The sequence below is a fragment of the Ruegeria halocynthiae genome (genome assembly GCF_000743705.1).
In the GTDB taxonomy this organism is placed as follows: domain Bacteria; phylum Pseudomonadota; class Alphaproteobacteria; order Rhodobacterales; family Rhodobacteraceae; genus Ruegeria; species Ruegeria halocynthiae_B.
Map to the genome: position 1 here is coordinate 1 of NZ_JQEZ01000002.1, position 115,343 is coordinate 115,343.

At 58.1% G+C, this 115,343-nt stretch carries 106 protein-coding genes and 2 pseudogenes; 54 read left to right on the forward strand and 54 right to left on the reverse strand.

Annotation, left to right across the window (positions count from 1 at the left end; genetic code table 11):
- A partial coding sequence (locus JT51_RS22195; protein ID WP_235216125.1) for a hypothetical protein occupies window positions 1-292 on the forward strand: 292 nt, incomplete at its 5' end.
- A 176-nt stretch (window positions 293-468) separates the two neighbouring features.
- A complete protein-coding gene (locus tag JT51_RS06330; RefSeq protein WP_037309661.1) occupies window positions 469-1,545 on the forward strand; it encodes a tyrosine-type recombinase/integrase in 1,077 nt (358 codons plus the stop codon).
- Between the two features lie 83 nt (window positions 1,546-1,628).
- Here the strand turns inward: JT51_RS06330 and JT51_RS06335 are convergent, their stop codons facing one another.
- Window positions 1,629-2,681, reverse strand: coding sequence for a ParB/RepB/Spo0J family partition protein (locus JT51_RS06335; protein WP_037309664.1), 1,053 nt, complete (start codon window positions 2,679-2,681; stop codon window positions 1,629-1,631).
- Window positions 2,678-3,988 (reverse strand): AAA family ATPase, encoded by a 1,311-nt coding sequence (locus JT51_RS06340; RefSeq protein ID WP_152563309.1) that lies wholly within the window; start codon window positions 3,986-3,988, stop codon window positions 2,678-2,680. Before JT51_RS06340 ends, JT51_RS06335 begins: the two co-directional genes overlap by 4 nt.
- A 373-nt stretch (window positions 3,989-4,361) precedes the next feature.
- On the opposite strand from JT51_RS06340, the gene JT51_RS06345 reads away from it, so the two are divergent.
- Window positions 4,362-5,060: a DnaA N-terminal domain-containing protein gene (locus JT51_RS06345; protein ID WP_037309666.1), complete on the forward strand. Its 699-nt coding sequence runs from the start codon at window positions 4,362-4,364 to the stop codon at window positions 5,058-5,060.
- A 56-nt stretch (window positions 5,061-5,116) separates the two neighbouring features.
- On the opposite strand, the gene JT51_RS06350 is transcribed toward JT51_RS06345, so the two are convergent.
- Both JT51_RS06350 and JT51_RS06355 read right to left on the reverse strand, forming a co-directional pair.
- Window positions 5,117-6,124: a nucleotidyl transferase AbiEii/AbiGii toxin family protein gene (locus JT51_RS06350; protein ID WP_037309669.1), complete on the reverse strand. Its 1,008-nt coding sequence runs from the start codon at window positions 6,122-6,124 to the stop codon at window positions 5,117-5,119.
- A gap of 2 nt (window positions 6,125-6,126) precedes the next feature.
- Entirely contained in the window at window positions 6,127-6,723 is a 597-nt protein-coding gene (locus tag JT51_RS06355) for a DUF6088 family protein (RefSeq protein ID WP_152563310.1), read from the reverse strand.
- A gap of 425 nt (window positions 6,724-7,148) precedes the next feature.
- Between JT51_RS06355 and JT51_RS06360 the strand changes: the two genes are divergently transcribed.
- From JT51_RS06360 to JT51_RS21195, 9 genes are all read left to right on the forward strand, one after another.
- Window positions 7,149-9,101: a toll/interleukin-1 receptor domain-containing protein gene (locus tag JT51_RS06360; protein ID WP_037309675.1), complete on the forward strand. Its 1,953-nt coding sequence runs from the start codon at window positions 7,149-7,151 to the stop codon at window positions 9,099-9,101.
- A gap of 15 nt (window positions 9,102-9,116) precedes the next feature.
- Window positions 9,117-9,971, forward strand: coding sequence for a hypothetical protein (locus JT51_RS06365; protein ID WP_037309684.1), 855 nt, complete (start codon window positions 9,117-9,119; stop codon window positions 9,969-9,971).
- 20 nt (window positions 9,972-9,991) lie between these two features.
- Window positions 9,992-10,414: a hypothetical protein gene (locus JT51_RS06370; protein ID WP_037309687.1), complete on the forward strand. Its 423-nt coding sequence runs from the start codon at window positions 9,992-9,994 to the stop codon at window positions 10,412-10,414.
- A gap of 71 nt (window positions 10,415-10,485) precedes the next feature.
- The gene (locus tag JT51_RS06375) at window positions 10,486-13,044 is read left to right on the forward strand and encodes a VWA domain-containing protein (RefSeq protein ID WP_037309690.1); all 2,559 of its coding nucleotides are present in this window, start codon (window positions 10,486-10,488) and stop codon (window positions 13,042-13,044) included.
- Window positions 13,045-13,054: 10 nt separating this feature from the next.
- Window positions 13,055-13,795 (forward strand): ATP-binding cassette domain-containing protein, encoded by a 741-nt coding sequence (locus tag JT51_RS06380; protein ID WP_081894626.1) that lies wholly within the window; start codon window positions 13,055-13,057, stop codon window positions 13,793-13,795.
- Window positions 13,792-15,021: an ABC transporter permease gene (locus JT51_RS06385; protein ID WP_081894627.1), complete on the forward strand. Its 1,230-nt coding sequence runs from the start codon at window positions 13,792-13,794 to the stop codon at window positions 15,019-15,021. Before JT51_RS06380 ends, JT51_RS06385 begins: the two co-directional genes overlap by 4 nt.
- The gene (locus JT51_RS06390) at window positions 15,014-16,972 is read left to right on the forward strand and encodes an SUMF1/EgtB/PvdO family nonheme iron enzyme (protein ID WP_037309696.1); all 1,959 of its coding nucleotides are present in this window, start codon (window positions 15,014-15,016) and stop codon (window positions 16,970-16,972) included. The genes JT51_RS06385 and JT51_RS06390 overlap by 8 nt, the downstream gene beginning before the upstream one ends.
- 87 nt (window positions 16,973-17,059) lie before the next feature.
- Window positions 17,060-17,806 carry a glycine zipper domain-containing protein gene (locus tag JT51_RS06395; RefSeq protein ID WP_152563311.1) on the forward strand — a complete coding sequence of 249 codons (747 nt, stop codon included), beginning with the start codon at window positions 17,060-17,062 and terminating at the stop codon, window positions 17,804-17,806.
- Window positions 17,803-19,248, forward strand: coding sequence for a serine protease (locus tag JT51_RS21195; protein WP_051927441.1), 1,446 nt, complete (start codon window positions 17,803-17,805; stop codon window positions 19,246-19,248). The genes JT51_RS06395 and JT51_RS21195 overlap by 4 nt, the downstream gene beginning before the upstream one ends.
- 3 nt (window positions 19,249-19,251) lie before the next feature.
- On the opposite strand, the gene JT51_RS06405 is transcribed toward JT51_RS21195, so the two are convergent.
- The 5 genes from JT51_RS06405 to JT51_RS06425 all read right to left on the reverse strand — a co-directional run bounded on the left by JT51_RS06405 (window position 19,252) and on the right by JT51_RS06425 (window position 24,670).
- Window positions 19,252-19,716: a phage regulatory CII family protein gene (locus tag JT51_RS06405; protein WP_037309701.1), complete on the reverse strand. Its 465-nt coding sequence runs from the start codon at window positions 19,714-19,716 to the stop codon at window positions 19,252-19,254.
- Window positions 19,717-19,773: 57 nt separating this feature from the next.
- Window positions 19,774-21,105: a type IV secretory system conjugative DNA transfer family protein gene (locus JT51_RS06410; RefSeq protein WP_037309706.1), complete on the reverse strand. Its 1,332-nt coding sequence runs from the start codon at window positions 21,103-21,105 to the stop codon at window positions 19,774-19,776.
- A 114-nt stretch (window positions 21,106-21,219) separates the two neighbouring features.
- Complete coding sequence (locus JT51_RS06415; protein ID WP_037309707.1) at window positions 21,220-23,547, reverse strand: hypothetical protein; 2,328 nt, start codon at window positions 23,545-23,547, stop codon at window positions 21,220-21,222.
- Window positions 23,544-24,161, reverse strand: coding sequence for a hypothetical protein (locus JT51_RS06420; RefSeq protein WP_160175169.1), 618 nt, complete (start codon window positions 24,159-24,161; stop codon window positions 23,544-23,546). The genes JT51_RS06415 and JT51_RS06420 overlap by 4 nt, the downstream gene beginning before the upstream one ends.
- Window positions 24,092-24,670 carry a patatin-like phospholipase family protein gene (locus JT51_RS06425; RefSeq protein ID WP_160175170.1) on the reverse strand — a complete coding sequence of 193 codons (579 nt, stop codon included), beginning with the start codon at window positions 24,668-24,670 and terminating at the stop codon, window positions 24,092-24,094. The genes JT51_RS06420 and JT51_RS06425 overlap by 70 nt, the downstream gene beginning before the upstream one ends.
- Before the next feature lie 424 nt (window positions 24,671-25,094).
- Between JT51_RS06425 and repC the strand changes: the two genes are divergently transcribed.
- From repC to JT51_RS06455, 6 genes are all read left to right on the forward strand, one after another.
- Complete coding sequence (gene repC / locus JT51_RS06430) at window positions 25,095-26,312, forward strand: plasmid replication protein RepC (RefSeq protein WP_051927442.1); 1,218 nt, start codon at window positions 25,095-25,097, stop codon at window positions 26,310-26,312.
- Window positions 26,313-26,569: 257 nt separating this feature from the next.
- The gene (locus JT51_RS06435) at window positions 26,570-27,088 is read left to right on the forward strand and encodes a DUF4178 domain-containing protein (protein WP_235216127.1); all 519 of its coding nucleotides are present in this window, start codon (window positions 26,570-26,572) and stop codon (window positions 27,086-27,088) included.
- Window positions 27,085-28,386, forward strand: coding sequence for a DUF4178 domain-containing protein (locus JT51_RS06440; RefSeq protein WP_037309720.1), 1,302 nt, complete (start codon window positions 27,085-27,087; stop codon window positions 28,384-28,386). Before JT51_RS06435 ends, JT51_RS06440 begins: the two co-directional genes overlap by 4 nt.
- A gap of 1 nt (window position 28,387) precedes the next feature.
- Window positions 28,388-28,552: a hypothetical protein gene (locus JT51_RS22085; protein ID WP_037309723.1), complete on the forward strand. Its 165-nt coding sequence runs from the start codon at window positions 28,388-28,390 to the stop codon at window positions 28,550-28,552.
- A gap of 10 nt (window positions 28,553-28,562) precedes the next feature.
- Window positions 28,563-28,787: a DUF350 domain-containing protein gene (locus tag JT51_RS06450; RefSeq protein ID WP_037309726.1), complete on the forward strand. Its 225-nt coding sequence runs from the start codon at window positions 28,563-28,565 to the stop codon at window positions 28,785-28,787.
- On the forward strand, window positions 28,784-30,325 hold the full coding sequence (locus tag JT51_RS06455; protein WP_037309729.1) for a polyamine aminopropyltransferase: 1,542 nt from the start codon (window positions 28,784-28,786) through the stop codon (window positions 30,323-30,325). The genes JT51_RS06450 and JT51_RS06455 overlap by 4 nt, the downstream gene beginning before the upstream one ends.
- On the opposite strand, the gene speD is transcribed toward JT51_RS06455, so the two are convergent.
- Window positions 30,272-30,679 carry an adenosylmethionine decarboxylase gene (speD, locus tag JT51_RS06460; RefSeq protein ID WP_200876072.1) on the reverse strand — a complete coding sequence of 136 codons (408 nt, stop codon included), beginning with the start codon at window positions 30,677-30,679 and terminating at the stop codon, window positions 30,272-30,274. The genes JT51_RS06455 and speD overlap by 54 nt on opposite strands.
- A gap of 216 nt (window positions 30,680-30,895) precedes the next feature.
- Here speD and JT51_RS22200 point away from each other — a divergent pair.
- A pseudogene (locus tag JT51_RS22200) lies at window positions 30,896-31,129 on the forward strand (transposase); the annotation flags it as partial.
- A complete protein-coding gene (locus JT51_RS22205) occupies window positions 31,127-31,471 on the forward strand; it encodes a GNAT family N-acetyltransferase (RefSeq protein WP_268745982.1) in 345 nt (114 codons plus the stop codon). The pseudogene JT51_RS22200 and the gene JT51_RS22205, both read left to right, overlap by 3 nt.
- Before the next feature lie 549 nt (window positions 31,472-32,020).
- Here JT51_RS22205 and JT51_RS21200 read toward each other — a convergent pair.
- The gene (locus JT51_RS21200) at window positions 32,021-34,933 is read right to left on the reverse strand and encodes an autotransporter outer membrane beta-barrel domain-containing protein (RefSeq protein ID WP_051927444.1); all 2,913 of its coding nucleotides are present in this window, start codon (window positions 34,931-34,933) and stop codon (window positions 32,021-32,023) included.
- Between the two features lie 54 nt (window positions 34,934-34,987).
- Window positions 34,988-36,118 (reverse strand): TIGR03032 family protein, encoded by a 1,131-nt coding sequence (locus tag JT51_RS06475; protein WP_235216128.1) that lies wholly within the window; start codon window positions 36,116-36,118, stop codon window positions 34,988-34,990.
- A gap of 200 nt (window positions 36,119-36,318) precedes the next feature.
- Between JT51_RS06475 and JT51_RS06480 the strand changes: the two genes are divergently transcribed.
- Window positions 36,319-37,047: a hypothetical protein gene (locus tag JT51_RS06480; protein WP_037309731.1), complete on the forward strand. Its 729-nt coding sequence runs from the start codon at window positions 36,319-36,321 to the stop codon at window positions 37,045-37,047.
- Between the two features lie 610 nt (window positions 37,048-37,657).
- Here the strand turns inward: JT51_RS06480 and JT51_RS06490 are convergent.
- The 3 genes and pseudogenes from JT51_RS06490 to JT51_RS06500 all read right to left on the reverse strand — a co-directional run bounded on the left by JT51_RS06490 (window position 37,658) and on the right by JT51_RS06500 (window position 41,918).
- Window positions 37,658-39,121: a DUF1963 domain-containing protein gene (locus tag JT51_RS06490; RefSeq protein ID WP_037309745.1), complete on the reverse strand. Its 1,464-nt coding sequence runs from the start codon at window positions 39,119-39,121 to the stop codon at window positions 37,658-37,660.
- A gap of 582 nt (window positions 39,122-39,703) precedes the next feature.
- Window positions 39,704-40,495, reverse strand: a pseudogene (locus tag JT51_RS06495) (IS110 family transposase); the annotation flags it as partial.
- A 71-nt stretch (window positions 40,496-40,566) separates the two neighbouring features.
- A protein-coding gene (locus tag JT51_RS06500; RefSeq protein ID WP_419177300.1) for an IS3 family transposase occupies window positions 40,567-41,918 on the reverse strand; the annotation gives its coding sequence in 2 pieces (ribosomal slippage) (window positions 40,567-41,580 and window positions 41,583-41,918; 1,350 coding nt in all).
- A gap of 472 nt (window positions 41,919-42,390) precedes the next feature.
- Here JT51_RS06500 and JT51_RS21965 point away from each other — a divergent pair.
- The 5 genes from JT51_RS21965 to JT51_RS06525 all read left to right on the forward strand — a co-directional run bounded on the left by JT51_RS21965 (window position 42,391) and on the right by JT51_RS06525 (window position 44,960).
- Window positions 42,391-42,531, forward strand: coding sequence for a hypothetical protein (locus tag JT51_RS21965; RefSeq protein ID WP_160175172.1), 141 nt, complete (start codon window positions 42,391-42,393; stop codon window positions 42,529-42,531).
- A 211-nt stretch (window positions 42,532-42,742) separates the two neighbouring features.
- On the forward strand, window positions 42,743-43,165 hold the full coding sequence (locus JT51_RS06510; RefSeq protein WP_037309749.1) for a DUF2852 domain-containing protein: 423 nt from the start codon (window positions 42,743-42,745) through the stop codon (window positions 43,163-43,165).
- A gap of 66 nt (window positions 43,166-43,231) precedes the next feature.
- Window positions 43,232-43,663 carry an RDD family protein gene (locus tag JT51_RS06515; protein ID WP_037309750.1) on the forward strand — a complete coding sequence of 144 codons (432 nt, stop codon included), beginning with the start codon at window positions 43,232-43,234 and terminating at the stop codon, window positions 43,661-43,663.
- Between the two features lie 76 nt (window positions 43,664-43,739).
- Complete coding sequence (locus JT51_RS06520; protein WP_037309752.1) at window positions 43,740-44,564, forward strand: arginyltransferase; 825 nt, start codon at window positions 43,740-43,742, stop codon at window positions 44,562-44,564.
- A gap of 6 nt (window positions 44,565-44,570) precedes the next feature.
- Window positions 44,571-44,960, forward strand: a complete 390-nt coding sequence (locus JT51_RS06525) for a VOC family protein (protein WP_037309754.1) — start codon at window positions 44,571-44,573, stop codon at window positions 44,958-44,960.
- A 335-nt stretch (window positions 44,961-45,295) separates the two neighbouring features.
- On the opposite strand, the gene JT51_RS06530 is transcribed toward JT51_RS06525, so the two are convergent.
- The 3 genes from JT51_RS06530 to JT51_RS06540 all read right to left on the reverse strand — a co-directional run bounded on the left by JT51_RS06530 (window position 45,296) and on the right by JT51_RS06540 (window position 49,798).
- Window positions 45,296-47,650, reverse strand: coding sequence for a TRAP transporter large permease (locus JT51_RS06530; protein WP_037309756.1), 2,355 nt, complete (start codon window positions 47,648-47,650; stop codon window positions 45,296-45,298).
- 17 nt (window positions 47,651-47,667) lie between these two features.
- Window positions 47,668-48,594, reverse strand: a complete 927-nt coding sequence (locus tag JT51_RS06535) for a TRAP transporter small permease subunit (RefSeq protein ID WP_037309759.1) — start codon at window positions 48,592-48,594, stop codon at window positions 47,668-47,670.
- 121 nt (window positions 48,595-48,715) lie between these two features.
- Window positions 48,716-49,798 carry a TRAP transporter substrate-binding protein gene (locus tag JT51_RS06540; protein WP_037309761.1) on the reverse strand — a complete coding sequence of 361 codons (1,083 nt, stop codon included), beginning with the start codon at window positions 49,796-49,798 and terminating at the stop codon, window positions 48,716-48,718.
- 249 nt (window positions 49,799-50,047) lie between these two features.
- Here JT51_RS06540 and JT51_RS06545 point away from each other — a divergent pair, with 249 nt between their 5' ends.
- The gene (locus JT51_RS06545; protein ID WP_037309765.1) at window positions 50,048-51,481 is read left to right on the forward strand and encodes a cache domain-containing protein; all 1,434 of its coding nucleotides are present in this window, start codon (window positions 50,048-50,050) and stop codon (window positions 51,479-51,481) included.
- The gene (locus JT51_RS06550) at window positions 51,478-52,125 is read left to right on the forward strand and encodes a response regulator transcription factor (RefSeq protein WP_037309767.1); all 648 of its coding nucleotides are present in this window, start codon (window positions 51,478-51,480) and stop codon (window positions 52,123-52,125) included. Before JT51_RS06545 ends, JT51_RS06550 begins: the two co-directional genes overlap by 4 nt.
- Window positions 52,126-52,213: 88 nt before the next feature.
- Here the strand turns inward: JT51_RS06550 and JT51_RS06555 are convergent, their stop codons facing one another.
- Both JT51_RS06555 and JT51_RS06560 read right to left on the reverse strand, forming a co-directional pair.
- The gene (locus JT51_RS06555; RefSeq protein WP_037309769.1) at window positions 52,214-52,597 is read right to left on the reverse strand and encodes a bleomycin resistance protein; all 384 of its coding nucleotides are present in this window, start codon (window positions 52,595-52,597) and stop codon (window positions 52,214-52,216) included.
- A 48-nt stretch (window positions 52,598-52,645) separates the two neighbouring features.
- Complete coding sequence (locus JT51_RS06560) at window positions 52,646-53,491, reverse strand: hypothetical protein (protein WP_037309771.1); 846 nt, start codon at window positions 53,489-53,491, stop codon at window positions 52,646-52,648.
- Between the two features lie 423 nt (window positions 53,492-53,914).
- On the opposite strand from JT51_RS06560, the gene JT51_RS06565 reads away from it, so the two are divergent.
- The 4 genes from JT51_RS06565 (at window position 53,915) to JT51_RS06580 (ending at window position 57,668) form a co-directional block, all read left to right on the forward strand.
- Window positions 53,915-55,666 (forward strand): acetolactate synthase 3 large subunit, encoded by a 1,752-nt coding sequence (locus tag JT51_RS06565; RefSeq protein ID WP_037309775.1) that lies wholly within the window; start codon window positions 53,915-53,917, stop codon window positions 55,664-55,666.
- Between the two features lie 8 nt (window positions 55,667-55,674).
- Window positions 55,675-56,067: a hypothetical protein gene (locus JT51_RS06570; protein WP_152563313.1), complete on the forward strand. Its 393-nt coding sequence runs from the start codon at window positions 55,675-55,677 to the stop codon at window positions 56,065-56,067.
- Window positions 56,068-56,073: 6 nt separating this feature from the next.
- Window positions 56,074-56,634, forward strand: coding sequence for an acetolactate synthase small subunit (ilvN, locus tag JT51_RS06575; protein WP_037309780.1), 561 nt, complete (start codon window positions 56,074-56,076; stop codon window positions 56,632-56,634).
- Window positions 56,635-56,915: 281 nt separating this feature from the next.
- The gene (locus JT51_RS06580) at window positions 56,916-57,668 is read left to right on the forward strand and encodes a helix-turn-helix domain-containing protein (RefSeq protein WP_037309782.1); all 753 of its coding nucleotides are present in this window, start codon (window positions 56,916-56,918) and stop codon (window positions 57,666-57,668) included.
- 15 nt (window positions 57,669-57,683) lie between these two features.
- Here JT51_RS06580 and JT51_RS06585 read toward each other — a convergent pair whose 3' ends face one another.
- From JT51_RS06585 to prfB, 3 genes are all read right to left on the reverse strand, one after another.
- A complete protein-coding gene (locus JT51_RS06585; protein WP_037309785.1) occupies window positions 57,684-58,466 on the reverse strand; it encodes a DUF2189 domain-containing protein in 783 nt (260 codons plus the stop codon).
- A 29-nt stretch (window positions 58,467-58,495) separates the two neighbouring features.
- Window positions 58,496-59,893: an amidase gene (locus JT51_RS06590; protein WP_200876073.1), complete on the reverse strand. Its 1,398-nt coding sequence runs from the start codon at window positions 59,891-59,893 to the stop codon at window positions 58,496-58,498.
- A gap of 175 nt (window positions 59,894-60,068) precedes the next feature.
- Window positions 60,069-61,193, reverse strand: a complete 1,125-nt coding sequence (gene prfB / locus JT51_RS06595) for a peptide chain release factor 2 (protein WP_037309789.1) — start codon at window positions 61,191-61,193, stop codon at window positions 60,069-60,071.
- A gap of 78 nt (window positions 61,194-61,271) precedes the next feature.
- Between prfB and JT51_RS06600 the strand changes: the two genes are divergently transcribed.
- Window positions 61,272-62,105: an aminoglycoside phosphotransferase family protein gene (locus tag JT51_RS06600; RefSeq protein WP_037309790.1), complete on the forward strand. Its 834-nt coding sequence runs from the start codon at window positions 61,272-61,274 to the stop codon at window positions 62,103-62,105.
- Here the strand turns inward: JT51_RS06600 and JT51_RS06605 are convergent.
- The 3 genes from JT51_RS06605 to JT51_RS06615 form a co-directional block, all read right to left on the reverse strand.
- Window positions 62,099-64,588, reverse strand: coding sequence for a penicillin-binding protein 1A (locus JT51_RS06605; RefSeq protein WP_037309793.1), 2,490 nt, complete (start codon window positions 64,586-64,588; stop codon window positions 62,099-62,101). The two genes, JT51_RS06600 and JT51_RS06605, sit on opposite strands and share 7 nt — an antisense overlap.
- Before the next feature lie 95 nt (window positions 64,589-64,683).
- A complete protein-coding gene (locus JT51_RS06610; RefSeq protein WP_037309795.1) occupies window positions 64,684-65,904 on the reverse strand; it encodes an N-acetylmuramoyl-L-alanine amidase in 1,221 nt (406 codons plus the stop codon).
- A gap of 66 nt (window positions 65,905-65,970) precedes the next feature.
- Window positions 65,971-67,134 (reverse strand): pyridoxal phosphate-dependent aminotransferase, encoded by a 1,164-nt coding sequence (locus JT51_RS06615; protein ID WP_037309797.1) that lies wholly within the window; start codon window positions 67,132-67,134, stop codon window positions 65,971-65,973.
- Here JT51_RS06615 and JT51_RS06620 point away from each other — a divergent pair.
- From JT51_RS06620 to JT51_RS06630, 3 genes are all read left to right on the forward strand, one after another.
- Complete coding sequence (locus JT51_RS06620; RefSeq protein WP_037309799.1) at window positions 67,133-68,515, forward strand: M48 family metalloprotease; 1,383 nt, start codon at window positions 67,133-67,135, stop codon at window positions 68,513-68,515. The genes JT51_RS06615 and JT51_RS06620 overlap by 2 nt on opposite strands.
- Complete coding sequence (locus JT51_RS06625; RefSeq protein WP_037309802.1) at window positions 68,512-69,270, forward strand: DsbA family protein; 759 nt, start codon at window positions 68,512-68,514, stop codon at window positions 69,268-69,270. Before JT51_RS06620 ends, JT51_RS06625 begins: the two co-directional genes overlap by 4 nt.
- A 66-nt stretch (window positions 69,271-69,336) precedes the next feature.
- Entirely contained in the window at window positions 69,337-70,407 is a 1,071-nt protein-coding gene (locus JT51_RS06630) for an agmatine deiminase family protein (RefSeq protein ID WP_037309804.1), read from the forward strand.
- Window positions 70,408-70,427: 20 nt separating this feature from the next.
- Here the strand turns inward: JT51_RS06630 and ispG are convergent, their stop codons facing one another.
- From ispG to hemA, 3 genes are all read right to left on the reverse strand, one after another.
- The gene (gene ispG / locus JT51_RS06635) at window positions 70,428-71,549 is read right to left on the reverse strand and encodes a flavodoxin-dependent (E)-4-hydroxy-3-methylbut-2-enyl-diphosphate synthase (protein WP_037309806.1); all 1,122 of its coding nucleotides are present in this window, start codon (window positions 71,547-71,549) and stop codon (window positions 70,428-70,430) included.
- 70 nt (window positions 71,550-71,619) lie between these two features.
- Entirely contained in the window at window positions 71,620-72,831 is a 1,212-nt protein-coding gene (locus tag JT51_RS06640; protein ID WP_037309808.1) for a helix-turn-helix domain-containing protein, read from the reverse strand.
- A 128-nt stretch (window positions 72,832-72,959) separates the two neighbouring features.
- Complete coding sequence (hemA, locus tag JT51_RS06645; protein ID WP_037309811.1) at window positions 72,960-74,183, reverse strand: 5-aminolevulinate synthase; 1,224 nt, start codon at window positions 74,181-74,183, stop codon at window positions 72,960-72,962.
- 333 nt (window positions 74,184-74,516) lie between these two features.
- On the opposite strand from hemA, the gene JT51_RS06650 reads away from it, so the two are divergent.
- The gene (locus tag JT51_RS06650) at window positions 74,517-75,902 is read left to right on the forward strand and encodes a M20/M25/M40 family metallo-hydrolase (protein ID WP_037311816.1); all 1,386 of its coding nucleotides are present in this window, start codon (window positions 74,517-74,519) and stop codon (window positions 75,900-75,902) included.
- A 143-nt stretch (window positions 75,903-76,045) separates the two neighbouring features.
- Here the strand turns inward: JT51_RS06650 and lpdA are convergent, their stop codons facing one another.
- Window positions 76,046-77,440, reverse strand: a complete 1,395-nt coding sequence (gene lpdA, locus JT51_RS06655; RefSeq protein WP_037309814.1) for a dihydrolipoyl dehydrogenase — start codon at window positions 77,438-77,440, stop codon at window positions 76,046-76,048.
- 195 nt (window positions 77,441-77,635) lie between these two features.
- Here lpdA and JT51_RS06660 point away from each other — a divergent pair, with 195 nt between their 5' ends.
- Complete coding sequence (locus tag JT51_RS06660; protein WP_235216130.1) at window positions 77,636-78,091, forward strand: hypothetical protein; 456 nt, start codon at window positions 77,636-77,638, stop codon at window positions 78,089-78,091.
- Here JT51_RS06660 and JT51_RS06665 read toward each other — a convergent pair.
- The 4 genes from JT51_RS06665 to JT51_RS06680 form a co-directional block, all read right to left on the reverse strand.
- Window positions 78,088-78,666: a DUF924 family protein gene (locus tag JT51_RS06665; RefSeq protein WP_037309820.1), complete on the reverse strand. Its 579-nt coding sequence runs from the start codon at window positions 78,664-78,666 to the stop codon at window positions 78,088-78,090. The two genes, JT51_RS06660 and JT51_RS06665, sit on opposite strands and share 4 nt — an antisense overlap.
- Window positions 78,667-78,774: 108 nt before the next feature.
- Window positions 78,775-80,046 carry an MFS transporter gene (locus JT51_RS06670; protein ID WP_037309823.1) on the reverse strand — a complete coding sequence of 424 codons (1,272 nt, stop codon included), beginning with the start codon at window positions 80,044-80,046 and terminating at the stop codon, window positions 78,775-78,777.
- Between the two features lie 112 nt (window positions 80,047-80,158).
- A complete protein-coding gene (gene queA / locus JT51_RS06675) occupies window positions 80,159-81,205 on the reverse strand; it encodes a tRNA preQ1(34) S-adenosylmethionine ribosyltransferase-isomerase QueA (RefSeq protein WP_037311819.1) in 1,047 nt (348 codons plus the stop codon).
- A gap of 44 nt (window positions 81,206-81,249) precedes the next feature.
- On the reverse strand, window positions 81,250-84,636 hold the full coding sequence (locus tag JT51_RS06680) for a DUF3971 domain-containing protein (protein WP_235216131.1): 3,387 nt from the start codon (window positions 84,634-84,636) through the stop codon (window positions 81,250-81,252).
- Window positions 84,637-84,704: 68 nt separating this feature from the next.
- Between JT51_RS06680 and JT51_RS06685 the strand changes: the two genes are divergently transcribed.
- From JT51_RS06685 to JT51_RS06715, 7 genes are all read left to right on the forward strand, one after another.
- Complete coding sequence (locus JT51_RS06685; RefSeq protein ID WP_037309826.1) at window positions 84,705-85,166, forward strand: peroxiredoxin; 462 nt, start codon at window positions 84,705-84,707, stop codon at window positions 85,164-85,166.
- 84 nt (window positions 85,167-85,250) lie between these two features.
- Window positions 85,251-86,066, forward strand: coding sequence for a ferritin-like domain-containing protein (locus JT51_RS06690; protein ID WP_051927491.1), 816 nt, complete (start codon window positions 85,251-85,253; stop codon window positions 86,064-86,066).
- Between the two features lie 179 nt (window positions 86,067-86,245).
- A complete protein-coding gene (locus tag JT51_RS06695; protein ID WP_037309832.1) occupies window positions 86,246-87,571 on the forward strand; it encodes a M23 family metallopeptidase in 1,326 nt (441 codons plus the stop codon).
- The gene (locus tag JT51_RS06700; protein WP_037309837.1) at window positions 87,561-88,061 is read left to right on the forward strand and encodes a bactofilin family protein; all 501 of its coding nucleotides are present in this window, start codon (window positions 87,561-87,563) and stop codon (window positions 88,059-88,061) included. The genes JT51_RS06695 and JT51_RS06700 overlap by 11 nt, the downstream gene beginning before the upstream one ends.
- A 97-nt stretch (window positions 88,062-88,158) precedes the next feature.
- Window positions 88,159-88,971, forward strand: a complete 813-nt coding sequence (locus tag JT51_RS06705; RefSeq protein ID WP_037309840.1) for a zinc-dependent peptidase — start codon at window positions 88,159-88,161, stop codon at window positions 88,969-88,971.
- 90 nt (window positions 88,972-89,061) lie between these two features.
- Window positions 89,062-89,751, forward strand: a complete 690-nt coding sequence (aqpZ, locus tag JT51_RS06710) for an aquaporin Z (protein ID WP_037309843.1) — start codon at window positions 89,062-89,064, stop codon at window positions 89,749-89,751.
- A gap of 91 nt (window positions 89,752-89,842) precedes the next feature.
- Window positions 89,843-90,685 carry an alpha/beta fold hydrolase gene (locus JT51_RS06715; RefSeq protein ID WP_037309846.1) on the forward strand — a complete coding sequence of 281 codons (843 nt, stop codon included), beginning with the start codon at window positions 89,843-89,845 and terminating at the stop codon, window positions 90,683-90,685.
- A gap of 43 nt (window positions 90,686-90,728) precedes the next feature.
- Here the strand turns inward: JT51_RS06715 and JT51_RS06720 are convergent, their stop codons facing one another.
- Window positions 90,729-91,286: a peptidylprolyl isomerase gene (locus JT51_RS06720; protein WP_037309849.1), complete on the reverse strand. Its 558-nt coding sequence runs from the start codon at window positions 91,284-91,286 to the stop codon at window positions 90,729-90,731.
- Complete coding sequence (locus tag JT51_RS06725; RefSeq protein WP_037311827.1) at window positions 91,279-91,785, reverse strand: peptidylprolyl isomerase; 507 nt, start codon at window positions 91,783-91,785, stop codon at window positions 91,279-91,281. The genes JT51_RS06720 and JT51_RS06725 overlap by 8 nt, the downstream gene beginning before the upstream one ends.
- Before the next feature lie 134 nt (window positions 91,786-91,919).
- Here JT51_RS06725 and JT51_RS06730 point away from each other — a divergent pair, with 134 nt between their 5' ends.
- The 6 genes from JT51_RS06730 to JT51_RS06755 all read left to right on the forward strand — a co-directional run bounded on the left by JT51_RS06730 (window position 91,920) and on the right by JT51_RS06755 (window position 97,800).
- Entirely contained in the window at window positions 91,920-93,110 is a 1,191-nt protein-coding gene (locus tag JT51_RS06730; protein ID WP_037309851.1) for a phosphoglycerate kinase, read from the forward strand.
- 126 nt (window positions 93,111-93,236) lie between these two features.
- Entirely contained in the window at window positions 93,237-93,536 is a 300-nt protein-coding gene (locus JT51_RS06735) for an FtsB family cell division protein (RefSeq protein WP_037309854.1), read from the forward strand.
- Between the two features lie 178 nt (window positions 93,537-93,714).
- The gene (gene pdhA / locus JT51_RS06740; protein ID WP_037309857.1) at window positions 93,715-94,704 is read left to right on the forward strand and encodes a pyruvate dehydrogenase (acetyl-transferring) E1 component subunit alpha; all 990 of its coding nucleotides are present in this window, start codon (window positions 93,715-93,717) and stop codon (window positions 94,702-94,704) included.
- A 15-nt stretch (window positions 94,705-94,719) separates the two neighbouring features.
- Window positions 94,720-96,090 carry a pyruvate dehydrogenase complex E1 component subunit beta gene (locus JT51_RS06745; RefSeq protein ID WP_037309860.1) on the forward strand — a complete coding sequence of 457 codons (1,371 nt, stop codon included), beginning with the start codon at window positions 94,720-94,722 and terminating at the stop codon, window positions 96,088-96,090.
- A 14-nt stretch (window positions 96,091-96,104) separates the two neighbouring features.
- On the forward strand, window positions 96,105-97,403 hold the full coding sequence (locus JT51_RS06750) for a pyruvate dehydrogenase complex dihydrolipoamide acetyltransferase (RefSeq protein WP_037309863.1): 1,299 nt from the start codon (window positions 96,105-96,107) through the stop codon (window positions 97,401-97,403).
- 154 nt (window positions 97,404-97,557) lie between these two features.
- The gene (locus tag JT51_RS06755; protein WP_037309865.1) at window positions 97,558-97,800 is read left to right on the forward strand and encodes a hypothetical protein; all 243 of its coding nucleotides are present in this window, start codon (window positions 97,558-97,560) and stop codon (window positions 97,798-97,800) included.
- Window positions 97,801-97,818: 18 nt separating this feature from the next.
- On the opposite strand, the gene cysE is transcribed toward JT51_RS06755, so the two are convergent.
- On the reverse strand, window positions 97,819-98,628 hold the full coding sequence (cysE, locus tag JT51_RS06760) for a serine O-acetyltransferase (protein ID WP_037309869.1): 810 nt from the start codon (window positions 98,626-98,628) through the stop codon (window positions 97,819-97,821).
- A gap of 85 nt (window positions 98,629-98,713) precedes the next feature.
- Between cysE and JT51_RS06765 the strand changes: the two genes are divergently transcribed.
- Entirely contained in the window at window positions 98,714-99,052 is a 339-nt protein-coding gene (locus JT51_RS06765) for a TraR/DksA C4-type zinc finger protein (RefSeq protein ID WP_037309871.1), read from the forward strand.
- Here the strand turns inward: JT51_RS06765 and JT51_RS06770 are convergent.
- The 16 genes from JT51_RS06770 to JT51_RS06845 all read right to left on the reverse strand — a co-directional run bounded on the left by JT51_RS06770 (window position 99,033) and on the right by JT51_RS06845 (window position 111,569).
- On the reverse strand, window positions 99,033-99,329 hold the full coding sequence (locus JT51_RS06770; protein WP_037309874.1) for a hypothetical protein: 297 nt from the start codon (window positions 99,327-99,329) through the stop codon (window positions 99,033-99,035). The genes JT51_RS06765 and JT51_RS06770 overlap by 20 nt on opposite strands.
- An 8-nt stretch (window positions 99,330-99,337) precedes the next feature.
- Window positions 99,338-103,300, reverse strand: coding sequence for a baseplate multidomain protein megatron (locus JT51_RS06775; protein ID WP_037309876.1), 3,963 nt, complete (start codon window positions 103,298-103,300; stop codon window positions 99,338-99,340).
- Window positions 103,301-103,747, reverse strand: coding sequence for a peptidase (locus JT51_RS06780; protein ID WP_037309879.1), 447 nt, complete (start codon window positions 103,745-103,747; stop codon window positions 103,301-103,303).
- Window positions 103,744-104,631 (reverse strand): DUF2163 domain-containing protein, encoded by an 888-nt coding sequence (locus tag JT51_RS06785; RefSeq protein ID WP_037309882.1) that lies wholly within the window; start codon window positions 104,629-104,631, stop codon window positions 103,744-103,746. The genes JT51_RS06780 and JT51_RS06785 overlap by 4 nt, the downstream gene beginning before the upstream one ends.
- Window positions 104,631-105,263: a DUF2460 domain-containing protein gene (locus tag JT51_RS06790; RefSeq protein WP_037309885.1), complete on the reverse strand. Its 633-nt coding sequence runs from the start codon at window positions 105,261-105,263 to the stop codon at window positions 104,631-104,633. Before JT51_RS06790 ends, JT51_RS06785 begins: the two co-directional genes overlap by 1 nt.
- Window positions 105,264-105,279: 16 nt before the next feature.
- Window positions 105,280-105,942 (reverse strand): phage tail tape measure protein, encoded by a 663-nt coding sequence (locus JT51_RS06795; RefSeq protein ID WP_037309887.1) that lies wholly within the window; start codon window positions 105,940-105,942, stop codon window positions 105,280-105,282.
- Complete coding sequence (locus JT51_RS06800; RefSeq protein ID WP_037309890.1) at window positions 105,929-106,138, reverse strand: rcc01693 family protein; 210 nt, start codon at window positions 106,136-106,138, stop codon at window positions 105,929-105,931. Before JT51_RS06800 ends, JT51_RS06795 begins: the two co-directional genes overlap by 14 nt.
- Entirely contained in the window at window positions 106,135-106,455 is a 321-nt protein-coding gene (locus tag JT51_RS06805) for a gene transfer agent family protein (protein WP_037309893.1), read from the reverse strand. Before JT51_RS06805 ends, JT51_RS06800 begins: the two co-directional genes overlap by 4 nt.
- 4 nt (window positions 106,456-106,459) lie before the next feature.
- Window positions 106,460-106,873, reverse strand: a complete 414-nt coding sequence (locus JT51_RS06810; protein WP_037309895.1) for a phage major tail protein, TP901-1 family — start codon at window positions 106,871-106,873, stop codon at window positions 106,460-106,462.
- Window positions 106,874-106,893: 20 nt separating this feature from the next.
- Window positions 106,894-107,307 (reverse strand): DUF3168 domain-containing protein, encoded by a 414-nt coding sequence (locus tag JT51_RS06815; protein ID WP_037309898.1) that lies wholly within the window; start codon window positions 107,305-107,307, stop codon window positions 106,894-106,896.
- Complete coding sequence (locus JT51_RS06820; protein ID WP_037309901.1) at window positions 107,304-107,642, reverse strand: phage head closure protein; 339 nt, start codon at window positions 107,640-107,642, stop codon at window positions 107,304-107,306. The genes JT51_RS06815 and JT51_RS06820 overlap by 4 nt, the downstream gene beginning before the upstream one ends.
- Window positions 107,639-108,238, reverse strand: a complete 600-nt coding sequence (locus JT51_RS06825; protein WP_037309904.1) for a head-tail connector protein — start codon at window positions 108,236-108,238, stop codon at window positions 107,639-107,641. Before JT51_RS06825 ends, JT51_RS06820 begins: the two co-directional genes overlap by 4 nt.
- 172 nt (window positions 108,239-108,410) lie before the next feature.
- Window positions 108,411-109,589, reverse strand: coding sequence for a phage major capsid protein (locus JT51_RS06830; RefSeq protein ID WP_037309907.1), 1,179 nt, complete (start codon window positions 109,587-109,589; stop codon window positions 108,411-108,413).
- Between the two features lie 33 nt (window positions 109,590-109,622).
- A complete protein-coding gene (locus JT51_RS06835; RefSeq protein ID WP_037311829.1) occupies window positions 109,623-110,168 on the reverse strand; it encodes an HK97 family phage prohead protease in 546 nt (181 codons plus the stop codon).
- A gap of 26 nt (window positions 110,169-110,194) precedes the next feature.
- A complete protein-coding gene (locus JT51_RS06840; RefSeq protein ID WP_037309909.1) occupies window positions 110,195-110,413 on the reverse strand; it encodes a GTA head formation protein, RCAP_rcc01685 family in 219 nt (72 codons plus the stop codon).
- Entirely contained in the window at window positions 110,406-111,569 is a 1,164-nt protein-coding gene (locus JT51_RS06845) for a phage portal protein (RefSeq protein WP_037309910.1), read from the reverse strand. Before JT51_RS06845 ends, JT51_RS06840 begins: the two co-directional genes overlap by 8 nt.
- A 246-nt stretch (window positions 111,570-111,815) precedes the next feature.
- On the opposite strand from JT51_RS06845, the gene JT51_RS21745 reads away from it, so the two are divergent.
- A complete protein-coding gene (locus JT51_RS21745) occupies window positions 111,816-112,148 on the forward strand; it encodes a hypothetical protein (RefSeq protein WP_152563314.1) in 333 nt (110 codons plus the stop codon).
- A gap of 62 nt (window positions 112,149-112,210) precedes the next feature.
- Here JT51_RS21745 and JT51_RS06850 read toward each other — a convergent pair whose 3' ends face one another.
- Complete coding sequence (locus JT51_RS06850) at window positions 112,211-113,581, reverse strand: DNA-packaging protein (RefSeq protein WP_200876081.1); 1,371 nt, start codon at window positions 113,579-113,581, stop codon at window positions 112,211-112,213.
- 600 nt (window positions 113,582-114,181) lie between these two features.
- Between JT51_RS06850 and JT51_RS21205 the strand changes: the two genes are divergently transcribed.
- Complete coding sequence (locus JT51_RS21205) at window positions 114,182-115,315, forward strand: Hint domain-containing protein (RefSeq protein ID WP_081894631.1); 1,134 nt, start codon at window positions 114,182-114,184, stop codon at window positions 115,313-115,315.
- The last annotated feature ends 28 nt before the right edge of the window (window positions 115,316-115,343 follow it).

The following is a 115,343-nucleotide window of genomic DNA, read 5'->3' on the forward strand; positions in this document are numbered from 1 at the left end:
GAAAAAGAAAAGCCGGCGCAAAGAAAAGTCGTCGCGCAAAAAGCACGGTGCAAAAGACCCATTCCGTATCCCTCGTTTAAATAACGATTTTTTGAAAACGTACTACCTAAGCGTGATTTTGCAACGACTTTTTTCTAACCATAGAAGAACAACCCAAATCACTCATTATGCACATTCAATACAGCTCAAGGATGCGACCCCCGCTCCCGGAACCGCCCAAATGAATAACACCAACAAAGCGCTCAAAACGACCGCCCTCATAAAGGTCCAATCGAAACACCACTCCAGATGAAGCAGTCCGCCAAGATGGCGGAAAAACAACTGGCTCCGCTGTCTATTTCTTTAGTGAGCAGAAAACGGTCGTTTTGCGAATAACTTTCCGATGAGTCAGTAATTCCATTCATACTCGATAAGTATCCCTTATCAGAAGTAATTGATTTTGTTTCGAAACCGGCGTAAATTGGCCCCATGAAGCCCCCTGCCCCCTATCTTCCCGCGCCCTCCCCTACCCTGTCCCACGCCGATCAGGAGGCGCTCACCGACCTCTATGTCCGTGGCACGCCACCCAACACGCTGCGGGCCTATGAGCGCGACCTGCTCTATATCACCGCCTGGAAGCGAACGCGCTTCTGCGAGACCGATGCGGCCTTCAAGAAATCCTTGGAATGGCCGGAGCGCCAAGACATTGCCCTCGCCTTCATCCTCGATCATGCGCGGGATCTGGGCGACGCACCACCAGAGGATCGTGCTCGGCGGGCGGCTGAGGCTCTGATTGAACAAGGGTTGCGCAAGTCCCTCGCCTGCCCGGCTCCGTCAACCCTGGACCGCCGTATCGCCTCCTGGCTGGCCTTCCACCGGATGAAAAACCTGACCAGCCCCTTTGGCGCGCCGCAGGTCAAACAAGCCCGCGCCAAAGCGCGCCGCGCCGCATCACGGCCCCCTGCCCCGAAGTCGCAACACCCGATCACCCGCGACGTGCTGGAACAGCTGCTGGCGACCTGCCGCGGCAGCCGCCGCGATTGTCGCGACCGGGCGATCCTGATGCTGGGCTGGGCCTCCGGTGGTCGGCGCCGATCGGAGATCACCGGGCTGAAGCGGGAGGACGTGTCGTTGAAAGAGTTCAATGAGAAAGGCCTGGTCTGGCTGTCCCTGCTCGAGACCAAGACCACCCAGAAGGGCGAAACCCCGCGGCTGGTGCTCAAAGGTCGCGCGGCACAAGCGCTGGTGTATTGGATCGAGGTTGGCCGGATCAGCGATGGCCCCCTGTTCCGTCCGGTCTCGAAATCCGACCGGGTTCTGAAACGCCGCCTCAGCCCGGATGCGGTGTATCAGATCCTAAAGCACCGGCTGGGGCTGGCCGGGCTGCCGGACGGCTTTGCTTCACCGCACGGGTTGCGTTCGGGCTTCCTGACTCAGGCCGCCCTCGATGGTGCTCCAATCCAGGCCGCCATGCGCCTGTCGCTGCACCGGTCCATGGCCCAGGCGCAGAAATACTACGACGATGTGGACATAGCAGAGAACCCAGCGACGGATTTGTTAGGATAGACAATCCAAATGTAAAGAAGGCGGTAACCCGTGGGTTACCGCCTTCAAAGAGACAAAGTTGAGGATGAGTAACCCGCAGGTTACTATTCGTTCAGAACAGCTTCAAAAGCTTCGACTGCTCTCTGAAGCTTAGACCGGTCAACTGAACTGAAGTCCTGGCCCGACAGAATCCTACATTCTCCTCTCCGAGCGGTGACCTTTGATGCACCCACATGAAACTCATACTTTACACTTTCGCTTTTTTCACGCGGCTTACCACTGGATAGCTCGACATCTGGATCCGCCAAGAAAGCATCAAGTGCCTCGTTTTGTTCACTCGAAGTAGACGCACGCGCCAACACATCCCTTAACTTGGCCGCAGAACCGGATGACGCTCGCAGTTTCCGCGCAACCTCTACGCCAAGGTTTCTGGAGACAGCTTTTGGAAACCGCAAGTCGTCCTCAAGCTCATTGAGCAGATAAACAAAGCTTCGAATATAAGATCGCTTCATTTTGTGTAGGGACGAATACAATCTCCCAACCAACGCTTCTGGATCCCCTGCCCCCAAGTCAGCGTCCCTGGAAGCAAGAATTGCTACTTGTGCCATCTCAGCGAAAGTCAGATCCTCCCGAACAACATTCTCTTCCACCATGTCGATATAGAGATCAATGCGATCGCTTTGAACTTCTGCAACTCGAGCCGTAACACTGAAGAAACGCTCATCACCGGTTTCTTCGAAAAGCTGCCTTAGGGCCGTCAATCGTCTCCAGCCTTTTTTGAGCTGGAAGCAACCATCTGGGTCCTTGTAAAGCTCTATTGGCTCTTTCTGGCCACGTTCCTGAATAGAAGCCTTGAGTTCATCCATCTCGTCAGAACTCGCGACAGCCGAAAGATCCAGCCGGTCTCTAGGCAGGTCTGAGGTGAGAATTTCATTAATTCCGACCGCGACTAAAACTCGCCCTTCATCGCGGGCCGTTCGATACTTCTTGGCATCCGAAGCATTTTGCCGTCGCTGCTCGACGCGACTTTCAGTACTTTCATTCAGGCTGCTTGCCGTCTCGCGTACCGCAGCTCCCATCGGTCCCACATCGCGGCGGCGGGATTTTTTGAGATCATTTTCGTCGATCGGAGTGAAGCCAAATTTGTTACCGCTCATTCTACACGCTCCTCAACTTTGGTCCGGGCCTCCCAAGCTCGCAGGACAACATCCCGAAATTCGCCGTAAGCACTATCAAAAGACTGACGCGCCCGTTTCCAGGTGTCCCTAGTCATCTGTCTGTAATCTTGCTCGTATACGGACATCTGGAACCTGCCTGATTGCTCAACTGCGCGCGTCATCTCAATAGGATTCTGACAAACGTCCGACCCGAAAACATTTTTGAATGCATCCATCATCGCAACGTGCAGGGTGTTGCTGGCTTCAAAGCGGGTCATGAGAACACGTACATCATCGAACTTCTTTGGAAGCGTGATACCGGCATCCTTTGCAATACGTTCGAACCCGTTGGTTATGTCTTCCAAGGCATCACCAAGTTGACCGAGATAACTCGTCGTACTGTCATACTCCCAATAACCAGGCCCGGAAGGAATATAGAGGATGTCAGCGGCAAAGGCCGCATTCAAAGACTGGTATCCAATCGCAGGCGGGCAATCGAATATAATCAAGTCATATTGGTCATCTGGCAACTCATCGAGATATCTAGCGACGCAGCCAAAAAAGCTCCATGCCTTATGAATCGACCTGTATTGGGCGGAAGCAAATTCTACGAAGGCAGCGTTCGCACAGCTCGGGATGATGTCGATTGTCGACCATGAAGTCCGTTGAATGAAGTCTTGCACACGCTGTGCGCCGATCGATTGAACATCTTCTGGAAGCTCGTCAGCAGTGGGGTAGGGGCAATCTGCTGGATCATCATAATCGTCTGCGATCCGGTTAGCTTCACGGCAAAGGTCCCGGCACATTATACCCCAGACTGTATTCCACTCACGTACTTCAGCAAGACCCATTGAATGCGTGAGTGTCGCCTGTGGGTCGAAGTCCACAACCAGAACACGGTAACCATCAAGAGCGGCCGCATTCGCCAAGTGCTGGGCAACCACGGTTTTTCCGACACCGCCCTTAAAGTTTGAAACCGCCACTCTCATTGCCCGACCTGCTGGCCTTCGGGGCAGAAGACTTTTACCTTTAAATCTCAGACGGCGTCTCAACTCATTAATTTCAGCCAGAGAAAACCATCTCTGCCGACCGTCATCTTCCGTAGCGCCTTGCGGAAGAGACGGATCGTCGGCTAGCTTCTTTCTCAATGTGTCCGCCGGGATATCAAACATGAAATGGCTTATCTCCCAGATCGAGAATGGTCGAAGCACTTTCTCATCAGCAGGTGAAAAAGTAGCGCGGCGGACAGCCGCCTGTTGAGCCAGGCTCCGTTCGTTCATAGCTTGAAGGTCAGTGTGGTCACGCATTGGACTGCTCTTGTTATATCATGAATGCCCTTTAATAACGCGATTTCTAAAATCTGCAAAACGTAAAGAATAGGATTTCCGCTTTTTTCTTCTGATTCGACAAAATACGGGAAGTATTTCCAAGAATGATCCACCTTTGGGTGACAGTTCGCGAACAACCACCAGATATATGGTGACACTCAACGTCAATTAAGGTGACACTAGCTTGTCACCTATATCCTATTAACCAGATATTCTTTTGATTTTGAGAAAAGGGTGAGGCATCCTGTTTTTCGAAGATCGTTGACAAACTACGGGATATCATCACACTGAACCCAATTGATGGAATCGGTCACCGAAGCCGATCCGCTTGAGGCACAGTGGCAGTGGTAGAATGGAAGTAAAACGATTTACAGGACCTTATGCTGGATCTCAGAAGTACGATCTTTTGACCGCGATCTCTGTCGCTGGATTGAATGGTACACCTGGATTTCAGCGTTCGATGATGCGGCTCGTAGCCTTGATAACGGCCCGGTACAACTGGAGCGCTGATGAGCTAACGGTCGGGCAGAAGCTAATGGCGCGTCTGTGGTCCGTGGATGAACGAACCGTTAAAAGAGAAATCAAGCGGCTAACGGAAAGTAGCATACTGCTCCAGCTTAGACCTGGTGTTAGAGGACGCGTTGCTGCGTATCGGCTTAACTATATGGAAATTTACCGCCTTAGCGAACCGGTTTGGCAAAATGTTGGTGTTGATTTTGCCTCGCGCATGGAAGCGCTAACACCAAAACCAACCGAAAAAGTTGTTCATGTTCAGTTTGGTCAAGAAAAACTGGCAGCAGCCGAGCATGAGATTAATGATCTGCAGGATCCGTGGGGCAGGGCGCTCCGGCGCTTATCTGAGTCTGAAACACTGTTATTTAAAAGCTGGTATCGTGATCTTCAACTTGTTGAAACGCATGACCAAACGATCACATTGCGTGCGCCTAGCAAGTTTATTGCGCAATACATTCAGTCTCACCATTTGAAACCTTTACTCGGAGCAATCCAGCTTGAGTTTGGACGAATTCAAAAGGTGTTTTTGCTTGGTTAGCCGCGCGTACATTGAAGGTTGCACGCTGAGCTTTGAGGCCGCCGAATAGGCTTGTTTCAACCATTGAGGTCCGTCTCGAACACCCCAATGGCGTTCAGAATGTCATCAAACAAGGGAGGGTCCCCGATGATCATCTCCTGCATCCCGGCATAGTCCCGACGCAGCGCTGCCGCCAACTCAGGATTCGGTAGCAATCTTAAAGATCCAGGCCTGGCATTTTCGTAGTTGGCCCAGGCCGCTTTGAAGAAGACGGACTTATGGTGTGCAACCTGATCCAACAAGTCGATCTGTTCGATAGCGCGAGAATGGGTTTCGTGTGCGATCAGCTGGGCCATATCGTAATAATGGCGCGACATTCGGTCAGCCAAAGGTTTGCTGACGTCCTGATGATAAAGCATATGCAGGATCGTGGCTTTTTCCCAGAAAGTGCGCTCAACACCTAGGACTTTCACATCAACGTCGCCTGCGCCCAGCAGGTCTGGAAAAGCCTGATGCACATAAGGTGAAATCCTGCGGGACTCGGCTGGAATGTGAACCCCACGGGCGCCAAATTCGAACCGCACCACCGGCTGGATGTAACTGTTGGGCGCACTTGTCATGGATGGGTAGGCGAAAAGCAGGGTTTGTGTATCACCAGGATCAACTGTCAGGGAAAATTCCTGTTCCAGCGCGGCGCCAAACTTGATCTTGGTTTCTTTCAGAAGCGGCCCAGAGACTACTCTGGTGACCGTACCCTGAAGCTCCTGCAAGAGTTGCTTTTGTTTTTTGCCGGAAAGGGCAGGGTGCTCGGGGTCACGTTCGCCCTCGAACCCGAGTTGCGCCCGGTCGAGAGACAGATCCACGTCTTCTGAGAACCGATGGATGATGTCATAGGCCTTGGATAGCGATGTCCCGCCCTTGAATATCATTTGAGCGCCAAAAGAGGGCAGGGCGAATAGATGTTTCAGTGACCAGCAGACCCAAAAATCCTTCTCGACGATTGCTTTGGACATGCCAAGCTGGGCGGCCGTTTCCTGAAACGCTTCCTCACGGTTCTTTGGAGTATCGTTGGCAAACTGGTCCACGATCAGTTCCGCGCCACAATTTGCTGCACTACAGGATGCATCCAGGCCGGCACATACCTGCTTTGTTTTGCGAGCAATGCCCGGTCCTTACCATCCAGATTGCGGGCCAACGTGTCGACAACCCGGCTATCCACCCGGTTTTTGCCGACATAGCGTAACGCCTGGAATACGGCACCGGTTTTCTGGCCCGCACCAACTAGCGTTTTGGATGATGCATTCCGGAACTGGATAACTTGTCGACCAACTGTCTTGGTGCGGGTTGGGCCGTCGGTCATATAAATCGGCTTGGACGGCACTTGGGTCGACAGCCCCAACTGGTTGGCTGCCATGGCAGGGGAGGGTTGCAGAACCTGGTTATCTTTGCGTGCAATGGCTTTGGCAACGTCATCGGCTGACGGAGACAACAGCCCTAAACGGGCGCTCTTTCTTGGATAGTCGTAAAGCCCTCGCGTTAACCGCCGGATCATCCCTTGATCCGCCAAGCGTGACAAAGCCTGATCCACGCTTGCGCGGGACCCGATATCCAGAAAGTCCAGTGGAGCAAAGATTGACCCCCGGCCTTTTCTCATGATGCGTTGTCTAATCGATGAGGCTATCATAGTTTTCTCCTTGTCAGAAAATATAGTACTTTTTTCTGACTTTCAAGTCAGGAGAAACCCGAGGTGATTGTGTAGGTGAGGGCGGGGAAGCTGACTTTCGTTGCGGATGCTACCAACGCCTGGCACGGGCTTAAAAGCGGACTTTCAAGTCGCCAAATGTTCGACAAATTGAAAGCGAGAGGCGGACCAACTGAAAGAGTTGATCCGTCAGGACGGGGATGCAAACTTCAAAACACCTTGCGCGGTAGCTGGCCGAACATGGGCCAAACTGAAAGCTCGTTGTTGCACCAATGCGCTATCAGAATTCGACAGGTGCCATAATGAGACAGATTTGCTGAGAATAAGTTGACTATGAACGTCCAAACGGCGCACATTTCAAAAATGTGATTTCGGTAGAAGTATTGGGTTGAAGTTAGAGGGGTTAAATGGACCAGGTTTTTGTGTCCTACACGCATAAGAACAAGGCACTTGTCGAGCCGGTTGTGAAGTTTCTTAAGTCGCATGGATTGTCCGTTTATTGGGACAATCAATTAAGGCCCGGAGAATGGGAACCTCAGCTGGAACAGAAGATCGCGGCCTCGGAAGTTTTCATTATCTTTGTTACGCGCGACATCCTGGACCCGCGCGAAGACGGCTCGGGAACAAGTTACGTCTTCAATGAAATCAACATGGCGATTGACGCCGGGATCAAGTATATCTTTCCCATCATCGTAGGCCGGATATCGCTGAACAACGATTTCGAGCAGCTCAGCCGGTTCCATGGGCTGAAGGTCGATGCCATCGAGGATGTGGTCGCCTCACAGGAATTTTGGGGCCATGTCAAATCCTTCAAGGCATACATAGAATCTGGTGGGCGGGCATCGGAAAACCTGCCGACCCATTCCGCCGATGCAGATATGGTCGGCTGGCCGGTCGCGGGTGACAATCTGGTCGAGCGTCAGGCGCTTGCACTGGCCGTGATGCTGCTTGAGGGAGAGCAGCCCTTTTTGATCAATGATGCGGCCAAATGGCTGCAAAAGCTTATAGAAGATAAGCTGCGCCCGATGACGGAAGAAGAAACCAACGCCCAGCCCCGGGTGTTCGGGGGCACCGGTCAGAGCGCCTTGCTGGACAGCATCGGCGCTCAACGTCTTGTGCCCGAAGCCGGTAACAACAGCGGTGTGCAGTTGCTGGAATTCAAACGGCCGGGACATGCGGCGCAGTTGCTTCAATACCTGTGGTCCGAGCAACCCGAAGTCCGATCGCTTCTGGTCGATTGGTTGCAGCGCATATTCGAAAGCGATGATCACAGGTCGCTGGCGCTGCATCTGGGTCGGGGATTGACCCACCTAGCGCGGATCGATCTTGCGGGTCTGGAATATGAGATGCTGTGGCGTTTTGTGCGCGCCCCTTTCTCGCACAATGAATTGGTTGTGTTTTCCCAATTGCTTGCCGCGGCCTATGACGAACCCAAAAACCGCCAACGCGTCTCCCAAATTCTGGACCGAGTGTATCAGGGCGAGTGGCTGGAACCGGGAGAGGGGCGTGCTCTTGCCATCATCATCGCGCTGGACGCATTGGCCGAACGCAGCCCCGAGCCTGCCGTAAAGCTGCTGAGAAAAGCCGACAGCTACGTGCGTGCGTCAGGAAAGGCCGGACACAGTTTGCGCAAGGCGATCCTGCACAGCCCTGTGCTGTGCGGCTCGAAGGAAAGCACTGTCTCTTCGGCGGAAACCCATATCGCTATGGCCGAAGAAGATGTGGCAGAAAAATCAAAGGATACCAGCCCGGACCTGCCCGAGACTGAGGTCGAGGTCAGCGAAGCGGCGGACGACGCGGCAAAAGACGAGGCTGCAACAGACGATACGGTTGAGGGTGAATCCGCTGAGGATACGGCCCGCAATAGCAACAGCACCTACTCCGCGCAGTTTCTTGTGGCCTTGGCCAAATGGATAGATGAACCGATTTCGGACAGAAAAAAATTGATCCGTCGCCAGTTTCCGTTGTGGATGTTCATGTCGGCGTTCCAACGGATGCCGCTGTATAGAAAGAGCGCACCCGATCTTCTGACACTGGAAGAACTGGTGGTTGATCTTGGCGGGCGCGACAGTGCCATTCTGGATCATATGGTCAATGGGTTCTGCCGCGCGGCGCTGGCAAAAGCCCAGCCGGGATCAGAGTATCGTGCGGTGCAGCATATGAATCTGGTCTGCCGATTATTTGCGCATGAACGAAAGAAAAGTGCGCACAGAAAAACCGGGGAAGATGATCCCTATCTGGTGTTCTTGCGGCGCTGCCATCAGCAGATCATAGCCAGCGACACCGGACGCGAAGCGCACCTGCTGCGGGGCTGTCAAAAATACATGTCGGCGCAGGATATCTCATTCATTGTGGATTGAACAGAAAGGACCGAAATGAGTCTGGTCATACCATTGGACAGTCTTCCTAAACCCAAGCCCGGCTGGGAAATCTGGGGGCGCACAAAAAACAACGAGTTGGTGGCTCTGGGCGAATTTGCAAAGTTGTCGATCGGGCAAAGGATTCTGGGCACCTACGCTCATTTCTACCACGTGGATATGACCCCGCAGGAAGTTTCCTTTGACTCAGATGTCAGGTCGGGCATTGGGGAATTACATTTCAAGGTCCGGTTTGATGTGACCTGTGCGGTGACAAAAACACGGGTTTCCGAACTGTTGCCGGTCGCTGATCCGATTGCGCAGTTCGTAAAAAAGGCCCTCACCGATGAGGCGCATTCCATGGCCGAAAAACACGATGCCATGCAGGACCGGGCGTTTCAGAAAGAACTGACAGAGATCGTTGATCCCAAACGGGGCGGCAGCCTGGATTGCGGACCGTTCCACATTCAGCGTGCGGTGATCAAGGTTCAGTTGCCGGAAGAACTGAAGGCAGAAAGCGAAATCGAGGCGGTCATGACGGGCTTGCCGTCTAAAATTCTGCTTGCTCAGTCCCGCGGGGAAGACGGGCTGGTTGAACGTCTGGAAAAGACGTTGGCAAGATTCCAGAAATTCCAACTTATTCAAAATGATGTGACACTCGACACTGCTAAACAAGCGGCAGAGATGACCAAACTGATTCAAGAGGCGGAGCGGGAGGACGATCCTGACCTTGTACATATAGGATTGCTCAAGAAAGCACGTCAGAACATGATCACAAGCCCCGAAATGAGTGGCCCCGGTGCCACGGCGGCGGGCTCCGCCGGGGTCAATGAACTGCCCAAACCCTCGGACGATCCCGACGACCTGAATTAAATCCACCTTAAGAGACGAATATGCTTGGTTATCTTGTTCCTGATCCGCTGCAACGCCTGTTTGTTTCCCTGGTTGGAAGCTTGCCGTTGATACTGCAACAAGTGGGATTCGCCTTGCTGTGTGCGGGGTTTCTGCTTGTCATCTCCTACATCCTGCGGCTGGCGCTGCTGCATCTGGACGTGCATCTGGCGCTGCAGTCCCAGCGCCGGACCGAAAAGGTGTCGACCGTGGCCTACATGACCGGTTGGACCGGCAAGTGGCAATGGTGCGCGATTATTGGGGTCTGCGCCGTGATGCTGTCTGCGACGGTGGTGTTTTCGGTTATCCGAAGCGCCAAGCTGGACCCGGCCAGCCCGGCCTATTCTCTGGTCCGCACTGTGCAAATCTGCCTCGCGCCGAATTCGGGCAATGGCGATACCATGGCGCGCTGCCTGAAGCGATGATCGTATCATACAAAACTTGCGCGGTGAACAGAATCCCGTATCTTCGAAGGCTCATTTGTTTGGAGTGAATTATGTTTAAAGCCTTTTGTTCGGCGCTTTTTTTGGCGCTTTCCGCTCATATGTCCTTTGCTGAAGACTGCAACCCCACGACTTTGGCTGAGGGGGCAGAGCTGAAGACGGGCATCCAGAAGCTGCGCACCAAAGTCGACAAACTGACCAGCCGCGCGGAAGGGCAGATTTTTTCGATCCGGTCTCTGCCGGACTCTGTGCAAGAGCAGGTGCCGCCGCTTCCCGTTGCACCCGTGATGCCAGAGGGAATTCTGGGCGGGGATGGATCTTTGCAATGGAGCTGCGACGCAGACGGAAATCCCACTCCGACAGTCGCTGAGTATCAGGAACAGATCGATGGCTATGAGCAGGGCGTCGCTGCTTATGAAGCCGAAATTCAGAGCCGCGCCGACGCTATTGAAACCCTTGAACAGACCAATGACACTGTCGCCGCGGATGCCAAGCCGGACGCAGATGATGGTGCAACCACCGAAAACAGCGAAGATTCCGGAGACGACGCCCAGATCGCTGAACAAGCCCCAGAAGATGGCACCGCGCAGGAATCCCAAGCTGCGCCCCAAGAGGCCGACGGTGAAAACAGCACTGTGGAACTGGCCGAAGAAACGCCAACGACGCCTGCACAGACGACCCCGATGTCTGCCCCTGACAATCCCAACCTGTTTCGCCGCGTGCTGTCGCTGCCCTCGGCCGTGATGAAGGCCGAACCGCGCGACGACGCCGACGAAAGCCCGTTGCCGACCTTTTCGGTGCTTTACGTGTTTGACGAAAGCCGCGCCAATGGGGGCGACTGGCTGAAGGTCAGCACCTCGTTGCGTGAAGGCACACAAGGGTGGGTAGAAGCGGATCAAACCCTGCGGTGGAGCAACATGTTGGTGATGGAGTTTGCACCAAAGGGCAAACGCAGCGATGTATTGTTCTTCCGGGACGATACAACGCTTTCGGATATTGTCGGGTCATTTTCCTATGCTGTTGAGGCAGGGGAAATCTATGAAAGCATTGATACCGAACGCAAACGTCTGTCCGGCGAGACAGGCTCAACCCCGAATTGGGATCAAAGACTGGTCGCGATGGAACCCGCCTCGGGCGTGACGTTTGGCAACCAGCCCTACCTTTTGCCGATCCTGGATTGGCGATCTGAGTTGTTTGACGGAACCATTGAAACCAACCTGCTGAAGGTCGCAGCCGTTCCTGCGGATGCCGAGGAAATCTCGGCAGAAGATTCCAACAGCTTTGACACCGATCTCAACAGCGCCGCCGAGCAGGACGGGGTGCTGCGTGTGGGCGTTGTCTTTGTTGTCGACACGACGATTTCCATGCGCCCGTTCATCGAGCGGACGCAAACCGCTATCCAGTCTTTCTATGACAGTTTCCAACAATTCGAGAGCGCCAGCTTCGTATCCTTTTCCCTGCTTGGCTTCCGGGACGAGGTGGAGCAGGCCGAAGGTGTTGAATATACCACCAAGCTGTTCCAGCCTCTCGACCCCGACGCCCCCGTCGAACAGGTTCTTGGAAACCTAAACCAGATGCAGGAAGCGAATTCTCCGACGGTTCAGTTTCAGGAAGACGGTTTGGCAGGCCTGATCGAAGCCATCGAGCGCAATGACTGGACACCATACGATGCACGGTTGGTCGTCTTCATTTCGGACGCATCGATGCGGGCGGGCGAAGACCCGCTGGCCAAGTTTCCCGGCCATACCCCGAGCTCTGTGGCAGAGTTAGCGCGCAACAAAAATATCGCAATTTTGCCGATTCACTTGCTGACCCCGGCCAATCAGCGCAACGGAAACGCTGACATTGCGCGTCCGCAATACGAAACCCTTGCGGAGACAGGCGATATCAACAGCGAAAAATACTTTGCCCTGGACGCGACGGACCCGGATTCGTTCCTGAAACGGATGACGTCTTTGACCGATCAGATGGCCCGGGCCATCTTTGACGTGAACGCGGGCAAAGTCCTGAGTGTCGATGATGTTCTGGAGCTTGAAGAGGTGCCCGAGGATGACGTTGCCGCCGCCGCAGTGAACGAGATTTTCCGGGCTCAGCTGGAGAGTCTGGCCTCGGTCTCGGATGGTAGCGCGCCCAGTTTTCTGGCTGGGTGGACGTCGGATCGTGACCTATTGGACCCGAATCTTGAAACCCTTGAGGTCAAGGTTTTCCTGACCCGCAACCAGCTCAGTTCGCTGGACAAACAACTTGAAAGCATCGTTGACGCCTTCCGCAGTGGCGGGGATGACCCGCAAGCCTTCTTTGACAACCTGCAGGCACTGGCGGCACAGACGGCGACCGACCCCGATGTGGTGCACAACAATGACCGCGAAGCGATGCGGGCGATTTTGCCCAGCTTCCTGCAGAACCTGCCGTACCGCAGCGAGATTCTGTATCTTGACCTGCAGGACTGGAGCAGCTTGAGCCCGGCCTCGCGATCCGAGTTCATGGAGCAGCTGGACGCCAAGCGTAAATCCTATCAGGCGGTGTTCGAGCAAACGGACCTGTGGCACGACTTTGGCAGCAACGATCCGTTGCTGCAGGTCTCGCCGATCAGACTGTCGATCCTTCCATAAGGGCCTAGGTATGAGTGCACCTGTGATGCTGCACATTTCGGGCCTGCACATTGTGCGACCGGGTCGGGGTGATGCGCCCGAATTCAGGCTATCGGTTCCGGAGTTTCAGGTTCCTGCGGGCGCACGGATCGGGCTGATCGGCGAAAGCGGCAGCGGCAAGACCAGCTTTCTTGAGCTTCTGGGCCTGCTCGCCTGGCCGGATGAGGTGGCCCGGTTCGATTTCAGACCGGACCGAACCATCGCTGCGGTCGATCTGATACCGGCCCTTCTGGAGCGACGGACCAGTCAATTGGCGCAGCTCAGGGCACGCACGATCGGTTTCGTGATGCAGGATGGGGGTTTGCTGCCCTATCTTTCCGTGCGCGAAAATGCCCGGCTCAGCGCCCGGCTGTCCGGCGTGGGGCTGAATTCCGAACAGATCGCGGCCATGGCGGATGCCCTGGGTCTGGGACAGTATCTCGACCGGTTGCAATCTGACCTTTCGGGAGGGCAGAAACAAAGGGCGGCAGTGTTGCGCGCACTGGCCGCCGGGGTCCCGCTGATGCTGGCCGACGAACCTACGGCTGCGCTGGACCCGAAGACCTCTGAGGCCGTAATGACCGCAATCGTAAAGTCGACCGATGCGGTTGCGGCCACTCAGATCATCGCCAGCCACAACGCCCCGCTGATTGAACGTCACGGGTTCGAGCTGTTCCGCGTCACCGTGACGGAAGGCGACACCTGGCGCCATGCAACACTGGAGGCCGCATGACCCGAATAAGGTGGTCACAGGTTCTCAACCTGGCCTTTCGTGACCTCGCCCACGGGTGGGGTACCACCTTGTGTTTCAGTGTCGCGGTTGCCGCTGCGCTGCTGCCATTGCTGATCCTTTTCGGTCTGAAATACGGCGTGGTCAGCAACCTGATCGAAACCCTGCGCGGTGACCCGAATGTCCGCGAGATCAGGCTGGTGCGGGATACGCAATTGTCTCCTCAGTGGTTTGAGACCATCGCGGCCCGTGACGATGTGGAATTTATTCTGCCGCGCGGCAATTTCCTTGCGGCATCCGTGCGCTTGCGAAGCCCGGACGGGCGGCAATTGCTGGATACTCGAATGGTGCCGACGACAGCGAATGATCCCCTGATCATCGGCATCGCCCCGCCTCAGGGTCTGAGCGAGATCCTTGTCACCACTCGTGTCGCCATCGAAGCGCAGATCGAGGTTGGCAACACGGTCGAACTGATCATCCAGCGCACGGTGGGCGAAGACCGTCAGGCTGTTCGACATCGGGCGAAGGTTGTCGGCATACTGCCGCGCGATCGATTGCAGACCGACGATATATTCGTGACCCCTGCATTTGAGGACGCGGTGGAAACCTGGCGTCAGGGTTTTGCCGTGCCGCCGTTGGATTGGGTCGCGCGGGATGGATCCCGCACCCTGCTGCGGCCCGAGCGCAAGAGCTTTTCAAGCTTTCGCCTGTATACACGCGATGTGCGCGATGTCCCCGTGTTGCGCGACGCCCTGCTGTTGGACGGTCTGGATGTGCGCACCCGTGCCGAAGACGTCATTCGTGTGCTGATCATCGAACGGGCACTGTCCATCGTGTTCTTCGCCATTACCGTTCTTGGCGCCGTCGGATTTTTACTGACCCTAGGCCTTCATCTGTTGGCCAGCGTCTCAGAAAAAGCCCGCGAACTGGCCATTCTGCGGCTTTTGGGCCTGACAACGGCCGAGGTTTCCCTGATGCCTTCCATTCAGGGAATGGTCATATCGGGCGTTGGCGCGGTGATGGCCTGCGGGCTGGCCGCCATCTCGCAGCCGATTGTGAACACCGTTTTCAGTGGCCTGGGCGGGCTGGAAGGCCGCGTGTCCTATCTAGCCTTGTCTCATTTCGCAGTTGCCTTGGGGGCAACGGTACTGGCTGGAGGCGTGGCCGGATCAATCGCCGGGCTGCGCGCCACCACGATCGAACCCAGAAAAGGATTGCGCCATGATTGACTTTCGCGCCGTGCTGGCCGTGTTTGGCCTTGTCGTGATGCCGGATCAGGTGGTACTGGCCCAAGGCGCTACCCCGGTCGGTGCTCAGCCTGACTGGTGCCAGATCGATGATCCGGCTAGCTGGGCGGCATCGCGGCAAGCGCAGATTGAAACGGGGGCAAAGGAACTTGGCCCTATTTCCTGCCCGAAAAAAGCGACCGGCGCGACCGTTCCAGCCGTGTTGCATCTGCCTATGCCATGCGGCCGCGCGATGGTTTTTCAACGCATTGATGTCCCCGTAGCGCATCCGCTGGATCAGGTGGCAGGCAACTTTGGCCGTGCCGTGGATATCGCGTCGGAAACACCGCAGACCGTGCTGTCGAACGGGGCTTGGAAAATGCCGGTCTCCGGCGCGTTTTCAATCTCTGAGGATGACGAAAACGCGGTGACCAGCGGTCTGGGCTCAATATCTGCGCGGGCCTACTACGTGGCACGCTATGAACTGACGACGATCCAGTGGGCCATTCACGAACTGGGCCTGTTCGACCTGCCCCATGATCAAACCGCAGATGCTGGCAGCGAAGCCTGCCAACCGCTTGAGGCGCTGTTGCAAGAGATCAACCTGAGGACCATTGCTGCACAGGGAGAGCTGTCCTGGTTTGATGCCGTCGCATTTTCGCGGGCCTATTCCAACTGGCTGGTGACGCGCGATGCGGATCGGATAGCCAAGGGAGAACGGCCCGATTTGCCGTGGGAACAGGGCGCGACAGGTTATGTCAGATTGCCGACCGAGGCGGAATGGGAATTCGCCGCGCGCGGTGGGGCAGGGCAGGTCAGCGCGCAGGCCCGGTCTAACAGACTGCCCGTAATCCGCGATGAAAATGGTGCGATCAAGGCGGCGTCTCTGTCCGAGGTCTGTGTGGACAAGCCCAGGGCTTCGGGGGTTCTGCTGGCACCCGTCGGGCGCAAAATGCCCAATGCGCTGGGTCTTTACGATGTCGTCTGCAACGCCGAGGAAATCATGCTGGACCTGTTCCGGGTGACGCGCCCTGACGGCCTTGGTGGTCAGGTCGGCGGTGTTATCACCAAGGGTGGCAGCTCTGCCCTGTTTCGCGAGAACAACACCGTGGGCCGCCGGATAGAGGCTGCCGCGTTGTTTGGCCTGTCGGGTGAGGGACGCACCCGCACGATGGGCGCGCGCTTTGCGGTTTCGGCGCCTGTCTTCAGCGGCCGGCGCGATGGGTTGACGGACGAGGGCGGCATCCCCCAAGCCTATACCGAAGGCCGCCTGAACGCGCCATATGAACAAGCCTTGATGACCGGGCGCAAGGCGCTGCTGGAACAGGGTGTGGGTCTGGCCTCGGGCGATCAGTCGACACTGGCGTCCGAGGTGAACAAGCTGCGGCGGTCTCTGTCCGAAGGGGAGCTGACCCAACAACAGCTTGCGGAACAGTCTGAGGCGCTGCAGATCGAACTGGACCGTCTTGAGGCCCGGCTCGCGCAAGAGGCACGCGCCAGCACTCTGCTGAGCATTCGCTCCGGTGTTGTGACCTCGAACCTTATCAACCGCACCGGGGCCAATATCTACAGCGTGATGGCGCGGATTGAGGACCTGCGCGAAGTCTCCAATCTGACCGAAGATGATCAGGCGCAGCTAGAACGTGCCACGCGGCTGATTGGCATCTACGAACAGCGCATTCAGGCGTCGTTCGATCTGTATTTGCAGGTCCACAGCGAATTGGGCGCGCGCCCCGAGGTTTTTGTTCAACGCCAGCTGACCGCCAGCCGCAGCGGCGTGAACGGGTTTAACGTCGATCTCTTCGGCACATACCTCGAGCTGTTCGAACAGCATCATCAGCAAGTCCGTTCAGCAAGAGGGCAGATAACCGAAAAACTGCGTGCCGATTGGCTGGATGAACTGGACACGTCACGCTCACGCAGGAAACAGGATTTCCCAAAGCTTCAGCCATAACCAGATAATAATGAAAGGACAGTCATGAGTTTAAAAATTTGCAAACCCGCTTTGCGCAGGGGGACGGCCACATTAGCGCTTATGTCCATGGTAGCGCTTTCGGCCTGTGATGAGGCGATTACGCTGGCTCCGGGGACCATCGATGCAAGGGACAATTGCAGCAGCTTTCAGCAATCCATCGTGGACGCGCGGCAAAAAGCGAACAACCTAAAGGTTCAGAACGCCGCACTTGGCGCTCTGGCAGGGGCCGCGATTGGTGCCGCCGTGACCGGTGACAGCGATGGTGCCCTGATCGGAGCGCTGATCGGCGCCGCCGCTTCGGGCGTGGCCACTGCGGAAACTCAGAAAAAGCAGCGCGCGGCGGATGCGGATACTCTGCGCAATGTGAACGCCAAGGCCGGTAGCGCCAATCAATTGCTGACGCAGGCCGGGAAATCCTCGGCGGCGCTGCGATCGTGCCGGCAAAAGCAAATCAAGTCGCTTGAACAGAAGGTTCGCACCGGCGCGATTAGCAATCAGGCAGCCCGGTCAGAGCTTACCGTGCTGAAACGGCGGGCATCGGTCGACAACCAGATCATCTCGGCGTCGTTCAACGGCATCGGGAACCGGGTCGATAATTTTGTCCGCACAGGGGCGCAGGCCAGTGGGGTCGAGCAGGCCATCATCAGCCGCCAGGCCGCCGCGAAAACCCAACAACAGCGCAACGCGCGCGCAGCGACACCAAACGTGTCCCGTGCGAAATCCAACCAGGCCAAGCTGGTCGAGGCCGATGCGCGGTCGCGGGCGAGCATTGATCGCAGCCTGGATGCCATCGATGTATTGCTGAGCGGATGAGGCATCTCATCTGTCTGTTGCAGGCCGGGTTTCTGGCCTGCATGACCGCTGGCGGGGCCTGGTCGGACCCGCCGGCCAAGTTGCTGCGCGAACTGGGCCTGGCGCCAGTGGCACGGGCAGATCAGAACGTGGTGTCAGCGCAGTTGGATCTGTCCTGGATCGGGCTTTATGACGGGCGGCTGGACGGGCTGAACCGAGCCGGTCTTAATCAGGCCATACGCCAGTTTCAATCCAGCCTTGGAAACGTGCCAACCGGCCGGTTATCCCCCGAGGAGCGCCGTACATTGTCCCAGCGTGCAGATGTTTCGCGGGCAGGGTATCGGTTCAGGAAACAGGACATAGACTGGCTTGGGATGTCTGCGGTCCTGCCGTCGGCGCTTATGGATGCGCCGCAGCTGGACAAGGACTCACCGGACCTGCTGCTGTTTCAGGGCACGCATCATTCCGGCCTGACATTGCGACTTTGGAGCATGGATGTCTCCGGCTCGGACCCGGCGATAACGATGCGCGTCATCCTTAAGCAACTTGAAAAACAGGACCCCGCGCCAGAGGTCATAACCTCGAAATCCGGCAGGTCCGGTTTTGCGATCGCGGCAAAGGGCGGCGGCGTCCGGTCGGTCTATCTGGCCGATATTCGAAATGGCGCGCTTCAGTTGGCCAAGCTGTCGTTGTCCAGCAACACCTATGATGCGATGCGCCCGGTCGTGGCGCATATGCTGAACGGGCTTGAGCTGTTCGCCGGTCCCCGCCTGTCCTCGGACGAACGCCGTAAACGCATTGCCAGAGGCGATGATCCTGTTGGTGAAACCGTCCCGGGTTGGTTCAGATCAATGATCGGCAATGGCTCGGGCTCGTTGGTTACGCGCGACGGGCATGTATTGACGAACTGGCATGTGGTCGAAGGGTGCGGCAGCCTGACGGTCAACGGAACCCCGGCATCCCTGTTGGGCACGGATGTGCGCCTGGATCTGGCGCTTTTGCAGGCACCGGCCTTTGCCAACAAACGCCCGATCCGGTTTCGTGCGGATAACCCGCAGCTGGGGGAAACGGTGGCTGTCATGGGCTTTCCGGTGTTCCGATATTCCCGTGCCCTGAATTTCACCCGGGGGTCGGTTTCATCGACGGTTGGCCTGTACGGAGATCGGACTCGTGTACAGATTACCGCGCCCATCCAGCCGGGCAATTCCGGTGGTCCGGTTCTGGACACCAACGGTCGGCAGGTTGCCGTTGTGGCGGCCAAGGCAAACACCGCCTGGCAGGAGGCCGACAACATAGAAAATGTCGGTTGGGTCATACGCGGGAAAAACGCGCTGGCCTTTATGAAACAGTTCGACGTTGTCCCGATTGTTGAAGAGCACGCCGCCGCCGCACAGTTTCCCAGCCCCGAAAAAATCGACCAATGGCGCGCGGCTATTGTCAGGATAGAATGCCATCTGCCCTAAAGGTCAGGACTTCTGCGTCTCGAATTCTTTGACATGCGCCTTGAGCGTTGCGATGGCACGTTCGGCAGCCAGAATGTCCTTTTGAATCTGCGCGGCCTCGCGGTGATCAATCCGGCCATCACTCAGTGCAATCTCGACCTGTGCTGCTGCCTCGGACGCATCGACGATCATGCGGATCACCGAGTGGCGCAGGCTTTCTCTTGCGTCCAGGTCGGGCTGATCCAGCGCGCCGCGCTCGGCTGCGAAAAAGCCCGTGCCCAAAAGCAGCCAACTGGCGATCCTTGCATCCGGCAGAACCGCGATGAGGCTTCTGATTTCTTCCGGCGAGAACACCACCCGGTTGCGCAGCCGGGCATAAAGCGCGTCGTAGGACAGCCCCATTGAATTGGCGATTTCAGCGGTGCGGCCTCGTTCATCTGTTACCAGCAAACCATGAACAAGATTTGCAAACTCCTGACCGCGCCGCATAGTGACCTCAACTGTAACCCATTAATTTCTGGATAGTTCTGCCGGAAATGTCAATTCTCAGTACCGGTGAATCGTCTCGGCCCGCGCCGGGCTAAGCGGTGCCAGACGCGACAGGTCCCGAAATCTTTCCATCTCAAAAAAGCGTTCCAGATTTATCAACTGACCTTCACGCCCTGCCAGATGCAGCAACGCCAATCGGGGCTTTAGTGGTTTATAGGCCCAGCCGGGAAACCCCAAACGGTCCGCAAACTGTCTTTGCGCCGCCATATTGTGAAACCCAAAACCGCAGATCGTGGCCGTGTTGTTGAGGATCGTCGCATTGGATTTGGGATAGCGCGATGCGATCTGTTCCAGATCCTGCCAAAAGCTCCACAGCCGGACGCCATATCCGCGCATCAGGGTTGTGACGGTTTCCAGTTCGGGCAGATAGCCTAGGTGCCACGCCTCATCGATCAGAAAAAGCGTTTCGCGCGGAGGCAGGGCCATTCTGGTCTGAAACAACGAGATCATCGCCCCCAGCCAGACCCGCAACAACGGCGCGGCGTTTTTCAGACGATGCGGCGGCACAACGATATAAACCGAGATATTGTCCCCCCGAACCAGGGCATCGGGGTCAAAGGTGGTTTTTGTAATCGAGCTCTGAAGCAGGCCGCTGGAAAACACGGGCATCCACCGCTGAGCGGTAGAAACGATCGAGGCTTTTACCTTTGCCTCGGCCCCCGACAGCTGTGACAGCGCCCGGCGTATGACGGTGTTCCCCGACCGTCGGCAATCCTTCATCGTAAGGTCAAAGTCCTTGCCCGGCTGCATTGCCTGATAGGCGACCTCGGGCAGGTTCCTCAGCCCGTGCGGCATCTCTCCGCAGACATATGCGACTAGATCGGCGATCATCTGTGTCGCGCTTTGATCCCAGAACGGATCGCTGACGGACCGTTCTGGTGCAACGCGGTTGGCCAGCGCATAGCAGTCCTCTTGAAAATCGGGGCGGTTGGGGTCGATCAGGTCAAGCACGTTGAAGGCCCCGCTTTCCTCTTCGGGAAACATCGCGAATGGGTCCAGCAGGACCGTTTCATGCCCCATGTCCCGTCGCGCCTGTGCCGTTGTCGCCCAAGCCTCACCTTTGATGTCAAGAACAACCGTCGGGCCCTGCCAGCTCAGCAGGGCAGGGATGAGGTGGCTTGCGCCCTTGCCTGATCCGGTCGGCGCGACCGAGATGATGTGCCCTTCACGATGAGGGGTAATCCAGTCCGGGGGCGCAAAATGCCCGACCTCACCCGCACGCAGAAACCCGGCCGGTTTGTCGAGTCTCTTCGGCACGGCGCGCCCAAGGGGCAGTTCCGGCAGGTCTTCCCCGGTTTCAGGCGAATTGGCTGGTTTAATCTTTTGCATATGACCGCTCCTGCGTGTTCCAGGCAGCTAGACCTATGCATCAAGGGCCGGGATTTCTTTCAAATACCGACGCCGGATTTTGTTTCTGCCCGGTTCGGGACGTGGTGCAGGGCCCTAGATCAAGAGGGCGGGGCCCTTGTCCAGCCTGGTCCAACGGTCAATCCCGCGTTGCGTCCAAATGGAGTCCGGCTGGTTCTTGAAAATCATGTCGTCGGCAAGGGCCATGACGGCATCCTGAACCTCTTTGATGACCGTATCGTACTGTTCCGGGTCCTCGGATAGTTCCGTATCCGACACGCCCAGCGGGCGCTGGTCGATCTTGCGCAGCAAATGCCCATCGGCTTTGAGAGCGATCAGAGATGAGCGCTGCGCGGCCACTTCCGCCGCAATCGCGTTATAGGCCTCTTGCGTATCGACACGGGTTCGAAGGTGCTGCAGCGCAATCGTGTCTATCGTGGATACGCCTGCCGCAAGGACGGACAAAATCCGTGCGGGCCGGCCGGTCTGTGTCTTCCAAGCCTGCGCCAAGGCGACCGCCGCCACCCGATCAAACCCCGGCGCATCAGGCGTTATGATCTCAAGGTCAATGGCATCGGGTGAGGACAGGGCGCTCAGGTGGTTTTTCAGAAGGCTGGCAATGGCCTGAGTCGTTTCCGACGCATCCACCTGCAACGGGCCGATGACACCGACACGCCAGCGCATACGCCAGCACGGAAGCGTTATTTTGTCCTGAAACTGCTCGATCCCTTCGTTCAGGCTTTCTTCAACGTTTTTTTCGTCTTTCTTTTCATGCCCCTCCCCAAGAGCCACAAGCGCGTCATAGGGCAATATCAGACGATGGCGCTTTTTCTCATTATCTCTGTGGCCATCGGTCTTGCGCCAGGCCTCAAGCAACCGCTCGACATTCCATCTTTCGTGTTCGGTTTCCGCCAGCACTCGGATCAGATCCTTGTCCGCCAGCACGGCTTTGCCAGCCGAAGCCTGAAGCCTCAATCCCGCTACCCGTGACCCGATGGGCGATACGAGACCCGCCGCCAAAAAGATATCAATGGCCGAGAGAGCCGCGCGATAGCTTGCGCGTTTTTGTGCATTCGACATTTTGGTCCAGTCGTTCCCGTCATCAGGAACAACATCAGAAGACTTGCGCCAACGCTCGTGTATGGCGCGTGCCAGTTTTTGGTACAGTTTATTCAGCGCGATGTCGTCTTCATCAAGGCTGCGCCCGCCAAAGGGTACGATTCCGCCTGTCAAATCGTCAAAAGCGGCGGCGGAAATCGAGGCCAGTGAATCGCTGCGCATAAAGATCGGCGCCTTTACACAAAGCTGCTCTTGCTGCATCTGACGCAAACGCATGGCAATCGCGGCGTTTCGGACATCTTCGCCGGCCGCGACCACCACCGCAGTAATCGGATTTTTGTTTTCTTGCTGCAAAAGCTTGTCCGCCTGGCCTTCGGCGCAGCATTCAAGGGCATCCATCCCCACAAAATTGATTTCAAGATGCCCGGCCAGGTCGGGATTGAACAAAGCGGGCCGTTCACGCCTGACCCGTGCTTTCGCCTCGTCCGGTTTGTTGTCCACAATGGTCAGTATCGCAGGCCCCAGCCGTGGATGATGACAGCGCAAGGCCAGCTCCTCGGCGACGGCTAGATTAATGCTCCCGAGGCCGACCAGAACAGCGTGCACGCGTTCCTGACATCTGGTCAGGGCAAGTTCGTTCGGCGCGATCGATGTCACCAGAGCCCGCGCGATTGTCTCGGACCGAGAAAACAGTGTGGCCTGAGCGAAGATATCAGACAGCAGCTGCAAATCGCGCAGGATTGATGCGTCCTCGATCCGCAAGGCCAGTTTTGCATTTGGCGCACGATCCGTTTGCGAGCGCCAGACGCGAGCTCTTTCGACATTCAGAACCGCGTCGGCGTCTCCGAACACGACCGTATCGGGCGTGCCGATCAATGCGGATGTTCCGGTCTTTTCCGTGATCCGCCCGGCGATCTTCAGCAAATGGGCCGAGCGACGGTACACGGTCAGTTTTTCCAGGTTCTCGGCACTGTCGAACACAGTGATCAGCCCTTTGTCGCGGTACATATCCAGAGCAAAGTTGGACACGCCGATCATGACGATATGCCCTTTACGGAAATAGGCCCGCAGTCGGACGAACTGGTCGCCAAGGTAAACGGCGGCCAGACCGATCAGGGCAGAAATAGTTGTGAACAACCCGGTAAAACGGGCGACTTCGATCCACAGGTTCAGGGGCGGCAGATCCGGTTCGCCGATAAAGCTGCTGTCGCCGACAAACGCCAGAAGCGTATGATAGGCCACGTCGAAGAAACTGAATCCGTCAAGCTCGGCATAGTACTGCGACCAACCGATGTAGCCGGTCACGCATGTGATGGCGCAAAGAGCGAGAAGAACAAGGATTGTAATCGGGAAACGGGTTTTCATGTCTCTCCCAAGCAGTTGGCAAGCAATGCTTTTATGTCCAATGCCCTGTCAATGTAGTCAAAGGTCAGGTCATAGATTGGTGCAATGATGGCCGGGTCGTCAATACTTTGATATCTATTGAGTTTTTTCTGCGCCACATGAATGCCGACCTTTCTTAGCTCATCTTGTGCAAGCGGCAGATCAAGCCTGAGATACGTAAACGCCGGATCGCCGCACAGATTGTCACGGTCCAGATCGCCAATCTCCGAAATTATCGGGATCGGGCGCGGGGACGTACCCAGCCATTGTATCATCGCGACGGTATGCAGCTCGGAATCATGGGTCATGCAGCGCAATGCGTAATATGCAAGGGGCAGGGGACCCAGTCTTTTGGCGATGCCGGCATCCAGTCTGGGGCGGAAATATCCCGACCCCAGCGACAAAATTAACATCCGGTCCGCCCCGGTTGGCCATTCCAGACCATAGACCCGCAAGCGCGCCAGCTTCAATAGAACAAGGCTGGGATCATTGTGCGGAGACAACCCGCCATCCACAAAAGTGCCTGTCACACCGCCTCCGATTTCGATCGTGGATTGGTCGAAATAGGTTGGGGCCGCCGTTGCGGCGCGCAGCAATCGGGACACCTGAAAATGACGGTTGGCAATATGGTCGCTGTCTTCTTTTCATTAAAATACGGCGCTGTATCGATTGTGCTTATGATCCAGCGACTGCCAGTGTCCAGCCGCTTGGTGACAATGGCGCAATGGGTTCGAAACCCGGGGTCGCCCAGCGTCGCATCCCCGACAACCGCCTTAAGCTCTGCTTCCAGTTTGTCGCCGTCGAAGGCCGCGACATGCCGCATGATCGGCAGCCAACGGCGTTTTTGAAAAAATGCCGCTGCCCGTGTGAGGTAGAAATGCTTTACCTCTTCTAGGGGAACCCCACGCGACAGGGCCACCGCGATCAGGGCCCCGGTCGAAGTGCCGCCGATCAGATTGAAGACATCGCAAATTCTGGTATCCCGGCCAAGGTGATCCTGCAGCGCGCTTTCGATGGCTTCCAGAAATGCGACCTCGACAACGCCATGCACACCACCACCAGACAGCGCCAGAATACGCTTTTGCCGGGTGGCATCACCGGTCAACAATCTCAGCCTCTGCCTGGGCTCTTGGAAGTGCGGTCATTGCAGTCCCTGAACTTGAACACAACGTGGCGTATTTTTCTCCGTATCGCGCCATCATCTTGGCATCGCTCCCTTGTTTGTCCAGTGCTTAGCCTTGCCGCCGCAACTGTTGTGAAAGTTCTTGCTGGTGTTGTCGCATTAATTTCCGGCTAACGAATGGATGCTGATGCACGAATTTTAAACAACTCTGGTGGCGGCTTTCCTGATGTCGAATGCCTCTAGGGGGTGATACCGGATTGTTATGGCAGAGCTACGGGGTCTACCGATCCGATCCACAAAGAGGACCTGATAGTTACTAGGTCGTGTTGACAAAAAGTGATTCACTGCGCCCGCCGATCGTGATTCAAGCCGGTATCTGCGATGGAGACCGGCTTGGCACAGTGCGATGCCGTCTGGGGAGGGCGGCAACCATCCCATCTACCGGAATCTACCCCCCTTTGGGCGGCGGCCGGTGACGGCTGGTCTGATCGAACAGGCAATGACGCTGCAGACTGCGCCTGAGATCTCACATATCGACAAATGGGAGCTGCTGCGTGATCTGTGCACTGCCCGCCACACCTTTGAGGTGACGGACCGGGATCTTGCAGTGCTGAATGCGCTGGTCTCATTCCATCCCAACGCGGCGCTGTCGGATAATGACAGTTTGATCGTGTTCCCCTCGAACGCGGCGCTGTCCGAACGTGCCCATGGCATGGCCGAGAGCACGCTGCGCCGGCATCTGGCCGCACTGGTGCGCGCGGGGCTGATTGCCCGCCATGACAGCCCCAATGGCAAACGCTATGCCCGTCGCGACGCGGATGGCGAGATCGCCCGCGCCTTTGGCTTTGATCTGCGCCCCCTGCTGCACGGTGCCGTACAGATCACCCAGGCCGCCCAACAGGCCCGCGCCGATCACGCCCGTCTGGTCGCCGCGCGCGAGAAGCTTTCGCTGCTCAAACGCGACGCGTTGAAACTGGCGCTGTATGGTCAGGAAAATGACTTGCCCGGCGACTGGGAGGCACTGTTGGCAGCACTGCTGATCGTTCACAAGCAGATGCGTCGCAAACTTTGCCTGGAAGACCTGCTGGATCTGGAGACGCAAACTGCAAATATCCTTGGGGATATCCAATCATTACTTGCAATGAAAACAGAAGAATTGATCGGCAATGACAGCGAAACTGAGCGGCAGTATCAGAATTCAAAACCAGATACTCCTGAATCTGAACTTTGCCCAGAAAGGGACAAGGGCGAAACCAACGGCAACGCAGAACCTGACCCGGACCGCCCCTTGCCACGGGTGCCATTGGCGCTGATCCTCAAGGCTTGTCCCGACATCCTGCCCTACTGCGAGCGTGATCCGCGTGAGTGGCGCGATCTGGTGGTGGCCGCCAGCTATGTGCGCGGAATGATGGGGATCAGTCCCCCTGCCTGGCATGAAGCGCAGGAATTGATGGGCCCAGAAACCGCTGCTGTTACGGTCGCCTGCATCCTGCAACCGTTCGGTGACATCAACAGCCCCGGCGGCTATTTGCGGGCGCTTGCGGGTAAAGCAGCTCTGGGGGCGTTTTCGCCTGGACCTATGGTCATGGCCTTGCTGAACGGATCCGGCCGGGCGGCGGCTTGAGTTGACAACTGTCAACTCTGATCCAGCCGTGCGACCGCAGCTTGCCTGAGTCGGTTTCAGTCCTGCACGATATGGCGGCGATGAAGTTGACATCTGTCAACCGACTGGATTTCGGCACAATCGCAGCTTGAACTTTTTGCACCAGTGGGCGACTTGAAAGCATGGAGAATTTGAACTGCCCAAATTGCGGCACGGACTGTCCGATTTTATTGAAGGTGGTCAAGGTTTTGGCCTGCCCGTCTTGCGGTACGACTCTGATGATCAATGACGCGCATGTCACACTGGCGGGAGAACAGGGCGTCATGCATGGCGCACCGCTGTTGTTCGGGATTGGCGATCAGGTGGTGCTAGGTCAGACTTCGACCCGAATTCTGGGACATGCGCGGTATTCTTATGGCCGCGGCTTCTGGGATGAATTTTGCGGGATCGACGGGGCAGGGGCCACGTGCTGGATTTCGGTCGATGAAGGCGACATCGTCCGGCAGGTCCGGTTAACGGACCAGAATGCCCCCCGCTTTGCGCCCCCGCTCAAACTCGGTGAAACGCTGGAGTTCGACTCGGCCAGGTTCACCGTAATCGAGGTGGAAACAGCCGAATGCTTGGCCCTGCGCGGCCAGTTCGACGAGATGGTGCAGGTTGGTGAGCGGCATGAGTTCGTGAGCGCCTCAGCTAGGGATGAATACCTGCTGTCCGGAGAGTTCTGGGACGGAAACGCGCTTTGGTTTTATGGCCAGTGGTACGACCCGTTCCATGTGAAGGTTGACCAGGCGCAATGACCAGAAACCCCGAACTGTTGTCGATCAACTGCACCTCATGCGGTGCCGGGCTGGATGTTCTGGGCGGTGGCCGTGTGGTGGTGCAGATCTGCCCCTATTGCGGCGCCGAGCTGGACGCCTTGGACAATTACAGGACCCTGCGCCAATTCGATGGGCTGGAGCGACCGAAATCCCCCTTGGCGATTGGTATGCAGGGCACTCTGTTTGGGGCAGAGTTCACCATCATTGGCCTTGTCGAACATACCGAACGGTGGCGCGGACGGGTTTATAAATGGATTGACCATCAGCTGTTTTCGCCAACTCATGGCTATGCGTGGCTGACCTTGGAAAACGGGCATCTGGTGTTCTCGCGGCGATATCGCGGGCCGGGATGGATATCGGAACGACGGGTCGAGACATCGGAACATCCTCCGACCACTACGTCTGGGGGCGAAGCCTATCGGTACTATGAAACGACGACCAGCGCGGTCACTTATGTCGAGGGAGAGTTTACCTGGCGTCCGACACTGGGCGAAAAGACAGTCACAATATCAGCGATGTCAAACGGCGCGATGCTTGGGTTTTCACAAACTGGATCTGAACGAGAAACCTATCGGTCGGTGTATGTGCCCAAAGCGGATGCTGAGGCGGCCTTTGGTGTCTCGCTGGACCTGAAACCTTATCGCACGCATCCGCTGCAACCTTTTATTAAGGGGCGTAACTATGACTTCCTGGTGTTTGCATCCCTGGTCTTTTGCGTGCTGTGTCTGGTTATGGCGATGGCGTTTACCTCGCGATCTGGGCAGCCGGTCTTGATGAACCATCAGATCAGCGCGGCCCGGCTTCCTGCAGAAATTGAAATCCCGCTGAAGGCGGACAGCAAGCTTACCCAAATTTCATTCCAGAGTGATGTAGAGAACAGTTGGATATATTTGGACATTGAGCTGATTGACCCAGAAGGTCAGCCCGTGTTCGAGGCCGGACGTACAATCGAGTTCTATTCGGGCCGTGATGCGGATGGGAACTGGCGTGAAGGGTCCAGATTTGCCGACCTGTCATTTCGCCCGGAAAAAACCGGCACTTATACGCTCGCGTTGGACGTGCCTGAGCAGGGTCTTTGGCAGGGCCGCGGCGTTGGGCGCGTGCCGAACAAGCCGTTTAATCAGATTAGAATCAATGCCCAAACCGGGCTGTCCAGCGGGTTGTGGTTGTTTGGGCTCGGCGGGCTGTTTGGGCTCTTGTTCCTGTTCCATGCAGGGCGTCAATGGCTGCATCAGCGCGCGCGCTGGTCAGGGACGGATTGGGTAGACGAGGATTGATATGAACCTGTTCAGAATCGTCTTCCTGATCCTTTCGACCACCGCAGTTGCTGCCACGGGCTATGTCGCGTGGCAAGGCTATGGCGGCGAAAGCCGGGACTTGGACACATCGGTGCGCGTCGGCAGTGGCGGCGGCGGGTATTATCGAGCAAATCGCGTAAAATAGTGAGGAATCAATGGATTACATAGCAGCAATTCAGATTGCGGAGATCATAAGCACGATCTTCTATACGGTTCTGGGCGTCTTTCTGATGTGGTGCGTCTGGAAGGTGATCGACTGGATGACGCCGTTTTCAATCGTGCGCGAGATCGAAAAGGATCAGAATGTTGCGCTGGCGATCCTGATAGGGCTGCTGTTTGTGGCGGTGTCGATCATCATCGCGGCTGTCATCCTGTCATGACCACCATCCGCGCGGTCGAGGCACGCGCCGCGTGGTTGCTGGCGGCGACCTTTCTGGTGGCCGTGGCCGGGCTGATCTACGAGCTGATCGCAGCGACCCTGTCCAGCTACCTGCTGGGGGATTCCGTGCGCCAGTTCTCATTGGTGATCGGCATATTTCTGGCAGCGATGGGGGTAGGGGCCTGGTTGTCCCGTTTCGTTACGAATGCCTTCCCGGGTTTTGTCTGGGCACAGATCCTTCTGGGCATCGTGGGCGGCTTCATGGCGCCGGTTCTGTTTCTGAACTACGCTTGGATGGGGCAGGTGGCACTGCCGCTTTATTCCGCGCTGATCGCTATCGGCATCTTGTCCGGCATGGAAATCCCGCTGATCGCGCGGGTTCTGGAAGAGATCGGCGCGCTGAAGTTCCGTTTTGAAAACGTGCTGAGCGTTGATTATGTCGGCGCACTGGTCGCCTCGCTGGCGTTTCCGCTGCTGGTGATCCCGCATCTGGGGCTGATGTCCGCCAGCCTAGCCTTTGGTGGGCTGAACCTTGCGGTGGCCGGGCTGTCGTTGCTGGTGTTTCGCGATCGGGCCACGCGCACGCAGGTTGGGGTCTGGGCGATTGCGTTTGTCGCAACCATGGTGGCGCTGTGGCAGTCCGAACGGCTGGTGTCCGTGACCGAGGCAGAGCTGTTTGAGGACGATGTTATCCTGTCCGAGGCCACGCCTTACCAGCAGATCACCATTACCCGGTACCGCGACCGGGTGCGCCTGTTTCTGGATCACTCCATTCAGTTCGATTCACTGGACGAACATCGCTATCATGAACCTCTGGTACATCCCGCCATGGCAATGGCCCCCCGTCGTGCGGATGTCCTTGTGCTGGGCGGCGGCGACGGCATGGCCGTGCGTGAAGTGCTGCGATACCCGCAGGTTAAAACCGTGACGTTGGTGGATCTCGACCCGCGTGTGACCGGGATTTTCCGGGACCATCCTGAATTGTCCGGGCTGAACGACGGGGCGCTGCGCGATCCGCGTATGACGGTTGTCAACGACGACGCCTGGAAATTTCTGGAACGCGATACGCGCAGCTATGACGTTGTCATCATCGACCTGCCGGACCCAAAATCCATCGCGCTGTCACGGCTCTATACAAGACAATTCTACGGGTTGCTTGTCGAACGGCTGAGCGGGCAGGGGGTGTTTGTGACACAGGCCGGATCACCGTTTTTTGCCCGTCAGGCATTCTGGTCGGTGGTCGAAACGATTGAAGCCAGTCGCAATCCGCAGCAGCCGGGGCAGGGGATGCACACGGTTCCCTATCATAGCTATGTGCCCAGTTTTGGTGAATGGGGGTTCGTTCTGGCGTCATTTGAACCGCTCTCGGATCGGGACATCCAGTTGCCGGAGGGGCTGAGGTTTCTCGACGACGATGTCTGGCGCGCTTCGCAGGTCTTTGGCATGGATACCGACCGGATCGCGGCCCGGCCCAACACGCTGCAATCACATGCCTTGCTCGGATACTACCTGGACGGCTGGGACTACTGGTTCCGCTGATCCGCGGTCAATGCGTTTGATCGCAATGCGGGTTGGGCGCAGCTGATCCCTCAGGTAGGAGGCGGCCTTGTCCGGGCACGCGCTGCCACACATGAAGATATCGATGGCGGCATATCCCGTCTCGGGCCAGGAATGGATCGAGATATGGGACTCGGCCAGCAACAGCACTCCGGTTACGCCGCCATGCCCGCCGAATTTGTGGAAACTACCGGACAGGATGGTCGCCCCGGCGGCCCGTGCTGCGCCTCTCAAAGCGTGTTCGATCTTTGCTGGGTCGGTCAGCGCATCGCTGCCGTAGTGATCGATCAGAAGATGTGTGCCCGAGGCGGCGAAACCGATATCCATGATGGGCATTTACTGGCAACTGAGTTGATTTGAAAGACCAGCTGTTTGGTTCGGCGTCCGAGGGATTGGAGGGCCTGTAAGCTTACTTGGATCAAACGCTGAGTTTCCGCGCCAGCAACACATTGCTTTTCAACAGATTGGGCTTATTTTGTTGAAGAAGTCTCTGTTGCTTTGGAACAAGTCATTTGATTCACTCGTTATTGTAGGATGAGGAGGGATTTGACGATGATGGGTGTTCAAGATGCTCCGGCACGGTTGTTTTACGACTTTGATCTAGAGGCACATGTCCCTGCCAACCATATTTTGCGGGAGATCGATCGGTTTCTCGATATCAGCATGATCCGTCATCAGCTTGCACCGCATTACAGTCACCTTGGTCGCCCATCGATTGACCCGGAACTGATTATTCGGATGCTGGTTGTCGGTTACGTTTTAGGCATCCGATCTGAGCGGCGGCTGGGCTTTGGGTACTGGGTTGTTCAATCCAAAGCCGACGGTGACTTCCTGGGCGAGGTTGGCCTTGCGGACTACCATCGTGATACGGAACCAACTTTGGACGGAAGGCCAGAAGCCGGGTGGGTGCTCAAAGCTTGCGCACATGGCAAAGGCTATGCAACCGAAGCCGTTACAGCGATGATGCATTGGGCTGACAAGGCGCTCTCTTGCACGCATACTGCGGCGATGTTCGACCCGACTTATTCAGCTTCCATTAACGTCGCAAAAAAAGTCGGTTTCGAGAATGAAATTTTAGGTCGTTATGGAGATCAAGAGGCACTGTTCATGGAGAGAACCCGACAATAGTCGATTTCTACGCCAGCAGACGCTAGTGGACGATCAATTTTGGGTCGGTTTGTTCGAGAAATTCACGTTCATCGCTTAGAAGTCGAATTCCTGCATTCCGACCAAAGCTGCCGAATGCACCTGCAGCGCCCAAGTTACGCGGCAATGACGTCTGTGGGTGGCTCCTGCACCTTCAACTTTTTCGCTGCAAGCGCACGCAGCAAGAATAATGCTGCACAAGCTCAAAATCCGGCGCTGCTAGGCAGCGACAAATCCGGCCATTTGTATATGGCGCAGCAAGATTGCACGCATCATTCACGGATCGCTCAACAGCCGGACCGACGCCGCTGTGGCGAATGCACGTGGGGAAAGGCAGAAACGATGCTCGCAACTTCAGCGATACAAATCCGACAGCGCAGTAAATTTCCCGGTTCCAGTTATTCAATCATGCCAAAAACTGGATGCGGACCCTGGTTTAAACCAATTGTGCGGATAGGGGTTTGTTCTCTGCAATGCACTTAAGAATGCCAACCTGCCCTATGAGACCAGGCTGACCTTCTGTTTCTGGCCTTAGAAACGGAATTCGAGGCCGATGTTTCCGCCAAAGGTATAGTCGCCTGAACCGCTGCCCAGGCCGGTCTCGCCGCTGACCTCACCATAGAGGGTGGTTCTGCCTGAAAGCGCCACATGCCCGCCCAGCGTCAGGCCGGCGGTGTTTCTGCCGCGCTCGGTCAGAACAGTACTCTGGCCAAACGCCACGGCGGTATTGTTGTCGAAGGCGTGGTAATAGTCGACCTGACCGAACAGAACGGAATTGCCGGTGAACTCATGCTCGGCGCGCAAACCCAGACGGGCTGTCAGAGTATTCCCGTCCACCAGAGAACCGGTTTGTCCGCCTCCCGCAAGGTCGGTGACATCATCAGTGTTAATATCGCTGTACATCAGCTGCGCATGAGGCACCAATGTCAGACCGTTTTGCAAGATGAACGGTTTGCCAACCTCAACGGACAGCCCGTACCCATCGCTGTTGGTATCCACCGCGTTCCCGCCATTGGGGCGGGTTGTGCTGTCGAAGTACGCGTAGCGAAGCTGCCCGTCGACATAAAGCTGACTGTTCGCGATCCACAGCGCGCTGAGCGTGGCGTCATAGGCATCGGTGCTGATGTCAGCACTGGTCAGCGAAGTCTTCACATCGGTGGACAGGCTGCTGATCCCGAACTCAAGCCCGCCGATCAATTTACCACCGGCAATCTCGGCCAGTGGTAAACCGGCACCAAAGCGCAAACCGCCGCTGTTGGTTTCAACGTCGCGGTCATCGACGGTGTAGCTATCGCGCTGACCTTCCGCCTGCACCCAGACAATAGGCCGCGTTGTGGAGGTCAGCTCGTTCAAGGCCCGGCTGACGGTATTGGCCTCGGACGAACCGCGCTGTGTTGCGCCCATGATCCGACCCAGCGCCGAGCCAAAGGTCAACTGGTCACTGAATTGCTGCACGCCTGCCGCAAGGAAGGCGCCGCCCGGGTTGCGGTTAACCGTACCGCCAGTGCCGCCGACATCTGGCTTGGGGTTGTCGAACGGTGACAGGAAAAATTCGCCCTCGTCCGCATCGTATTCCAACAAATAAGCGATATCGCCGTCACTGATCGCCTGCGCACCGTCATTGGTGACGAAATCGGCATTGACCAGCTGGAAATCGCTTGCGGTGCTGGACCCCGAGACGGTGACCAGCGTGAAGGTCTGTGCGGTATCCACCGTGCTGCCGGCTTTGGTCACCTGCAGGCCCTGGCTGGCCCCGGCGCTGTCGCCGGTCACGAAGACCTGATCATTGGTGCCGTCGGTCAGGTTGACGTCCAGCCCGATGGTGCCACTGCCCGACAGGTCAGCACCAAAGGTCAGCCGGTCGCCGGTCGCTCCGTCTGCGGTCGAGATCAGGCCATTATTCAGAACGCTCTGGCTTAGGGTAACATTGCCCAGCCCGGCGGCACCAGCCAGAAACTGACCGGTTGCATTCACCTGCAAGTCACCGTCAAAGGTGAAATCGGCATTTTGCGCGGTTATGGCCGCGCCGCTGTCGATCAGCACCGAGTTGAACCCCGTGGCGGCAGCACTGTTCAGGGTCAGATTGCCGCCGTCACTGGCGGTCAGGGTTTCAAAGTTCGTGAACAGGCTGTTGTTGAATGTGCCGGTGAAGCCCGAGAAAGTCAGGGCATCTTCGGTGCCAGTGCCGCCATCAAACAGGGTTGCGGCGCTGATATCGGCACCGCCTTCCACCGTCAGCGCGTCCTTGCCGTCGTTCAAACGGACAGCACCCGCAACGGACGACCCGGTCATCAGCGTCACCCGACTGTCACCAGCGTTGTTTGAAATTGCTTCGCCCGAGGTCGCTGAAACGGATGCGCCGTCCTGCAACTTGATCTCCGTCATCCCGCCAGTCTGGGATTGAGTATAGATTCCATAGCCGCTCCCTCCCTGTACGGTGCCGGACACGGTAATCGTTGCCGGGCCCGCACCGGCAAATTTACTGGTTTCAATACCTGTCCGGCCACCGGCAATTGTACCAGTCGTAGTGACCGCAATGTCAGCACCGCCGACGGTCCTGGCAAGAATGCCGGTTGAGCTGGAACTTGTCCCTTGAACATTGTTGGCGGTGATCGTCAATGCGCCCCTACCCAGATGCCTTGCGTCAATACCACGGCTACTCCCCGCGACTGTACCCGACGTCGTGATCGACATGGTGGTACTGTTAGAATTGTAGCTGTCCGCATCAATGCCGACGGAACCATAGCCAACAACATCGTTTACCATGATCGTCATCGATCCGGGGCCTCCCTGATGGGCGTCGATGCCATCCCCTTGACCGGTAACTGTTCCGGACGCCGTGATTGAAACGGACGTAGTGTTGCCGTTGCCGTCTGCATAGATACCGTAATTGCTAGTCCCGGTGACGTTGTTTACATTGATTGCTAGCGCACCCGCCCCGTTGTTACGCGCCCAGACACCGTCTCGGCCGATGACCGCGCCATTTGTTGTAATCGTTGTCCCGGCTGTACTGACCGTCAAAACCCCATTCCCAGTTACTGACCTGATTGTCGAATTGTTCGTGTCCGTGATCGTAATGCTGTCAGCCGTTACTTCAACGGCATTGCCAGAGGATACATCCAAGCCGAACTCTGACGTGGTGGTGGCGTTAATCGAACCGCCACCCGGAGGGACAGTTCCGCCAACCGTGGTGTCCATTCCCGGAGCAGCCGCACCCGAACACACAAAGTTGGTCCCGTCCGAGGTGGTACAGCTACCCGCCTGCGCCGTACCACCGCCAAAGGTCAGGGCTGCGCCAATTGCCGCGGCGGACACGCCGGACAGCACCCGACCGAGCGCTGGTGCAAAACTGGCGGCCTGCCCCTTGTGCTTTGTCATCCGGCCCCCACGCAGCAGCGCGGTTTCATAGTGCGGTCGGATCGGTCCACTATTGATCATTTTCATAAATTCCGTCCCTAATTTTAATTGTTTGGAGGGTTAGGTTTTGCCGGTTGGGGGTCACGCCGACCGGGGCACTGTGATCAGTGTCGCCGCCTCGGACGTGCCGGGGGCGATGGCCAGCGGGCACAGATGGCCGGGTAACAACTCAAGGTCATAAAGCTCTGCCACCGCGCCATCGATCCGCAGCCAGTCGACGCAGGTGCCGGTCTCAAGATCGATGATCTGGATGCCGCACCACGGGGAGCTGTAGGTTTCCGCCAGTCTTGCGTCCAGTTCCAGCCCCTCGAACCGCTCATAGCGCGGCTTGGACAGGCCAACGAAGGCGAACCGGCCATGCAGCGCCAGCCCGCGTGCAAAGCCCGGACAAAAGACGCGCGGCACAAAGCGGCCCTTGCCGTCACTGCTGAATTCCACCTCGCCCAGTTCCCCGCGGCCCGAATTCAGCACCCACAACCGCCCGTCATGCAGGCGCGGGGAATGGGGCATCGACAGGCCTTCGCAGACGACTTCGTCGGTCTCGACATCAATGACGATGCCGCCATCAGCACGCCGGTCGCGCCAGCCGTCGATCGTATCCGACCGGCTGACGGCGGTGACGTAGCGCGGTCGCCCGTCCTGCATCGCCAGCCCGTTCAGATGGCAGCGGTCCTCATCCACCAGCGCCGAGATGAACGGCGGGCGCCAGACCTCACGAAAACTGTGGCGCGGGTCGGGGGTGGCCAGGCAGTTGTAGCGGGTGTTGACGAATATCGACCGCCCATCCGCATCGATACCCAGATCGTGCAGGTCCAGCCGCCCAGTAAACTCGCTTTGCCGTGGCATGAAACCGGCGTCAAACAGACCGTTCATCCGCTCGTGCGGCTCCAGCACGTTCTGCAGGTGCAGGATTTGGTCATCGGCAGACAGCGACAACCCATGCGGCCCGTGCCGGTGCAGTCCCATGGGGCGCGGGAACGCCATCTGATGAATGTTGATCCCGGCATCCGGTTTGACACCAATCAGGTACAAAAGCCCCGACTGATACGAAGAGAATGCCAACGACAGACCCAACCCGTTCAACCGTGCCGCAAGCCCGGGTGATACGGAATAGTCGACTTCTGTGCCTGCCTCGGTCTCTGCCTTTGTGGGAGGCACATCTTTCGGAGTATCGTCTTTGCCTGTCTGAGGCATGTTCGTTGTCGTGTTCATGAAGTTTTGTTGACCGATAGAGCTGTGAAAAGGCAAAGCCTCTTCGCCCGCAGAAATTCTGCGGTTTTTCCTTGAGTTACGCGTTTTCCTGAATATTCTTCAGACCCTGACAGAATAGCGTAGGTGACTTCTTCTGGTCCATGTGTGAAGATTCACATATGCCGGTACGGGTTCAGCGTTGAGGCAACGGCATCTGAGGCATGACGGAAGAAGTACTTTTGATGGCGCGCATTCGCGATCTGCCAAATTTGCAGGATAAGATCGCACTCTTCGCGCAGTACCTACGGGATGAACACCAGTACACTGCCCTCAGCTATGGCTGTGTCCTGAACGAAAATGATCAGGTCGATGGCCTGCACTATCTGCAAGATGGCATTCCTCAGGAGTGGTTGGAAATTTACCATCGCTGCGGGTATCAGGCCTATGACAGTGGTCTGCGACATGTGTTTTCTGGGCACAGTGTTTTGCTCAAAAGCCAAACCTATCGGATGGCGCGTGACCGGCAGTTGCACGGGCCGGAACTGTCTGCGGCACTGCAATCGAATGAATTCTTTAAGTCAGGCTTCTGTTTTCGCGTTGGTCAAGTTGCGGTGCCGACAGGAATAGCACTCCACTCCAAAACATTGGAGGATCGGCAGCACGACCAATATTTCGCGCGTCACGAGCTGTTTCTCACGGAACTTTGCCGCCAGTTTGATACTGCAGTATCCTGGGGTGATTCCATCATCGACAAAACCGGGCTAACCGAGCAAAATCTGCGCGTCCTGCGCGTTTTGGCCAAAGGCAACCGCAAGGCCGAAATGTTAGAGGAGCTTGGGATGCAGAGCTACACGTCCATAGCTACCCATATGGCAAGGGTGCGCAAACTATTGCAGGTTTCGACTGACAACCAAGCTCTCCGCCGCGCCGCAGCTCTGGCATTGATTTAGCCGGCTGGCAGGGACGGGTAGACAGCGAAATTTCGGTTTGGGAATGCCCGTGCCATAGCCGTTTGAATGGCCGCTTTCGCGAGGCCCGCTGCAACGCAATACGTTTACTCTTCGCGAACAAAGCGGTTGGCACAATTTTTGCGGCATGAGCACATTGTCGGCCTTGATGCGCGCTTCGATGGTTCCGGCACCATGCGGCGAATGCTCGGATTGAATTTGGCAGAAGTGTAGCAAGTTCAATGAACGGTTCGACGACCCAGGCTGCGTTGCAGCAACATACGCGCCGCAGGTGCGGGCGGATGCTGCGCGAGCAACAGCTGCGACTGCAAAAGGCGGCAAAGTCCGCGGACTCCCAGTTCGTCGCGTTCCTGATTTTGCGCTTGCAGCGAAAGTCGGCTCTGACGGGCCGCACCGCAGCGCTCGAATGGACAAGTGAATGTCTCTTTTAGGGCCGCCCTCAACGGTCAAGAGAAGTCGTATGGGGAAATTCCGCATTGGCTCCGACAATCGCGACGAATTGATTTTGACGAGCGCTGAGCGACTAACAACAGCAAGTTTTTTGAAACCCGATCAATGTAACACTACACAGGCAAACTTCACCTGGCTGTTCTCAGTTGAGAATATCACCCCAGGCTTTATCCCAGCGGCCAGCCTTCATGTCTTTTGGGTCAATGAACATACCAAAGCTTGCGACATCGCCAAACATCCAGCCCACAAGGTCACTTGACGAGACCTCCAGAAGAAAAGCAGGATTGCGAGCGCGCGAGTAGATAAAGCCGTTATGCACCGGGCCTCCCATCGTGGCGTACTGGTGTTCTTGGTCAAAACGCCAGAGCCTTTCATAGCGCGCGCGTGTTGCGTCGGATATTCGATCAGGGTGCATACGCATGGCCTCCTGCAGCTGCATCTCGAAGACATCTCTGCTGACAGGGCGCGCCCAAAATTCATCAATCACGGAGTGAGACTTCCATTCGATCCCGCTGTCGGTTCTTTTGAGCTGGCGAACTTTAATCTCGTCGAGTTCGGCAATCAAAGCGTCCGTCGCGCCAGTGTCCAGTGCACCGTCCGGTCTTGCCAAAAGCCTGTTGTAGACGTCCTCCAGCGCGGAGACGGCCGCATCGCGCGTTGCACATTCCTGCTGATCGTTCGTAAGGCTCAACCGCATTTTCGCCTGGTCCTCTGCGTTTTCACTCTTTTGCAGATTGCGTTCTGAGCGCTCGGTGCGCCGGCCCAAACTTCTCAACGCCTGATGTTGACCTGACAGCAGGCTGGCAACAAAGCCACGGGCGCTGATGATATCGAACGGGCGATACATCAAAGATCGAGGATCATAATCTTCCTGAATGGCAAAGCGCTGGTTGTCATCGGACTTGACCGAGCGTCTTGTCTCCGTCGACCCCTCGTGGCGCCGGATGGCCACCGGAAAGCGCGGAGGATGTGGCGCAACAGGGAAGCCCATTGCTGCCAGCGCCTCCCGCGCTTTGTCACCACTGGTACCGAAGTAGAAAGAGTGGGGCACGTCCGGCCAGTCACGCGACGCGAGAGAGCCGGTCAGGTGAAAGACGCGGGAGTCATCGTCGACACGCCCTTCTGACGGCATGAAAAAAGCCAGCCAGCCATCGCGTGGCCCCAAACCGCCCCAGATACCCTCAGGCAGTTCATCAAGTGCGATTTGAGCAACAAACAGCATCGGGAGGCCATTGACCTGCGGCCATTCCATATCTTCAGGCAGCATTGGGGCACCCCCAATCCAACTGCGGCTTCGCTCTTTGGCTCCGGGCAGCAACGGAACTAATTTCGCGGGCGCGGCATGGTGCGCCAAATCGCCCGGCTCGTGCGCCAGAACGGCCAGATTTTGTTCTATGACACCGGCGAGAAATGTTTTAGCCTCTTTGGCTTCAGGAGTGTCCTCAGACCGCCTCGCGGGCCTTCGAGTACTGCCCTGCATGCCCATCAGGTCGTACATCGGATGACCGCGTCGTGGCCGGAAAACAAGCGCCAAAATCACGAGCGGTAGGCTTTGCTGGACCAGCGTCCAGTTCCGCGGTGTTCCTTGAATACCGAAGATCATCATTGTTATGCCTACAAGCCCTACAATAGGCGCAACATATTGGACGAGTTGAAAAATGCGCTGCAAAATTAACACCTGATCGCTGATACTATACGGCACCCTATTTTCAACTGAAGGGTGAAATCCAGCGACTAACCAATCCTCCGAGGATGCCTGTTGTACATATGTCAAATGAGAACGGACTTTTGCCCGGTACTCCGCTGCTTAGCATGCGACGATCTCGTGCTTTGATCCGCGCAAGATGAGTTCGAGAGGCTTCTGGCTTAGCTTGTGTAATGAACGGCAGCTTTGGCGCGCTGCATTGCAATATCTACAGACCGGAAGGAATGACATCTGTGGGTGGCTCCTGCATTGCAAGAACTTTTTGGTGATGTTTGCGGGTATTTTCGTCAGTACTGTCGTCTGTCCGGCCTGTTTGCGTGGTGGCATTGCCGCCACTGGCCCTGATGAATTCCGCGAGCGAGGTTCCAATCGGCTCATCGACCTCTGAGGGCCGCTGCCATTGCCGGAGTGTCCTTGCTCTTGGTTGACTTACTTCCGCATCATCACTTCAACGTCTTGCATCTCGTGGGGCAACTGGCGCAGTCAGAACGCCGGCTGCCGGTATTCCTGTTTCTTTGTGAGCATCGCCCAGATGGCCCGCGCCGCTTTGTTAGCCATAGCGGTTGTTGCCAGCCGGAACGGCTTGTCGACGATGATCTTGGCTGTCCACAGATCGACCTTTTCTGGTGATCGCTTTGCCATGACAGCGCGCGACGTCATGCCCACGACCAACAGCTTGCGAATGTAGCGATCACCCTGCTTCGTGATCTTGCCCAGACGTTTCTTGCCGCCGCTGGACTTGTTGAGCGGGGTGAGTCCGAGCCAGGCCGCCAGATCGCGTCCGGTCCGGAACTGTTTTGCATCGCCAATCGTTGCGACAATCGCTGAGGCCGTGATTGGCCCAATTCCAGGCATGCGCATCAATCGGCGTGCGTCTGCATTCAGCAGAGCATGTTGCTTAATCATCTTGGAATAGCCGTCGATACGTTCATTCAAACCAATCAATTGATAGCATTGGATACCGAGCATGCCGTTCGCGATCTCCGGCATGTCTGGTTGGTCGCCATCCAGGTGGCGCTTTGCAAAAGCCGTCACTGCTTCGATCCCAATGGGCAAGATATGCCCAAACTCACGCAAAAGGCTGCGGATCATGTTGGCTAGTTGGGTGCGCTGCCGGACGGCCAGATCTCGTGTCCGGTGAATTGAGAGGATAGCTTGCTGCTCTTCGGTTTTGATCTCGACAAACCGCATAGTTGGTCGACGGACCGCTTCACAAATTGCCTCGGCATCAACGGCGTCGTTCTTGCCGCGCTTCACGTAGGGTTTGACGTATTGTCCGTCGTCATATAAAATGGGACATCAGAGCGGCTTGATTATTGGAGGCTCTGGTTCGTTAACGTGATTGATTATGCGGCTTGTTTTTGATGTTGCAAGCGGCGTTGTTGGATTGTCAGCTTCTTGATCTTTGCCCTTTCTCTGATGATGGCTTTGTCACGCCCGAAGTAGACGTCTGCCGGTGTGACGTTGTTCAGGCTCTCGTGGTATCGCTCGTTATTGTAGTAATCGACGAAAGCCTCGATCTGACGTTCCAGATCGCCGGGCAGGTAGTAGTTTTCCAGCAGAACCCGGTTCTTCATGGTTTGATGCCAACGCTCGATCTTGCCCTGGGTTTGCGGGTGGAACGGAGCGCCGCGAACATGGCCCATCTTTTGGTCTTCCAGCCATTCGGCCAAATCGCCGGAGATGTAACAGGACCCATTGTCACTCAGCAGGCGTGGCTTGTGCCGAACGATGGCCTGGTCGCATCCAGATGCCGCCAGAGCCAGTTCGATTGTGTCAGTCACGTCTTCGGCCCGCATGTTTGTGCAGAGCTTCCAGGCAACGATATAGCGGCTGAAATCGTCCAGGATCGTGCTGAGATAAAACCAGCCCCAGCCGATGATCTTGAAGTAAGTGAAGGCGGTCTGCCACATCTCGTTGATGGCGGTGGTTTTATCCGTGAACTCGTCGGCTGCTTTGATCACGACGTAGTCTGGTGCGGTAATCAGATCAGCTTCCTTCAAAAATCGATAAGCAGATGATTCAGAARTAAAATACCGCTTTTCGTCGGTGTATTGGACCGCCAGCTCCCGTGTCGTTAACACCTCATGTTCCAACGCAAACTCGATCAGATCATCCCGCCTAGCTTGTGGAATGCGGTTCCAGACAGACTTTGGGCAAGGTGAGCGATCCGCCAGGGCATCAAAGCCGCCTTCGACATAGCGATCATACCAACGATAAAATGTCGTGCGGGGGATGCCCAGCATGTCCAGGGTCTGCTTGGTGGGCAGATGGGACCCCTCAACGGTGCGGATGATCTCCAGTTTCTCAGAGGCAGGGTATCTCATTCCTCGAACTCCCCAGCCCCTGTCATGCTTTTTTTGAGCAGGCGGTTTTCAAGGGTCAGATCGGCGACGCATTCCTTCAGTGCCGTCGCCTCGGATCGAAGCTCCTTCACTTCAGGCGACGTCGCTTGCCGGGCTGTATCGCCAGACAGACGGCGTTTCCCGGCTTCGAGGAACTCCTTTGACCAGCTGTAATACAGGCTCTCAGAAATGCCCTCGCGCCGACACAGTGCCGAGATGCTTTCCTCACCACGAAGACCCGCCAAAACAATGCGGATCTTCTCCTCCGCCGAATAGGTTTGCCGCGTCTTGCGGCGGATGGTTTTGACCAACTTGGTAGCCGAAGCTTTGCTGGTTCCGGATTTCTTGTTCATCTTCACTCCTTGACGGTTACGATGAACCAGAAATCCTCCGTTGTTCAAATCCTCAAATCTGTCCCACAGGTGCTGACGTCAAACATGACAAGACTGGGTTGTCCTCCCCAATTTCCGGTCTCGCCTACTTGGGCGCGATCTTGGGCTATATGGATGGGTATCGAGAGGCTTCGGGCGTTCCGATGACCACAGAAGAGTTTAAAAACGATGTACTCCAGCGGTGTGTAAATTTGCCCAACATACCGTTTAAAACGTCGATTGAATCGGCCGCTTCGGACCCGGCTTAAACACTTTGCACCCATTGACCGAAGGCCCTGCAAGAATGTCTGTCTGGCCCAACAGCATCCCTTACGATCTCGAATGCGAGATGTAAGCGCGTCCTGCGTCGGACTGGGAGTCCGCCCTACGTGCGTGGGCCAAAACCCACACACTGCGCCTGAAGGTGCAATGGTTTGCGGAACTGAAAAAAACGATGGCAGAGCTGGATAGCTATCGTTTTACGGCTGCGCCGCAGGATCGTTGGCTGCCGATCAAAGAATGGATGGAAGCCCAAGGCGTCCCTGCCCCGCCCAATCTGCCAACTCGCCCGGAGCTGGGCGGGCCGATGTACTAGTACTCAACCTTAAACCGGGTTGCTGCAAACATCCGCGTCAAAGTTTGAAAGAAATCGTGGCGCGCTACACGGAAGGTGCGCCCGTTCCGGGGCAAGGTCAACCGCTGCAATTTCGAAATGTAAATCATTTTCACATTGACCTCTTGCATCCACCGAAAACCACCCCATCTAGACAATGTGAACACAATTTACATCAACCCGGAGAACCCAAATGACCGCACTGTCCGACCACGCCGTCCCTGAAAATCCGGGATGGCTCTATCGTGCCGAAGCCTGGCTTGACGACAAGGGCAAAGGGGCCTGGATCGCCGCCATGATCCTTGGCTTCATCTTTTTCTGGCCCGTCGGCCTGGCCTTTCTGGCCTATATGATCTGGAGCAAACGCATGTTCAGCAAATCCTGCAGCCGCCGCAAATCCTGGCACAGCCACATGAGCGCGATGAAGCCGTCAGGCAACAGCGCCTTTGATGCCTACAAATCCGATACCATTGCCCGGCTTGAACGCGAGCAACAGGATTTCGAGGCCTTTATGCGCCGTCTGCGCGACGCCAAGGACAAGGCCGAGTTTGACCAGTTCATGGACGAACGCGCCCGCGAAAACAACGATGATGCTGAAAACGGCGACCGCGCCTGATCCGAACTTGCCCTGTCCCGCCTGTTGGGACAGGGTCATTCCCGTATATTACCCGGATTAAACCACATGACCCACCTGCCCGATCCAAACAGCCAACCCGAATTTTACCAATCTGTTTCAATGAAACGGTTTATCGCCTGGCTTTTTGACATCGCCTTTATCTCTCTGCTGTGTACCGCGGCGCTCTTGCTGACCTTGGGCATGGGCTTTTTCATTCTGGCCCTGATCTATGCGGTCATCAGCTTCATTTACCGCGTTGTCACCATTTCAAACGGCTCTGCCACTTTGGGCATGCGCTTTATGGGCATTGAACTGCGCGATGCGTTTGGGGCCAGAATGGATACCGGCAAGGCCGTGGCGCATACCGCCGGGTACTTTGTCAGCATGGCTTTTCCGGTTTTGCAGATCATATCGGTCATCATGATGATGACCAGCGCACGCTGTCAGGGCCTGACCGACACATTCCTTGGGACTGTGATGATCAATCGACGGGCCTGAAAAATCAGCGGCGTGAATCACTTGGCGGCCCAAGGAACCATTGTTATCATCTGGTTTCAGGAAACACGGGACTTTCATGCGACACACGCTGCCAATTGCGCCACAATTCTATGTGACGGCCCCCCAACCCTGCCCTTACCTTGAGGGCAGGATGGAGCGTAAGTTGTTCACCGCCCTTCAGGGTGAAAGTGCGGATCAGCTGAATAACTCGTTGTCGCAACAGGGTTTTCGCCGGTCGCAGAACGTTCTGTATCGCCCATCTTGCACCGATTGCGCCGCCTGCCTGTCCGCGCGTATCAACGTGTCCGCCTTTAGCCCCAGCAAAAGCCAAAAGCGTACCGCAAAGCGCAACGCCTATCTGCAGCGCCGAGCCAATTCCCCCTGGGCAACCGACGAACAATACGACCTGTTCCGCCGCTATCTGGACACGCGCCACGCCGATGGTGGCATGGCCGACATGGATGTTTTCGAATTCGCCGCCATGATCGAGGAAACCCCGATCCGAAGCCGCGTTGTGGAATACGCCGACCCGGAAACAGGCAACTTGATTGCCGTCAGCCTGACCGACGTTCTGGATGACGGGTTAAGCATGGTCTATTCCTTCTATGACCCGGAACAGCCGCAAAGCTCGTTGGGGACCTACATGATCCTCGATCATATCGACATCGCCCGCGAGGCGGGTCTGCCGTATATCTACTTGGGATATTGGGTGCCGGGCAGCCCCAAGATGGGCTACAAAGCCCGTTTTTCGGGGTTGGAGGCGTATATTCACGGGGAATGGACCCCGGTTGGCAACCCCTCTGACCTGTCGGATTCCAGCCACCACCCGCTGTCGACCGCCCCTATTGCCGAACAGGTCGCAAGCATCCAATTGCCAGACCGGCACCCCACCAAAGGCTGATACATCATGCGGCAGACACTTCATGCGGTTACCCTTGTGGTGCCGGATTACGATGATGCGATCCGTTTCTATACCCAAAGCCTGAACTTTTCCGTGGCGCAGGATATTGATCTTGGCGACGGGAAACGATGGGTGCGGATCATCCCGCCGGGATCAAATGCTGGATCGCTTTTGCTGGCCAAGGCCGATGGGGCCGCGCAGCAGACAGCAATTGGCAACCAGACAGGCGGGCGCGTCGGGTTCTTTCTGGAAACCGACAATTTCCAGCGCGACCACACGGCAATGCTGGCCTGCGGTGTCGAATTCGAGGAGGAGCCCCGCCACGAACCCTATGGAATCGTTGCCGTCTGGCGCGATCCCTTTGGCAACCGCTGGGATTTGATTGAATTCACCTGATCACCCAAAGCACTGATAACAAAAAATCTTTCCGGTTAAGACCGATCTACGATCCCGAAGAGTATCACCGACAGGCCATTGCATTGATTTTGAATCATGTCGGAATTTCGTGTGGGCCGACTTGCGTCGGCTATGCTGTTTTTCATCACAAGGAATACATTCTGGATGTGAAACGCCCGCTGTACGACCCTTTCATTTGGTTTGTTTCCAAGGAAGTCAGGCAGGCTTTGTCACGGCGTCGGCGCTGACCCGGTTGACCCATTCAAAAGCCGATGACTGAATCGAAAACCGGAGGCCAACTGGCCTCCGGTTAAGGTCTTTATTCCTGCGCCCGATCAGTTGGGGATCAGATCCGGTACGATGGTAACGATCGAGGGGAAGAACCACAGGATCGCGATACCCGCCACCTGGATCAACACAAACGGAACAATCCCACGATAGATATGGCCGGTCGTCACCTCTTTGGGTGCAACCCCGCGCAGATAGAACAGCGCGAACCCAAAGGGAGGTGTCAGGAACGAGGTCTGCAGGTTCACAGCCACCATGATTGTCACCCATTTCGGATCGAACGAGCCGCCATAGATCACCGGGCCGACGATGGGGATCACGATGTAGATGATCTCTAGGAAATCCAGCACGAACCCAAGGATGAACAACACCAGCATCACGATCAGAAAGACAGTGAACTCATTGTCGAAACTCTTTAGGAACTGCTGGATGTAATGCTCTCCGCCAAACGAGATCACCACGAGGTTCAGCAACTGCGACCCGATCAGGATGGTAAACACCATCGAGGTCACCTTGGCCGTTTCACGCACCACCGGGGTCAGCACGCCGCTTGAGAACAGAACCCAGCACCCGAACAGCAGGCCGAACAACGCATAAAGATAGGCCGCATAAGCAAAGAAGAATGCGATCCAGCTTTCGGTCGTGACGCCGCTTTGATTGATGCGCAGGTCGAAGTTCACGCCAATCAACAGGCAGATGATCACAGCAAAGGTCGACCAGATGATGATGTTACCTGATCTTTCCTGATCCTTCAGCTTGCGATACGCGGCCAGCATGATCGCCCCGCCCGCCCCCAACGCAGCCGCTGGTGTCGGGTTGGTCACGCCACCCAGGATCGAACCCAGAACCGCGATGATCAGAACCAGCGGCGGGAATACCACCCGGATCAGATCATTGGTCGCGCAGCGCGCCGCAGCTGCCTTGCAGCCATAAATGGACAGCGCAAAAGGCAGCGCCAGCAGCACAAAAGTCGCCCCCGAAGACGTCGTCGGCGAGATCAGCAAGACATCCACCAGCAACATCAGCAACAGCCCGATAGCGCCCAGTATCAACGGCTGAGATGGGCGCGACGGCGCAATACCCCGCCCCATGACCAGCGTCAGCCCCAGCAGCACGACAATCACCGCGACGCCATTGCCGATTGGTGCGGCAGCGGCAATCTTCGCCTGTTGCGCCGCAGCAAACTCGTCCTCGCTCAGGCGTTGCGCCTCAGATACTCCGCCCGCAGCGTTGATCGCGTCCTGCTCGACCACGGCCTGATCCCAGGCGGATTGCCCGTGCAGGGCGATCATCGACGCCTTGCATTCCTCGGACACATTGGTCCGCAGCGATGCCCCCTGACCGATGTCCGAGAACGCCGAAACCGTGACGTTCTGGCTGCCAATCACACCTGCGCTGGCCAGCAGGAAAACCCCTGCGATCAACGCAACCGGCGCGCCCAGCAACCAGATCAGACCTTCGGCACGCGTAATCGGCTCGCCACTGCCACCGGACATTGGCACCGCAGGGGCCTTATCCGGGTTCAGCAGGGCATAACCAAAGGCATACAGCGCATACAGAAGCGCCAGCATGATCCCCGGCAGCAAGGCCGCCTGAAACAACGTTCCGACCGAAACCACCGCGGGCTCACCCAGATAGGTCAGCGCGTCGGTACAGCCTGCCTCGACCGCGCGGGTTTCCTGTGCGGTCGAATACAGATCCCCCGCAAGCGTGCCCAACAGAACGATCACGATGGACGGCGGAATGATCTGCCCCAACGTGCCTGATGCCGCGATCACACCCGTCGCCAGTTCCGGCGAATAATTGTGGCGCAACATGGTCGGCAGGGCCAGCAGCCCCATGGTCACCACGGTTGCCCCGACAATCCCGGTCGAGGCTGCAAGGAAGGCCCCCACCACAACGATGGACACCGCCAGACCACCGGGCAGCGGGCCAAAGACACGCGCCATCGTGGTCAGCAGATCGTTCGCGATCTTGGACCGCTCCAGCGTGATACCCATCAGAACGAACATCAAAACCGCCAGCAGGGTTTCGATGGACTGCCCGGCCAGCACACGTTCGTTCATCCGGTTCACGATGAAGGACACGTTGCGGTCCAGCGCGGTTTCCCAGCCAGACGGGAAGACCGCCGTGCCGACCCTGGGCAAATCCGGGTATCGGAACACGGATATCACATCGGGTTTCACACCCGAATTCACCACGTCACGGTAAGCTTGCGACCCGGTGTCAATCGCCTGGTGTATCAACAGCCCGGCGCTGTCCAGCGCGGCAATGATCCCGAATGAGATGATCCCGGCCCCACCAATGGCAAAGGCCACCGGAAAGCCGGAAAGGATTCCGCCAAACAGGCAGAAGAATACGATAATGAGGCCTATCTCGACGCCATCAAGTCCGAATAGCATTGTCTTGGTCTCCGTCCTTAATGTGCGCCTTCGTAGGCTTCTTCACCCTCGCCAAGGCTGTCCTTGTCGAGGTATTTTCCAATGCTGTCCGGTCCTTCCACGTATTCAAGATACGAGCGGTACAGGAACGCGATTGCGTGCAGGAACACCATGGCGGCAAAGGCCACCAGCAGGATCTTGAACAGGAAGTACCCGTTGAACCCATTGGGGCTGAACCCGATGGTTTCCACGTTCCAGCGCAATGCACGGGATTTCATCACCAGCCGGTCCAGCGTGTCACTGGCCGAAGGTTTCGGCACGATCAGGTGCCGCCACATGAAGTACCAACCATACATCCAGGTCAGCACCGCCATCGGCATCATGAACAACAGCGCCCCCAGCATATCGACCACACGTTTGGCCCGGTGACTGATACCGGCATAGACCAGATCAACGCGGACATGCCCGCCCTGCACGAATGTGTAAGTACAGCACAGACAGACGACCATGGCGTTATAGAGTTTCAGTTCTTCGGCGTACCAGCTGATGTCCATCTGCACCGGGATACCAAAACCAAACGCCATGTCGGGACGCGCAAAGATACGCTGCATGAAAACGATGACGATCTGCTGGATCACCATCAGCAGGCCCGCCCAGGCAAAGAAACGCCCGGTGGTGTTGGCAAACCCCTCAAGCCCGCGCACGATCCCCCACATGAAGTTCCGGTAATAAAGGCCAATGGCCGTCAGCACCAGAAACAGCGCGAAGATCACAAAGAAAAACTCGACCGACCCGCCATAATAGACAAAGCGCATGATCGCTTCTTTGTCCGACCAGTTCAGCCAGAGCTGCGGATGCGTGATGGCGTATCCGAAATTATAGAAGGCTTCGGCAATGTTCTGAATGAACCACACCAGTCCATTCCACAGGGCGCCGAAAAACGAGATACCGTTATCGTCCTGCATGTTGTCCCCAGGTCACATCAGTTGCTCTGCTGATTATAGCGGATTTGTCCGAACCGCGCATTTGCAACAAGAAAGGCTTCCCCGCGGATGCGGGGAAACCGATTGATAGAAGACTTTTATGTTAGCCGCGAACGCGGTTGCGCTGCGTGGTGTAAACACCCGACGACAGGTCCAGCCATCCTGCGGAAGACGCCGACGACGCCATTGCGCTGTCGTGAATCTTCTTGAACAGCTCGTCGCCCATGTTCTCGTCCAGAACTTCCTGGCTGGCCGCACCGAATGCGTCCCAGACACTGTCGGGGAATTCCATGACCTTGACGCCACCGGACTGCAGGCGCTGCAGGGCTGCGCCGTTGTTGGCCAGGAACTGCGCCAGGTTCCACTGGTGCGCTTCGCCGGCTGCGATCTCGATGATCTTCTGCTGACCCGGTGTCAGGCTATCGAACACGTCGCGGTTGGTGGCCAGCGACAGACCCGCATTTGGCTCGTGGAAACCGGCGGTATAGTAAACCTTGGTGATTTCCTGGAAACCGGCCTTTTCGTCAGCCCACGGACCGATCCACTCGGTCCCGTCAATCGCGCCCGACGACAGCGCCTGATACACTTCCGAACCCGGGATGTTCTGTACGGATGCGCCCAGCTTACCCAGCGCCTTGCCGCCCAGACCCGGCATACGGAACTTGAGCCCGTTGAAATCCTCGGGGCTGTTGATCTCTTTCGAGTACCAGCCGCCTGCCTGCGCACCGGTGTTACCGGCCAGGAAGGATTTCAGGCCAAAGATCTGGCCCAATTCGTCATGCAGCTCCATGCCGCCGTCCTGATAGTACCAGTTCACCATTTCCTGCGCGGTCATGCCGAACGGAACGGCGGTGAAGAAAGCATAGCCCGGGTGCTGACCGACAAAGTAATAGTCCGCCGCGTGATACATGTCGGCCTGACCGGATGATACCGCGTCAAAAACCTCGAACGCGCCAACCAGCTCACCTGCGGCCTTGATCTCGACGGTCAGGTTACCGTCGGACATTGCGGTGATGCTGTCGGCGCAACGCTGTGCACTGTCGAAAACGCCCGCCAGACCACGGCCCCACGACGTTACCATGGTCAGCGTGCGCTTACCCTGCGCATAAGCCGGTGCTGCCAGCGTGGTGGCCGCTGCGGCCGAGCCGCCAATTGCGGATGTTTTCAGAAATGAACGACGATCCATATGAGTGTTCCTCCCCTATATATTCAAAACCCGGATTCATGCCGGGCGTAGTCGTTTTCAGTGTGCGCCAGCCTAATGACCAAGATTTGAATGTGAATACCTAGTACTGCGTAGACAGCCGGGTTTTTTGCATGCCGAAAATGTCAAAGTGACAGATAAAGTCGCGATTTTCCTTAAAACCGGGTCTCGCCCACACATCCATGTCCAAAAATTTTGCATTTCCCGGCGAGCTTGCGTATCGATTCGACCATGAGGGGAATCCGAAACCTGATCTCGCTGACCTATGGCCAGAAACTGTCACTTGTGGCGGCGATTCCCTTGGTTGTGGCCGTGGCCGCTATTGCCCTGTTTGTTGCCTATGAATCCCGCGCAACGGCGGAACGTGAAATTCAGGCGCTGGAGCGTCGGTTAATCGAAGCCAAAAAAGAAGAACTGCGGAACTATGTGACCCAGGCCCGGAACGGGTTTGCCTATATCTATGGGCGGGCCTCGACCGACGACAGGGTGGCGCAGAACCTGGTAACGCAAATACTGTCGGCGATGATCTACGGGAAAGACGGGTTCTTCTTTGTCTACGATTATGACGGCAACAACCTTGTCAGCCCGCGCCAGACGGAATTCATCAATCGCAACTGGGAGGGGCTGACAGACAGCGACGGCACACCGGTCGTGGATGAATTCATAAGCCTCGCCAGGCAGGGCGGCGGTTGGCACAGTTTCATGTGGCAAAAACCATCCACCGGGGAAGAGGCCCAGATGATCGCCTATGTCGTCGGCCTGCAGGATTGGCAATGGGCGGTGGGCACCGGGGTGTTCATCGACGACATCGTGGCCACTGTCGCCAACGCCCGCGCCGAGGTCGAGGCCCGCGTGCAGCGGACATTCCTGTATATCGGCGGCATTGTTCTGGCGGCTGTTCTGATCGTCTTTGCTTCGGGCATGTTGCTGAACTTTCGCGAACGGCGGCTGGCCGATGCCAAGCTCAAGGAACTGACCCAGCGGGTGTTCGACGCACAAGAGGATGAACGCGGTCGCGTCGCGCGCGAGCTGCATGATGGCATCAGCCAGATTCTGGTCGGTGTGCGCTATGCGCTGGACAACGCCCGCCGCCGCCTGTCACGCGGCGACGACGACGGGGCCCGTGATCCTTTGGACAAAGGGATCGACCATCTTGGCACCGCCATCTCCGAGGTTCGCCGCATCAGCCGGGACTTGCGACCGGGCGTTCTGGACGATCTGGGGCTTGGACCTGCCCTTAAGGCGCTGACCGATGATTTCCGCGAACGCACCGGGATCGAGACCGAGTTTTCGACCGTCGTGTTCCGCAACCGTCTGGATCATGACAGCAAGATCGCGCTGTACCGAATTGCCCAAGAGGCGCTGACCAATATCGAACGTCATTCCGGGGCAACCCGTGTTACAATCGACCTGCGCGGGCATAAAAAAGGCGCGACCATGCGGATCACCGACAATGGTCACGGATTACCCAGCGGTTCGGGGCAGGTCAGCGCCGGGATCGGGTTGCGCAACATGCAGGAACGGATTGAGCAGCTTGACGGATTGCTGCGCATTCTGTCATCACGCGGCCCGCGCGGTGGTACTGTGATCGAAGCCAGCCTGCCGCTCAGCCACCTGCTGCCGCCGCAGGAAGATGCAACCCCGAACCGAAAGGCCGGTACATGAGCGTGACGACGATCAGGGTTCTTATCGTTGATGACCACCCCATGGTGGCCGAGGGCATCCAATCGATCCTTGAAAGCTATGCCGGGATTGAGGTGGTCGGAACGCTAAGCAGCGGGCAGGATGCCGTGGACCAAGCCGCGGGTTTGGCACCGGATGTCATCCTGATGGACCTGAACATGCCCGGTCTGGGCGGGCTCAGCGCGACCGAGATCATTCTGGAACGCCTGCCCGATACCCGCATCCTGATCCTGTCCATGCATGACAGCCCGGAATATATCTCGACCGCCCTCAACCATGGTGCCAAAGGTTACATCCTCAAGGATGTCCCCACCGAAGAGATCAAACAGGCCATCGACGCGGTGATGCGCGGGGAACAATATCTGTGCACCGGCGCAAGCGGGTCCCTGCAACCCAAGGGGAAAAACACGCGTGAGGCGCTGACCGGACGCGAACAAACGATCCTGCTGGAACTGGCGCAGGGCAAATCCAACAAAGAGGTCGCCTCGGTGCTGGATATCTCGGTGCGTACCGTGGAAACCCACCGCAAGAACATCAAACGGAAACTCGGCATCTCTTCCACCGCCGGTCTGACGCGTTATGCGCTGGAACACGGTGTTCTGCAGGGCACCAGCCCCGGCTTCTGATCCCCGCACACCCGCAGCGCGCAGCGCTGCCCGGCCCAACTGTTGGAGGTGCGCCAAAGGCGCGCTGACAGCGGGCGGGAGGTCCCGCTTATGGGCGTGGCCGGATGTCTTCGCCGAAAAACACTAATGTTCCGTCTTCGTCGATGACGTGAAACTCGCGCTGCTGATAGGGCTGGTCGAAGGGCGGGCGCACGCGCCCTTCGGGCAGATCCGACAACCCCTCGCGCATACTTCCGTACAGATCGTCGATACCTTCGACATCAATATAAAACGACTGGTCGTCCCCCAGCTTTTTCCCGTCATCACGCGGCGGGCATTCCAGCAGCCGAATGGCCACAGGACTGCGTGACAAAAACGCATAGTTCTCTTGCTTGAACCCGCAGGAAAATCCCAGGCGGTTGCAATAGAAATCTATCTGCTTGTCCAAAGACGAACACAGCACAAATGGCGTAAGTTGCAGAACACGCGGCATCAGACCCTCCGGCAATCAGTCAACAGAATGGGATCAACCTATCACATTTCAATCCAGCAACTCATCCTTTCGCAATCCTTCGCGCGCATGATGGTGCGGCAAGACCCGCCCATATAATTGACGCGTGCGTTCAACACCTCCGCACATCCCCGCGGCCTCGACAAAGGAAAAGATACCGACAAACCGGCTGCGCGCGCCTTTTACTGGTGCGACCCGGTGCAAAGAATAACGCCCTTTGAAAATTTGCAGATCGCCGGGTTGCAACTCTAACCGGTGAACATGGGCCCTGTCGCCGTCCAGAACTGCGGCGACAGATTTAAAGTTCTCGTCCTCGGCATTGCGCAGGTTCGGGACATATTCGAACGCGCCGCCTTCTTCACCGTTTTGAATGGCCAAAGTCACCGTGTAATTGTTGGTATCAAAATGCCAGGGAAACCCCTGCCCTTCCTCAACCACATTGAGGATGACATCGGCCAACGGATCGTCATAGCGAAAAAACCTGTCCTCGGACTCGTTCAAAGCCGTGCGGATGAAAGGCAAAAATCCCTCGAACGCGTAAATTCGGCGCAATGGGCTGGATTTCGCAAAGTTGTCCGCCGGAACAAACGCGTTCGAGCGGTCGTAGAAACGGCGCACTGGATGGGCTGTACCAAAGCGCGGGTCATCTTTGGTGAAATAGGCGTTTGTCCGGCTAAAGGATCGGTGTGCTTTTGGCGCGACGGCCTTGGCCTCTTGCAGCAGATGCGCCACCCCGTCCGCGTGAACGAAACCGGGCAGAACCGCGCAACCGTCCCGATCCAATTCCCGCCTCAGGTCGCTTATCAACTGATCATATGCCCGCGAGCCCGGGCAATCTATCGGATACCGTCCCAGATCAACCAGATCCTGCAACATGGTCCGCCTCCATAGCCTGTAAGGTCGGGGCCAGCGTGACTCAGTCAATACCGTTCATCATGCTTGTTTCGGACATTGCCTTGCCGCTTTCGTACAAGTCTGGTCGCCGCATCCGGGCGCATTTACAGGTTCAAATTCCCGAATATTCCCAACGTGCGTCAATCTGCGCAATAAAATGTCAAAAAAATTGCCCTTCGGGATAGAAAATTGGTGCAATTGCCTGTTGACGCCCCCATTCCCCGCCCATAATGTCCCTTCCAAGCAAAAAGGAGCCTCTGGCAATGAGAACGCTAGTCGTAATCGTAGGAACCACGCGCATGGGCCGGTAACGGTAAACCATAATCGAACCCATGCGCCTCCGAAAATCTCGGGGGCTTTTTTTATGCGAAATGCAAGACACATGTCGCGAACGGAGCAAAGCAGATGACACGTGAGATGACCGGCGCAAAGATGGTGGTTCAGGCCCTCAAGGATCAGGGTGTGGACACGGTATTCGGATACCCCGGTGGCGCCGTGCTACCGATCTATGATGAGATTTTTCTGCAAAACGACATTCGCCACATACTGGTGCGTCACGAACAGGGCGCGGTCCACGCAGCCGAAGGATATGCCCGTTCGACCGGCAAGCCCGGCGTTGCGCTGGTGACATCCGGCCCCGGCGCCACCAATGCTGTGACGGGTCTGACGGATGCACTGCTGGATTCGATTCCGATTGTGGTTCTGACCGGTCAGGTTCCGACCTTCATGATCGGCTCGGACGCCTTTCAAGAGGCCGACACCGTGGGTATCACCCGCCCCTGCACCAAACATAACTGGCTGGTCAAGGACACAGACTCGTTGGCTGCGACGATGCACGAGGCGTTCCACGTTGCCACGTCGGGCCGCCCCGGTCCGGTACTGGTCGACATTCCCAAGGATGTTCAGTTCGCATCCGGCGAGTATGCCGCGCCGAAACCGTCGACCTCGCATTACCAACCCATTCTGAAAGGCGATCTGGAAGAGATCACAGAACTGGTTGCAGCGATCGAAACGGCCAAGAAACCTGTGTTCTATACCGGCGGCGGCGTCATCAACTCTGGCCCCGCGGCCAGCCAGTTGTTGCGTGAACTGGTGGAAGCAACGGGTTTCCCGATCACTTCGACCCTGATGGGTTTGGGTGCCTATCCGGCCTCGGGCAAGAACTGGCTGGGAATGCTGGGGATGCATGGTCTGTACGAGGCCAACCTGGCGATGCATGACTGCGATCTGATGATCAATATCGGCGCGCGGTTCGATGACCGGATCACCGGCCGGATTGATGCGTTTTCGCCAAACTCGAAAAAAGCGCATATCGACATCGACCCGTCCTCGATCAACAAGGTGATCCGGGTGGATATCCCGATTGTCGGTGATGTGGCCCATGTGCTTGAGGACATCCTGAAGGTCTGGAAAGCACGCGGTCGCAAAACCGATGCGGCTGCCGTTGCCAAATGGCAGGATCAGATCACCGACTGGCGCAAAGTGAACTGCCTGGATTTCACCAACAGCGAAAAGACGATCAAGCCGCAACACGCGCTGCAACGTCTTGAGGAACTTACTAAAAAACACGACCGGTATATCACCACCGAGGTCGGCCAGCATCAAATGTGGGCCGCGCAGTATCTTGGGTTCGAAGATCCCAACCGTTGGATGACGTCCGGCGGGCTGGGCACGATGGGATATGGTTTCCCCGCCTCGATCGGTGTGCAGATGGCGCATCCGGATGCGCTGGTGATCAACGTGGCGGGTGAGGCATCATGGTTGATGAACATGCAGGAAATGGGCACTGCCGCGCAATATCGCCTGCCGGTGAAACAGTTCATCCTGAACAATGAACGTCTTGGCATGGTGCGCCAGTGGCAGGAACTGCTGCATGGCGAGCGGTATTCGCATTCCTGGTCCGAGGCCCTGCCCGATTTCGTCAAACTTGCCGAGGCATTCGGTGCCAAGGGCATCCTGTGTTCCGACCCCGCCGATCTGGATGACGCGATCATGGAGATGATCAACTATGACGGTCCAGTGATCTTTGACTGTCTGGTCGAAAAGCATGAAAACTGTTTCCCGATGATCCCGTCGGGCAAAGCCCACAACGAGATGCTGCTGGGCGAAGCCGAAACGCAGGGCGTGATCGATTCCAAAGGCTCGGTTTTGGTATGACAACGCGGATGATCAGCTTTGATGCAACGCGCTTCCGGCCAACGCCGGACGAGTTGAACGAAGAAGCTGATGATTTCATCAATCCGGATGTATTTGGCAAGGAACTCAGCACCTTCCTGAGCACAGAGCTTGCCGCATCCGGGTTTGATGTTTCTTTCGCCTGCGCCGAGGATTGGGGATGGTACCACGAAGTTGAACATGACGAACCATTTGCCCTGGTTTTCGGATGCTCAAACTACGGCGACGGCCATCTGGTTCAGTTCTCACCAAAAACCGAGCATGTGAGGAAGATGTTCAGAAAATACCACGCGGCACCCAAAGTGGATGCGCTGCGTGGCGCAATTTGGAAAATTCTAGAGAATTCCGAAGGTGTCTCGAACCTTCGCTACGAAGAGGACTAGCTCAGCATGTCTGCCCTACATATCAAAAAAGGCTCTACCCGCCATTCCGCATATAACCTACGGCCCACCTTCTCGGACGTGCAGGAACGCCACACGATCGCTGTTCTGGTCGAAAATGAACCCGGCGTGCTGGCCCGTGTCATCGGGTTGTTCTCGGGCCGTGGCTATAACATCGAAAGCCTGACGGTTGCCGAGGTTGACCACACAGGTCACCTCAGCCGCATCACCATCGTCACCACCGGCACACCGCAGGTAATTGAACAGATCAAGGCACAGCTGGGCCGGATCGTGCCGGTGCACGAGGTCCACGACCTGACCGTTGAAGGCCCCGCAGTTGAGCGCGAACTGGCCATCATCAAGGTTGTCGGTGAAGGCGAAAAACGGGTCGAGGCGCTGCGCCTTGCCGATATCTTCCGCGCCAATGTGGTCGACAGCACCTTGAATTCGTTCATTTTCGAAATCACCGGCGCGCCCGACAAAATTGACGCTTTCGCTGACCTGATGCGCCCTCTGGGCCACGTAGAAGTGGCCCGCACGGGCGTGGCCGCTTTGCTGCGCGGCGAATAACGTTTGCCCCCCACCCCGTCGCGGTTTTCGACAGGGGTGGGGAAACGGGCCAGAATGCTGTTGGGCGACAATGACTCGCCCAACAGCGAAAAACCGCAAAAGATCACACAAAACAGAATAAAGCCTATTGCGTTTGTCATTTTGGGCGTTAGCCTCAGGCATAACGTGGCGTTGGGATGCGTCCGTTACTGTCATCTGTACGATTTTTAACGCAAATTCGGCCGACCGGTCGGGGTCTGCGCGTTTTTTCTGGAAATGAGCTACAAGAACCTGGGACAAAAATGACCAAAGACATCCGCAACCCGGCCGAATTGCGTAGGATGTTCGGCGCTAATCTCAGGCGTCTGGCGCAGCAATACTCATCAATTTCGGAACTTTGCCGACAGCTTGGGATCAACCGGACCCAATTCAACAGGTATCTGGGCGGCGAAAGCTTTCCCCGCCCCGACGTGCTGGACCGCATTTGCCGCTTTTTCGAGGTCGATGCCCGCATTCTGCTGCGCCCTCTGGACGAGATCGAGTATCTGCCCACACATCCCGCAGCCTCGGCCCTGACCGATTTTTTGGGCTCTGGCCCGTCCACGTTGACCGAAAAGCTGTTTCCGGCCGGGTTCTATTATGCAACTGAAACGGAACTGGACGAACCCCAGCCATCCCGGCACAGGCTGTTTCACGCGCGCAGATTGCCGCAATGTACCCTGGTGCGGGGCTATGAACCCGGACACGGAATGCCCGGAGGATCACCGATGGACCGCGAGGTCCAGGGGATTGCCGCCTGCGCCGGTCGCCAGATCTATATCCTGATGTCCAGCCGGGCCTCACAAAACAGCCGGATCTATCTGGTGACACGTGGCATGGATGAGCATTCGGATCGCTGGCGCGGTGTTGCGATTTGCCTGTCCAAGACCACGGCCAGCGCCACCACGACACGGCGCATTCTGCTGCGCCATCTGGGCGAGGATCCCGCAGCAGTTCTGGCGGCGGCCCGTACCGCGCGGCGTTCGGAAAAACCTGCGGTACCCGCCCTGACCTGACTGCGCCCCCCCGTGTCAGGCCGCGTCTGTGCCTTGTGTCTGCGTAATCAGCCGATACAGATGCCAGCTTGCATGCCCCAGCAAGGGCAGCACGATCAATAAGCCCAGAAACCACGGTATCATGGCCACAAACGTCAGAACCGCAATAAATACGCCCCATCCCAACATGGCCCCCAAATTGGCGCGGACATAGCTGAAGCTGGCGATCATTGCGGTCACAAAATCAATTTCGCGGTCCAACAACATCGGGATCGAAAGCACAGTGATCATATACATCACCGTGGCAAACACCGCCCCGACAAATGTTCCAACGGCCAGCATCGTCAACCCATTTGGCGTCAGAAACACCTCAAGCGATGAAGACACGTTGGTCATGGTCGACAGCCCCATGAACAGGGCAAAGATCATGTGGCCCAGAAAAAACCAGAACAGAAACATGACCACCACGATGGCGCAGATTGACGGCAATTGACGGCGGCTTTGCTGGGCGACGACGCCAAGTATCGCGGCCATATTCAATGGCTCGCCAAGTTCCAGCCGGTGCGACACCTCATACAACCCGACGGCTGCGAAAGGCCCCAGCAACGGAAACCCGATTGTCGCAAGAACCAGCCAAAAGGTTGTCCCTGTCTGCACCGTGACCCAGGCCATCGCCCATCCCGCCAGCACGTAAAAGCCAGCGAACATCAGGCCAAAGATCGGGGCTCTGCGAAAATCAGCCCAAGCCCGTCCCAGGGCAAGGCGCAACATTTCAATCGTCACCGGGCGCATTTCCGGCACGCCAAACGGTTTTTCCATGTCCTGTCCCTCCTCCCTCGTGTGCCTTGTTACCCGACCGGTCGTCTTTGAGGCCATCCAGTCGCCGCATGATATGCCGCCCCCATCGACAGGATGCGCTCATCAGAGCCACGCGGCCCAAAGACCTGCATCCCCATGGGCAACCCTTCGACCCCAAATCCAACGGGCACCGAAAGGCAAGGCAAACCGATCAGGCTGACCGGAACAACAACCTCCATCCACCGATGATAGGTATCCATCCTTTTCCCCGCGATCTCTGTCGGATACGGCGTTTCGATTTCAAACGGCCAAACCTGTGCGGATGGCAGGACCAGAGCGTCATAATCCTGAAAAACCTCAGTTGCGCGGCGAAACCAATCCGATCTGATAACGCTGGCGCGGTGCACCTGCATCGCGGTTAAAGCCAAGCCCTGATCCAACTCCCATTGCGCTGTATCTTTCAGCGACGCGCGATGCTCGGTCAGCGGCACAAAGCCTGCCGCTACGTTCCAGGCCCGCAAGGTAACCCAGCTGTCCCAGATACGCTCAGCCTCGAACGGCGGCGCGACAGGAACGACCTCGGCACCGAGATCCACAAAAACCGACAGGGCATCCCGGCACAAGTCGCGAATGCCGTCTTCGAACGGAAAGGCACCACCCCAATCATCCAGCCAGCCAATCCGCATACCCTTCATATCCGCAACGCCAAGGGGCGAAACCGCAGGGCTTTCGACCCCCAGCGGGTGACGCGGATCAGGCCCGGCAATCACATCCAGCAGCACGCTCAGATCTTCGGGGCTGCGCGCCATGGGGCCAAGTGTCGAAAGCTGATGCAGAAAGCCGTCACCCTCGGGTTCGGACGGGACACGCCCCCAACTTGGGCGGAACCCATAGACATTGTTCCAGGCCGCCGGATTGCGCAGGCTACCCATCATGTCCGATCCATCTGCCAGCGCCACCATCCCCGTCGCCAGCGCAACCGCCGCACCGCCGGACGACCCACCACAAGTCCGGGTCGGATCGTAAGGGTTGGGTGTGGCCCCATAGACCGGATTAAAGGTATGAGAGCCCAACCCGAATTCCGGCGTATTGGTCTTGCCAATCAGGATCGCCCCCGCCGCACGCATCCGCGCGGCAATCAGATCGTCCTTTTGCGGAATATGGTCCTGAAAAATCGGCGACCCCTGCGAAGATACGATGCCCTCGACCTCGACCAGATCCTTGACCGCGATCGGCAACCCATGCAGCGGGCCCCGGTTTGGCCCGGCATCCAATGCGCGCGCCTCGGCCATCAACGTATCTGCATCGCGCAAGGCCACAATGGCATTCGCTGATTGATTGACCGATGCAATCCGGTTCAGCGTTTCCTGCATCAAATCGACCGCCGTCAATTGCCCTGCAGCAATCGCGTTCAACAATTCTGTTGCAGTTGTCTGGCTCAAATCCATCCCAGGTTCTCCCCTCTGTCGGGATCAGCCTAGCCGGGGCACATCGCCATTTAAACCCACTGTTTAGATGTATCTTTTTCGGTCCAGCATCCGATGCGGAACCGGCTTCATCTGGCCAAAAATATCCCGGGGGAGTCTCCGCCTGCGGAGACGGGGGCAGAGCCCCCTGCCTGACTTAATCGCCCTGCGCCTCGGACCGGCTTTTGCCCGCCACATTCAACGCCAGCGTGGCCGCCATGAACCCGTCCAGATCGCCGTCCAGAACACCTTTGGTATCCGATGTCTCAAAGTTGGTCCGCAGGTCCTTGACCATCTGATAGGGCTGCAAAACATAAGACCGGATCTGGTTGCCCCACCCGGCATCGCCCTTGGCCTCATGCGCTGCGTTGATATCAGCATTACGGCGGTCCAGTTCTTGTTGGTACAGCCGCGATTTCAGTGCCTTCATGGCGATATCGCGGTTCTGGTGCTGCGACTTTTCAGAGCTGGTCACAACGATACCCGTCGGAATATGCGTGATCCGCACCGCCGAGTCGGTGGTGTTGACATGCTGACCACCCGCGCCCGAGGACCGATAGGTGTCGATACGGATATCCGAAGGGTTGACTTCAATCTCGATATTGTCGTCCACCACCGGATACACCCAGATCGAACTGAACGAGGTGTGCCGCTTGGCCGCCGAGTCATAGGGTGAAATCCGCACCAGACGGTGTACGCCGCTTTCCGATTTCAGCCAGCCATAGGCGTTGTGGCCGGAAATCTTGTACGCAGCGGATTTAATCCCCGCCTCTTCACCAGAGGTCTCGGATTGCAGCTCGACGGTATAGCCTTTCTTCTCGGCCCAACGCACATACATCCGCGCCAGCATCGACGCCCAGTCACAGCTTTCAGTACCACCTGCGCCCGAGTTGATCTCGAGGAATGTGTCATTGCCATCGGCCTCACCATCCAATAGCGCCTCAAGCTCTTTCTTGGCCGCTTTGGATTTCAGCTTTTTGATCGCGCCTTCAGCATCCTGGATAACCTCTTCATCCTCTTCCATCTCGCCCAGTTCGATCAATTCGATATTGTCGCTCAGATCGGTTTTGATGGTTTCATAGGTCTCAATCGCGTCCACCAGCATCTGCCGGTCGCGCATCAGTTTCTGCGCTTTTTCGGGGCTGTCCCACAGGTTCGGATCCTCAACCCGCGCGTTGAATTCCTCAAGCCGGTACGGAGCGGTCTCATAGTCCATACGCTGCGCCAGCAGCTCTAGCGACTTTTCGATTTCCGCAACGATGTTCTGGGTTTCGGCGCGCATGGTTTGTCCCAACTTGCTCAATCAGGCCTGCGTGATAGCAAGAGGCGCGGGCCACCACAAGACAAGTGAGTGAGACGAATGAAAGACGCACCAAACGAGATTTTGCAGAGATGGGGCCTGAGCATCCTCACCTTGGTCGCAGATACGGGTCAAGCTAAGGTTTACAAAGTCGTATCAGGTAGCGGTCGCGTTTTTGCGCTTAAAATTTACCGGCATGCTGATCGCGGGAACGAAGCAGCCGGAATCAAGCTAATGGTCCGCTGGCGCGAGCGCGGCGCGGTGCATATCGTCCATGAAACCGCAAATGCGATTCTGATGGAATGGCTGGATGGGCCGACACTGGGCGCTTTGGCCAGAGATGGCAAAGTGGGCGTGGTATTGGCTATGCTTGCGGACACCGCACGTCGTCTGCATCAAGATCCAGTTGCTACGACCAGCGGCCTGAAGTCGCTGAACGACGTATTCGCACCTTTGTTTGCGTGTCAATTTTCTGCGGACTGCCCTGGGTCTCTGGCTCAGAATATTAAACAAGCAGCCGGTTTAGCCCATACCCTGTTGTACAGTCAGCAGAGAATAGTCCCATTGCACGGCGACCTGCATCCCGACAACGTCATTCTCACCGATACCGGACCACGGATCATCGACGCCAAAGGCTACTTTGGTGATCCTGCGTTCGAATTGGCAAACGCATTTCGTCATCCCAAGGGCATGCCAGACGTTATTCGTCAGCTCTCACAGGTCCGGCAATGCAGGCAGCTCTACTCTCAAGCTCTGAACGTTTCGCCAACACGTCTGATGCAGTGGGCAGCTGCCAAATGCGCGCTGTCAATCTGTTGGCGATCCAACGGAACAATCACATCCGATTCCCAGGCCGACCTTTTATCCCTGCTTTTGAACGCGGCGGATCAGTAAAGCCCGCCCCCCTGCAAATCGCCCTGGCTGGCGTTGGGTCCAACGGTGACAGTGTTACCGGTCGAGGTCGTGACCTGCCGGCCCGAGCTGTTGACCTCTTCGAACAGCGGCAAATCCGAACCCATGGCAAAGCCACCGTCATAGACGCGGTCGATAAAGCCGTCGACGCCATCGCGGAAGTATTCGGCAACGACATAATCACCGGTCGCATCCGCAGGCAGGCGCGCGCCGCTAAAGCGGTCGATCTTGATGAAATGACCACCCTCGGGCACTTCAAACGGGCCGCCGCCGTATTTCTCGACGGCCTTTTCCATAAAGCTCTGGAATACTGGCCCGCACAGGGTACCACCATAAGCCCCCCGGCCCATCGGGCGTGGACGGTCGTAGCCGATATAACATCCCGCTACGATGTTCGAGGTGAAGCCGATGAACCACGCATCCTTGGACTCGTTGGTCGTACCGGTCTTGCCCGCCGTCGGCACCGGCAGGTTGACAACGCGGGACGCCGTTCCGCGATCCACAACCCCGGTCATCATCGAGGTCAACTGATACGCGGTGATCGCGTCCATGACCTGAGAGCGGTTGGTTTCAATGGTCGGGGATTCATCCGGTTCCAGCCACGTTGAATTGCAGTCCAGGCACTGACGGTCATCATGGCGATAAATCGTTTCGCCGAACCGGTCCTGAATGCGGTCAACCAAAGTTGGCTCGACCCGTTCACCGCCATTGGCGAACATCGCATAGGCGGCAACCATCTTGTACAGCGTCGTTTCCTCGGACCCCAGCGAGTTGGCAAGAAACGCGCCCATCCGGTCGTACACACCAAACCGTTCCGCGTATCCAGCCACAACAGGCATTGTGACCTCTTGCGCCAAACGAATGGTCATCAGGTTCCGCGATTGCTCGATCCCGGTGCGCAGCGGCGTGGGGCCATAGAATTTATTGGACGAGTTCTTGGGTCGCCATAGACCCTGCGGTGTGTCCACCTCGATCGGGGCGTCGACCACGATGGTCGCGGGGCTGTATCCGCTATCCAGCGCGGCGGCATAGACAAAGGGCTTAAAGCTGGACCCCGGCTGGCGCTGCGCTTGCGTGGCGCGGTTAAACACCGAATCCTGATACGAGAACCCGCCCTGCATCGCCAGAACCCGGCCCGAGTTCACGTCCATCGCAACGAAACCGCCCTGCACTTCGGGCACCTGACGGGCGGTCCATTGACCTTCTTCGCCAGCCATCACCAGAATAACGTCGCCACGTTTGAAATTGGCTGTGAAATCGCCCTGCATCCATTTGATGTCAGACCGTGGAACGACGCCGTCTGCGGGGCCATCTTCGATACCAACAGTCAGCTGTTGTTCACCTACATTCATCACAACAGCGGGGAACCACTGTGTCGGGAGCACCACGTCGCGCGGGATTTCAATGATGGACAGCGCATCACGCCACTGGGTCTCATCCGCCAGCTTCTCTTCGGGGATCACCTCACCAGTCCCGCGCCATTTCCCGCGCGAGCGGTCGTATTTCTGCAACGCCTCGCGCAGCGCGCGGGCCGCTTCGACCTGCATTTCCTCATCCACCGAGGCGCGCACGGCGAAACCTCCGGTAAAGAATTCGCCCTCGCCGAAATCGTCGCTCAGCTGACGGCGGATTTCGTCAGTGAAATAGTCGCGTGGTGGCAGGGCTGTGCGGAAGCTTTCAAAATCACCATTCTGTACCGAGCGCAGCGGCTGGTCGACTTCAACCTCATAGGTCGCCTGGTCGATAAAACCGTTCTGCTGCATTTCACGCAGCACATAATTGCGGCGGGCCAACAGACGGTCCCGCTCATAAACCGGGTGGTATTTCGAAGGCGCTTTGGGCATCGCAGCCAACGTCGCAGCCTCATGCGGGGCCAGGTCCTGTAGGGTTTTGTTGAAATAGGTCTGCGCGGCAGCTGTCACACCATAAGAGTTCTGGCCCAGAAAGATCTCGTTCATATAAAGTTCGAGGATCTGTTCCTTGTCCAGCGTGTCCTCAAGCCTTGTGGCGAGGATGATTTCCTTGATCTTCCGTTCTGCTTTACGGTCACCCGACAGCAGAAAGTTCTTCATCACCTGCTGCGTGATCGTTGAGGCCCCACGAACATTCTCACCTTTGGACTTTATCGCCTCAAACCCGGCGGCGATGATGCCGCGCGGATCATATCCCTGATGCGAATAGAAGTTCTTGTCTTCCGCCGAGATAAAGGCCTGTTTCACCAGATCGGGGATTTCCTCGGACGGGGTGAAAAGGCGGCGTTCCTGTGCGAATTCGTCGATCAACTGACCCTCGCCGGAATAAATCCGGCTGATTGTCGGCGGCTTGTATTGCGCCAGCGACTCATGGCTGGGCAGGTCGCGGCCATACATCCAGAACACCGCGCCCATCACCAGCGCAGCCATAAAAACACCAAGGGTTACGAGGCTGAAAATCGCCCCGAAAAACGAAAGAATGAACCGGATCACGTTACTGCCTTTTACTCGCGCTGCCGCCTATATAGTGGTGCCCCGGCGCAGGGTCAAAACACGATGGCCAATAATAGCCGGTTTGCAACGTCGGGTCACTGACCAATCAGGGATCTTTTGACCAGATCATCCTGTCGCCACCGATCCAACCCCTTGACGATGCCGCGTGCCATATCCTGTCGCCAGTCGGGATTTTGTATGTTTTTCAGGTCTCTGGGGCTGGACAGAAATCCAAGCTCTACCAATACGGACGGTATATCCGCCGCCTTGAGCACCGAAAAGGATGCCGTACGGATCGGTCGGCTGTTCATCGGCCCGCCCTGCTGTGTCATCCCCTGCGCCAGGGACCGCGCCAACGAGTCGGTGCGCGGCCGCGTCTCTTGCCGGGCGATGTCCAACAACACATCGGCCACTTGATCGTCTGCCCCGCTCAGGTCAACGCCCGAAATCAGGTCGCCCCGATCATGACGTTCAGCCAGCTTGTGGCTGGCCACGTCCGAGGCATCATCAGAAAGGGTGTAAACCGCCGCGCCGTGGGCCTGCCCCTCGGACAGGGAATCCGCGTGAAGCGAGATGAACACATCCGCCCCGGCCCGATGCGCCAAGGCGATACGACGTTCCAGCGAAACAAACTGATCGTCGACCCGCGTCATCACAACCTGATACCCGCCCGCGCGCAGCAGCAATTCGCGCAGCTCGCGTGCGAAGGTCAGCATCAGGGCTTTTTCATTCGTATCATCCGTTTCGGCCCCCGGGTCGATGCCGCCATGACCGGGGTCCAGCATAACCCGCAACGGGCGCGACCCGTCTGCGCCGGGAACCGCAGACGTTACCGCCGGTTCCGGCAAATCCCAACCGGGCTGTCGGGGGGCACCGGCGCTGGCGGCAAACCTGTCAAAATCCGTACCCATCAGGTTCAGGGACAGCCGCGCCGCCCCTGTCACCGGATCAATGCGCATATCGGCGGTATCCACGGCCAATGGCGCACCAAGATCCAACACCATCCGCGACCATCCCGGCACATAAGCGCCGAACTGAACACCGCTGATACGGTTGGTTTGCAAAAAGGCGTCGCGGTTCAGGCCGGTCCAATCGACCTCCTGAAAGTCCAGGATCATACGATAGGGATCGCGCAGCGTGAACACGCGGTACGGCACCCCCTGACTAAGACCAAGCTCGATCCGGACACCGGACCGGCCGTCATCGACGATGCGGCTCTGCGCGGGCAGAACGCGCGCAAGCGCGCTAAAATCCTGCGCGGCTGCAGCACCGGTCAGCGCCCAGATCAGCGCGATAGCATAGATAATCCTGCTCATGGCCTCAAGTTTTCCCGAGATCGTTTGGCCGCCAGCCTATCTTATCCCGGCGGTCTTGTGAACGGTTTAGGCTGGCGCGGCGATCGCCCCACGGTCAGCCATGAAGCGACGCAGCCTGAGCAACCCCTCTTCGATATCCGCCGAGGACCGCGCATAGGAAAACCGCAAGGTCGTGTGACCACGCAGCGGGTCGAAATCCAGCCCCGGCGTGACGGCTACCCCGGCCTTTTCCAGTATCTCAGCCGCAAAGGCGCGGCTGTCATCGGTCAGGTCGGACACATCCGCATACACATAAAACGCCCCGTCCGGTGGCGCGATATTGGTGAACCCGGCCTTGGGCAACCCCTCTAGCATCAGACTACGGTTGCGGCGGTAGACATCCAGATTGGCCTGCAATTCATCGTCGCAATCCATCGCCGCCAACGCGGCCAACTGGCTGGCGTGGGGGGCGCAGATGAACATGTTCTGGGCAATGCGTTCGACCACGCGCACCTGATCCTCGGGCACCACCATCCAGCCAACGCGCCAACCCGTCATCGAGAAGTATTTCGAGAACGAGTTGATCACATAGCATTCATCCGTCAACTCTAACGCGGTGACGGCCTTGGCCTCATATTCCAGCCCGTGATAAATTTCGTCACTGATGAACGAAGCCCCCTGCCCGTGCGCAGCCTCAATCAGCGCGCCCATGGCGGCGTGGTTCAGCATCGTGCCGGTTGGGTTGGCGGGCGACGCGACCATCAGACCCTGCAGGTCCAACCCCGCGAAATCCTGCGCGACCGGTTGCAACCGGTTTTCCGGCGCAGTCGGCAGGTCAACCGGCACCAGTCCCAAAGCCTTTAGAATCTGCCGATAAGACGGATAGCCCGGTGCGCCGATACCCACGCGATCGCCGCTGTCGAACAGGGCGGTGAAGGCCAGCAAGAACCCGCCCGACGAACCGGGCGTGATCACCACCCGTTCGGGGTTCAGATCGACATTGTACCATTCGCCATAAAGCCGCGCGATCCGCTGCCGCAACGCAGGCAGGCCCAAGGCCACCGTATAGCCCAGTGGGGCGTCCTCCATCGCCGCTGCCAATGCCTGAATGGCACCTTTGGGCGCGCCTGTTCCGGGTTGGCCTACCTCCATGTGGATGATGTGGCGCCCGGCTTCTTCGGCGCGGCGCGCGGCCTCCATCACGTCCATCACGATGAAGGGATCGACCCCGGACCGGGTTGAGTTTCGCATGCCCATCTCCCATGTTGCAGCCATGGCTTTTGAACGCGTATCAAGGCTGGCGTCAATCCCGGCCCTGTTGCTGATTGCAGTGACATGGATGGCAAGCGCCGTTCAGTCGGGCGCGCAAAGTCTGATCCGGGACCCCGACATTGAACACGGCCTGCGCGAGCTGGCCTTTCCGGTTCTGCGCGCCGCTGGACTGAACACTAACCGGGTACAAATACTGGTGGTCAATGACAGCACGTTCAACGCCTTTGTCATCGACTATAACGCGATCTACGTGAATTACGGGCTGATCCTGACCGTCGAATCCCCCGAGATGTTGCAGGCGGTTATCGCCCATGAGGCCGCCCACATCGCCAACGGTCATCTCGCCCGGCGGGTGGAAAACCTGCGGGCCGCGCAGCGAAAGGCCGGTCTTGGCACCGCCCTTGCCCTGATTGTCGCCGCAGCGGGCGGCGGTGAGGCCGCAGCGGGCATCGCCGCGGGCACCCAAAGTGCCTCTCTGCGCAGCTTTCTGGCACATACACGCGCCGAAGAATCTTCGGCCGACCGAAGTGCGGCCAGCTATTTACGATGGGCCGGCATCTCACCCAGCGGAATAGTCGCCCTTCACCAGAAATTCGCGGGGCAAGAGCTGCTGAACACCGTCAATCAAGACCCATACATGCGGTCCCACCCCACCAGCCGCGAACGGTTGCGCGCAGCCAAAGCGATTATGGATGAGTACGGGGATCAGGCAAAAGCAGACCAGAACGCCGATTACTGGTTTGCCCGGGTCAAAGGCAAGTTGTCGGCTTTCCTGCGATCACCAGTCTGGACCATGCGGCGCGCGCAGGAAGAAAGCGCAAAGGACATACGCCTGATGCGCGAGGCGGCGGCACATCACCAGAACCGCAACCTCTCAAAGGCGCGGGCCGCAATTGACGGTGCCCTCGCCATTCGTCCGGACGATCCGTATTACTATGAGCTCAAGGGGCAGATCCTTTTGGAAAACCGCCAGCCGCAAGAGGCGATTGCCGCCTATGGTCAGGCGGTGGAAATGGCCCCCAATGACGCGCTGATCTTGGCGGGCTATGGTCGGGCGCTTTTGGCGCAGGGTAACACAAAGTTTGCACTGCAAGCGCTTGAAAAAGCACGCGCACGGGATTATCGAAATGCCCGATTGATGCAGGATCTTGGGGTGGCTTACGCCAAGGTCGGAAATACCGGCATGGCCTCGGTCGTGACCGCAGAACGATTTGCGTTGCAGGGCCGTTTGGCCGATGCGGGAATTCATGCAAAACGTGCCGTCGGGCAGCTGCCCGAGGGTTCACCAGGTTGGCAACGGGCACAGGATGTGCTGATTGCCTCGGAACGATTGAAGAAAAAGAAAAGGAAACGGAAATGATCCTCAGACATGCTGCACCGGCCCTTCTGGGGCTTTCCCTGTTAACCGGTCCTGCGCAGGCATTGGACCTGACCACCATGAGCGATGCCGAAAAAGAACAATTCGGCGCTCAGGTTCGGGAATACCTTCTGGAAAACCCCGAAGTGATCATCGAAGCGATCAACATTCTGGAACAACGCAACGCAGAAGTCGAAGCGCTGGCGGACAAGGAACTGGTCGCGGCCAATTCCGATGAGCTGTTCAACGACGGCTACAGCTGGGTTGGCGGCAACCCCGATGGCGATATCACTCTGGTCGAATTCATGGACTATCGCTGTGGCTACTGCCGCCGCGCGGTGCCCGAAGTGGCCAGCCTGCTGTCTCAGGATGGCAATATCCGGCTGGTGATCAAGGAACTGCCGATCCTTGGGGACGCATCGGTGCTGTCGTCGCGGTTCGCGGTGGCGACCAAGCACGTCGCGGGCGACGATTCCTATAAACAAGTGCATGACGCGCTGCTGGAAATTGGTGGCGACGTGACCGACGTCACCCTGCGCCGTATTTCCGACGGTCTGGGGTTGGACAGTGAGGCGATCTTTGCCGCGATGGACAGCGATCAGGTGACCGACGAGATCAACCAGACCCGCGAACTGGCGCGACGTATGCAGATTTCGGGCACGCCCTCCTTCGTTCTGGGCACCGAAATGCTGCGCGGATATCTGACGGCGGACCGGATGTTGCAGATCGCAAACGGCGTGCGTGCCGAACAGGGCTGAGGCATAGCGGGCACCCCGGTCGCAGGGGTGCCTGCAACCACCGCCAACCACGTAGGAAACTTCGCTATGAAACGAAGGGAATTACTGGTTGCCGGAGGGGCGATAGGGATCATGGGGATTACGAAACAGTCCTTCGCCGCGCCCGCGTCGGGTTATTACGTTCCTGCAGAGGAATCCCGGCATCATCGCACATTCATGCAATGGCCGAACAACCGGGATGTATACCCCGAGTCAGCTTTCCTGAACATCGTGCAGGACACGATTTCCGATATCGCCAACACGATTTCCGCGTTTGAACCTGTGGTGATGCTGGCCGCCGCCGACCATCACAAGCAAGCGCGCCGTAAGCTGTCTTCTAAGGTCGAGCTTTGGGATATTCCCACCGAAGATCTGTGGTGTCGCGATTCCGGACCGATTTTCGTAGTCAACAACGACGGCCAATTGGCGATCAGCCACATCCAGTTCAATGGCTGGGGGCAAAAACAGGTTCATACCAATGATGCGCTCATTGCCCCTCGGGTGGCTGATCGTCTTGGCCTGCAATTGCTGCCGACCGGCCTGAAGGGCGAAGCGGGCGGGGTTGAACAGGATGGCCATGGTCTGATCATCGCGCATGAAAGCTCCTGGGTGAACGACAACCGCAATCCCGGGCTGTCGCGCGATCAGGTCGAAGCCCGACTGCTGGCGGCCTACGGGGCGGATCGCATGATCTGGTCCGAGGGGGTTTGGGGTGAGGATATCACCGATTACCACATAGACAGTCTGGCCCGCTTCACCGGGCCGGGCCGCATTCTGATGAACCTGCCCGATGCGCCTGACATGAATGATCCCTTCCATGTTGCCGCGCTGGATACGCATGATCGGCTGAAAGCTCAGGGGATGCAGATTGAGGTCATACCCGAACCGCACACCCGCCGTGTCCGGGATTTGGATTTCGTCGCCTCATATGCGAATTACTACGTCTGCAACGGGGCCGTCATCGCCGCCCAGTTCGGAGACCGCGAGACAGACCAAATCGCCAGCGATGCATTGGCGCGCCACTTTCCGGGGCGCGAAATCGTGTCATTGAAAGTGGACGCATTGGGAGAGTTGGGGGGCGGCATTCATTGCGCCACACAACAGATGCCCGCCGTCTGACGGCTGCCTTGCTGCCAGGTTTACTCGGCCGCCTCAGCAGCTGCGTCCAGTTCGGCCGCCTTTTTCTCGACCTCTTCCACGATGTGCTCGATCATCTGATCGTTGGACATTTTGTGGCTGGCCTTGCCCGCCAGATACACCATGCCAGCCCCGGCCCCACCGCCGGTAAAGCCCACATCGGTCATCAACGCCTCACCCGGACCATTCACGACGCAGCCGATGATGGACAGGGACATCGGGGTCTTGATGTGCTCCAGCCGGTGTTCCAGCGCCTCGACTGTCTTGATCACGTCGAACCCCTGCCGCGCGCAGGACGGGCATGAGATGATGTTCACGCCGCGATGGCGCAGGCCCAGAGATTTCAGGATTTCAAAGCCAACCTTGACCTCTTCCACCGGATCGGCGGACAGGCTGACGCGGATCGTGTCGCCGATACCCATCCACAGCAGGTTGCCCAGACCGATAGCCGATTTGATGGTGCCGGACACCAGCCCTCCAGCCTCGGTAATACCCAGATGGATCGGGGCGTCCGTGGCCTCGGCAATACCCTGATAGGCGGCGGCGGACAGGAAGACGTCGCTGGCCTTCACACTGATCTTGAAATTGTGAAAGTCGTTGTCCTGCAGAATGCGGATATGTTCCAACCCGCTTTCGACCATCGCCTCGGGGCAAGGCTCGCCGTATTTCTCAAGCAGGTGCTTTTCCAGACTGCCCGCGTTCACACCGATCCGGATTGAACAATTGTGGTCACGCGCGGCATTAATGACCTCTTTGACGCGTTTCTCATCCCCGATATTGCCCGGGTTGATCCGCAAACAGGCGGCACCGGCCTCGGCGGCCTCAATCCCACGGCGGTAATGAAAGTGGATATCGGCCACAATGGGCACCGGGCTTTCGCGCACGATCTCTTTCAGGGCTTTTGACGATGCCTCATCCGGGACCGATACCCGCACGATATCCGCGCCAGCGTCGGCTGCGGCCTGCACCTGCGCAACGGTTCCCGCCACATCGGTTGTCAGCGTGTTGGTCATCGTCTGAACGGCAATCGGTGCATCGCCACCGACGGCAACATCCCCGACCATGATCTGACGGGATTTGCGGCGGTAGATATTGCGCCACGGGCGGACGTGATTGAGCGACATGAGGACGGGTCCAAGGCAGCCAGAGTTGGTCTTTAGATAGTCCGCCTATCGGGGCGCCGCAATGGCTAGATCACTCGGCGGGGTCTTCGGACACCTGCGCCTGAAGTTCGGCCACCAACTGTTTGAGGGCACTGTTCTGTTCAGCCTCAAGATCGGCGACGTCATAGCGTTCGGCGACGGCATCCTTGGAAAGGACAACACCCTTGGCAACGGTGCCCGGATTGCCGACCGGGCCGAAATGTTCGCCGTTCATCGAGAAGTACACCGATCCCGATGCACCGGCACGCAGTTGCGGCGGCTCTTCGGTCAGCGGCACCTCGAATGTGCTGCCCTGTTCGACAGTGCCCAGCGTGCCCTCAAAGATGATGCTGCCATCCGCTGCCGTGACCCGCATCCAGGCCGGGTCGACCGCGACGATTTTCAGTGTGCTGTCGATCTGTTCGACCACCTGCGGCAAGGTCGGGCGCTCGACAGTGTGAACCTCGGCCACCTCAACCCTGGGCAGCTCTGGCGGAAGGAAAGTTCCAACCGTGCGCGGGTCCAGTGTCGAAATCGGGGCGTCACGTGCGACCAGAACCGGCACGTCCAGCGCCTGCGGACGATACAGCCTGTCCAGCGCCTCGGCACTTGGCGTTATGGCGGTTGCCACATCCTCGGTCACAACGGCGCGGGCGGCATCCAGCGGATCAAGATCCGACAGGACAACGGGCGCTTGTTCCACCGGACTGACCTGCACCTGCTGAATTTTGTTCAGAACCGACCAGCCGCCGTATCCAATGCCGCCAATGACCGCCAACAACACCAGCGAAGAGCCAATGGCGCGCGGCTCAATCTGGCTGACCAGGGATTCCTTGCCCGGGATATAGGGGGTGTTCGGCGAAATGAAGGGGTCGCGCCCCATCGGGCCGCGCGCGGGCAAACCACCAGCGGGCTTGCGTACGACCGAAGCCTCAGCCGACATGCCGTGCGCAACCTCGAACCCGCTTTCCTTGCAGAAGACGGCAAAGGTTTCGTCCGGGTTCATTCCCAGATAGCGCGCGTAAGAACGCACATACCCGGCGATAAAGCCGGGTGTGTCGAACGCATCTGGATCAGCGTTTTCAATGGCTGCGATGTAGTTGGCTTTGATACGAAGCTCTCGTTGGACATCCAGAAGGGACTTGCCCATGGTTGCGCGTTCGCCGCGCATCATGTCGCCAAGCTGCACCTCGTAGTCGTCAAAGCCCTTTGGCCTGACATCTACGTCGCTTTCGGATTCGCGCTGTGATCTGCGCCCAATCATCCCTGCTGCCCCATTCTGCCTGCGCGTGTTTCACGCTAACGGCGAATCATTCCCTTAACGATTCGTCCGATACTTTTGTTAGCGTAAGCTTAACACGCGGAAAACGCGTTGCACACTTTGGCGTGAGGTTATCCGGCAAGTTCGGCGCGATTTAGCGCACAATGTGACCAAAGTTCGTCCATGGCCTGTACCAACCGGTTCATTTCGTCGGGCCCATGCACGGGTGACGGGGTGAACCGCAGACGCTCGGTGCCACGGGGCACCGTTGGAAAATTGATCGGTTGAACATAGATGCCATAGTCATCCAGCAGCATGTCGCTCAGCTTTTTGGTGTGCACGGGGTTGCCGACGATCACAGGCACGATGTGGCTGCCATGGTCGATCAGCGGCATACCCAGACCTTTAAGCCGCAGCTTGAGGATGCTGGCCTGGGTCTGATGCTGCTCGCGCAATTCCGGCGCACGTTTGAGATAAGCAACCGAGGCCGCCGCCCCTGCTGCAACCGCCGGCGGCAGCGAGGTGGTAAAGATGAAGCCCGGCGCATAAGAGCGCACAGCGTCGCACATTTTCTCGCTGGCGGCGATATAGCCGCCCATGACGCCAAAGGCCTTGGCAAGGGTGCCGTTGATGATGTCGATGCGATGCGCCAGCCGGTCGCGTTCGGTCACGCCGCCACCGCGCGGGCCGTACATGCCAACGGCGTGGACTTCGTCAATATAGGTCAGCGCGCCGAATTCATCGGCCAGATCACAGATCTCTTCAATCGGGCCAAAATCGCCATCCATCGAATAGACCGATTCAAAGGCGATCAGTTTGGGGGCTTTCGGATCATCTGCCTCAAGCAGCTCACGCAGATGGGCCACATCGTTGTGACGGAAAATACGCTTGGCACCGCCATTGCGGCGCACGCCTTCGATCATCGAAGCGTGGTTCAGCGCATCGGAATAAATGATCAGGCCGGGGAACAGTTTCGGCAGGGTCGAAAGCGTTGCATCATTGGCGATATAGGCGCTTGTAAACAACAGCGCGGCCTCTTTGCCGTGCAGATCGGCCAGCTCGCCCTCAAGCTGTTTGTGGTACACTGTGGTGCCCGAGATATTGCGTGTCCCACCCGATCCGGCACCAGCGGCCTCAACCGCTTCGTGCATCGCGTTCAGAACAACCGGGTGCTGCCCCATGCCCAGATAGTCGTTTCCGCACCAGACGGTGATGTTCTGTTGCGACCCGTCCGGGCGCGTGCGCACCGCGTGCGGGAAGTGACCATTACGGCGTTCGATATCGATGAAGGTCCGGTAGCGTCCTTCGTCGTGCAGCCTGGCAATCGCTGAATCGAGCTGAGCAGTATAGTCCACCGGTTTCTCCTTACAGGCCCGGCTGCATTCGCGCCAACCGGACGTCTTCCCTGGTACCGCTTACGGATAACTCCGAAATGATACCGACGCGTTCCCCTAATTCCCGCAACATATAGACAATATGGGAAACGCTGAATTGATTTGCATCAAATATCCGCTCGGATCGGTGTCGACAAGTAAAGTTACGGCCATCAGACGCGAGGAAACGACGCAGGCGTTCCCCTGCCCGCCTAAAGGTTTCCGATAATATACCACATTTAGGGCAATGCGCACTGGACGAGGGCGATGGCGCTGATAGGGTTCGGGCAAATCTCATCCAAGCAGGAGCCCGCAATGTCGCTGGACGCCGTTCTGAACCGCATCGACGCTGATCTGCAAACCTCGATCGACCGCCTGATGGAACTGCTGCGCATTCCGTCCATTTCCACGGACCCGGCCTTTGACGCACAGGTCAGCCAGGCCGCCGACTGGCTGGTGGCCGACCTGCAAAGCATTGGCATTACGGCTGAAAAACGCGAAACCACCGGGCACCCCATGGTTGTTGGTCACGTCGGCGAAGACGGTGGCGCGCCACATGTCCTGTTCTATGGGCACTATGATGTTCAACCCGTCGACCCCCTGAACCTGTGGAATCGCGACCCGTTCGACCCGGCAATCGAAGAAACCGCCAATGGCCCGGTGATCCGTGGCCGCGGATCATCGGATGACAAAGGCCAGTTGATGACCTTTGTCGAGGCCTGCCGGGCGTGGAAAGCCGTACATGGCACCCTGCCCTGCCGCATCACCTTTTTCTTCGAAGGCGAAGAGGAATCGGGCTCACCCTCGCTGGTGCCGTTTCTGCGCGAAAACGCGGCCGAACTGAAAGCGGATCTGGCGCTGGTCTGCGACACATCGATGGTGTCGCGCGGTGTACCTTCGATCGCCTCGCAGCTGCGCGGAATGCTCAAGGACGAATTCACCATCATCGGCCCCCGCATCGACCTGCACTCTGGCCACTATGGCGGACCCGGCCTGAACCCGTTGCGCGAATTGTCGAAAATCGTAGCTTCGTTCTATGAGAACGAAACCGGCCGCGTGGCGGTTGAAGGGTTCTATGACGGCGTCCATGAAGTGCCAGCCGAGCAATTGCGCCAGTGGCAGGACTGTGGATTTGACGAGGCGGATTATCTGAATTCGGTCGGATACACGCAGCCCCACGGCGAAAAGGAATACTCGACCCTGGAACAGCAATGGGCGCGCCCAACACTCGAGGTCAACGGACTGTGGGGCGGCTACAATGGTGCGGGGTCAAAAACAGTGATCCCGTCGCAGGCGCACTGCAAGATCACCTGCCGTCTGGTTGGCGACATGGACCCCGACGCCCTGCGTGACAAAATCCGCAAACATGTAGAAGATCGCCTGTCGCCCGACGCCAAGATCGAATGGGACAATGACCTTGAGGGTTCCCCGGCTTCGGTCATGAACCTAAACCGCCCGGAATTTGAAGCCGCCCGTGGGGCGTTGTCCGACGAATGGGACCGCGAGGCGGTATTCACCGGTATGGGCGGCTCAATTCCCGTTGTCGGCTATTTCAATACCGAGCTTGGACTGGATTCAATGCTGGTCGGCTTTGCCAATGACGATGACGCTATCCATTCACCAAACGAGAAGTACGACGTAAAAAGCTTTCACAAAGGCATCCGGTCCTGGGCTCGCATTCTGGATGCGCTTAGCCGTTAACTTCCTTTTGCGAGGCTCTGCCTCGCGCTCCGGGATATTTTTGGCCAGATGAAGCAAGGAGTCCCCTATTCATCTGGCTGTAAATATCCCGGGGGAGTCGCGCGGCACGCGCGGCGGGGGCAGAGCCCCCTTTCGGGCGCTGATCACATGTGAATGACCTTGCCATAAGCGTCCAACACGCTTTCGTGCATCATCTCTGACAGAGTTGGATGCGGGAAAACCGTGTTCATCAGGTCTTCTTCCGTCGTTTCCAACTGGCGGCCGACCACATAGCCCTGAATCAGTTCGGTTACTTCCGCGCCGATCATATGCGCGCCCAGCAATTCGCCGGTCTTGGCATCAAACACCGTTTTGATCATCCCCTCAGGCTCACCCAGTGCGATGGCCTTACCGTTACCAATAAAGGGGAAGCGCCCGACTTTGATGTCGTAACCCAGTTCCTTGGCTTTTGCTTCGGTGTAGCCAACCGATGCCACCTGCGGCTGGCAATAGGTGCAGCCTGCGATGCTTTCGGGTTTCACCGGATGTGTATGTTTACCGGCGATCAACTCTGCGACCATAACGCCCTCGTGGCTGGCCTTATGCGCCAACCACGGCGCGCCCGCGATATCGCCAATTGCATAGAGGCCATCGACACCCGTGCGACAGAATTCGTCCGTCACAACATGGGTCCGGTCGAGCTTTACGCCCAAAGCCTCAAGCCCCAAGTTTTCGACATTGCCAACGATCCCAACGGCCGAGATCACGGTGTCAAAGTCGTGCTTTTCGACCTTTCCCTTGACCTCGATATGCGCGGTCACCTTCCCTTTGGTGCGATCCAATTGCTTGACCATCGCCTTTTCCATGATGGTCATGCCCTGCTTGGTGAACGCCTTTTTGGCCAAGGCACTGATCTCGGCGTCTTCGACCGGCAGCACGCGGTCCATCACCTCGACCACAGTCGTATCCGCGCCCAACGTGTTATAGAAGCTGGCGAATTCGATACCGATCGCGCCTGACCCGATTACCAACAGTTTTTTCGGCATCCGAGGCGGTTGCAACGCGTGCTTGTAGGTCCAGACCAGATCACCATCGGCCTCTAACCCCGGCAGCTCTCGCGCCCGGGCGCCCGTTGCCAGAACGATGTTCTTGGCGGTCAGCTCCTCAGAGTCCTTGTCGGTTTTGACAGTAACCTTACCCTTGGACGGGATTGTCGCCTCACCCATCACCACAGTTACTTTGTTTTTCTTCAGCAGGTGGCCAATGCCGCCCGAAAGCTGGCCGGCCACCCCGCGTGAGCGTTTTACAACCGCGTCCAGATCATAGCTGACCTTGTCGGCCTTCAGGCCGAAATCCTTGGCGCGCTCCATCAGGTGGAACACTTCGGACGAACGCAACAAAGCCTTGGTCGGGATACAGCCCCAGTTCAGGCAGATACCGCCCAGATGCTCACGCTCGACAACGGCGGCTTTCAGGCCCAGTTGTGCAGCGCGAATGGCCGCTACATACCCGCCAGGACCGGCGCCGATTACGATCAGATCAAAAGATTGTGCAGCCATGTTTCCCTCTCGGCGTCGGTCGATTGAAAAATTAGTTTACCGTTAAACTAATTTTCGCAATGCATCAATATCCTCGCTCCGCGACAAAAGCGACGCGGGGTCAACAGGAATGTATTGTGCGGTTTTCAGCCTATACCGGGCTTGTCCCAAACGCTAGAACAGAGAGGCCGGAAAAGACCGGTCATTGGGAAACTCATGTCATTCGAAAGGCTTACCATGGCCAGAACGCTCAGGAATTTGTTGCTCGCATTATTGAACGCCACCCTTATTCTGGTCGCATTATGTCTGTTTCTGGGGTGGAAACTGGCGTCAACTGTCGAGGGCATCTCGTTGGCGCTTGCCGATGCTGTACAGGTCGCAGCCCCCCTGCGCGACGATGTTCTGGGCATTCACGAAGAACTGATCGCATTGCGCAGCGATCTGGCGTCGATCCAGATCGGCGATGTCATCCAGAACACCGAAGCCGCCCAAGAAGTATCAGCCGCGCTGAACAGGTTAGAGCAGCTGGAGCAAAACCTGCTGGGCAGTCAAATTCAACTGGCGGAATTTACAGATTCGCCTGATGACCTGATCGATCAGGCCATTCAGGTCGCGGCCGACGCAATCGCCGACCGGATCATTGCAATTCGGGGCTGCGTACCGCCGGGTTAACCGGCGGCCTGCAACTCTCGGACTGTTGTGCCATATCCGCCCATATCGACATAGGCGGCTTCATGTTCGGTCGTTGGGCGCGCAAGCGCCTCATTCCGATAGGGAAAGCGTCCGAATTTGCGGATCACTTCGCGATGCGCCCGTGCGTGCAGCAGATTGCCGGACTCACTGTCACCCAGATTCTGACACATGAGACGCACACAGCGTTCCTGGTCACACAGGTTTTCCGAGTGCATCATCGGAAGATAAAAGAATTGCCGGGCGGGTTCATCAATCTTTAAATCCCAGCCTTTATCCACGGCACATTTCGCCGCGGTCAGCGCCGCGCGGTCGGACGCGAACGCGTTGGCGCTGCCCCGGAACATGTTGCGTGGAAATTGATCCATCAGGATGATGTATGCCAAAGCGCCGCTGGGATACGTCAACCACAGGGAAAACCTGCCATGATGTGCCGCTTCCCAGGTGGTCAAAAACCGTTCGCGGATTTCCGCGTCCAACGCGTCATCCTGCAGATACCAACCCTTGGGACCGACATTATCCAACCAAAAACTCAGTACTTCTTCAGGCCCTGCCATTGCCCTAACTCCGTGTGTTGCCCTCCCCAGGGACGTAACGTCATTTAAGGCCGTTTTACAGATTTGTTACAGTAAAAAATTGCAACACTTGCGACATAAATTCGTGTCCTATGCCACATCCTGCGCTTCCTGCTCGGCTTCGGCGGCTTCGATGGCGACTTCTTGCGCCACTTCCAGTGCAACCGGAGAGGCAGTTGGGTACAGCGGTGACATCGAGCCCGTTTCGTCGATTGGGATCGCCGCACGCTGCGTCATGCGGAACAGCGCATAACATGCCATAATCGCCAGTAGTATGGCGATGAACAGGAAGAAGCCCGAAGGCCCGAACACCGCATCGCCCATCAGCCAACCGGTGATCAGCGGCCCTGCAATGGCGCCCATGCCGTTCATGAACAGCAAACCACCTGACGCGGCGGCCATGTCTTCATGTTCAAGATAGTCATTCGTGTGCGCAATCAGAAGGGAATACAACGGGTTGGACATGCCGCCGATGGCAAACGCCGAGAGCAGCAGGATCGGAAACGTCACCCCAAACACAAGCCCTGCAAACGCGCCGCAAGATCCCATCATGGCAACCAGCATGACCAAAAAGCGACGGTCCATCCGGTCAGAAAACCAGCCCAACGGGTATTGCAAAACCACAGCACCGACATAGAACGCCGCCACAAAGGTGGAAATTTCGACCAACGACAGGCCCGCGCGCGCGCCGTAAACCGAGGCCATGCCGAATTGCGCCGAGAATACCCCGCCCAGCAGGAACATGCCCACACAACCCAACGGCGATTTATCCATCAAGTCCCGCAGGGTCATCGGCTTGGTGGTTTCGAACGCGGGCGTTGGTGAAATGGACAGCAAAATTGGCGCGAAAGACACAGAAACCAAGATCGATGCGATCACGAACGTCTCATACCCAGTTGGGTCACCCAGCAGCATCAAGGCTTGCGCGCTGATGATCCCTGTCATTTGAAAGATCATGTACAGCGACAACGCCTGACCCCGGTTTTCGTTGCTGGCGGCATTGTTCAGCCAGCTTTCAGCGGTGACATACACGCCGGAAAAGCAGAAGCCGATCACGACGCGGCCCAATATCCACGCGACCGGTTCGGTCAACATCGGATACATGATCATCACGGCGGAAATGAACGAGGCCAGCGCCGCGAACACCCGCACATGCCCGACGCGGCGGATCATCTCGGGCGCAACACGCGATCCACCCAGAAAGCCCATGAAGTACGCGGACATCACAAAGGACATTTGCAGGGTCGAAAAACCCTCGATCTCACCCCGGACACCCAGGATCGTTCCCTGCAGGCCGTTTCCGACCATCAACAGGCCCATGCCAAGAAGAAGCGCCCACGCGCTGGATAAGACCTGAATCATTGGGGCCTCCGAATACTGCCGACCTGATCTACAAGCACGTTTTGCTATGAAAAACGGCTTTGATCATGCTTGTCTACGACATTGAAAGTATTCGATCCCGACAACGCGCGCCCTAAGGGATCAAAAGCGACGCATCCCCGTACGAGAAAAAGCGGTAGTTCTGTTCAATCGCATGTGCATACACATCCCGCATCCGATCCTGCCCCATCAACGCCGAAACCAGCATCAGCAATGTGGACTTTGGCAGGTGGAAATTGGTCATCAGCGCGTCGGTGACGTGAAACTGAAAGCCGGGATAGATAAAGATATCGGTGTCGCCTTCCCATGGCGCGATCTCACCGGATCGGGCCGCGCTTTCGATCAGGCGCAGGGCAGTTGTACCAACGGGGATAACGCGCCCTCCTGCCGCTTTGGTGGCACGGATTTCTTCAACGGCCTGGGCGCTGACCCGGCCCCATTCAGCGTGCATCTTATGGGTTGTCACATCTTCGACCTTGACCGGCAGGAAGGTGCCCGCGCCCACGTGCAGGGTGACATGGCTGAAGGTAATTCCCCGGGCGCCCAGCGCCTGCATCAAAGGATCATCAAAATGCAGCGAAGCTGTGGGGGCCGCAACCGCACCGGAATGCGACGCCCAGATCGTCTGATAGTCTGTCTTGTCCTGCTCGTCCGCGGGGCGTTTGGCCGCGATGTAGGGCGGCAGCGGCATCGCGCCCGCCTGTTCCAGCGCGGTGTCGAAATCCTCGCCCGTCAGGTTGAACCGCAGATAGGCTTGCCCGTCTTCGACGCGGTCCAAACTGGCGCTGAGGTCATCTGAAAACCGGACTTCTTCGCCTGGTTTGACCTTTTTCAGCGGCTTGATCAGCGCGGCCCATGTGCCGTCGGCCTGCGGGTCCAGCAGTGTCGCCTCGATCGCGGCTGAAACCGGGCCTTGCGCGCTGTCGCGATGACGGCGGCCATTCAGGCGCGCCGGGATCACACGCGTATCGTTCAGCACCAGCCGGTCGCCGGGCTGCAGCCAATCGGGCAGATCAAAGACATGCGCGTCCGTCACCGCATCCCCGTTGGCCACCAGCATACGCGCGGATGAGCGTGGGCTGGCCGGTCGCGTGGCAATCAGGTCTTCGGGCAGGTGGAAATCAAAATCGCTGAGTTTCATGCGCGCGCCATACAGGGCCGCATCAGATTCGGCCACATCCCAGTTCAATGGTCCTTAGGAGGAGACCCAAAAGTCCGTTTAGGTTTATCCGGTTTGATCCGCTGTGCATTTGGCCCATCCTTCACCACGGGCGCGGGTTTCCGCAACAAATTGCGCAAAAACAGCGGGGCCAATCCCGACAGCGGGTTCACGGACACTTTCGGCGTCTTCAACGGCCCGGTGAGCGTATAGTTAAAGCCGATCACCCCCTCGCCCTTCTTGGTGAATACGCTTCCGATGGCGTTCACCAGATAGATCGGAGAGATCGCACCGCTGATGTTCAGCATCCCGGCTACGGTGTCCACGGTTCCGTCAAAGGACAGCCCCATCGACGGCCCCACAGCGCTGCCGCTGAGCACTTTGACATCTGTCGGAGTGATCCGCATCCGGCTTTCGATGGTCGAGAAAAAGATGCCCTGCCCCGCCATTTCATTCACTAGGCCAACAAGGCTGATGGCGTTGAGCAGCGCCGCCATAGCTGGCGCATCCTTGATGCGGGTATTCGCAATCTTTAGAATGACGTCATAATTTCCGGGCGCGCCCACGGGTTCCAGCTGTAGATCCAACGACCCGCCCCGCGCCTGCGTGATCAGACCGGCGGATCGCAAAACGCCGCCTGCATCACCCGAGGTCAAAGTCACCGCACTGCGCCCACTGCGCGGGATAACCTGACCGCGCACCGCCGTGCCGCTGTTTATGTTGGCCGAAAACGCGCCATTCACCCCGCCGGTCGTTTGAAACGCCCCCCTGAAGCCAGTCAGAGCGATCTTTTCCGTGATCTGCAATCTATCCAACACGACATCAAGCTTGGGTCCGGGTCCGGACGACCCCGAACTGGCACTGCTTGTCCCAAATCCAGCCTTCCGAAGATCCATGACACCGCCCAAAACGCGGATATCGGGCACAGCCCCGCCTCGGCTTACCAATTCCGCCGGAACCGCCAACCAGTTCCCAAGGTCGAACGAACTGAACTGGACGCGATCAAACGCCCCCCCCTCGCGGAACGAGATTGTGGCAGCCGTGCGCAGCCCAGCCGTATCCAGCTTCAGCGAGTCGACACGCAATTGTTTGCCCAGCGTCGCCTCGACTGCCATTGTACCGGCGGTGCCCGATGCCTTGCGCCATCCCAGTTCCGGAATAGACAGTACAACGCCGGTCAGATCGGACGATGCGGTCAGCTTAGGCGGCTCACCAGCGCCAATGCCCAGGGTGATATCTGCCGTCCCTTTTCCGGTCAGCATACCCTTTGGCAAACCAGCCTTGATTTCGTTCATTAACCGGGGCGACAGCTCGACCTGACCAGTCAGCTCACTACGTTGCGGCGCGGTGCCTCCGATCGGTTGTTTCCACGTGGCTTGCAGGGGGACATCCCCGAACAACCCATTACCGCCGATTTCAATCGCAGTCTGATCACCGGTCAGCGCCAGCCGGGCGGCGCTGACGGAAAAGCCTGGAACCAGCCGGTCACTTTGCACGTTTTCGATTTCGCCGGTGAAATGAAACTCGGTTTCCCTGAACTTCAGCCCTTTTTTCATCGGCAGGGACAACGTTCCGGACAGGCTCACTTCGCCCTCGGCCAGATCAACCGGCAACCCCGCCTTGGTCAGCAACTGCAACGGAGGCCGATCCAGCAGAGACAAAGCAGCCGTCGGGCTGCCCTTGGCCCTGATGCGTGTGATCGCCGGGGACAGTTTCTTGATGCCGGTATCGGGAATGATGAACGACGTCCCCGAGGCATCAATGGCACCCCCTTCGTCGGCAATGACAATCCCGGCCTCGGCAGTGGCAGTAAACCGGCGATTGATCAAACTGGCCTGCCCCTGCGCATTCTCAAGCGGGGGCAAGGTCTTGGCAAATCTGATCTTGGCGTCTTCGAAACCGAAATCCAGATATATATCCGGCTTGGTGTCAGGCTTTACCCGAACCGCAAAATCCACGTCGGAAAACTGACCTTCGTACAAGTTCTTGGCCACCCAAAGCCGTGGCTTCGGCGCCAGCAGCTCGGGCCAGTAATTCAACAGTTGATCCGAACCCAATCTGTCAAGATGCGCGTCCAGTTCAGCCACCCACCCTTCGGGGTCACCAATCAGATTGCCCGATGCCAGCAATCTGTGACTGGCATCTTCAACCGACATCTGCCCAAGGCGCAATTCGAAGGGGGCCAGCTTCATCTGAAAATCCAGATCCGCGCGCGCCAGATTCAGCGAATCCGGAAACAGACCCGCCGGGTTGATGTTGATCTTGCTCAGCCTCAGCTGCGAGGTCAGGCTTTCCAGCTGTCCGGTTTCAATACCCTGCAAATAGGCCTTGCCTTCGGCCTGAACCGACCCCCAGGCTGACACAATGGAAATTTCGTTGAAATCCAGAGCGTTCTGACTGGGTTCGAATGTGAAATACGTCCGGGCAGAATCGAATGGGATAGGTTGCGTCTCTTGTCTGGGCTGTACTGCGCCTGCCCCCAGGTTCAAGGTCGCGAACAAAGGCCCCAAGGCCCCGTTTCCGTCAACGCTGCCGCGCAAAGCCCCCGAAATCGGTGCCCTGAGAATCTGAAGCCACGCCAAGGCAAGACTTTGGCTGGCGATATCTTCCGAAGGCAGATCGGTGATCGAAACACCAAAACTCGCCCTTGGTGACCCCAGGAAACTGGTATAGTTCGCCTCGATCGAGCTGGCATAGTCGCGCCCTGTCAAAACGGAAAATCCGGTGGCAAGTTGCAATTCGTCACCATTGCGATTGATGGTAATGCGACCGCCATCAAACACCCAAGCGCGGCCAAGGCTAAGGTCCTGATAATCCAACGTCAGGGACTCCAGCTCTACCGTCCTGAGCCCCGACAGGAATGGCGACATGAAAACATCGTCGGATTCCTCGATCAACTGCACCAATGTTGGTGCCTTCTGAACCGGCGCGCTTCCGCTGCCGACGGTCAGCGACAAGGCTCCATCCGTCCCGCGGGTCAGCGCGATCTGGGCTCCTCGCAAAATGATACGGCGCGGCCGGATTTGCCCGCGCAGCAAACCGCGCATGGATAGGCGGGTCCGCAAGTCCGCCACCTGGGCAATCTGTTGCCCCGCCGCATCGCTGATGGTCACATCCGTCAGTTTCAGTCGCGGGCGCCATTCGTCATTGATGATGAAACTGACATCACCAAAGCGAAATTTCAGCCCCCCGAGGCTTTGTTCAAGGCGATGCTCGACCTTCGCGCGTACCCATTCAGGCGCATGCAAACGCTTACCGATCAGAAAGAACCAGCCTGCAAATGCGAGCAGCGCAAGAAAGACAATACTGATAGCTGTCAAACGCAAGGCGGCACGACGACGGGACCGGCGGCGCAGAGGTTTCTCTGGCCGCTTGGCACTTTTGTCTTCGTGCTGCACCAATTCGCTATCCACGTCTTTCAACCCGCCCGCGCTGCCCTATGATATCCGGCAGCACTTAAAAACCTTTAGCGGAGTTTCCAATGCCTGAAGTTTCAGACATCGCCCCTGATTTCACTTTGCCCCGCGACGGAGGCGGCGAGGTCACCTTGTCAGCCCTGCGCGGCGGCACCGTGGTTCTGTTTTTCTATCCTCGTGATGATACGCCGGGCTGCACCAAGGAATCCATCGGTTTCTCGGAACAACTTCAGGCCCTTGCCGATGCCGGCGCTCAAGTTTTCGGCATCTCGCGGGACAGCGTCGCCAAGCACGACAAATTTGTCGCCAAACATGATCTGACCACGCCCTTGCTGTCGGACGAGGGCTCGACCACCTGCGAGGATTACGGCGTGTGGGTCGAAAAGAACATGTACGGGCGCAAATCGATGGGGATCGAACGCGCGACCTATATCATCGACGCCGACGGCAAGATCGCCCGCGTCTGGCGCAAGGTCAAAGTGCCCGGTCACGTGGATGAGGTGCTGGAGACCGTGCGCGCCCTGTGACCCTCTCGACCAGGGTCGCCATCCGGTTTAAGACCCGCGCAACAACCTAAGCGGAGAAACCCGGTGTCGAAAACACTGACCCAGATGGCGACCGAAGTTCTGACCACGGCAGACGGGCGGGAAAAGACCGCCCTGTCCAAACGCCATGCCGCCGCATGGGTTGCATCGCGAAACGGCGATGCGCCCGCGATTGAGATCGGCACCGCCGCGCCCCCGCTGCAACCCGCCCGACCCGACCGACCGGAACTGTTGTCACCACGCGAGGTTCCCAAACGCAAACCCGGAACCGAGGCGGGCCGCATCGCCTTGTTACATGCGGTGGCACATATCGAACTGAACGCAGTCGATTTGCATTGGGACATCATCGCCCGCTTTGGACATGTGCCGATGCCGATCGGTTTTTATGACGACTGGGTCAAATGCGCCGAAGAAGAATCGCGTCATTTCGAGATGGTCTGCGATTGTCTGGGGGACATGGGCAGCCATTATGGTGCCCTGCCCGCCCATGCCGGAATGTGGCGTGCCGCCGAGGATACCGCCGAGGACCTGATGGGTCGTTTGGCCGTGGTTCCCATGGTGCTTGAGGCCCGAGGGCTGGACGTGACGCCCGGCATGATCGACATCTTCCGCAAGGCTAAGGCTGAACAGGCGATTGCCGCGCTGGAGGTGATCTACGCCGAAGAGGTTGGCCATGTCGCCTATGGCTCAAAATGGTTCCATTTCCTGTGCGGGCGCGAGAATGCCGACCCCAAGGACGTGTTTCACACCTTGGTGCGCCGCTATTTCCACGGGGTGCTGAAACCGCCCTTCAACGAGGAAAAACGTGCCGAGGCGGGTCTGCCACCCGATTTCTACTGGCCGCTGACCGAAGACCTGCCACCGCCCGGCACGGGTCGATAGGCACCCTCAACTTGGCGTTATCGGCAATTTCCCGCCGAGAATTGGCGGGAAAAAGATGCTTTCATGTGTGAACTAGTTAACAAACTTGCCCAAAGCACACGCGCCCTTTATGCAATGCGCCCAAGGGACGGCGATCGCTCATGACCGGTCCCGATCATGGGGATGAGAGGTGAAGACGCGTGCGAACACGTCTGGCAATTAAATTACACTCACTGCTCGAGCGGCACTTTCCGGAACGCCGGGTATTTCTGAAATCCGACACCGATACGCGATTTATCCGTCTCAGTTCTGAGACGCAGGTTGTTGCCGTTGCGGGTGTTGCCGTGATTGTCGGCTGGACTGCGGTCGCCACGGCCATCCTGCTGATGGACAGCATCGGATCGGGTAACTTCCGGGAACAGGCAAAACGCGATCAGGCGACGTATCAGGAACGCCTGAACATCCTGTCGGCGGAACGTGATTCCCGCGCTCAAGAAGCTTTGGCGGCACAGGACCGGTTCAACGCGGCTTTGCAGCAGATTTCGGCGATGCAATCGGAATTGCTGGCGTCGGAAAACCAGCGACGCGAGCTGGAAACCGGAATCGAAGTGATCCAGACCACCCTGCGCGCGACCATGAAACAGCGCGAAGAGGCCCGCGGCGAACTGACCCAGATGCGGCAGGACGCCAACGGGGATGACGTCTATATGGCGGCCATTTCCGACCCCGAGCAGATGAACTTTATGACCGAGGCGCTGTTCCGCACCGCACAAGAGCGCGACCAGATCGCTGCGGATGCCAAACACGCCTTGGACCAGCGCGACGAGCTTGAGCTGGAAATCCGGCTGATGCAGGAACGCAGTGACGAGATTTTCCGCCAGTTGGAAGAGGCCATGATCATCTCGGTCGAACCTCTGGACAAAATGTTCCGTCAGGCCGGTATGCCCACGGACCGCATCATCGAAGAAGTCCGCCGTGGATACAGCGGCATGGGCGGCCCCCTGACCCCCATCACTTTTAGTACGCGCGGTGAGGACCTGACCCCCGACGAGATCCGCGCGAACACCCTGTTGCAGCAGATGGACCAGTTGAACCTGTACCGGATCGCCGCAGAAAAAGCCCCGTTTGCCAGCCCCGTCAATTCGGTCGTCCGCTTTACCAGCGGATTTGGCAGCCGCCGCGACCCGAAAACAGGCGGTCGGCGCATGCACAACGGCGCAGATTTTGCAGGCGCACATGGCACAGACATTCTGGCAACTGCGGATGGGGTCGTTACACACGCGGGCTGGCAGTCCGGCTTTGGACGGCTGGTCAAGATCAAGCACGCATTCGGGATTGAGACACTTTATGCCCATAACACCAAGATCCGCGTCAAGGTTGGCCAAAGGGTCTCGCGCGGGGATCACATAGCTGATATGGGTAGCACCGGACGGTCTACCGGCACGCATCTGCACTATGAGGTGCGCGCAAACGGAAAACCTGTAAACCCAATGACATACATCAAGGCTGCGAGAAATGTTTTCTAAGAGCAAAATCAACGAGCCCGGAACCAGCGCCCCTGAAGCGGCCAAACCTGCCGCTCCGGCAACTCCGGCGACACCCGCCCCGTCGGAAACCAAGGCCAGCACCGCGCCCAAGCCGAAACCCCCGGCATCCGTTCTGTCCTCGGACCTGCACATCACCGGCAACCTGAAGACTTCGGGCGACATTCAGGTCGAAGGCACGGTCGAAGGCGACATCCGCGCGCATCTGCTGACCATCGGCGAGACCGCCACCATCAAAGGCGAAGTCACCGCTGATGACGTTGTGATCAACGGCCGCATCGTGGGCCGCGTGCGCGGCCTGAAGGTGCGCCTGACCTCGACCGCGCGTGTCGAAGGCGACATCATCCACAAGACCATCGCCATCGAAAGCGGCGCGCATTTCGAAGGATCCGTGCAGCGTCAGGACGATCCGCTGAACCCGGGCCGCAGCGGCAAGTCGGGCGCGAACCCGGCCGCCGAGGTCAAACAGTAAGACGCAAACGCGTTCTGATTGAACAAACGCCGCGGGGAAACCTGCGGCGTTTTTCTTTTGCCCTTGCCGCCGGGTGTGGTCGGTATAGGGTTTTGCCATGTTGATCTTTTTCTCTGTTCTGCTGCTGATCGCGGGCTTTTTCCTGTATCGTCACTGGTCCAAGACCCAATCGCGCAAACGGCTTCTGGCGACCCCGCTTTCGGATCGTGAACGCACCATCATCGAACAGCAGGTGCCCCTGATCCGCCGCCTTCCGACGAACCTGCGGACCGGGCTGGATGGCAAGGTGAACCTTTTTCTGGAGCAAGTCAGTTTCTACGGCTGCGACGGGCTGGAGGTCACCGAGGAAATGCAACTGGCCATTGCCGCGCAGGCTTGTCTACTGATCGTCAACAGCGATCTTTGGTACGACCATCTGACAACGATCCTGATCTATCCCTCCGCGTTCAAATCCCGTCAACGGCGGCAAGAAGGATTTGTCGTGAGCGAAAAGGAAATCGTTCGTACCGGTGAAAGCTGGGATCGCGGTCCGGTCATTCTGTCGTGGACACACAGCCGGCAAGGCGCGTTGAATGACAGGGATGGGCAGAATGTGGTTCTGCACGAGTTTGCGCATCAGATCGACGATCTGTCCGGCGGCACCAACGGTGTCCCGATCCTGAGTGACGGGCAGAGCTTTGCGGAATGGGAACACGTTTTTCTGACCGCGTATGACGCCCATGTCCGTGCCGTGGAAAGTGGACAGCACACAGTCATTGATGCCTATGGCGCGGTCGGCCACGAAGAGTTCTTTGCCGTCGCGGTCGAAGTCTTCTTTGAAAGACCAAGGGATTTGAAGGCCGACGTCCCCGAAGTGTACGACCAACTGGCCAAGCTGTTCCGGCTGGACCCTGCCAAATGGGACCAATAAGGCGCATCTTCTCGGGCTCTCCCAACGTCAGTTTCACAAACAGAAATTTTTGAATTACACTGAAACCCATTGTTTTCAGGAGGGCTTTTCATGTCATCAAAACTTATGGCCGAATTCTTCGGCACGTTCTGGCTGGTATTGGGCGGGTGTGGCAGCGCCGTATTGGCCGCAGGCGTCGCCGATGTGGGCATCGGCTGGCTGGGTGTTTCCTTTGCCTTCGGCCTGACGGTTCTGACCATGGCTTACGCGGTCGGTCACATCTCGGGCGGGCATTTCAACCCGGCGGTCAGTCTTGGCCTTATGATTGGCGGAAGGTTCCCTGCCAAAGACCTGATCCCCTATTGGATCGCGCAGGTGATCGGCGCGATTGCGGCGGCGGCTGTGCTGTATCTGATCGTCAGCGGCGCACCCGGGTTTGAGGGCGTCGGTGGGTTTGCCTCGAACGGGTATGGCGAGGCTTCGCCCGAAGGGTATTCGCTGATGTCCGCGCTGGTGATCGAGATTGTGATGACGGCCTTTTTCATCGTGATCATTCTGGGCGCGACCTCCAGCGGGGCCCCTGCAGGGTTCGCACCAATCGCCATCGGTCTGGGTCTGACGCTGATCCACCTGATCTCGATCCCGGTGACCAACACCTCGGTCAACCCGGCCCGGTCCACAGGGGTTGCCCTGTTTGCAGACGGCCCGGCGCTGGCGCAGCTTTGGCTGTTCTGGGTCGCGCCTTTGATCGGTGGTGCCATTGGTGCCGTGATCTGGAATGCGATGACAACAGACGACTGACATCAAAGCGGGGGATTTTCCCCCGCACCCCAAATTCCTGCGTTATCATCCCTGACATACTGCGCCCGATTGGCGCAAAAGGGAGACGCATATGATCCGATTTCTAATAGCCACAGCCGTAGCGCTGACAGCAACAGCAGCAATGGCGCAGGACGCGTGGCTGACAATTCCCGAACCACCAGCGATGCCCGAGGCCGCGAGCAGCGGAACCGCCACCGTCAACGGCATCGACATGTATTACGCCACCTATGGCTCGGCCGAGGGCACGCCGGTGCTGCTGATCCATGGGGGGCTGGCGCATGGCGATATTTGGGCCGCCCAAGTGACGGATCTGTCCAGTGACCACAGCGTGATCGTGGCTGACACCCGGGGGCATGGGCGATCAACCAATGATGGCAGCACCTATGGGTACGAGCTGTTGGCGCAGGATTACCTGGCCCTGCTGGATCATCTGAAGGTGGACAAGGTGCATCTGGTCGGATGGTCGGACGGGGCCAACATCGGCTACACGATTTCAAGTACAGCGCCGGATCGTCTGGCCAGCCATTTCGCCCATGCGGGCAATGTTTCGTTGGACGGCATTGATCCATCCGTGGAATCCAACGAAGTCTTTGGCGCGTATGTCGGAATGATGGCCGGGGATTACGCCCGGATGTCCCCGACCCCGGACGGGTTCGAGCCGTTTCTGGGCGGTGTCGCGGCCATGTGGGGTACTGAAAAACCCGGCGGTCTTGAAGGATTGCAATCCGTAAGCGTCCCCACCCTTGTCGTGCAAAGCGCGCATGACGAGGCCGTTTTGACCGAACATGCGCAAGCGATTTCTCAGGCGATCCCCGGTGCCGATCTGCTGATTTTGGAAGACGTCAGCCATTTCGCGTCATTTCAGGCGCCCGATGCGTATACGCAGGCGATCCGGAATTTCATCGATCAATAGCTGCAGCGAACCCGGCGCCGTTCCCAGCGCCGGGTTTCTTGGATCACTCTGTGACGGTGACTTTTTTCATCACGTCCGGCTCGCCGATCACAGCCCCGTTCTGGCCCTCGCCACGCTTGATCGCGTCGACCACATCCATTCCATCGGTAACCTGACCGACAACGGTGTACTGACCGTTCAGGAATGGCCCCGGCTCAAACATGATGAAGAACTGCGAGTTTGCGCTGTTCGGGTTCTGCGAGCGTGCCATGCCAACAACGCCACGCTCGAAACTCCGGTCCGAGAACTCGGCCGGAAGATCGGGACGGTCAGAGCCGCCGCGCCCGGCGGACCCAACATTGAACTTGTCGCTGGTTTTGTTGCCGAACTCTACATCTCCGGTCTGGGCCATAAAGCCGTCGATGACGCGGTGGAACACGACGCCATCATACTGACCAGACGACGCCAGGGCGCTGATCTGCTCGACATGTTTGGGGGCGATATCCTCGAACAGGTCGACGGTGACGGTGCCGTTGGCCCCTTCACCCTCGATCTCGATCTCAAGGCCCGTGGCCAGCGCCGGGCTGGCCAGCAGGGCAAATGCGGCGGCCAGCTTATACATCGGCGGCCACCTTGACGCTGATCATGCGATCGGGGGCCGCAGGCGGCTCGCCACGAACGATGGCGTCCACATGTTCCATCCCGTCGATGACGCGGCCATATACGGTGTACTGGCCGTTCAGGAAGTGGTTGTCGCTGAAGTTGATGAAGAACTGCGAATTGGCCGAATCCGGGTTCTGCGAACGGGCTGCACCCAACGTGCCCCGGTCATGCGGCAGCTTCGAGAACTCGGCCGGAACGTTCGGCAGCGACGAGCCACCGGTGCCCGCCATGCGCAGGTTGAACCCGTCTTCCATATCACCGTGCTGCACGTCGCCGGTTTGCGCCATGAAGCCGTCGATCACACGGTGAAAGGCCACATTGTCATATTCACCGCTGCGCGCCAGTTCCTTCATCCGGGCACTGTGCTGCGGGGCCACGTCGGGCAACAGCTCGATAGTGACATTACCGCCGGTCAGTTCGACGATGATTGTGTTTTCGGGATCCTTGATCTCGGCCATGTGGCCCTCCTGTCGTTTTGTCTTGCGCAAATACCTATGCGCCATGCGCATGAATGCCAAGTGACGCATTGACCTGAGCGCAAAATGCAGGAAAAGAACCGCCTAAACCGGTTTCAACACACGAGGATTGCGCGATGGCTTGGAAAACGCTGGACGACATGGAACTGAAAGGCAAACGCGTGCTGGTGCGCGTCGACATCAACGTGCCGGTCGTTGACGGTGTTGTGACCGACGCAACCCGAATTCAACGCATCGTGCCGACAGTTCGCGATATCCTGGCCGCCGGGGGCAAGCCCATCCTGCTGGCCCATTTCGGACGCCCGGGCGGTGAGCGCCGCGAGAACCTGTCGTTGAAACAGCTGATCCCGACCCTTGAAGCAGCCTTTGGCGCAACAGTTCTGTTTGCCGCAGATTGCGTCGGGGCTGAGGCCGACATGGCCGCCGAAGCCTTGCAACCGGGTCAGGTTCTGCTGTTGGAGAATACCCGCTTTCACGCCGCCGAAACCAAGAACGATCCGGACCTTGCCGCAGGCATGGCCAAACTGGGCGATGCCTATTGCAACGACGCCTTTTCCGCCGCTCACCGCGCCCACAGCTCGACCGAGGCCATAGCGCGTCTGCTTCCGTCCTGTGCTGGCCGCCTGATGCAGGCCGAGCTGGAAGCGCTGGAAGGCGCGCTTGGCGCACCTAAACGCCCGGTGACCGCTGTGGTCGGTGGCGCAAAGGTGTCCACCAAACTGGAACTGTTGGGCAACCTGGTCGATAAGGTCGATTATCTGGTGATCGGCGGTGGCATGGCCAACACGTTCCTCGTCGCGCAAGGGCGCAACGTCGGAAAATCGCTGGCCGAGACAGCGATGAAAGACACTGCCGCTGAAATCCTGTCCAAGGCCGAAACATCCGGCTGCCAGATCGTCCTGCCCTGCGATATCGTCGTCGCCGAGAAATTCGAAGCCCACGCTGCCAATCAGGTGCTGCCCGCGGATCAATGCCCGGATGAGAGCATGATCCTTGATGCAGGTCCGGACAGCGTTGCGGTCATCACGGACATCTTCGCCAAAAGCCATACAGTGATCTGGAACGGCCCCTTGGGCGCGTTCGAGCTGGAGCCGTTCGATGCCGCGACCAACGCTGCCGCCCTGAAAGCAGCGGCGCTGACGCGGTCCGGACAACTGATCTCGGTCGCGGGTGGAGGGGACACGGTCGCCGCCCTGAATGCCTCAGGCGCGGCCAAGGATTTCTCGTACATCTCGACGGCCGGTGGCGCGTTTTTGGAGTGGATGGAAGGCAAAACCCTGCCCGGCGTCGCCGCGTTGGAACAATAAAACTTACTGCCTTGATACGTTTTTTCGAATCAGGGGATTCACAAGCCGAATCACCTGTGACATAGTACGAACAGATGCCCGGAAAGGGCACGTTTTTGAGGCAGACTTCATACGGCGGTAAACAGAGTGTCCCGTTCCCATCGGCCCGGTTTGGGCGCAGTCGTTTTCTTCATGGTGGCGTTTATGCTGGGTGTGTATTTCACCTTTGCCGCCGTGCAGGGTGACTATGGCCTGTTCAGACGGGTCGAGATTGCAGCGGAACGGGACGCCCTGTCGCGCGACCTTGCCAAGCTTGAAGCTGAAACTGCCCGGATGGAAAATCTGACACGCCGACTGTCTGACACCTATCTGGATCTGGATCTGCTGGATCAGCAGGCACGTTCCGTTCTGGGGATGATCCGTTCAGACGAAATCGTCATCCGCTGAACACGGACCAAGATTTTTCGTCGAAAAATCTACCCTCCTCAACGACTTTTCTGTGCCGCACCGGCCAGACCCGGCGTGATCCGACGTCGCGTCACATTTCCCCTCGCCAGAAAGCTGGAAATGCTTTATGAGATAGTTTAACGCTAAACTATCTTGCCGAGAGGGGGAGATCGCCAACATGGCTGCGCGAAAAACCACAAAGAAACCAAATGTTTCTGCGGAAGAACTGACCACATTTTACCGAGAAATGCTGCTGATCCGCCGATTCGAGGAAAAGGCCGGCCAGCTTTACGGGATGGGCCTGATCGGCGGGTTCTGTCACCTGTATATCGGTCAGGAAGCTGTGGTTGTGGGCCTTGAGGCCGCAGCCAAAGAAGGTGACAAACGCATCACCTCATACCGCGATCACGGCCACATGCTGGCTTGTGGCATGGAACCCGGCGGCGTCATGGCTGAACTGACCGGGCGCGAGGGCGGTCTGTCCAAGGGTAAGGGCGGCTCGATGCACATGTTCTCGAAAGAGAAACATTTCTATGGCGGCCACGGCATCGTCGGTGCGCAGGTGCCACTGGGGGCCGGTCTGGCATTTGCCGACAAGTACAAGGAAAACGGCGGCGTCACCTTTACGTATTTCGGTGATGGCGCAGCAAACCAGGGTCAGGTTTACGAGACCTTCAACATGGCCGCCCTGTGGGACTTGCCGGTTGTTTTCGTGATCGAGAATAACCAATACGCCATGGGCACCTCTCAGGCCCGTTCAACGTCAACCAAAGACATTTACCACCGTGGCGAAGCCTTCGGTATCCCAGGTGAAATCGTCAACGGCATGGACGTTCTGGCGGTGAAAGAGGCAGGTGAAAAGGCCGTCGCCCACTGCCGCGCAGGCAAAGGTCCCTACATTCTGGAAATCAAGACCTACCGCTATCGCGGCCACTCGATGTCTGACCCGGCCAAGTACCGCACCCGCGAAGAGGTCCAGAAAGTTCGTGAGCAAAGCGACCCGATCGAACATGTGCGTGAACTGCTGTTGACCGGAAAACACGCGACCGAGGACGACCTGAAGGCGATCGACAAAGAGATCAAAGAGATCGTCAACAAGGCCGCCGAATTCTCGAAAGAAAGCCCCGAGCCGTCGCTGGACGAGCTTTGGACCGACATCTACGCCTGAGAGGACGAATAAGACATGGCAACAGAAATTCTCATGCCCGCGCTCTCACCCACAATGGAAGAGGGCACTTTGGCCAAATGGCTGGTCAAGGAAGGCGACACCGTATCCTCAGGCGATATCATGGCCGAGATTGAAACCGACAAAGCCACGATGGAGTTCGAGGCCGTCGATGAAGGCATCGTCGGCAAGATCCTGATCGCCGAAGGCACTGAAGGGGTCAAGGTCAACACGCCCATCGCCGTTCTGGTCGAGGAAGGCGAAGACGCCTCGGCCCTGCCCGCGGCTGCGCCCGCAGCCGCAGCGGTGGCCGAAGCCGCCCCTGCGGCGGTCGAGGCCCCCGCTCCTGCCTCTGCCCCCGCAGCGCCGGTGGTCGATCACTCTCCCGACTGGCCCGCAGATGCCGAGATGAAATCCGAAACCGTACGCGAAGCTTTGCGTGACGCCATGGCCGAAGAAATGCGCGCGGACGAAGATGTCTACCTGATGGGCGAAGAAGTCGCCGAATATCAGGGCGCTTACAAAATCTCTCAGGGATTGCTGGACGAGTTCGGCGGCAAGCGCGTGATCGACACACCGATCACCGAACATGGGTTTGCTGGTATCGCCGTGGGTTCCGCCATGGCCGGACTAAAGCCGATTGTCGAGTTCATGACCTTCAACTTCGCGATGCAGGCGATTGACCAGATCATCAACTCGGCTGCCAAGACGCTCTATATGTCAGGCGGTCAGATGGGTTGTCCGATTGTGTTCCGTGGTCCCAATGGTGCCGCTGCGCGCGTGGGGGCTCAACACTCTCAGGACTATGCCGCATGGTACATGCAGGTTCCTGGCCTCAAAGTGGTGATGCCCTATTCCGCTGCTGACGCCAAAGGTCTGCTGAAATCTGCGATCCGTGACCCCAATCCGGTTGTGTTTCTGGAAAACGAAATCCTCTACGGTCGCTCGTTCGACATGCCGCAGGTGGATGATCTGACCATCCCGCTGGGCAAGGCGCGTATCTGGCGTGAAGGTTCGGATGTGACCATCGTCAGCTTTGGCATCGGCATGCAATTCGCGCTGGAAGCCGCCGACAAACTGGCCGAGGACGGCATCAACGCCGAGGTGATCGACCTGCGCACCATCCGCCCGATGGACACCGGTGCCATCATCAATTCGGTGATGAAAACCAACCGTCTGGTGACCGTCGAAGAAGGTTGGCCGCAAGGCTCGGTCGGTAGCTACATCTCGTCCGTGGTGATGCAAGAGGCGTTCGACTACCTTGATGCGCCTGTCATCACCCTGACAGGCAAGGATGTTCCGATGCCCTACGCCGCAAACCTGGAAAAACTGGCGCTTGTGACCACCGATGAGGTGATCGCAGCCGTCAAACAAGTGACCTACCGGTAAGGAGCGACAAACAGATGCCCACCGAAATTCTGATGCCCGCCCTTTCACCGACGATGGAGGAAGGCACGCTTGCCAAATGGCTGGTCAAAGAAGGCGACACCGTCTCCTCTGGTGACCTACTGGCCGAGATTGAAACCGACAAGGCCACGATGGAGTTCGAGGCCGTTGACGAAGGCACCATCGGTAAGATCCTGATCGCTGAGGGCACCGAAGGGGTCAAGGTCAACACTGCCATCGCGGTTCTGTTGGAAGAAGGCGAAAGCGCCGATGATATCTCGGCCACGCCTGCCAAGACACCCGAGGCGGCACCAGCCGCCGCGGGCAACGAGGCTGCCGCGCCAGCGGCACCCGAGGCGCCCGCCCCTGCCCCGGCAGCACCGGCCAAGGCAGATGGCGGTCGTATCTTTGCCTCGCCCCTTGCCCGCCGGATCGCGTCGCAAAAGGGTTTGGACCTGACGCAGATCAGTGGCTCTGGCCCGCATGGTCGTATCGTCAAAGCCGATGTCGAAGGTGCAACGGCGATCGCTCCGGCGGCAGCCCCTGCACCCGCTGCTGCGGCCCAAGCGGCGGCGGCTCCGGCTGGCCCATCTGCCGACGCTGTCGCGCGGATGTACGAAGGGCGCGAGTATGAGGAAATCAAACTCGACGGGATGCGCAAAATTATCGCCGCCCGCCTTACCGAAGCCAAACAGACCATCCCGCATTTCTACCTGCGTCGGGACATCAAGCTGGACGCGCTGCTGAAGTTCCGCAGCCAGTTGAACAAACAGCTTGAAGCGCGCGGTATAAAGCTGAGCGTGAATGACTTTATCATCAAGGCGGTCGCCAACGCGCTGCAACAGGTGCCCGAATGTAACGCCGTCTGGGCGGGCGACCGGGTGCTGCAACTGAAACCTTCAGATGTGGCTGTGGCTGTGGCTATCGAAGGCGGTTTATTCACCCCTGTCCTTCAGGACGCCGACACCAAATCGCTGTCGGCCCTGTCGACCGAGATGAAAGACCTGGCAGGCCGTGCCCGTGAGCGCAAACTGGCCCCGCATGAATATCAGGGCGGTACGTTTGCGGTTTCCAACCTTGGCATGTTTGGCATCGACAATTTCGACGCCATCGTGAACCCGCCCCATGCAGGTATCCTGGCCGTTGGCACAGGTGCCAAGAAACCCGTTGTTGGGGATGATGGCGAACTGACTGTAGCAACGGTGATGTCGGTGACAATGTCTGTCGATCACCGCGTCATTGATGGCGCACTTGGGGCGCAATTGCTGCAAGCCATTGTCGAAAACCTGGAAAACCCGATGGTCATGCTGGCCTGAGGAACGACAAACCAACGGCCCTGCTGTGTCAATCAGCGGGGCTGATTGGCGCCCTGACATGTTGTGAGCAGACGTGATCGCCGATGCGGTTGCCCGATCCGCCCATGCACACCAGATTTATTTGCACACGGTTTCCTTTCGCAGAAGGTGTGCAATGACCCTTTCAGATTTAGCCAAAGCCCTGATGTTGCTTTCACTGTTGGCAATCGCGGCCCCTACGGCTGCTGTCGCAAAACCCAACAGCTATCCGGGCGAGAACTCTAAGTTCAAAACAACCGACCCGGTGGAAATCGCCAAGCAAAAGGCGGAACGTGCAAAACGTATTGAGCTGAGAAAAGAGCGGCGCAAGCAGAGACGGCTCGAGCGGTTGAAGAGAAAAAACAACCGCTCGAATTAAAATCGGACTTGGCAGAATTTACTGGTTTTTACCCAGCATGTGATCCATCGAGATCGACGGCTGATCACAACCGGCCTCACCCACGATCTTGGCGGGAATACCAGCTACGGTTTTGCAGGCCGGAACTTCCTGCAACACCACGGACCCTGCCGCGATGCGGCTGCAATGGCCCACTTCGATATTGCCCAGAACCTTGGCCCCGGCTCCGATCAGAACACCGTCACCGATCGTTGGATGGCGCTGTTCTTCTTCTTTTCCGGTCCCCCCAAGGGTCACGGAATGCAGCATCGACACATTATCGCCCACCACAGCGGTTTCGCCGATAACGATGGAATGCGCGTGGTCGATCATGATGCCTTTGCCGATTTTCGCGGCCGGGTGAATGTCGATCCCGAAAATCTCGGACGAGCGCATCTGGAAGAAATACGCCAGATCGTACCGCCCCTTACGCCACAGCCAATGGGCAACGCGGTAAGCCTGCATGGCTTGGTACCCTTTGAAGTACAGGATCGGCTGCAACAGGCGATGGCAGGCCGGATCACGTTCGTAAACGGCCATCAGGTCGGCGCGCGCGGCCTCAAGCAAAGTGGGATCGTTGGCATAAGCCTCGTCCACGATTTCGCGCAGAACCATCATCGACATCTCGTTCGAGCATAGTTTGGCCGACACCCGATACGACAACGCCCGTTCCAGGCTGCGGTGGTGCAGGATACAGGCGTGGACCAGCCCACCCATCAACGGCTCATTCTCGACCGCAGCCTGAGCTTCGGTCGCGATACGATTCCAAACCGGGTCGACGGGGGTCACGTGACTGCGCTTTTCCAACATGGCTTTTGATCCTTTGCTGCGCCTAGAATGCCATTTAGTTGTAAAATTACCAAACGCAAACCCGTGATCCGCAGGGTAACAAAAAATGAACGAAAAGAAGTTGAATGAATTCGCCGCTCGGATAAGGGCAAGAATGGCTGAGCTTGCGGATTTATCAGCCTCTGGAAAAGACGCGCAGGCCGTTGTTGAACTGGATCAACAGGCGGTTGGGCGGCTCAGTAGAATGGATGCTTTGCAAAATCAGGCCATGGCCAAGGCACAGCAAGCCAATCGCGATTTGGAAACACGAAGACTTGAGGCTGCCCTGATCCGGGTGAAAGAAGAAGAATTCGGATATTGCGAGGATTGCGGCGAGGAGATTCCCGTCAAACGCCTGAACCTGGACCCTGCCGCCAGCAAATGCGTCAGCTGCGCGTCTGGGTAAGGTGGAAACGGATCAGGTGGCGAAGAACCAGCTCGAAACATTGGCAATATTGCAGGTTGTCAAAGCCGGGTTCATCCGCCAGCCGCCTGTTGCGCGCGGCGGCCATCAAAGATCCGTTGCCCCAAAAGGGATGCATCCGACCCGTCTGACCGACGTAATCGTCGGCCAGTTCAGCTTCGCGGATCATCCTTGCGCAAAGGCGATCACGGTCTGCCAGCGGCGCGGTCAACAAGACCCGCGCCGCGGCGCTGACATCTCCGTGCAAAACGGGACGCATGTAACCGCCTATCCTACTGTCAGCCGGGCGAACAAGCCTGGCCCATAACTGCCCGAGACCTGCGCAACCTGCACCTCGTAGGGGCCACTGACCCCATCCGACAGCTTCATCGCTGTCGGGTAGGTCCAGGATGGTTCTGTAACGACAACCTCGCGCACCGGCCCGCTGTTGGACCGTATCTGGACAAGATAGGATTCGCTTTCCTCGCCAAGCGGTACGTCCAGGCCTGACCAGTCGTCGCCGTCCAACCGGGTACGGCGAACCCACGAAAGCGTGTCGCCTGTTGTCGAAGCAACGGCCCTGAGGTGCACCGGCGCGTAAGGTCGCAAACCATTCCCGTCAAACGCTTGGACAAGATGAACAAAGGATGGGTCGTCATACCCGCGTGCCGCAGGACCGATGCGGTAATGTTTGGCCACGCGCCGTTCGGACCGTAACAGGCCAGTCTGAAAGACCCGTTGATCCAGCAAGACAAACATCGACCCTTCGGGCCAGACATCGGGCATATTGGCATCCGTACCCAATTGGCCACGCAGCCTGCTGGACAGAGCGTAGATACCCGGCTCTTGCAGGTTCGCATCCGCGAATTGGAACATTTCCCAGGTGCCCGGCGTCCCATCCCCGATTGCGGCCAGATTGGCCCCGTTCAGCAATGCCTGTCGCGGGCGCGATTCAAGCAGGCCATCAACCAGGTTGACCCGCAAAGCCCCCCCTTCGTCCCAGACGCCGGCGCCAGCACGGAACAGCGGTGTTTCCGTAAACCCGATGACTGCCTGACCCGAGACCACCTCTTGCAGCGCATAATCCTCATCACTTGCCGAGGAATATACCGCGACACTTCCGGGCCACGGGTTTGCCGACACCGCAAGATAAGGCGCGTGCGGTCGTTCGGAACCGGTGATCAATGGCAGATCAAGGAACACTGGCAAAGCAGGCACTGGCGCGATGAAGGGCTTCGCGGTCACCCCGTCATCCGGCAGGTCGGATGGCACGTATACGCCAGACTCGATCCGAACCGCATCCACAAGCTGCAATTCCGCCTGTTCCAGCCGGTCAATGCGATAGCGCGCGCCAGTGCGATCTTCGGTCAGACGCACGACATCGCCCGCACCTACGTTCAGCAGTGATGGAGGCAAAGCGAAGCGCACGGTTTCGCGTGATACCCTTGCCTCACTTAGCCAACGTTCGGCGGTTTGGCGGCCTTCTGCGCGCGTCATCGACAGGGGCATCTCGTTTAACGACACCGCATGGGTGCGCGCGTCAGGCAGAACGGCCTCTTCTGATACGATATCGTGATCCGAGTCCGACTGTACGAAACGCAGGCGCACGCGGCCCGTCAACTCAGCCTCAGCTTCTCGGCGATGTTCAATGTCGCCTTCGATGTCGGAACTCATCGCAAGATGATCGGCTTTAAGGTCAATCACCCCATGACCATCGCGCATTCGAAACTGCAATACGCCATCCCGCTCGATGGCATCGAAGCCATAGCGCAGCATCAGCGGTTGCAAAGCTGCACGCCCGCTGGATACATCTTCGACAATGTACCCCCGAACCACGCCATAAAGGCGGGATACGTCGATATCCGTCACCCCGGCCCCATGGCAGATTTCGGTGACAACAGACGCCAGAGTTCGCGCCCCTGACCGCCCGTTCAGCCAATGACCCCGCGCATAGTTTGCCCCATCGCTCCACTGGCTGCGCAGGTTTGGAAAGGTCGGAAATGGGCGCGCGTCCCAGGCCCAGACATAGGCATGTGCCATATCCACCATCGGTTCGCCGTAGACATTCGAAACCGGATTGATTTCAGGGTCGGACCAATACCCCAATGTCGCCTTGAGGTACTGAACCTGAATAAAGTCATCGCGCAGACCATTGGAATAACGCGGCAAACTGGATTCCGAGGATTTGGGATCAAGGAATTTATTCGGCTGATTGGTGCCCTTGTCGATCGCAGCACAACCCAGCTCTGTGAACCAGATCGGCTTTGATCCAGGCACCCAACCCGTTGGATTCGCTTGCCGGATGCCGCCGATGCGTTCGTGATGCGGCTGCGACCACCAATTGCGCAAATCCTTGTAACGCCAGACCCACGGCTCATTGTGCTCGGTGTCTTCGATAGGTGTCCGTATCTGGGCTTCGGCCTCTTCGGGTGAGGCATAGTACCAGTCATACCCTTCACCGCCTTCGATGTTGCTTCGAAGATAGTCGAGGTCATAGATCGCGTCAGCCCCCGCCCGCGCGTCCAGATGGTCGGCACCATCACGCCAATCGGACAGAGGCATGTAATTGTCGATACCGACAAAGTCGATGTTGTCGTCTGCCCAAAGCGGATCGAGGTGGAAAAAGCGATCCCCCGTTCCGTCATTGGGCTGATAGCCGAAGTATTCGCTCCAGTCCGCCGCATAGCCGATCTTTGTGCCCGGCCCCAAAATCTTGCGAACCTCGGCTGCAAGCAGACGCAGTTGGGCCACTGCCGGAAATCCGGACAAGCCCCGGATCTGGGTCAACCCTCTCATCTCGGACGCGATGCAGAACGACTCGACCCCACCGGCAGCTTTGCACAGGGCGGCATAGTGCAGAATAAACCTGCGCAACCCCCACTCCTGCGGGCCGTGGTAAGATACAGCCCCGTTACCGATAGCAAAATCACTTGCCCGCGCGCGACCAAAGAACGAGGCGACATGCGCATCTGCCGTTGCGGTTTGGTCGGGTGATCCCACCCGCCCCGGCGCGGCGTCCAGGGTGATCCGCCCGCGCCAAGGCAGGTGTGGCTGGTCGTGCGCGTCAGACCATGGATCAGGCAGGCCATTCCCGCGCAATTGGTCCATCAGGATGAACGGATAGAACATCACGCGTTTACCGGTCTGTTTCAGATGCCGGATTGCCTGCACGACAGAATCGTCCGCCGGCGTCGCACCATAGACCGGTTGATCTGCATCGTGGCGAACAACCTGTGCTGTCTGGCGCTGTTGCCCCGCAACGCGCCAGGGCATGTTGTGACCTTCAATGTGCTTGTGCAATACCTTTGGCTGGATTTGGCAGTGCCCACATCGCAGGTCATTACCGAACCAGGACACGACCAACGAGGCCGCGTCACATGCCGGTAATTCTGCACGCAGCGCCTGCGTCGAGGTCACGAGATCAGGCCGACCGGATGCGGAATTGACGTTCGCGGCCCAATTCTGACCGTGGCCTTTGGTATAGTTTACCTGGGTACTGGCCAGCGCGTATTCGCCCGTACCCGGCATCAGCGCAACGCCCCGAATGGTTCTGGACAAGGCGTTCGCCCGGTCCGGCATCCCGATTTGTTCCTGACGCACGACTTCGAATGAAAACTGCGGAACCCTGTTTCCGAACGTGCCCAGCTGCAGGTTTTCAATCACCACATAGGCCGTGCCGCGATAGGCCGGGACATTGCCCGCCCCTTCGATGGCTTCGATCAAGGGATCAGGAAGCTGGTTGTCGGACCCGTGATAGACACGCATATTTAACCCGGCGCGGTCCAGCTCCTCACCGTCGGCCCACACGCGCGAAACATCCGCAATCTGCCCCGCGCCCACGGCGATGGCCAAAGAGATCGAATAGCTGTAACTGTGCGTTGTCGTAGTGACTTCCGGCGGTTTGGGAGAGCCCTTGCCCCCACCACTGGACTGTGTCGTCGTGCTTGTGCTTTGGGTTTCCAGAAAGTCCGAGGCCCAGATAACCTGCCCCCCAAGCCGCATTCGGCCAAAGATCGTGGCAACCGGGGCACCCTCTCCGGATTCAGTCAGACGAAACCGGTCCAAACGACCTGTTTCGACAACTTCGCTACCACCGCCCATGACCGATTGGCTCATCAGCCGCTGGTCGATAATCCGCCCCAAGGTCGCGCCAACCGCGCGACCGATGACCGCCGTCGAAAGGCCCGCCACAGTTCCGCCGACGGCCCCACCAAGCGCTGCCCCGGCCGCGGAAAGTACAATTGTAGCCATTCACTTATCCTCCAGCGGAAACTCAAAACAGGCGACAACCCGGCGACGCCAGGGTTCGCTCAGCGTGTTTTCGACAACGCCATGCCCGGAATAGGCATGAATGAATCGCGGCACGGCCCCAACTTGGCTGATGATCCCCACATGTTTGGCGACACGCCCATCCAGCATTCGAAAAAGTAGGACATCACCGATGGCAAAGGCATCGGGGCTCTTATCGATCAGGTGACGGTGCGCGGCGGCCCACATGCGTTCTTCACCCTGTGGTTCAGACCAATCCATGCTGTAGGTTGGAACGGCCTCGGGCTCGGCCCCGACCAACTCGCGCCAAACACCGCGCAACAAGCCCAGGCAATCTGCGCCGGCGCCCTTGACCGAAGCCTGATGCACATAAGGGGTTCCCAACCAGGTCCGCGCCTCTTTCACTATGTCGTGTCGGTGCACGCTCATCTTCTGCTGCCCCCATTATTCGGATTGCTTTTCTTTGGAACGGCCATCACCCAATCTTCGTTCGGAAGGTCAGGAAACCCCTGAAAGTTTATGAGATTATTGAATTTCTTCCGGCAGACACCCATGCTTTTGTCACATCCCGCAGTCAGCCGAACCCGATCGCCAACGGCTAGCCCGCCATCAATTCCAGACCACAGGGTAATGCGCCGCCCACCGTTGACGCGCTCATCTTGCTTGATGGATGCCCACAACCCGACTGCCGTGCCCGTCACGACATCCATCCGACCGCGTTCGAACCACGCGCTGTCATGGGCCTGGGCACCGCGCAGTTGCACAATGCCGCCATCGGCCAGACTTGCGACCTCGGCTTCCACCCAATACCCCGGCGCATTCAGGTTGAACTTGCAACTGCCGTCCCCGAGCACTGCGGTACAAGGTTTTTGATAGATCCTGCCCAGAGGCCGGTTCAACAAATCCGTCAGGCCCCGCAATTCGGCATGGAATGCGCCGCCCGCCCGGCGAAGCTCACCAATCGAGCCCCGGAATTGCAGCTTGCGCTGCGCTGTATCCTTCCAGTTGACCAGCCAGGCACGCACCTCGGCACCGTCAAACCGCCCCGCCTCGATATCCTCTTCTTTCACGGCAGCGTCGGACAAGCCGCCCATCGCCTCAGAGTTGTCGATGGACAGCCCCGTCGCCTGCTCTATCGCCGTTGCGGTCAGGCCAGTGCTGGCTTTGAACGTCAGCCCGTCAAAGCCAAGCTCCATGTCGTGGTCGGTGAAGCCGTACGTTTGCCCGTCCTGGCGTTTGATCAACCAACAACGGCATGTCGTGGTCAGGCCGCTCTGCAAGTGGGACTGGAGCCCTTGGGTATCGCCACTCATCAGACGCGCACCTCAACCACAGGAACATTTGGAACATCGCCCGCCTGAAAGCTGGCTACACTGGTTTGAATCCTGTCGGTATCGAACCGCACCGGAACGTCGAATTCGAATCCTGCGGTGATTTCCACCTGCTCGGGCGGGGGATCCGCAAAGGTGACCAGACCGCGCGCCAGATCGACATCAAAATCGACCCCCTCGCGCATTTCGTCTTGGTCGAGGCCCAGTTTAACGGTCCCCAACACCGGTTTAATGATCGGCCGGACGTAACTAAAGCCACCCGAGCTGTATGTTTTCACCAATTGAAACCGGGTCTGAACGCCATCGCCCAACGCAATAAGCTGGTCGCTTTTGTCTACTTTGGCATTGGCTGTGCCTGATTTGAAATCAGACCAATCTTTCCACAGAAATCCGAACATCTGCCCTTGCCGGGCTTCGAAGAACGAAATCAGCATCTCGATATCGTCCAAGGACCGCATTCCCAGACCTGCATCATAGCGACGGCGCGAATGGGCCCAGGGCGTGTTGCGTTCTTCGAACCCGTTGGCCAGCGTCACGATATCCGTGCGCCGTTCCGGACCACCGACCGAACCAAAGCTCAAGCTGGCGGGAAATCTTACCTCGTGGAAATTCATGACCTGCTCCCTTGTGTTACCTGTTGCGATTGCCACGCCCCAGGGCGCGGCTCATCTGAGCGGCAATCTGGCCCTGGCTGCGCCGGAACCCCTGCACGTCCGGGGTTGTGATGTTCATCACCACATTCACCGCACGCCCGCCGCCGGAAGTGCGCACACCCAGCTTGCCGTCCGCGCCGCGAGCCAGGGGCATGATCGCCTCGGGGCCCGCCTCGCCCATCAGGCCGGTACCGCCGCGCATCGGAAAAGTGGTTGGGCCGCTGATCACACCGCCATTGGCAAAGGGCATCACCCGGCCCTGCGAAAAGCTGCCACCATCGGCAAAGGGCAGGATACCTTGCACCAGACCTCCAACCGTGTTGGCCAGCATACCGCCAAAGTGGTCCGTCACCGGCTTGATCGCGGCGGAATATGCCGTCCGGATCATCGAGTTTTTCAGCACGTCCAGCGCACCCGACAGGTTCATCCCGTCCAGAACCACGCCATCAAACGCTTTGCGCAGCCCGCCGGACATGCCGCGTTCCAACGTGGCGACATCCTTGCCGGTCTCTTCAAAGGCCGCGCTGATCCGCTTCATCTGGCTGTCAAACGCCGCCGCCATCGACGCCGCATCCCCCAGCGAGTCGCCCAGCGCCTCGCCCCGTTCCTGCAGGTCGTCCAAACTGTCACGTTCCGTCATCACGCTCTCCTTGTTCCTTGTCCGGATAAGCCGCCAGCAAGGCATCCAGACCCGCCCGGTTCATCGCAGGCAAATCCGCGCCCTGACCCAGCATCAGCCGCAGCTCGACTGGGGTCAGACGCCAGAACTGATCCGGCGGCAGGCGCAGGCCGACCAGCCCCGCCCGCATCAGGGCGGGCCAGTCAAAGCCGCTCATGCCTGCCCCGGCACCATGAAGGCCCGCGCCAGCAGCTCGGCCGCTGCGCGCGCGCCCGCCATCGGGCCGCCCTCGATCTCAGCGAGCAACAGGTCGGCGCGGGCAACATCTGCCCCACCCCCCCGCAAGCCCGCCACGATCAACGCCAGCACGTCGCCGCTGGAATAGACCCCGCCTTCGAACCGCTGCACCAGCTCCACCAACGACCCAATGCTCAGTTCCTGTTCCAGTTCCGCCAAAGCGCCCAATGTCAGCTTGAGCACCCGCCGTTCCCCATCGATGGTCAATGCCACCTCGCCCGTCCACGGATTGGCCATCGGATTACAGCGCCGTAAAGGTCAGGGCACCGGCGCTGGCCAGGCTCATCTCATAAGTCGCCTCGCCATTATGCGACCCCGCATATTCGATGCCGGTCACCTGAAACGCGCCTTCGACAATCCCGAAATCGGGGATGATCACTTGAAAATCCGGCGTCTCGCCGTCAAAGAACAGCTGGCGCGCACGCTCATCCGTACCGGCATCCTTGAACACACCCGAGCCCGAGATCGCAGCGGATTTGACCCCCGCCCCCGACAGCAGCTCACGCCAGCCGCCCTGGCTTTCCAGGCTGGTGACATCCACACTTTCCGCGTTGAAACTGACCCGCGTGGCACGCAGCCCCGCGATGGTCTCAAACAGGCCCGAGCCGTTCATATCCACTTTGACCAACAGGTCTTTTCCATTCTGGGCAGCCATATGCTCTCTCCGTTGATTGCTTAGTCGTCTTCCACGCGGGCGCGGAATCTCAGGTCGATCTGGCGGATTGCGCCGCCGGTTCCCGTACGCCGGGCCGAGGCGCGCTCGAACCACAGCCCCACCAGCCGCCCGCGATCCAGAGTCATCCCTGCGCCCTCAAGCGCGTCGCACACCGCCCCGGCCAGGGTCTTGGCGGTGCCGAACCCGGCCGCCTCGGAAACCACCGATACCGTGAACCGATGGATCGCCCCGGCACCCGACCGGTCCGAGGCGTCCCGTACCTCTTCCGGTCCCAGCGTCACATAGGTCTGTGGCACCGATCCCGCAGGAACCGCGTCATAGATCGCGCCATTCGAAAGCGCGCCAACCTGCGCGTCGCCGGACAGGTGCTGATACACCGCCGCCTGCAGGGCCGCTGAAACGCCATAGCTCATGCCGCCACCTCTTCGTCTGCGAAACAGGTCAGGTACTGGCCGCGCGGGTCACGCTCGGCGACCGCACGAATGACAAAGCGGCGTGGGCCTTCTGCAAAGCGCTGATCGGGCGAAGGACGCATGGTCGACCCTTCGGGCGCGCCACGTATGACGATCCGATAGCCTACACGCGACACCGGCACCCCGGCCACCTGACGCTCGGCCCCGCTGCGCGCGGTGACTTCGGCCCAGACCGCGCCCAGCGGCTGCCAGGTTTCGGTGTATCCACCCGCACCGTCGGCGGTACGAACCGGTGCCTCAAGCACCAGCTTTCGGTTCAGTCGCGGCGCCTTCATTGCGCCACCCCCGCGCCAAAGCGTACAACGCGGTAACGCTGGATCAAGCTGGTCACGCCGAAAGGCATACAGCCTGCGCCCAATGCAGTTTCATCGCGATATTCATAGTAGTGCGCCGCCAGCAACAGAACGGCTTGCCCCAGATCAGCAGGCAAGCCACCCCAATCTGCGGACATGCCTGCAGTGAATGCGATCTTCACCGACCCACCTGTTGTGAGTTTCGGCAGCGTCGCGCCTGCTGGCCGCAGCCGGGGGCGCTGACTGTCTCGCTCCAGCCGGTAAGTATCAGGTGCGATAACATCGTCTGCCCCTGCCGCATCGGTTACGGTCACAGCATCGACAGCCGTAATCGGTGCCACCGGCAGTATCTCTCCGGCGGGATCGCGCCATCCGTTCACGCTCCAGGAAAAGGCGCGTTCGATCAGCACCTTGCCAGTGCGCGCTTCAATCGCCGCGATCGCCGCCCGCAGGAACCCCTTCAGCACCTCGTCCTGCACGCTGCCCTCGGCAAAGCCGGTTCCCAGCCGCAGATGCGCCTTGAACTGATCCACCGGCAGCGCTTTATCCGCGATGGCGGTTTCTTCGATCAACATCATCCATTCACTCCGCAATCTCGGCCCCCTCCGGGGGTCGTCACTTCAGGAAATTGGCAGGCACGCGCCGCCCCACGTTGCTCGGACGGAGGGGAGCAGCTAGACAACGCAGGGGATCTCACCCCGGCCCGCGCCTGCCGCCCGGGGTGCCAAGGCACCCCGGATTCAGCCCGCGTTAGGCGGTGCCGAATTTCACCAGCTTGATCGCAGCGAAATCGCTTACGTCACCGCCCACACGCTTGGTCGCGTAGAACAGGACATGCGGCTTGGCGCTGAACGGGTCGCGCAGCACACGCAGATCGGGGCGCTCGGCAATGGTGTAGCCCGCCTGGAAATCACCAAATGCAATCGAGAAGCTGTCGGATGCCGCATCCGGCATGTCTTCGGCGATCAGGACCGGATAACCCATCAGGCGCGCGGGCTCACCCGCGGCCAGGCCATCCGACCACAGGAAGCGGCCATCGCTGTCCTTCAGCTTGCGGATCAGACCCGCCGTTTTCGAATTCATGACAAAGGTACCATTGACCCGGTACTGCGCGCCCAACGCATAGACCACATCGACAATCGCATCCGCATCGACACCCGCGTCGATGCCGGTCGGCACATAGCCGATGTTGCCCCAGGCCCAGACATCATTATCCACCTTGGCATGATCCAAAACACCCTTGGGCTTATCGGCACCATCACCAGAGATGAACGCTGCCGCTTCGGCACGGGCGAACTTGTCAGCGATACGACCGGCCAGCCAGCCCTCAACGTCAAACGCGCTGTCATCCAGCAACCGCTGCGACGCCTTGGGCAGCGCGCTCAGCTCGTGCAGCGCGATCGAGATACGATCAATCGACGGCGTTGCGGTTTCGGTCGCGCCCGAAGCCTCATCCGCCCAACCCGCGCCAACGTCGGTATGGTCGATCAGCACGTCAAAGGAATTCGCCTCGACATTAACCACCGATGCAATCGAACGGATCGAGGCGGTCGATTTCAGCACCGATTTGATGATCTCGGCGGTCTGAGGATCGACCAGATAACCGCCATCGCTGTTCACTGCGCTGGATAGCGATTTGACCTCCACCTCAAGGCCACGCAACGCGTCATCGTCGCCGCACCGCACATAGGCGTCAAAGGCCTTCTGGTGCGGCGCGCCATTTTCGATTGAGGCCGCAAGGTGCGGACGCGCCGCGATGGTTGATTTACGATCCAGCATGGTCAGTCGCTCTTCTGTCTGTTGCAATTTGGTTTTAACTTCAGCCTTCAGGCCCTTGAATTCATTCACGAAGCCAGCCATCGCCTGCTTCACCTCCTGAACCATAGGCACGGCCTCTCCGGTCAAGGCCGGGATCTCGGTCTTGCTCATCAGCATTTCCTTTTTGGGGGTGAGGTTTCGGCGCTAGGTTCGCGCCAGCTCCTGCCGGGCGTGGTCAAACACCTCGGCAATACTGCGCCAGGTGTCATCGGCTTCGGGGGCTGTCCCCTTGGCCGCCACCCGCGCACTGGGCAGCATCGGGAAGGTCACAAGCGACACCTCCCACAGCTCCAGTTCGGTCAGGACCCGCTGGCCCTTGTCATTCTTCACGGCCCGCTTGGTGCGATAGCCAATCGACAGCCCGTCCAGGGCACCCGCGCGGATCAGTTCCGCAGCTTCGCGCCCCTTCTGGGTGCTTTCCAACAGGCGGCCTTTAACCCACAGGCCCTTGTTGTCTTCGCGCACTTCGTCCCAGACGCCGATGGGCTGCGCCGGGTCGTGCTGCCACAGCATCTTGACCCGCTGACCCACCTTGACCAGCCCGGCCAGCGAGGCGCGATAGGCCCCTTGCTGCACCACATCGCTGCCCTGATCGACCTGACCGAACAGGCTGGCATAGCCTTCGATCACCGCATCCTCGGTCACCGACAAACCATCGCCAAACCGCGCAAACTTGTGTTCCAAATCCATGAACACCTCCTTGTAAGCAATTGTATTCACGGCGTTGCCACCAGAAATGACTGGAACGCCTGCGCCAGGATCACCGCCGCCACACCGTAAACCGTCAGCCATAACCGACGCTCCAGCCGCTCCATCATCTCTTCGATCTGATCCAGCCGCCTGCACAGGTGCGCATGCTGAATTTCAGCCACCCGCTCATGCGCGGCCAGGCGCAGGCCTGGCGCACAGTCGAACGGCGGATATCCCTCACTCATCGGCACGCTCCGGCAGCCCCAGCAACGCGCGTTTCTCAGTATCCGTCAGAAATTCGGCCCGGCTGACCCGCGTCCATTGCGCATCCCGTTCAGCGGCCAGCGCCGGCACCTGATCCAAATCCGGCTTCAGCACCAGATCTTCGCCGGTAAAGCCCGCCAGCCATTCCGACACCGCCGCCGCCACCCGCGTCACCAAAGGCAGAACGGTCAGGCGATAAAACGCCCGGTTGGCCTCCTGATAGTTCGAATAGGTCGCGTCGCCCTGGATCCCAAGCAGCATCGGCGGGACCCCAAAGGCCAGCGCAATCTCGCGGGCGGCGGCTTCTTTGGTCTTCTGAAACTCCATATCGGACGGCGAGAACCCCATCGGTTTCCAATCCAGCCCCCCTTCCAGAACCATCGGACGGCCTGCATTGCGCGCCCCGCGATAGTTCTGCTCAATCTCATCTGACAGACGACGGAACTGATCCTCGGCCATGACCCCATGACCATCGCCGCCTTTCCACACCAGCGCCCCCGAAGGCCGCGCTGCATTGTCCAACAGCGATTTCGACCAGCGCGACGCACTGTTATGTACATCAATCGCCATCGCCGCCGCCTGCATCGGCGAGAACCCATAGTGATCGTCCTGCGGGTGGAACGACTTGATGTGGCAGATCACCTCTGCCGCAAACCGATGCGTCTTGCCCCCGGCCGTGTAATCATACGCCTTGGGCCAGCCATCCGTCCCCGGCACCACGCTCATCCGATCCGAGCGCAGAACGTGCAGCTCTACCGGCAAGCCGTCTTCTGCCTGCACCGCCTCGACATAGGCATTGCCCGACAGCAGCAGCTGCCCAAACAGATTTTCCATCAACTCCGCCCGACCCTGCGCCGCATTCGGACGCCGCATCAGGTTGAGTATGGGATGCACATCAAATCGCTGCGCCTGATCCTGCAATACTAAAGGCAACGCCGCCGCCGCCTCAGCAATCAGCTTGACGGATCGAAACCCCACCGGGTTCCCCGAAAACCCCGTCCGCGTCAGCGAAACCGCGTCCCTTGGGCTCCACGCCACGCGCCCGCCCGTCTGCCACGCCACCACAGGCCCCGCCGCGCTCGCCTTCGCCTCGGGCGCCTCATCAGCCGATCCACGACGCAAGAAATCGAATACCATCTGTGCTCCTTTCTGCCGCCGCTCTGCCCGGCTTGTTGAAAAGAGTTATGACGGAAAGAAGTTTAGGGCTTGGGAATGGGGCGTACGGGGGTTGGGCAACGGGTTGAGTTGGGGTGCATCGAAAACAAGCCCAGGAAAGCCTACCAGTATGTCCGAGGCCTCAAACAAACAATCTGGACGTGTGGGATTTTTTCGACTACTCCTGACTGCACAACAAGATGACATTCTGAGACACGGTGTAATTACATGGTTTTAAATAAAATTTTTGCCCCAGCTCTGTTGTTTGCGCTGGGTGGATGTTTTGGACCCAATTTGGATTTTGGAGAAGAACCCACAACCTTCAGATATACCGAAGCCAGCGCATCCGGCCTAAACGCAGTCAGGCCCTACCCCACTGCCGAAGATGTATGCCAAGTTATCCGTGAAAATCAGGAAATTCGCGATCCCGTCGATGACGGATCATTCTTGATTGCATGCCCGAAGCATGAGCGCGGCGCAATCAGCGACAGGCAAAACGAAGGCGCGCAAGTTGTGGCTCAAGCACGTCACTGGACAATACTGTCAGTACCAGCTCGTTGATGTCGCTTTTGACAGGGTAAGGGTCTTGGTTGGATTTACATCGTTGGCTGGCGTGCAGGCGTTCACAACGCCCTCACCCTAGGCCGCCGATACGCCCCCGCAGGCCCCACAACCAACTCATGCAACGCCCAGACCAGCGCGTCGACCCGATCTGGTGAGCCCTGCCCTTCAAACCCCCGCGCGGTCATCTGGCACATCTGCTCCTCCAGCGCGTCCAGCCCGGTGACATGCGACACTCGCCCTTGCTCGTATAGTGCCGCCACAGGCTCGGCTCGCGCCACCTTACCACGTGAGGCGCGCACTGCGCGGAACGGGACCAGAGGGTCCACCTGCCGCACGACTTCCTCAACCAATTGCCCGCCTTGATTGACCTCGGCCACCAGCCGTTCGGCCCCGAACTCATCCATCGCGTCAATCGCCGCCTGCGCCCAGCCCGCCGGGCCAACGCCCTGTACCGTGCGGTCCGCCAGCACATAGGCGCGCCACCCCTCGGGCGGCCCCTGCAATTGCGCCCCAACAACCACGATCCCGCAGGCATCCGCATTCGCCCCAGCAGTCACTGCCGGGTCCAGCGCCACCACGATCCGGTCCAGATCAGGCGCAGCGTCGACCCGCGCCACATCAAGCATCGACCCGGTCCACAGCGCCCCCTCGGCATCCGACAGCAACACCCCGTCCAATTCCTGCCGCCCCAACCGCGTGCCTGCATATCGTGCGCGCACCTCGGCTAGGAACGAATCCGCCAGATTGGCACGGTTCGCCTCGGTGGGCGCATGGGTCTGCACGGTGGACGGCGACGCCAGCAACTCCTTCAAAACCTTCACATTGCGCGGCGTGGTCGTCACGCAGACGCGGGGGCGCTCACCCAACCGCAGCGCAAATTGCAGCATATCCCAAGTCTCGCCAGCCTTTTTCCACTTGGCCAGTTCATCCACCCAGGCTGCATCGAACTGCGGCCCGCGCAGCCCCTCGGGGTCATGTGCCGAAAACGCCTGCGCCTCGGCCCCGTTGGGCCAGACCAGCTTGCGCTCGGACGCTTTCCACACAGGACGCCGATCCGGCGGCGAACACTGCAGTATCCCGCTGTCACCAAAGATCATCACGTCGCGCACCTGATCGAAGGTCTCACCCACCAAAGCCACGCGGCTGGCCTCGCCCCGATCCAACGGCTTTGACCCTTCGACCATCGACCGCACCCACTCAGCCCCTGCCCGCGTCTTGCCCGCGCCGCGCCCGCCCATGATCACCCAGGATCGCCAGTCGCCTTCGAGTGGCAACTGATGCGGCAGCGCCCAGAACTCGAACAGGAAAGGGAGGGCGCACAGCCCTCCCTCCCCGATCTCACTCAGAAATCTGTCCCGCACCGCAGCAGGTGCGGAGGCGAGCCAGCCTGCACCCGATTTCAAATCGAGCGCGCTCAAGGTCGAGCGCATACCCCCCTTGGGCAATTCCGGCTTGTCTGTGATGTTGTTCGACAAAGCTTGTCTCCACTTTCTGACAACTTCGGATCAGCCCCTCTAACTGCCCGAGTTGCTTGCCTGTACCAGCAAGATCTGCATCCTCCCCGGTTCCGATCTGCCTACGCAATTCTTCCGCTGCTTGGCGCAAACCGCGAATGGACGTCTCGAGCGACTGTAAAAGTTCCGCCGTCTGGGACATCCGCTCTTCCGGGGTAATCAAAGTCATGTGTGCCTGTGACCTCATGCGTGAGTTTTTCCGCACGAGAGAAACGAAAAACGGCCACCGGGTCACCCCGGGGCCGTTGCCCATTCCTTCTAGCATGACACAACCTATACGAGAGAAAGGGCGCAAAGTCAAGATTTCACGCAACAGCCACGCAACGGGGACCGTCCCAAAACCGTTAACTTTTCACAAATCCGGCTTTGTTTTACCTACGTCTTGATTGCCCGTTCCCACCAGTCAAAAGCCAGGTGGTCCTCTGAATAACGTGAAGGTGATCCACCCTCAAAAACCCTTGTTCCCTGATTGTTGAAGCGATAAGAAACGCAATAATTTATAGAGGTTATGAGTAAATGGTCGAAAGATTAATCAACGGCGACATTTCCCTTACAGTCGCGGATGGCTCTCCTAATCCGGGCAGTACCGGCGTCGACCCAGCGGGTTGGACTGTGATAGAGCCCGGTGATACCTCGGGCGCGGAAGCAGCCGACGACATCGTTCAGGTTGACGGGGGCCGGGTTATCTTCAACGGCGGCGGCTCGCCGACTACCGGCTCGATTGAACAAACGGTCACGGGCGTGCCCATCGGCAAAGCGGCAACGTTCAGCGCCGACTACGGCGAAAGCGGCAATGGTCAGGACGTCAGCATCCTGTTTGAGGTTATTGACGGTTCCGGCAATGTTGTTTTTTCGCAAACGGCGACGACCACCAGCACCGTTACATTTTCCTTCACCACGACGGATTCGACCTACACGATCCGGCTCACGGACAACTCACCAACTGCAGGTATCAGCCGGGATGCGACCGCCGACAACATATCGCTTGATGTGGCGTGCTTCACCTCGGGCACGGAAATCTGCACCATTGATGGCCCCAAACGTATCGAAGACCTGAATATCGGCGATCGTGTTCTGACCGCTGACAACGAATACCAGCCTATTCGCTGGATTGGCCGAAAAGAGCTGGTCTTCTCTGACCTGCCCGACGCCACCCGCCTGCGCCCAATCCGAATTGGCACCGGAGCGTTGGGGGCCGGGCTGCCGCAACGTGATCTGATCGTCTCACCGCAACACCGGGTGCTGATCAGGTCCAAGATCGCAGAACGCATGTTTGACACACCCGAAGTTCTGATTGCCGCGAAAAAGCTGATGAACGGGCAGGATGTGACTGTCGAGGATACGATGGAAACGGTCTGTTATTTCCATCTGCTGTTTGACAAGCACGAGATTATCTTTGCCGAAGAATGCCCGACTGAAAGCTTTTATCCCGGACCCGAAGCTTTGAAATCTTTGTCCGACGAAGCGCGAAGCGAGCTTGAGGAGTTGTTCCCGGACCTGTTGAACCGTGATCCTGACCTTCTGAAGTCTGCTCGCAAGATACCGTCGGGCGCGCATCAGAAAAAGCTTGTGTCCCGGCACCAGACCAACGACCGCGCCTTCATTTTTCAAGCAGAAGAACAAAGTGATCGGCACCTGGCTTGTTCCTGAACGGCTTACCCCTTTGGGCAGAGTAGGA

Coding starts and splice junctions, on each gene's coding strand:
- JT51_RS06815 (WP_037309898.1), bottom strand. CDS start 107,307: ATGAGCTATGGCGTTTCAGCGGCCCTGCAGGCGGCGGTGTATCAGCAC.
- JT51_RS06370 (WP_037309687.1), top strand. CDS start 9,992: ATGCTTGGTTATCTTGTTCCTGATCCGCTGCAACGCCTGTTTGTTTCC.
- JT51_RS06520 (WP_037309752.1), top strand. CDS start 43,740: ATGCGACACACGCTGCCAATTGCGCCACAATTCTATGTGACGGCCCCC.
- cysE (WP_037309869.1), bottom strand. CDS start 98,628: ATGTTGGAAAAGCGCAGTCACGTGACCCCCGTCGACCCGGTTTGGAAT.
- JT51_RS06335 (WP_037309664.1), bottom strand. CDS start 2,681: ATGAGCGGTAACAAATTTGGCTTCACTCCGATCGACGAAAATGATCTC.
- lpdA (WP_037309814.1), bottom strand. CDS start 77,440: ATGGCTGCACAATCTTTTGATCTGATCGTAATCGGCGCCGGTCCTGGC.
- JT51_RS06410 (WP_037309706.1), bottom strand. CDS start 21,105: ATGCAAAAGATTAAACCAGCCAATTCGCCTGAAACCGGGGAAGACCTG.
- JT51_RS06825 (WP_037309904.1), bottom strand. CDS start 108,238: ATGATGTTGATCGAAGAAACCGCCATCGCGGATAAAGCGCTGCCGGTG.
- JT51_RS06845 (WP_037309910.1), bottom strand. CDS start 111,569: ATGGTATTCGATTTCTTGCGTCGTGGATCGGCTGATGAGGCGCCCGAG.
- JT51_RS06560 (WP_037309771.1), bottom strand. CDS start 53,491: ATGTTGCAGGATCTGGTTGATCTGGGACGGTATCCGATAGATTGCCCG.
- JT51_RS21195 (WP_051927441.1), top strand. CDS start 17,803: ATGAGGCATCTCATCTGTCTGTTGCAGGCCGGGTTTCTGGCCTGCATG.
- JT51_RS06355 (WP_152563310.1), bottom strand. CDS start 6,723: ATGATAGCCTCATCGATTAGACAACGCATCATGAGAAAAGGCCGGGGG.
- JT51_RS06750 (WP_037309863.1), top strand. CDS start 96,105: ATGCCCACCGAAATTCTGATGCCCGCCCTTTCACCGACGATGGAGGAA.
- JT51_RS06555 (WP_037309769.1), bottom strand. CDS start 52,597: ATGCCGCGTGTTCTGCAACTTACGCCATTTGTGCTGTGTTCGTCTTTG.
- JT51_RS06805 (WP_037309893.1), bottom strand. CDS start 106,455: ATGGCCAATCCGTGGACGGGCGAGGTGGCATTGACCATCGATGGGGAA.
- JT51_RS06725 (WP_037311827.1), bottom strand. CDS start 91,785: ATGGCCGAGATCAAGGATCCCGAAAACACAATCATCGTCGAACTGACC.
- JT51_RS06455 (WP_037309729.1), top strand. CDS start 28,784: ATGACCACCATCCGCGCGGTCGAGGCACGCGCCGCGTGGTTGCTGGCG.
- JT51_RS06510 (WP_037309749.1), top strand. CDS start 42,743: ATGACCGCACTGTCCGACCACGCCGTCCCTGAAAATCCGGGATGGCTC.
- JT51_RS06475 (WP_235216128.1), bottom strand. CDS start 36,118: ATGAACACGACAACGAACATGCCTCAGACAGGCAAAGACGATACTCCG.
- repC (WP_051927442.1), top strand. CDS start 25,095: ATGCCGTCTGGGGAGGGCGGCAACCATCCCATCTACCGGAATCTACCC.
- JT51_RS06745 (WP_037309860.1), top strand. CDS start 94,720: ATGGCAACAGAAATTCTCATGCCCGCGCTCTCACCCACAATGGAAGAG.
- JT51_RS06600 (WP_037309790.1), top strand. CDS start 61,272: ATGAAAGACGCACCAAACGAGATTTTGCAGAGATGGGGCCTGAGCATC.
- JT51_RS06380 (WP_081894626.1), top strand. CDS start 13,055: ATGAGTGCACCTGTGATGCTGCACATTTCGGGCCTGCACATTGTGCGA.
- JT51_RS06540 (WP_037309761.1), bottom strand. CDS start 49,798: ATGGATCGTCGTTCATTTCTGAAAACATCCGCAATTGGCGGCTCGGCC.
- JT51_RS06685 (WP_037309826.1), top strand. CDS start 84,705: ATGCCTGAAGTTTCAGACATCGCCCCTGATTTCACTTTGCCCCGCGAC.
- JT51_RS06800 (WP_037309890.1), bottom strand. CDS start 106,138: ATGAGCGGCTTTGACTGGCCCGCCCTGATGCGGGCGGGGCTGGTCGGC.
- JT51_RS21205 (WP_081894631.1), top strand. CDS start 114,182: ATGGTCGAAAGATTAATCAACGGCGACATTTCCCTTACAGTCGCGGAT.
- JT51_RS06730 (WP_037309851.1), top strand. CDS start 91,920: ATGGCTTGGAAAACGCTGGACGACATGGAACTGAAAGGCAAACGCGTG.
- JT51_RS06615 (WP_037309797.1), bottom strand. CDS start 67,134: ATGCGAAACTCAACCCGGTCCGGGGTCGATCCCTTCATCGTGATGGAC.
- JT51_RS06570 (WP_152563313.1), top strand. CDS start 55,675: ATGATCAGCTTTGATGCAACGCGCTTCCGGCCAACGCCGGACGAGTTG.
- JT51_RS06545 (WP_037309765.1), top strand. CDS start 50,048: ATGAGGGGAATCCGAAACCTGATCTCGCTGACCTATGGCCAGAAACTG.
- JT51_RS06490 (WP_037309745.1), bottom strand. CDS start 39,121: ATGATGATCTTCGGTATTCAAGGAACACCGCGGAACTGGACGCTGGTC.
- JT51_RS06525 (WP_037309754.1), top strand. CDS start 44,571: ATGCGGCAGACACTTCATGCGGTTACCCTTGTGGTGCCGGATTACGAT.
- JT51_RS06720 (WP_037309849.1), bottom strand. CDS start 91,286: ATGTATAAGCTGGCCGCCGCATTTGCCCTGCTGGCCAGCCCGGCGCTG.
- JT51_RS06405 (WP_037309701.1), bottom strand. CDS start 19,716: ATGCGGCGCGGTCAGGAGTTTGCAAATCTTGTTCATGGTTTGCTGGTA.
- JT51_RS21745 (WP_152563314.1), top strand. CDS start 111,816: ATGGTTTTAAATAAAATTTTTGCCCCAGCTCTGTTGTTTGCGCTGGGT.
- JT51_RS06585 (WP_037309785.1), bottom strand. CDS start 58,466: ATGGAAAAACCGTTTGGCGTGCCGGAAATGCGCCCGGTGACGATTGAA.
- JT51_RS06700 (WP_037309837.1), top strand. CDS start 87,561: ATGTTTTCTAAGAGCAAAATCAACGAGCCCGGAACCAGCGCCCCTGAA.
- JT51_RS06835 (WP_037311829.1), bottom strand. CDS start 110,168: ATGGATTTGGAACACAAGTTTGCGCGGTTTGGCGATGGTTTGTCGGTG.
- JT51_RS06580 (WP_037309782.1), top strand. CDS start 56,916: ATGACCAAAGACATCCGCAACCCGGCCGAATTGCGTAGGATGTTCGGC.
- JT51_RS06360 (WP_037309675.1), top strand. CDS start 7,149: ATGGACCAGGTTTTTGTGTCCTACACGCATAAGAACAAGGCACTTGTC.
- JT51_RS06780 (WP_037309879.1), bottom strand. CDS start 103,747: ATGAGCGTGCACCGACACGACATAGTGAAAGAGGCGCGGACCTGGTTG.
- JT51_RS06650 (WP_037311816.1), top strand. CDS start 74,517: ATGTCGCTGGACGCCGTTCTGAACCGCATCGACGCTGATCTGCAAACC.
- JT51_RS06610 (WP_037309795.1), bottom strand. CDS start 65,904: ATGAGCAGGATTATCTATGCTATCGCGCTGATCTGGGCGCTGACCGGT.
- JT51_RS06330 (WP_037309661.1), top strand. CDS start 469: ATGAAGCCCCCTGCCCCCTATCTTCCCGCGCCCTCCCCTACCCTGTCC.
- JT51_RS06535 (WP_037309759.1), bottom strand. CDS start 48,594: ATGCAGGACGATAACGGTATCTCGTTTTTCGGCGCCCTGTGGAATGGA.
- JT51_RS06365 (WP_037309684.1), top strand. CDS start 9,117: ATGAGTCTGGTCATACCATTGGACAGTCTTCCTAAACCCAAGCCCGGC.
- JT51_RS06480 (WP_037309731.1), top strand. CDS start 36,319: ATGACGGAAGAAGTACTTTTGATGGCGCGCATTCGCGATCTGCCAAAT.
- JT51_RS06530 (WP_037309756.1), bottom strand. CDS start 47,650: ATGCTATTCGGACTTGATGGCGTCGAGATAGGCCTCATTATCGTATTC.
- JT51_RS06765 (WP_037309871.1), top strand. CDS start 98,714: ATGAACGAAAAGAAGTTGAATGAATTCGCCGCTCGGATAAGGGCAAGA.
- JT51_RS06715 (WP_037309846.1), top strand. CDS start 89,843: ATGATCCGATTTCTAATAGCCACAGCCGTAGCGCTGACAGCAACAGCA.
- JT51_RS21200 (WP_051927444.1), bottom strand. CDS start 34,933: ATGAAAATGATCAATAGTGGACCGATCCGACCGCACTATGAAACCGCG.
- JT51_RS06660 (WP_235216130.1), top strand. CDS start 77,636: ATGTCATTCGAAAGGCTTACCATGGCCAGAACGCTCAGGAATTTGTTG.
- JT51_RS06850 (WP_200876081.1), bottom strand. CDS start 113,581: ATGCGCTCGACCTTGAGCGCGCTCGATTTGAAATCGGGTGCAGGCTGG.
- JT51_RS06390 (WP_037309696.1), top strand. CDS start 15,014: ATGATTGACTTTCGCGCCGTGCTGGCCGTGTTTGGCCTTGTCGTGATG.
- JT51_RS06385 (WP_081894627.1), top strand. CDS start 13,792: ATGACCCGAATAAGGTGGTCACAGGTTCTCAACCTGGCCTTTCGTGAC.
- JT51_RS06770 (WP_037309874.1), bottom strand. CDS start 99,329: ATGCGTCCCGTTTTGCACGGAGATGTCAGCGCCGCGGCGCGGGTCTTG.
- ilvN (WP_037309780.1), top strand. CDS start 56,074: ATGTCTGCCCTACATATCAAAAAAGGCTCTACCCGCCATTCCGCATAT.
- JT51_RS06830 (WP_037309907.1), bottom strand. CDS start 109,589: ATGAGCAAGACCGAGATCCCGGCCTTGACCGGAGAGGCCGTGCCTATG.
- JT51_RS06550 (WP_037309767.1), top strand. CDS start 51,478: ATGAGCGTGACGACGATCAGGGTTCTTATCGTTGATGACCACCCCATG.
- JT51_RS06840 (WP_037309909.1), bottom strand. CDS start 110,413: ATGAGTGAGGGATATCCGCCGTTCGACTGTGCGCCAGGCCTGCGCCTG.
- JT51_RS06340 (WP_152563309.1), bottom strand. CDS start 3,988: ATGCGTGACCACACTGACCTTCAAGCTATGAACGAACGGAGCCTGGCT.
- JT51_RS06670 (WP_037309823.1), bottom strand. CDS start 80,046: ATGATTCAGGTCTTATCCAGCGCGTGGGCGCTTCTTCTTGGCATGGGC.
- JT51_RS06450 (WP_037309726.1), top strand. CDS start 28,563: ATGGATTACATAGCAGCAATTCAGATTGCGGAGATCATAAGCACGATC.
- JT51_RS21965 (WP_160175172.1), top strand. CDS start 42,391: ATGGCAGAGCTGGATAGCTATCGTTTTACGGCTGCGCCGCAGGATCGT.
- JT51_RS06810 (WP_037309895.1), bottom strand. CDS start 106,873: ATGGCTGCCCAGAATGGAAAAGACCTGTTGGTCAAAGTGGATATGAAC.
- JT51_RS06705 (WP_037309840.1), top strand. CDS start 88,159: ATGTTGATCTTTTTCTCTGTTCTGCTGCTGATCGCGGGCTTTTTCCTG.
- JT51_RS06820 (WP_037309901.1), bottom strand. CDS start 107,642: ATGAAGGCGCCGCGACTGAACCGAAAGCTGGTGCTTGAGGCACCGGTT.
- queA (WP_037311819.1), bottom strand. CDS start 81,205: ATGAAACTCAGCGATTTTGATTTCCACCTGCCCGAAGACCTGATTGCC.
- JT51_RS06620 (WP_037309799.1), top strand. CDS start 67,133: ATGCCCATCTCCCATGTTGCAGCCATGGCTTTTGAACGCGTATCAAGG.
- JT51_RS06690 (WP_051927491.1), top strand. CDS start 85,251: ATGGCGACCGAAGTTCTGACCACGGCAGACGGGCGGGAAAAGACCGCC.
- JT51_RS06415 (WP_037309707.1), bottom strand. CDS start 23,547: ATGAAAACCCGTTTCCCGATTACAATCCTTGTTCTTCTCGCTCTTTGC.
- JT51_RS06515 (WP_037309750.1), top strand. CDS start 43,232: ATGACCCACCTGCCCGATCCAAACAGCCAACCCGAATTTTACCAATCT.
- JT51_RS22085 (WP_037309723.1), top strand. CDS start 28,388: ATGAACCTGTTCAGAATCGTCTTCCTGATCCTTTCGACCACCGCAGTT.
- JT51_RS06375 (WP_037309690.1), top strand. CDS start 10,486: ATGTTTAAAGCCTTTTGTTCGGCGCTTTTTTTGGCGCTTTCCGCTCAT.
- JT51_RS06435 (WP_235216127.1), top strand. CDS start 26,570: ATGATCAATGACGCGCATGTCACACTGGCGGGAGAACAGGGCGTCATG.
- JT51_RS06565 (WP_037309775.1), top strand. CDS start 53,915: ATGACACGTGAGATGACCGGCGCAAAGATGGTGGTTCAGGCCCTCAAG.
- JT51_RS06795 (WP_037309887.1), bottom strand. CDS start 105,942: ATGACGGAACGTGACAGTTTGGACGACCTGCAGGAACGGGGCGAGGCG.
- JT51_RS06790 (WP_037309885.1), bottom strand. CDS start 105,263: ATGAATTTCCACGAGGTAAGATTTCCCGCCAGCTTGAGCTTTGGTTCG.
- JT51_RS06640 (WP_037309808.1), bottom strand. CDS start 72,831: ATGATTGGGCGCAGATCACAGCGCGAATCCGAAAGCGACGTAGATGTC.
- JT51_RS06440 (WP_037309720.1), top strand. CDS start 27,085: ATGACCAGAAACCCCGAACTGTTGTCGATCAACTGCACCTCATGCGGT.
- JT51_RS06625 (WP_037309802.1), top strand. CDS start 68,512: ATGATCCTCAGACATGCTGCACCGGCCCTTCTGGGGCTTTCCCTGTTA.
- JT51_RS06590 (WP_200876073.1), bottom strand. CDS start 59,893: ATGGATTTGAGCCAGACAACTGCAACAGAATTGTTGAACGCGATTGCT.
- JT51_RS06345 (WP_037309666.1), top strand. CDS start 4,362: ATGGAAGTAAAACGATTTACAGGACCTTATGCTGGATCTCAGAAGTAC.
- pdhA (WP_037309857.1), top strand. CDS start 93,715: ATGGCTGCGCGAAAAACCACAAAGAAACCAAATGTTTCTGCGGAAGAA.
- JT51_RS06755 (WP_037309865.1), top strand. CDS start 97,558: ATGACCCTTTCAGATTTAGCCAAAGCCCTGATGTTGCTTTCACTGTTG.
- speD (WP_200876072.1), bottom strand. CDS start 30,679: ATGCCCATCATGGATATCGGTTTCGCCGCCTCGGGCACACATCTTCTG.
- prfB (WP_037309789.1), bottom strand. CDS start 61,193: ATGCGCGCCGAAACCCAGAACATCGTTGCGGAAATCGAAAAGTCGCTA.
- JT51_RS06665 (WP_037309820.1), bottom strand. CDS start 78,666: ATGGCAGGGCCTGAAGAAGTACTGAGTTTTTGGTTGGATAATGTCGGT.
- JT51_RS06395 (WP_152563311.1), top strand. CDS start 17,060: ATGGTAGCGCTTTCGGCCTGTGATGAGGCGATTACGCTGGCTCCGGGG.
- JT51_RS06775 (WP_037309876.1), bottom strand. CDS start 103,300: ATGGCTACAATTGTACTTTCCGCGGCCGGGGCAGCGCTTGGTGGGGCC.
- aqpZ (WP_037309843.1), top strand. CDS start 89,062: ATGTCATCAAAACTTATGGCCGAATTCTTCGGCACGTTCTGGCTGGTA.
- JT51_RS06630 (WP_037309804.1), top strand. CDS start 69,337: ATGAAACGAAGGGAATTACTGGTTGCCGGAGGGGCGATAGGGATCATG.
- ispG (WP_037309806.1), bottom strand. CDS start 71,549: ATGTCGCTCAATCACGTCCGCCCGTGGCGCAATATCTACCGCCGCAAA.
- JT51_RS06785 (WP_037309882.1), bottom strand. CDS start 104,631: ATGAGTGGCGATACCCAAGGGCTCCAGTCCCACTTGCAGAGCGGCCTG.